At 44.4% G+C, this 104431-nt stretch carries 90 protein-coding genes, 1 other RNA gene and 1 pseudogene; 48 read left to right on the top strand and 44 right to left on the bottom strand.

Annotated features, from left to right (window positions below; genetic code table 11):
• Window positions 1–2059: nSTAND1 domain-containing NTPase (locus tag AC6RV6_RS14250; protein ID WP_500241516.1), on the bottom strand; the 2059-nt coding region annotated here is incomplete at its 3' end.
• 181 nt (window positions 2060–2240) lie between these two features.
• On the opposite strand from AC6RV6_RS14250, the gene AC6RV6_RS14245 reads away from it, so the two are divergent.
• Window positions 2241–3944 (top strand): ShlB/FhaC/HecB family hemolysin secretion/activation protein, encoded by a 1704-nt coding sequence (locus tag AC6RV6_RS14245; RefSeq protein ID WP_500241514.1) that lies wholly within the window; start codon window positions 2241–2243, stop codon window positions 3942–3944.
• Window positions 3945–3972: 28 nt separating this feature from the next.
• On the opposite strand, the gene AC6RV6_RS14240 is transcribed toward AC6RV6_RS14245, so the two are convergent.
• Both AC6RV6_RS14240 and AC6RV6_RS14235 read right to left on the bottom strand, forming a co-directional pair.
• Complete coding sequence (locus AC6RV6_RS14240; protein WP_500241513.1) at window positions 3973–4602, bottom strand: Uma2 family endonuclease; 630 nt, start codon at window positions 4600–4602, stop codon at window positions 3973–3975.
• A 149-nt stretch (window positions 4603–4751) separates the two neighbouring features.
• Complete coding sequence (locus AC6RV6_RS14235; RefSeq protein ID WP_500241512.1) at window positions 4752–5285, bottom strand: hypothetical protein; 534 nt, start codon at window positions 5283–5285, stop codon at window positions 4752–4754.
• A 41-nt stretch (window positions 5286–5326) separates the two neighbouring features.
• Here AC6RV6_RS14235 and AC6RV6_RS14230 point away from each other — a divergent pair, with 41 nt between their 5' ends.
• Window positions 5327–7885 carry a CHAT domain-containing protein gene (locus tag AC6RV6_RS14230; RefSeq protein WP_500241511.1) on the top strand — a complete coding sequence of 853 codons (2559 nt, stop codon included), beginning with the start codon at window positions 5327–5329 and terminating at the stop codon, window positions 7883–7885.
• A 119-nt stretch (window positions 7886–8004) separates the two neighbouring features.
• Here the strand turns inward: AC6RV6_RS14230 and AC6RV6_RS14225 are convergent, their stop codons facing one another.
• Entirely contained in the window at window positions 8005–9075 is a 1071-nt protein-coding gene (locus AC6RV6_RS14225) for a WD40 repeat domain-containing protein (RefSeq protein ID WP_500241509.1), read from the bottom strand.
• Between the two features lie 181 nt (window positions 9076–9256).
• Window positions 9257–9985, bottom strand: a complete 729-nt coding sequence (locus AC6RV6_RS14220) for a hypothetical protein (protein WP_500241508.1) — start codon at window positions 9983–9985, stop codon at window positions 9257–9259.
• 128 nt (window positions 9986–10113) lie between these two features.
• On the opposite strand from AC6RV6_RS14220, the gene AC6RV6_RS14215 reads away from it, so the two are divergent.
• Window positions 10114–13176, top strand: coding sequence for a UPF0182 family protein (locus AC6RV6_RS14215; RefSeq protein ID WP_500241507.1), 3063 nt, complete (start codon window positions 10114–10116; stop codon window positions 13174–13176).
• Window positions 13177–13268: 92 nt separating this feature from the next.
• On the opposite strand, the gene AC6RV6_RS14210 is transcribed toward AC6RV6_RS14215, so the two are convergent.
• Entirely contained in the window at window positions 13269–13430 is a 162-nt protein-coding gene (locus AC6RV6_RS14210; RefSeq protein ID WP_500241506.1) for a hypothetical protein, read from the bottom strand.
• Window positions 13431–13436: 6 nt separating this feature from the next.
• Here AC6RV6_RS14210 and AC6RV6_RS14205 point away from each other — a divergent pair, with 6 nt between their 5' ends.
• Window positions 13437–14042, top strand: coding sequence for a patatin-like phospholipase family protein (locus AC6RV6_RS14205; RefSeq protein WP_500241505.1), 606 nt, complete (start codon window positions 13437–13439; stop codon window positions 14040–14042).
• On the opposite strand, the gene AC6RV6_RS14200 is transcribed toward AC6RV6_RS14205, so the two are convergent.
• From AC6RV6_RS14200 to AC6RV6_RS14180, 5 genes are all read right to left on the bottom strand, one after another.
• Window positions 14039–17698 carry a PAS domain S-box protein gene (locus AC6RV6_RS14200; protein ID WP_500241504.1) on the bottom strand — a complete coding sequence of 1220 codons (3660 nt, stop codon included), beginning with the start codon at window positions 17696–17698 and terminating at the stop codon, window positions 14039–14041. The genes AC6RV6_RS14205 and AC6RV6_RS14200 overlap by 4 nt on opposite strands.
• A 319-nt stretch (window positions 17699–18017) precedes the next feature.
• On the bottom strand, window positions 18018–18218 hold the full coding sequence (locus tag AC6RV6_RS14195; protein WP_500241525.1) for a hypothetical protein: 201 nt from the start codon (window positions 18216–18218) through the stop codon (window positions 18018–18020).
• A 22-nt stretch (window positions 18219–18240) separates the two neighbouring features.
• Window positions 18241–18804, bottom strand: coding sequence for a peptide deformylase (def, locus tag AC6RV6_RS14190; protein ID WP_500241503.1), 564 nt, complete (start codon window positions 18802–18804; stop codon window positions 18241–18243).
• Between the two features lie 63 nt (window positions 18805–18867).
• Window positions 18868–19461, bottom strand: a complete 594-nt coding sequence (gene rimM, locus AC6RV6_RS14185; protein ID WP_500241502.1) for a ribosome maturation factor RimM — start codon at window positions 19459–19461, stop codon at window positions 18868–18870.
• Entirely contained in the window at window positions 19458–20519 is a 1062-nt protein-coding gene (locus AC6RV6_RS14180) for an ABC transporter ATP-binding protein (RefSeq protein ID WP_500241501.1), read from the bottom strand. Before AC6RV6_RS14180 ends, rimM begins: the two co-directional genes overlap by 4 nt.
• A gap of 156 nt (window positions 20520–20675) precedes the next feature.
• Between AC6RV6_RS14180 and petJ the strand changes: the two genes are divergently transcribed.
• Window positions 20676–21011, top strand: a complete 336-nt coding sequence (petJ, locus tag AC6RV6_RS14175) for a cytochrome c6 PetJ (RefSeq protein ID WP_500241500.1) — start codon at window positions 20676–20678, stop codon at window positions 21009–21011.
• A 67-nt stretch (window positions 21012–21078) separates the two neighbouring features.
• On the opposite strand, the gene AC6RV6_RS14170 is transcribed toward petJ, so the two are convergent.
• The 8 genes from AC6RV6_RS14170 to fabI all read right to left on the bottom strand — a co-directional run bounded on the left by AC6RV6_RS14170 (window position 21079) and on the right by fabI (window position 30223).
• Window positions 21079–21651 (bottom strand): type IV pilin-like G/H family protein, encoded by a 573-nt coding sequence (locus tag AC6RV6_RS14170; protein ID WP_500241499.1) that lies wholly within the window; start codon window positions 21649–21651, stop codon window positions 21079–21081.
• A gap of 79 nt (window positions 21652–21730) precedes the next feature.
• Window positions 21731–22834 (bottom strand): chemotaxis-specific protein-glutamate methyltransferase CheB, encoded by a 1104-nt coding sequence (cheB, locus tag AC6RV6_RS14165; RefSeq protein ID WP_500241498.1) that lies wholly within the window; start codon window positions 22832–22834, stop codon window positions 21731–21733.
• Window positions 22835–22842: 8 nt separating this feature from the next.
• Window positions 22843–25152: a hybrid sensor histidine kinase/response regulator gene (locus AC6RV6_RS14160; protein ID WP_500241524.1), complete on the bottom strand. Its 2310-nt coding sequence runs from the start codon at window positions 25150–25152 to the stop codon at window positions 22843–22845.
• Between the two features lie 43 nt (window positions 25153–25195).
• A complete protein-coding gene (locus AC6RV6_RS14155; protein ID WP_500241497.1) occupies window positions 25196–26563 on the bottom strand; it encodes a methyl-accepting chemotaxis protein in 1368 nt (455 codons plus the stop codon).
• A gap of 47 nt (window positions 26564–26610) precedes the next feature.
• The gene (locus AC6RV6_RS14150; protein WP_500241496.1) at window positions 26611–28134 is read right to left on the bottom strand and encodes a methyl-accepting chemotaxis protein; all 1524 of its coding nucleotides are present in this window, start codon (window positions 28132–28134) and stop codon (window positions 26611–26613) included.
• 346 nt (window positions 28135–28480) lie between these two features.
• Window positions 28481–28705 carry a hypothetical protein gene (locus tag AC6RV6_RS14145; RefSeq protein WP_500241495.1) on the bottom strand — a complete coding sequence of 75 codons (225 nt, stop codon included), beginning with the start codon at window positions 28703–28705 and terminating at the stop codon, window positions 28481–28483.
• A 17-nt stretch (window positions 28706–28722) separates the two neighbouring features.
• Window positions 28723–29334: an imidazoleglycerol-phosphate dehydratase HisB gene (gene hisB, locus AC6RV6_RS14140; RefSeq protein ID WP_500241494.1), complete on the bottom strand. Its 612-nt coding sequence runs from the start codon at window positions 29332–29334 to the stop codon at window positions 28723–28725.
• A 106-nt stretch (window positions 29335–29440) separates the two neighbouring features.
• The gene (fabI, locus tag AC6RV6_RS14135; RefSeq protein WP_500241523.1) at window positions 29441–30223 is read right to left on the bottom strand and encodes an enoyl-ACP reductase FabI; all 783 of its coding nucleotides are present in this window, start codon (window positions 30221–30223) and stop codon (window positions 29441–29443) included.
• Between the two features lie 228 nt (window positions 30224–30451).
• Here fabI and ntcA point away from each other — a divergent pair, with 228 nt between their 5' ends.
• From ntcA to AC6RV6_RS14120, 3 genes are all read left to right on the top strand, one after another.
• Window positions 30452–31129, top strand: coding sequence for a global nitrogen regulator NtcA (gene ntcA, locus AC6RV6_RS14130; protein ID WP_500241493.1), 678 nt, complete (start codon window positions 30452–30454; stop codon window positions 31127–31129).
• A 76-nt stretch (window positions 31130–31205) separates the two neighbouring features.
• Window positions 31206–32624, top strand: coding sequence for a DUF3084 domain-containing protein (locus tag AC6RV6_RS14125; RefSeq protein WP_500241492.1), 1419 nt, complete (start codon window positions 31206–31208; stop codon window positions 32622–32624).
• Window positions 32621–33019, top strand: a complete 399-nt coding sequence (locus AC6RV6_RS14120; protein WP_500241491.1) for a pre-16S rRNA-processing nuclease YqgF — start codon at window positions 32621–32623, stop codon at window positions 33017–33019. Before AC6RV6_RS14125 ends, AC6RV6_RS14120 begins: the two co-directional genes overlap by 4 nt.
• Window positions 33020–33028: 9 nt before the next feature.
• On the opposite strand, the gene AC6RV6_RS14115 is transcribed toward AC6RV6_RS14120, so the two are convergent.
• The 3 genes from AC6RV6_RS14115 to AC6RV6_RS14105 form a co-directional block, all read right to left on the bottom strand.
• Window positions 33029–33208: a hypothetical protein gene (locus AC6RV6_RS14115; protein WP_500241490.1), complete on the bottom strand. Its 180-nt coding sequence runs from the start codon at window positions 33206–33208 to the stop codon at window positions 33029–33031.
• 215 nt (window positions 33209–33423) lie between these two features.
• Window positions 33424–34500 (bottom strand): D-alanine--D-alanine ligase family protein, encoded by a 1077-nt coding sequence (locus tag AC6RV6_RS14110; protein ID WP_500241489.1) that lies wholly within the window; start codon window positions 34498–34500, stop codon window positions 33424–33426.
• Complete coding sequence (locus tag AC6RV6_RS14105; protein ID WP_500241488.1) at window positions 34500–34787, bottom strand: hypothetical protein; 288 nt, start codon at window positions 34785–34787, stop codon at window positions 34500–34502. Before AC6RV6_RS14105 ends, AC6RV6_RS14110 begins: the two co-directional genes overlap by 1 nt.
• Before the next feature lie 71 nt (window positions 34788–34858).
• Between AC6RV6_RS14105 and AC6RV6_RS14100 the strand changes: the two genes are divergently transcribed.
• The 3 genes from AC6RV6_RS14100 to rnpB all read left to right on the top strand — a co-directional run bounded on the left by AC6RV6_RS14100 (window position 34859) and on the right by rnpB (window position 38163).
• The gene (locus AC6RV6_RS14100; RefSeq protein ID WP_500241487.1) at window positions 34859–36244 is read left to right on the top strand and encodes an alkaline phosphatase family protein; all 1386 of its coding nucleotides are present in this window, start codon (window positions 34859–34861) and stop codon (window positions 36242–36244) included.
• A 204-nt stretch (window positions 36245–36448) separates the two neighbouring features.
• Window positions 36449–37735 (top strand): glycosyltransferase family protein, encoded by a 1287-nt coding sequence (locus tag AC6RV6_RS14095; protein ID WP_500241486.1) that lies wholly within the window; start codon window positions 36449–36451, stop codon window positions 37733–37735.
• A gap of 13 nt (window positions 37736–37748) precedes the next feature.
• An RNA gene (gene rnpB, locus AC6RV6_RS14090) (RNase P RNA component class A) lies at window positions 37749–38163 on the top strand.
• A gap of 9 nt (window positions 38164–38172) precedes the next feature.
• On the opposite strand, the gene AC6RV6_RS14085 is transcribed toward rnpB, so the two are convergent.
• Window positions 38173–39030 (bottom strand): methylated-DNA--[protein]-cysteine S-methyltransferase, encoded by an 858-nt coding sequence (locus AC6RV6_RS14085; RefSeq protein ID WP_500241485.1) that lies wholly within the window; start codon window positions 39028–39030, stop codon window positions 38173–38175.
• Window positions 39031–39208: 178 nt separating this feature from the next.
• Here AC6RV6_RS14085 and AC6RV6_RS14080 point away from each other — a divergent pair, with 178 nt between their 5' ends.
• The 4 genes from AC6RV6_RS14080 to AC6RV6_RS14065 all read left to right on the top strand — a co-directional run bounded on the left by AC6RV6_RS14080 (window position 39209) and on the right by AC6RV6_RS14065 (window position 44456).
• A complete protein-coding gene (locus AC6RV6_RS14080; RefSeq protein WP_500241484.1) occupies window positions 39209–40399 on the top strand; it encodes a hypothetical protein in 1191 nt (396 codons plus the stop codon).
• 41 nt (window positions 40400–40440) lie between these two features.
• Window positions 40441–41037 carry a Uma2 family endonuclease gene (locus AC6RV6_RS14075; RefSeq protein ID WP_500241483.1) on the top strand — a complete coding sequence of 199 codons (597 nt, stop codon included), beginning with the start codon at window positions 40441–40443 and terminating at the stop codon, window positions 41035–41037.
• Between the two features lie 137 nt (window positions 41038–41174).
• Window positions 41175–42785 carry a B12-binding domain-containing radical SAM protein gene (locus AC6RV6_RS14070; protein ID WP_500241482.1) on the top strand — a complete coding sequence of 537 codons (1611 nt, stop codon included), beginning with the start codon at window positions 41175–41177 and terminating at the stop codon, window positions 42783–42785.
• A gap of 72 nt (window positions 42786–42857) precedes the next feature.
• Entirely contained in the window at window positions 42858–44456 is a 1599-nt protein-coding gene (locus tag AC6RV6_RS14065; RefSeq protein WP_500241481.1) for a B12-binding domain-containing radical SAM protein, read from the top strand.
• A 100-nt stretch (window positions 44457–44556) separates the two neighbouring features.
• Here the strand turns inward: AC6RV6_RS14065 and cphA are convergent, their stop codons facing one another.
• On the bottom strand, window positions 44557–47184 hold the full coding sequence (gene cphA / locus AC6RV6_RS14060; RefSeq protein ID WP_500241480.1) for a cyanophycin synthetase: 2628 nt from the start codon (window positions 47182–47184) through the stop codon (window positions 44557–44559).
• A gap of 174 nt (window positions 47185–47358) precedes the next feature.
• Window positions 47359–48207: a cyanophycinase gene (locus AC6RV6_RS14055; protein WP_500241522.1), complete on the bottom strand. Its 849-nt coding sequence runs from the start codon at window positions 48205–48207 to the stop codon at window positions 47359–47361.
• A gap of 174 nt (window positions 48208–48381) precedes the next feature.
• On the opposite strand from AC6RV6_RS14055, the gene AC6RV6_RS14050 reads away from it, so the two are divergent.
• A complete protein-coding gene (locus AC6RV6_RS14050) occupies window positions 48382–48816 on the top strand; it encodes an NUDIX hydrolase (RefSeq protein WP_500241479.1) in 435 nt (144 codons plus the stop codon).
• 92 nt (window positions 48817–48908) lie between these two features.
• Here the strand turns inward: AC6RV6_RS14050 and AC6RV6_RS14045 are convergent, their stop codons facing one another.
• Complete coding sequence (locus tag AC6RV6_RS14045) at window positions 48909–49991, bottom strand: pentapeptide repeat-containing protein (RefSeq protein WP_500241478.1); 1083 nt, start codon at window positions 49989–49991, stop codon at window positions 48909–48911.
• A gap of 117 nt (window positions 49992–50108) precedes the next feature.
• Here AC6RV6_RS14045 and corA point away from each other — a divergent pair, with 117 nt between their 5' ends.
• Window positions 50109–51260 (top strand): magnesium/cobalt transporter CorA, encoded by a 1152-nt coding sequence (corA, locus tag AC6RV6_RS14040; RefSeq protein ID WP_500241477.1) that lies wholly within the window; start codon window positions 50109–50111, stop codon window positions 51258–51260.
• 110 nt (window positions 51261–51370) lie between these two features.
• On the opposite strand, the gene AC6RV6_RS14035 is transcribed toward corA, so the two are convergent.
• Both AC6RV6_RS14035 and rnc read right to left on the bottom strand, forming a co-directional pair.
• Window positions 51371–52021, bottom strand: coding sequence for an ion channel (locus AC6RV6_RS14035; RefSeq protein ID WP_500241476.1), 651 nt, complete (start codon window positions 52019–52021; stop codon window positions 51371–51373).
• Window positions 52022–52315: 294 nt separating this feature from the next.
• Complete coding sequence (rnc, locus tag AC6RV6_RS14030) at window positions 52316–53035, bottom strand: ribonuclease III (RefSeq protein WP_500241475.1); 720 nt, start codon at window positions 53033–53035, stop codon at window positions 52316–52318.
• Window positions 53036–53166: 131 nt separating this feature from the next.
• Here rnc and AC6RV6_RS14025 point away from each other — a divergent pair, with 131 nt between their 5' ends.
• From AC6RV6_RS14025 to aqpZ, 4 genes are all read left to right on the top strand, one after another.
• A complete protein-coding gene (locus AC6RV6_RS14025; RefSeq protein WP_500241474.1) occupies window positions 53167–54807 on the top strand; it encodes an iron uptake porin in 1641 nt (546 codons plus the stop codon).
• 49 nt (window positions 54808–54856) lie between these two features.
• The gene (locus AC6RV6_RS14020; protein WP_500241473.1) at window positions 54857–56056 is read left to right on the top strand and encodes a FecR family protein; all 1200 of its coding nucleotides are present in this window, start codon (window positions 54857–54859) and stop codon (window positions 56054–56056) included.
• Window positions 56057–56176: 120 nt separating this feature from the next.
• Complete coding sequence (locus tag AC6RV6_RS14015) at window positions 56177–56713, top strand: hypothetical protein (RefSeq protein ID WP_500241472.1); 537 nt, start codon at window positions 56177–56179, stop codon at window positions 56711–56713.
• Window positions 56714–56941: 228 nt separating this feature from the next.
• A complete protein-coding gene (aqpZ, locus tag AC6RV6_RS14010; protein WP_500241471.1) occupies window positions 56942–57709 on the top strand; it encodes an aquaporin Z in 768 nt (255 codons plus the stop codon).
• Window positions 57710–57833: 124 nt separating this feature from the next.
• On the opposite strand, the gene AC6RV6_RS14005 is transcribed toward aqpZ, so the two are convergent.
• A complete protein-coding gene (locus AC6RV6_RS14005; RefSeq protein WP_500241470.1) occupies window positions 57834–59345 on the bottom strand; it encodes a DEAD/DEAH box helicase in 1512 nt (503 codons plus the stop codon).
• A 114-nt stretch (window positions 59346–59459) separates the two neighbouring features.
• Here AC6RV6_RS14005 and AC6RV6_RS14000 point away from each other — a divergent pair, with 114 nt between their 5' ends.
• From AC6RV6_RS14000 to AC6RV6_RS13990, 3 genes are read left to right on the top strand one after another with little or no spacing between them, the layout of a single operon-like run.
• Window positions 59460–59696 carry a hypothetical protein gene (locus tag AC6RV6_RS14000; protein ID WP_500241469.1) on the top strand — a complete coding sequence of 79 codons (237 nt, stop codon included), beginning with the start codon at window positions 59460–59462 and terminating at the stop codon, window positions 59694–59696.
• A gap of 39 nt (window positions 59697–59735) precedes the next feature.
• Complete coding sequence (locus tag AC6RV6_RS13995) at window positions 59736–60566, top strand: hypothetical protein (protein ID WP_500241468.1); 831 nt, start codon at window positions 59736–59738, stop codon at window positions 60564–60566.
• Window positions 60563–61018, top strand: a complete 456-nt coding sequence (locus AC6RV6_RS13990) for a hypothetical protein (RefSeq protein ID WP_500241467.1) — start codon at window positions 60563–60565, stop codon at window positions 61016–61018. Before AC6RV6_RS13995 ends, AC6RV6_RS13990 begins: the two co-directional genes overlap by 4 nt.
• A gap of 125 nt (window positions 61019–61143) precedes the next feature.
• Here the strand turns inward: AC6RV6_RS13990 and AC6RV6_RS13985 are convergent, their stop codons facing one another.
• A complete protein-coding gene (locus AC6RV6_RS13985; RefSeq protein WP_500241466.1) occupies window positions 61144–61371 on the bottom strand; it encodes a DUF433 domain-containing protein in 228 nt (75 codons plus the stop codon).
• Between the two features lie 267 nt (window positions 61372–61638).
• Between AC6RV6_RS13985 and ftsH2 the strand changes: the two genes are divergently transcribed.
• Entirely contained in the window at window positions 61639–63522 is a 1884-nt protein-coding gene (ftsH2, locus tag AC6RV6_RS13980; protein WP_500241465.1) for an ATP-dependent zinc metalloprotease FtsH2, read from the top strand.
• A gap of 142 nt (window positions 63523–63664) precedes the next feature.
• On the opposite strand, the pseudogene AC6RV6_RS13975 reads toward ftsH2, so the two are convergent.
• Both AC6RV6_RS13975 and AC6RV6_RS13970 read right to left on the bottom strand, forming a co-directional pair.
• Window positions 63665–63748 (bottom strand): annotated as a pseudogene (locus tag AC6RV6_RS13975) (DUF433 domain-containing protein); the annotation flags it as partial.
• A gap of 51 nt (window positions 63749–63799) precedes the next feature.
• The gene (locus AC6RV6_RS13970) at window positions 63800–64606 is read right to left on the bottom strand and encodes a WecB/TagA/CpsF family glycosyltransferase (RefSeq protein WP_500241521.1); all 807 of its coding nucleotides are present in this window, start codon (window positions 64604–64606) and stop codon (window positions 63800–63802) included.
• Between the two features lie 318 nt (window positions 64607–64924).
• Between AC6RV6_RS13970 and AC6RV6_RS13965 the strand changes: the two genes are divergently transcribed.
• Window positions 64925–65677 (top strand): TIGR00297 family protein, encoded by a 753-nt coding sequence (locus tag AC6RV6_RS13965; RefSeq protein ID WP_500241464.1) that lies wholly within the window; start codon window positions 64925–64927, stop codon window positions 65675–65677.
• Between the two features lie 53 nt (window positions 65678–65730).
• Entirely contained in the window at window positions 65731–66429 is a 699-nt protein-coding gene (locus AC6RV6_RS13960; protein WP_500241463.1) for a response regulator transcription factor, read from the top strand.
• 209 nt (window positions 66430–66638) lie between these two features.
• Here the strand turns inward: AC6RV6_RS13960 and AC6RV6_RS13955 are convergent, their stop codons facing one another.
• The 3 genes from AC6RV6_RS13955 to AC6RV6_RS13945 form a co-directional block, all read right to left on the bottom strand.
• A complete protein-coding gene (locus AC6RV6_RS13955) occupies window positions 66639–66830 on the bottom strand; it encodes a hypothetical protein (RefSeq protein WP_500241462.1) in 192 nt (63 codons plus the stop codon).
• Window positions 66831–66905: 75 nt separating this feature from the next.
• Window positions 66906–67193: a hypothetical protein gene (locus tag AC6RV6_RS13950; protein WP_500241461.1), complete on the bottom strand. Its 288-nt coding sequence runs from the start codon at window positions 67191–67193 to the stop codon at window positions 66906–66908.
• Between the two features lie 81 nt (window positions 67194–67274).
• Window positions 67275–67454, bottom strand: coding sequence for a hypothetical protein (locus tag AC6RV6_RS13945; protein WP_500241460.1), 180 nt, complete (start codon window positions 67452–67454; stop codon window positions 67275–67277).
• 463 nt (window positions 67455–67917) lie between these two features.
• On the opposite strand from AC6RV6_RS13945, the gene AC6RV6_RS13940 reads away from it, so the two are divergent.
• The 10 genes from AC6RV6_RS13940 (at window position 67918) to AC6RV6_RS13895 (ending at window position 81109) form a co-directional block, all read left to right on the top strand.
• A complete protein-coding gene (locus tag AC6RV6_RS13940) occupies window positions 67918–70191 on the top strand; it encodes a ribonucleoside-diphosphate reductase subunit alpha (protein ID WP_500241520.1) in 2274 nt (757 codons plus the stop codon).
• A 115-nt stretch (window positions 70192–70306) separates the two neighbouring features.
• Window positions 70307–71341: a ribonucleotide-diphosphate reductase subunit beta gene (locus tag AC6RV6_RS13935; protein WP_500241519.1), complete on the top strand. Its 1035-nt coding sequence runs from the start codon at window positions 70307–70309 to the stop codon at window positions 71339–71341.
• 384 nt (window positions 71342–71725) lie between these two features.
• A complete protein-coding gene (locus tag AC6RV6_RS13930) occupies window positions 71726–73222 on the top strand; it encodes a beta-barrel domain-containing protein (protein ID WP_500241459.1) in 1497 nt (498 codons plus the stop codon).
• A gap of 33 nt (window positions 73223–73255) precedes the next feature.
• Window positions 73256–76024, top strand: coding sequence for a PAS domain S-box protein (locus AC6RV6_RS13925; RefSeq protein WP_500241458.1), 2769 nt, complete (start codon window positions 73256–73258; stop codon window positions 76022–76024).
• 232 nt (window positions 76025–76256) lie between these two features.
• Window positions 76257–76478, top strand: coding sequence for a hypothetical protein (locus tag AC6RV6_RS13920; RefSeq protein ID WP_500241457.1), 222 nt, complete (start codon window positions 76257–76259; stop codon window positions 76476–76478).
• 18 nt (window positions 76479–76496) lie between these two features.
• Window positions 76497–77420: a phosphodiester glycosidase family protein gene (locus AC6RV6_RS13915; RefSeq protein WP_500241456.1), complete on the top strand. Its 924-nt coding sequence runs from the start codon at window positions 76497–76499 to the stop codon at window positions 77418–77420.
• A gap of 164 nt (window positions 77421–77584) precedes the next feature.
• On the top strand, window positions 77585–78634 hold the full coding sequence (locus tag AC6RV6_RS13910; protein WP_500241518.1) for a DUF3326 domain-containing protein: 1050 nt from the start codon (window positions 77585–77587) through the stop codon (window positions 78632–78634).
• Window positions 78635–78728: 94 nt separating this feature from the next.
• Window positions 78729–79265, top strand: coding sequence for a CPBP family intramembrane glutamic endopeptidase (locus tag AC6RV6_RS13905; protein ID WP_500241517.1), 537 nt, complete (start codon window positions 78729–78731; stop codon window positions 79263–79265).
• A 335-nt stretch (window positions 79266–79600) separates the two neighbouring features.
• Window positions 79601–80800, top strand: coding sequence for a formamidase (fmdA, locus tag AC6RV6_RS13900; protein ID WP_500241455.1), 1200 nt, complete (start codon window positions 79601–79603; stop codon window positions 80798–80800).
• Between the two features lie 33 nt (window positions 80801–80833).
• Window positions 80834–81109 (top strand): FmdB family zinc ribbon protein, encoded by a 276-nt coding sequence (locus tag AC6RV6_RS13895; protein ID WP_500241454.1) that lies wholly within the window; start codon window positions 80834–80836, stop codon window positions 81107–81109.
• Window positions 81110–81381: 272 nt separating this feature from the next.
• Here the strand turns inward: AC6RV6_RS13895 and AC6RV6_RS13890 are convergent, their stop codons facing one another.
• From AC6RV6_RS13890 to AC6RV6_RS13865, 6 genes are all read right to left on the bottom strand, one after another.
• Window positions 81382–82470, bottom strand: a complete 1089-nt coding sequence (locus AC6RV6_RS13890; RefSeq protein WP_500241453.1) for a glycosyltransferase family 4 protein — start codon at window positions 82468–82470, stop codon at window positions 81382–81384.
• Window positions 82463–83791, bottom strand: coding sequence for a peptidoglycan-binding protein (locus AC6RV6_RS13885; protein ID WP_500241452.1), 1329 nt, complete (start codon window positions 83789–83791; stop codon window positions 82463–82465). The genes AC6RV6_RS13890 and AC6RV6_RS13885 overlap by 8 nt, the downstream gene beginning before the upstream one ends.
• Before the next feature lie 167 nt (window positions 83792–83958).
• Window positions 83959–85002, bottom strand: a complete 1044-nt coding sequence (locus tag AC6RV6_RS13880; protein ID WP_500241451.1) for a DMT family transporter — start codon at window positions 85000–85002, stop codon at window positions 83959–83961.
• A 133-nt stretch (window positions 85003–85135) separates the two neighbouring features.
• On the bottom strand, window positions 85136–86050 hold the full coding sequence (locus AC6RV6_RS13875) for a DNA-methyltransferase (RefSeq protein WP_500241450.1): 915 nt from the start codon (window positions 86048–86050) through the stop codon (window positions 85136–85138).
• Entirely contained in the window at window positions 86043–86567 is a 525-nt protein-coding gene (locus AC6RV6_RS13870) for a hypothetical protein (protein WP_500241449.1), read from the bottom strand. The genes AC6RV6_RS13875 and AC6RV6_RS13870 overlap by 8 nt, the downstream gene beginning before the upstream one ends.
• 87 nt (window positions 86568–86654) lie before the next feature.
• Window positions 86655–88061 (bottom strand): amidohydrolase, encoded by a 1407-nt coding sequence (locus AC6RV6_RS13865; RefSeq protein ID WP_500241448.1) that lies wholly within the window; start codon window positions 88059–88061, stop codon window positions 86655–86657.
• 59 nt (window positions 88062–88120) lie between these two features.
• Here AC6RV6_RS13865 and AC6RV6_RS13860 point away from each other — a divergent pair, with 59 nt between their 5' ends.
• The 6 genes from AC6RV6_RS13860 (at window position 88121) to dut (ending at window position 95205) form a co-directional block, all read left to right on the top strand.
• A complete protein-coding gene (locus tag AC6RV6_RS13860) occupies window positions 88121–88327 on the top strand; it encodes a hypothetical protein (protein ID WP_500241447.1) in 207 nt (68 codons plus the stop codon).
• Window positions 88320–89093, top strand: a complete 774-nt coding sequence (locus tag AC6RV6_RS13855; RefSeq protein WP_500241446.1) for a cysteine hydrolase family protein — start codon at window positions 88320–88322, stop codon at window positions 89091–89093. The genes AC6RV6_RS13860 and AC6RV6_RS13855 overlap by 8 nt, the downstream gene beginning before the upstream one ends.
• A 140-nt stretch (window positions 89094–89233) precedes the next feature.
• Complete coding sequence (locus AC6RV6_RS13850; RefSeq protein ID WP_500241445.1) at window positions 89234–91627, top strand: endonuclease MutS2; 2394 nt, start codon at window positions 89234–89236, stop codon at window positions 91625–91627.
• A 221-nt stretch (window positions 91628–91848) separates the two neighbouring features.
• Complete coding sequence (gene gap, locus AC6RV6_RS13845; protein WP_500241444.1) at window positions 91849–92874, top strand: type I glyceraldehyde-3-phosphate dehydrogenase; 1026 nt, start codon at window positions 91849–91851, stop codon at window positions 92872–92874.
• A gap of 323 nt (window positions 92875–93197) precedes the next feature.
• Entirely contained in the window at window positions 93198–94703 is a 1506-nt protein-coding gene (locus tag AC6RV6_RS13840) for a thymidylate synthase (protein WP_500241443.1), read from the top strand.
• A 49-nt stretch (window positions 94704–94752) separates the two neighbouring features.
• Window positions 94753–95205 (top strand): dUTP diphosphatase, encoded by a 453-nt coding sequence (gene dut / locus AC6RV6_RS13835; RefSeq protein WP_500241442.1) that lies wholly within the window; start codon window positions 94753–94755, stop codon window positions 95203–95205.
• 4 nt (window positions 95206–95209) lie between these two features.
• On the opposite strand, the gene dcd is transcribed toward dut, so the two are convergent.
• Entirely contained in the window at window positions 95210–95791 is a 582-nt protein-coding gene (gene dcd, locus AC6RV6_RS13830) for a dCTP deaminase (protein WP_500241441.1), read from the bottom strand.
• Between the two features lie 85 nt (window positions 95792–95876).
• On the opposite strand from dcd, the gene AC6RV6_RS13825 reads away from it, so the two are divergent.
• The 5 genes from AC6RV6_RS13825 (at window position 95877) to dnaN (ending at window position 102710) form a co-directional block, all read left to right on the top strand.
• Window positions 95877–96338: a DUF29 domain-containing protein gene (locus tag AC6RV6_RS13825; protein ID WP_500241440.1), complete on the top strand. Its 462-nt coding sequence runs from the start codon at window positions 95877–95879 to the stop codon at window positions 96336–96338.
• Between the two features lie 53 nt (window positions 96339–96391).
• Window positions 96392–99223, top strand: a complete 2832-nt coding sequence (locus AC6RV6_RS13820; protein WP_500241439.1) for a CHAT domain-containing protein — start codon at window positions 96392–96394, stop codon at window positions 99221–99223.
• A gap of 272 nt (window positions 99224–99495) precedes the next feature.
• On the top strand, window positions 99496–100380 hold the full coding sequence (locus tag AC6RV6_RS13815) for an aldose epimerase family protein (RefSeq protein WP_500241438.1): 885 nt from the start codon (window positions 99496–99498) through the stop codon (window positions 100378–100380).
• A gap of 130 nt (window positions 100381–100510) precedes the next feature.
• Window positions 100511–101452 (top strand): 4-(cytidine 5'-diphospho)-2-C-methyl-D-erythritol kinase, encoded by a 942-nt coding sequence (ispE, locus tag AC6RV6_RS13810; RefSeq protein WP_500241437.1) that lies wholly within the window; start codon window positions 100511–100513, stop codon window positions 101450–101452.
• Window positions 101453–101486: 34 nt separating this feature from the next.
• Window positions 101487–102710: a DNA polymerase III subunit beta gene (gene dnaN / locus AC6RV6_RS13805; protein WP_500241436.1), complete on the top strand. Its 1224-nt coding sequence runs from the start codon at window positions 101487–101489 to the stop codon at window positions 102708–102710.
• A gap of 107 nt (window positions 102711–102817) precedes the next feature.
• On the opposite strand, the gene AC6RV6_RS13800 is transcribed toward dnaN, so the two are convergent.
• Both AC6RV6_RS13800 and AC6RV6_RS13795 read right to left on the bottom strand, forming a co-directional pair.
• A complete protein-coding gene (locus AC6RV6_RS13800; RefSeq protein ID WP_500241435.1) occupies window positions 102818–103393 on the bottom strand; it encodes a Uma2 family endonuclease in 576 nt (191 codons plus the stop codon).
• 36 nt (window positions 103394–103429) lie between these two features.
• Complete coding sequence (locus tag AC6RV6_RS13795) at window positions 103430–104281, bottom strand: restriction endonuclease subunit S (protein ID WP_500241434.1); 852 nt, start codon at window positions 104279–104281, stop codon at window positions 103430–103432.
• Window positions 104282–104431: the final 150 nt, after the last annotated feature.

The raw sequence follows: 104431 nt of genomic DNA, 5'->3' as shown, positions 1-104431 counted from the left end.
AGAGTTGAGCCGCTTTCTCCTCATCTTGGAGTTGTCCAGAAGCCGAGGCGATCGCACTCAGGGCAGAGGATTGGGAGAATGGGTCGTCAATGTTCTTGACCTCTGCTACAGCCCATTCCAATTGAGTTTCGGTTTGGCTGGAGTCTGTTCCTCGGGGGACGATCGCGGCAAATTGCCAGAGAAAAGTGGCTCGATCGCGATCGCTTTTAACATGATCCGCAACCAACTGAAATGCCGCTTTCCACTGCCCATCCTTAGCCACAGCAATAGCAACCCGTGCTTCTGTTGTATCGCCGACTTTAGCAAGAGAATTGCCCGTTATTGCCAATCGGATTTGCTGCATCTGTCCTTGCGGAGTCAAAAATAGCCAACCGCCAAACAACGTCACAACCAGCACCACACTGCCAACCGCACCCGTAAAGCTATAAATTCGCCGTTTACTCAGTCTTAACAACCTCTCCTTTTGCGATCGTTTCGCCCCCCAAATCACATAAGGTTTCTGCCGTTCGATCGCCCATAACTCCCGAATATCCAATAAATAACGCGATTTACCATTACTCCCCAACCATTCATTAACCCGCGCATCCAGTAACTTATTCGCCCGATCCGCCGCCGTTAGTTCCTTCCCCGATAACTGCATCAACGCCGGAATCATGCGTTCGTGCGCCAATTCATAACCAGTTTTCTTTTCTTCCTCCACCGCAGAAATCAAGCGCACATCTCCCCGCGCCAACCAAACCGTTGCTTCAGCGACTTCCTTTGGTTTTACCGTCTCCTTCAGTTTCTCCCCCAACTCTTCCACCGTCAGCACTCCCCCGCGCACCTGCCTCTCCAAATCCGTTAGCGCCAATAACACCTTAATCGTCGCCTGTCGCTGACTTGCTAACGTTCTCGTCTCCAAAACCTTCTCTAAATAGCGCTTTAATAACCCTTCAATTCCTCCCAACTTTTGAAACGCCTTCTCATTAAACGATCGCAATTGCTCCATATTTTCTCGTTCCAGCATCCATGCGAGAATCTGCAAATCCACTGGAGAAATTAACCCATCTTCCCGACTGGCGAGTTCTTGTTGGCTCATCTTTTCGATGAAAGCGCGATCGAAGTTGATTCCTTCCGTTTCCGCAATCACCCCCAAAACATCCGTTGCCTGTTGGGGAGAAAACTTTTTCAGGCGACAGACTTCAAAAGGACTGGGGTTATAACCCAACGCCTTCTCAATTTCAATCAGATTGTAGTAAAGATCGGCACGAATACTGAAAATAATCTTGACATTTGGCTTTTTTGGACTCTCATACCACTCCTTCAACTCTTGGATAAAAGGCTGGCGATCGCCTTCAGACTTGCACTGAACGAAAAACTGCTCGAACTGGTCAAAAAGCAAAATGAGCGGTTTAGAGGCGGCGGCATCTTTAACCAAAGTGAGAAAACTGGCATTTTCCTCCATCGTTAAAGAAAGTTGCTTGCGGAATTCCTCGCGAATCGTTTCTAAGGGATCGCGATCGCTAAAGCGAATATAAACCCCACAAGCTGCGATCGCTTCCTCTAATTTCGGCAACAAACCCGCCTGCAAAAACGAAGTTTTCCCACAACCCGACTCCCCCACCAAATAGCCAAAGCGATAGGAAGAACCCTTCAGCGCAGTTAAACATTCTGCCAAATCGCGATGACGCTGCAAACGGCTAAAAATTTCCGCATCCCTGCGAGTAAAAGGACGCAACCCTTTAATTGCCTTGAGTTCCTCAAACTTATCTTCCTCTACTTCCGAAGGCATCGTCACCACTGCAACGATTAAAGCCGCGAGAAAAATAACTCCCAACATCGGCCAGAATACCGTCCCGTACCACTGTGGCAACTCGAAACCAAACCAGCTTTGCAACAATTGAGGGACAATATGCCCCGGAGTGCAAAACAGAACCAGTCCCACATCAACGAGTAATAGCAGCGTAAACCAATTGCGACGGCGAATTAATTCCGCGATCCACTGAACGAACTTAGCCAGTTCTTCCGTTGTCTTTCTCACGATATCTGGCGAAGATGGCTTCGGAGACTCGGAACTCATACTTGTGATTTCCTAAAACTTTCTGTCCATTTTAACCACCCTAAAGATAAGGCATGCCTTGTGTCTACAGGACTTGGATCCTTGCCAGCGATCGCCGCGATCGCATGGCTAAAAATGTCTGTTTTTACGCTACCCTATCAATACAATAAATGAAACTTTGTCAGAACGCGATCGCCTTCTTATGATGCCCCGCTCTCCCTTTTTTTTGCTCCCTCTTATTTCTCTTCTCTATACAATTCCCGCGATCGCCCAAAGTGAATCCCCTGCTCTGAACTTCCCAGACATCATTCAACCCAACCCAGAACCTTTACCGGCGATCGAACCCTTACCCCCTCTAGAAGACCTCCTACCCGATACCACAAGCCCCACACCAACCCCACCAGAAGACATCCCCGGAGAAATCCTCGTCAATCAATTTGAAATTATCGGCAATACGGTGTTTAAAGCTGAAGAATTGACGGAACTCCTCGCACCCTTTATAAATCGCCCCATCTCCTTTGCCGAACTCCTCCAAGCGGCAGAGACCCTCACACAATACTATCAAGATGAAGGCTATATCACTTCAGGGGCATTTATTCCCGAACAGTCCATACAAGACGGTGCGATCGCTATTCAAGTTATCGAAGGGGAAATCGAAGCGATTAACATTCAAGGCTTAAACCGTCTCGATCCCGATTATATCCGCCGTCGCATTGCTCTTGCCGCTCAATCTCCTCTCAACCGCGACAAACTCCTCAATGGCTTGCAACTCTTACAATTAGATCCCCTCATCGCCAATTTATCTGTGAATCTTTCGGCGGGATCGCGACCCGGTGCCAGCATCCTTGATGTAGAAGCCACCGAAGCCGACGCGACAACTTTTACCGTGACTTTTGACAATCAGCGATCGCCGAGTGTGGGCAGTATCCGACGCATGGCACGTTTTACTCACAATAATTTCTTAGGGTTTGGCGATCGCTTCAATGTCGGTTATATCAACACCGACGGCAGCCACACTCTCGACAATCTCAGCTATACAATCCCTCTCAATGCTAGAAATGGGACGCTGACTTTTTCCCACAGTCGCAGCCAAAATAATATTATTGAAGACCCCTTCACTCTCCTCGATATTTCCTCCCAAGCACCCAGCTATCAACTCACCTACCGCCAGCCTTTGAAACAAACCGTCAGCGAAGATTTAGCGATCGGTTTAACGGCTTCGTGGCAAAGCAGCCGCAGTTTTATCGGTTTGGATAATATCGGTGCGTTTCCTCTGACAGAAGGAGCGAGTAACGACGGGAGAACCACTGTTTCTGCCCTGCGTTTCTTCCAAGAATACAGCCGTCGCACGAATAATGATGTTTTTGCCCTGCGATCGCAATTTAGCCTCGGTGTGGGTTTATTGGACGCAACCATTAACAATTCACCCCCAGATGGTCGCTTCTTTTCGTGGCGGTTGCAAGCACAATATTTACGCTTGCTGGCTCCCGATACTATCCTGTTATTGCGTTCCGATCTGCAACTGGCAGACCAAAATTTGTTAGCTTTTGAACAGTTTGCGATCGGGGGACTTTCCACGGTACGGGGTTTTCGCCAAGATTTTCGCAGTGCTGATAATGGCTTTTTTGGCTCAGTAGAAGTGAGAATTCCCGTTCTCCGCATTCCGGAATGGGATGCTTTAGTACAGGTTGCACCATTTTTTGATGTTGGTACGGTTTGGAATAGTGGCAACAGTGCGATCGATTCTCCCGGTACACTTTCTTCTGTGGGAGTGGGACTGCATGTGAAAGTTGGCGATCGCTTAACCGGGCGTTTGGATTGGGGTATTCCTCTCGTCGATCGCAATTCTACCACCAATACCGCACAGGAGCAGGGGGTTTATTTTTCCCTTGAATACAAAATTTAATTCGGTAGAGATATTAAATTTAAGATTTCTACAAAGCCAAATCAAAAACTTGCCGTGCAGATAAATTGAACTGCGGAAAAGTAGGAGACATAATAGCAATATTTTCTGTAAATGGAGTCATTATATATTCTCCATTAACCAAACAGCAAACAAAAATTGTGGGTTGTTTGGGATCGCCAATAAACTTTCTCGCTCCCAATGCAGCATAATCCACAATCCAATATTCCTCAATCCCCATTTCTTCATAATCTCGAAATTTATTGTAGTAATCATCGCGCCAATTTGTCGAAACAACCTCGACAATGAGTTTAACTGAATCGGGATTTTGGATAATTGATTCTGTTTCCCAGCGAGACTCTCTTTCTATGACTTCTCGATCTAAAACAATAATATCCGGTTCATAACCCGATCTTTCCCGTTGGGGTTTGATAATTGATTCTCGGGGAATTGTCCAAATTCCACCATTGCCCATTTGCCTGATAATGATTAAGAGTTGCTCGATCAGAGAGCCTGTTAAATGTGAATGTTTTCCCTTGGGCTTGGGCATTTCAACAATAACTCCATCATGCAGTTCGTATCGGACGAGTGAGTTTTCGGGATACTGACTGATAAATTCATCAAAGCTGTATAGTTTTGGCTCTGCTACGGTTTGAGTCATCGGTCATTTCCTCAAATTAAGGCGATCGCATGAGATTTTTCAGTAGTTGCAATCCTATTCTATCATTTTCAACTCTTGCTCTCAATAAAACATTCGTAGATAATGAAACAGATTGAATAAATCGAGCGATCGCAATAGGGATTTTTAGATTAAACGATTCCCTTTTGACAATCCTCGAGTTGAAAATATTTGCCGGTTCTACTTTTTTTGTAGATTATCGTATGAATAATATATATTTCTGGGGACTGTGCTGTACCTTTTTGCTCTATTTGTGCAATAATATAGCCTCCTGGAGCGAGAACGACTTCTCTAACTTCATATGGATATGGACTCCGAAAATTAATTTTTTCTACAAGCTGGGCATCTATTTTGACTTCCGAACCAAAATAAAAGAGACGATTCACTCGCCGACATTTTCCGTCTTGCATGAGAGGAAGATGGCGCATTTTGAATTGTATAAGATTCAGCAACGGACTATTCGTATTGAGCTGTAAAATCGGATAACAGATCGCCAGCAATCCGCTACTAACCAATAGACTGAAGATAAGTTTTGTTAATATTCTTTTCCTGTTGGGCTGCATAAATGCGTTGAGGTCTACAAAGACAATAAATGATAGTAACATATTTAAGAAAACAGTTACCGCGATCGCGAATATCTTAACAAACTCATAATTTTTCTGCATTCCTTATCTTTAATACCAAGTGTAAATTGCCCACAACCCTCATGAAAAAATTCGCTCTATTCGCCCTTATCCCGATCGCATCCATTGGAATTTTGACCGCAGATGTACAATTAAATCTAGCGTCTGCACGGATAATCGTACAGGAGAGAGAGCGATCGCTTGCGTCAACAGCTCGGGAACTTTATGAAAGCGGGCGTTATGATGAGGCAATACAATCATTGCAAGAAACACAACAACACGATCGCGATCGCGGTGACAAACTCAGCGAAGCAAGAACAATAAGGAATTTAGCTCTCGTTTATGGAAAAATGGGGGATATTGCCTCGGCTCGCAATGCGATCGCGCAAAGCCGAAATCTTGTTGCATCTTTAGCGCAAACTGGCGATCGCCAAAATCTCCTCGCTCAAATTCTTGAAGTGGAAGGACAATTGCACCTATCCGTCGGACAACCCGAGCAGGCGTTGGAGCGTTGGCAAAGTGCCGCAAACATTTATCGCCAACAAAATGACACCCTGGGGAATACCCGCAGCCAAATCGGTCAAACTCAAGCATTGCAAGCAATGGGACTGCACGAACAGGCGAGTAAGCGCCTGAAAACGCTTAAGCAACAATTGGACTCCGAACCCGATACGCTGTTGAAAGCCAAAGCCCTACAAATCTTGGGAGACGTGCAGCGATCCCTCGGACGTTTGCAAGAAGCAATGGCAAATCTTGAAGAGAGTTTGGCGATCGCGCGATCGCAAGGCAATCCTGAAAATATTACCTCAATTCAAATCAGTCTCGGCAATACCGCCCGCTTCCCTCAAGAAGAAGAGGAAAAAGACGCATCTTTGCAAAAAGCACTTTCCTATTATCGCCAAGCTGCCCTTGATGCCCCTAATCTAGAACTGGAAATACAAGCACAGTTAAACGAATTTAGAGTTCTGATCGAACAAGAAGAGATTGCGATCGCAAAAACCCTTCTACCGCAAATTCAAACCAATATTACCCAACTTCCTGCCACTCGTCCCGCCATTTACGCCCAAATTAATTTAGCCAAAAACCTCATGAGATTGGGCAAAACCGAGATTCCTCCAGCTCAAATTGCTCACACTCTCGCTCGAGCTTTAGAACAAGCACAAAACTCTGGCGATCGCCTCGCAGAAGCGCAAGTTTGGGGCAGTTTGGGGGAACTCTACGAAAGTCATCAACGTTACGCAGAAGCGAAAACCGCCACGGAAAAAGGACTCTTACTGGCTCAATCTTTCAATGCCCCGGAAATTATCTATCAAGAACAATGGCAACTGGGGCGAATTTTGCGAGAACAGAATCAACGAGAAGCAGCGATCGCCGCTTACGCTCACGCCATTAGCACCTTACAATCCTTGCGAGGGGATCTCGTTGCCATTAACCCAGATCTGCAATTTTCCTTCCGGGAAAGTGTCGAACCCGTTTATCGCGAATATGTGGATCTGCTCTTACAACCCGGAGCAACCCAAAATCAACTCATTCAAGCGAGGGAAGCGATCGAAGCCTTACAACTTGCCGAGTTGGATAACTTTTTCCGGGATGCTTGCTCTGATGTCGAAGCCAAACAAATCGACCAAATCGATCCGCGATCGGCGATTTTCTACACGATTATTTTAGGCGATCGCCTTGCCACGATCCTTGCACTCCCCGGCCAAGAATTGCGCCAGTATAGCAGCCCTCAACCCCAAGCAGTACTGGAAAAAGCACTTGCAGATATGAACTTCTATATTGCCACACCCCGAGGTCGGCGACGCAACCGCAAACGCTTAGAAGTATCCCAACAAGTTTACAATTGGTTGATTCGCGATCTCGAAACGGAATTAGAAGCAAGCGGCGTTGAAAATCTCGTTTTTGTTCTCGATGGCGCACTTCGTAACGTTCCGATGGCTGCTCTCCATGACGGCGATCGCTATCTCATTGAAAAATACAGTGTCGCCCTTGCTCCCAGTTTGAATCTTATCGATCCGCAACCCCTCGCCCGAGAAACCCTACAAGTTTTGGGGGGAGGAGTCTCTCTGGAAACCCAAGATTTTGCCCCCATCCCCAACGTCAAAATAGAACTGGAGCGGGTTCAAGCGGCGGTAGGTGCAGAAGTCTTGCTGGATGGCACGTTCATCGAAGGAGAATTTAAAACCCTCGTGAATGAAAACCCTGTAACAGTAGTGCATTTAGCGACTCACGGTCAATTTAGTTCTAAGGCTGAGGATACTTTTGTGCTAACGTGGGACGACAAATTGAATATTGACGAACTGAGTGCCTTATTGCGATCGGATAAGAAGCGACTCGTTCCCATCGAATTGCTGGTATTAAGCGCTTGCGAAACGGCAACAGGGGACGATCGCGCCGTCCTCGGGCTGGCGGGAATGGCAATACGGGCGGGAGCAAGAAGCACCGTTGCGAGTCTTTGGCTGGCTGCAGATGAAACCACTTCCTTAATGATGAGTCGTTTTTATGAAGAGTTGGCGCGATCGCAAACCACGAAAGCAGAAGCATTGCGACAGGCACAATTAGAGATTTTACAGGGGGATAATGTTGAGTTTCAACATCCTTATTTTTGGTCTGGGTTTGTGTTGGTGGGGAATTGGTTATAAAGCGAATGAAGCGATCGCAGTTCCCAAAAAACTTTCTCTTGCGATCGCTTTCCCGAATCAAATCGTAACTATAACTGCGAGTCAGGCTGAGTTGATTGGTTTCGCTTTTCAGTCGATCGCTACAAGTGGGAAATGTTCCAAATTCTAACAAGATTATCATTTGATGTAGTAACAACTCGTTGGGAATCCGGGCTAAAGTTGGCACTGTTAACGCTCGATTTGTGTCCCGGAAGGATGGCGAGAGGTTTTCCGGAAGAGTCCCATATCCGAGCGGTGGAATCAATCGAACCTGTGAGAATTTTCTTTCCATCTTGACTATAACTTAGGGTTGTAATATGACCTTCATGCCCGCCTAAAATGGCGATTTCTTCACCGGAAAGAGTCCAAAGTCGAGCGGTTGCATCGCTGGAACTGGTAAGAATGTGTTGACCGTCTGGACTGAAAATTGCATGATAAACGCCTTCTTGATGTCCTTCTAATACGGCTAATTGTCGGCCTTCTCGATTCCAAAGTCGAGCGGTTTTATCGGTGGAGGCGGTAACAATATATTGACCATCTGGACTAAAATTAGCGTCTTCAATGGTATCGGCATGACCTTGGATTATTGCCACTCGATTTCCTTCGATATCCCAAATACGAGCTGTTCCATCGGTGGAGGCGGTGAGAATATATTGACCGTCCGGACTGAAACGAGCGGTATGCAAACTGTATTCATGCTCTCCAAAAATTGCAATTTTTTGTCCTGATTTATTCCAGAGGGTTGCGGTTTTATTGCCGGAAGCAGTCAGGATATATTGACTGTTCAGACTAAAATTGGCATCTTTTACATAACGCTCTTGTCCTTGAAGTGTTATTAATTGTTTACCCGATTTATTCCAAATACGAGCCGTTCCATCATTGGAAGTGGTAACAAGATATTTGCTATCTGGACTGAGAGAAACGCTGTTAATAATATTATCATGTCCCTGAAGAGTGGCAATTTTTTGACCGGATAACTCTCGGATTATGATGCGATCGTCGATAAGTGCAACAATATATTGTCCATTGGGACTAAAATTGGCACTTTCTACAGAAGGGTATAGTTCCTGAATTTTATTATCTGCTTCTAAAACTTGCAAATTAGCAGGACTAATACTAGATTTGAGAGGGAATTTTGGTGAAATTCTTAGAATCCATCTAATAGTTTCCATTTGACGCTCGTAATGATATAATTTCTCACGTTGTTTGTAACAATACTCCGGACAAAATTAGGAGGCAAGAGAACCATAGGTCAATAGCTGATGATAGTTGGGATGCAATTTAATTAAAGTGGGGTCAAGGTCGAAGAAGTGAATAAATAATTCTAAAAGATGTTCGTTGAAAGCAAAACGCTTAAGCGAGACGAACAGGACGTTGAAAACAAACAGACCAAACCACAGCCGTGTAGAGTTGGACATCCTCAGAGACAAGTTGAACGAACTCCAACGAACTCGGCTGGGTTAAATCGACCTTGCCAGCATAACGTCGAGGTCGTCCCCGTCGTTTCTGGGGTCCATCATAGAGAAATTTGAGATTGGCATCAGTTCGCAATTTACCAATAGCGTGTAAGTTCATCTGCACGACTCCATTGACCGTTTCGAGGCTATTCTCGCTTAAAAACTCCCCCGCAAGATAAATCGTATTGTTTTCTTCTGCATATGCTCCATTGGCCTGCAATTCGCTGCGAGAAACAATTTCAATTTGGGGACGGGAAACATCAGACTTTAAGGATGCGATCGCTTCGTGCCAAAAGGATTCGCTCCAATTTTCCCCAAACGCGAGATGCAAGGTCTCGATCGCATTGGGTTGGGAGACAAATTCATCAATTGCTCTCTCTGCTCGTTGCCACAAGAAGTCCGATCGCGAGTACGATATCTCTATTCCATTTGAGGAAGTAGAGGCAAAGGCGATCGCTTCCCACTCTCGCTCCATTTGTTGCCAAAGTTCCCCCGAATTAACCTCCATTAAGGATTTTGACGGATTGGCAACACATTCTAATTCACTTTGTTGTGAAGATGTCCCCTCTCCTGATAAAAAATTGGTGATATCTTGGTGAGAAGGCAGAGAAGACCATTCGTTCATCTTGACCAATCCTCAAATCAAGACTCTCTTAATATATCTTAACAAAGCGATCGCACCCTCGTTCGCAGAGATGATATGCAGAATTGCGAGTAGAATATATAGTAATGGCGTTCTCGCAGTGACCAAAAATGAGCAAGAAAATTCAATTACTTTTTAAAATCGCGCTCTGTGTTTTGGGGGCGTGGTTGTTATTTGATATTATTGCTCATTTCATTGTCGAAGTGCTTTGGTTTAGGGAACTCAACTATCTTCCCGCCTTTTTTGTTCGCTTTAGAACTCAAGCGAGTTTATGCGCGATCGCCAGTTGTCTTTCCTCTATTTTTTTATTGGCGAATTTGCGCCTTGCTCATGCTCTCAAACACCCTTCTGATGATAGTCGCGATCGCCTTCAGCACCAGAACCTTCAACACCAACACGAAATAGCCTCAATTCCCACTCCCTTTTCCTTAAAAGAATCCATTTTACAAAGTCGCCAAAATGCGATCGTTAAGGCAGCTTCTCCACCCATTTCCGAACGTTTTTCCCTGTCTTTAAACTGGCTCTTTTTAGCCGTACTGAGCTTGGGCAGCGTACCGGGATTAATCGTCATTCACTATGGTAGAATTACTCTCGACTACTGGCAGCCCAACCTTGCTTTAGCCAAAGTTACTCCTCCTTTACCGACCCCCTTCGATCTGCCCGCCATTGGCAATATCCTCAGAGAAAGTATCGGTCAGGGATGGGGTATTCATTGGCAATGGCTGCTTTTAGCGGCCTCGGTGGTCTTATTTTTGTTCGAGGGGACATTTTTTGCCACGGCGATCGCCATTCTTCTCAGCCTTCTCTTTGGTTTAACTCTCGCGGGAAATTGGACGAGAATCCTTGAATTTTTCGCCGCAACTCCCTTTTATCACTTAGATCCGCTTTATCATCTCGATATTAGTTTTTATCTTTTTCGCTTACCTTTGTGGGAACTGCTTTATTTTTGGTTGGGCGGTCTTTTTCTTTATAGTTGGGCTGTTTGCACCCTCATTTATTGTCTGTCAGGCAATAGCTTATCTCACGGGAAATTTTCGGGCTTTTCGCGAGAACAATTGCGTCACATTGATATCTTGGGCGGATTAGTCATGTTTGCCCTCGTCTTCTATCATTGTCTCGCCGGACTCAAATTAGTTTATTCGACACGTGGCGTAACCTATGGGGCAAGTTATACCGATCTTCGGGTTCAACTCCCCGTAGAAATTTTTTCCGGTATTATTGCCGGGGCGGTTGCACTCTGGTTATTTTATCGAGGTTTCTATCATCTCAAACGCGATCGCCAGTTTGCTCGAATTCGCCATCCCCTCACCATTATTTTATTGTCGCTTTATGTCGCCATTTTCCTATCTGGGGAAGTCGCAGAAAATTTCGTTCAACGCCTCAACGTACAACCCAACGAACTCGAGCGAGAAACCCCTTATCTCGAACGCAATATCAGCGAAACTCGTGCAGCCTTTGCCCTCGATCGCATCGATGCGAGAACATTCGACCCTCAAGATAGTCTCGATTTAGAAACGCTACAAAATAATCGCTTAACCATTGAAAATATTCGTTTGTGGGATACTCGCCCTCTCCTCAAAGCGAACCGTCAATTACAAGAAATTCGGCTTTATTATAGTTTTTACGATGCCGATATCGATCGTTATACCATGCAAATTCGCCATAACGAAGTCGGTCAAAAACAAGAAAAACAAAAGCAGCAAGTCCTGATTTCCGCTCGAGAATTAGATTACAATCAAGTTCCAGAAATCGCTCAAACTTGGGTCAACAAACATTTAGTTTATACTCACGGCTATGGTTTTACACTCTCTCCCGTGAACAAGGTCGATCGCGGTGGTTTGCCCGCTTATTTCGTCCAAGATATTGCCACCAAAGAAGAAGGTGGGGCGCTCCGTTTCGCCAATGATATTATTCGTGACAGCATTCCCATCGGCAAACCGAGAATTTACTTTGGCGAGTTGAGCGATACCTATATTATGACCAATAACAGAGTCCAAGAATTAGACTTTCCGAGCGGTCAAGAGAATGCTCAAAATATTTATGATGGTCTTGCCGGAGTACCCTTAAATTTCTTCTGGCGACGTTTGATTTTTGCGGAATATCTCAAAGATTGGCAAATGTTATTTACCCAGAATTTCACAGACGAGACTAAAGTTCTCTTTCGTCGTAATATTAACCGCAGAATTCGTCAAATTGCGCCTTTTTTACGCTATGATAGCGATCCTTATTTAGTCACCGCCGATACAGGAGAAGAAGAATCTCGGCGGGTGGGCAATTATTTATATTGGATGATTGATGCTTATACAACCAGCGATCGCTATCCATATTCCGACCCCGGAGAACGAAAATTTAACTATATTCGCAATCCGGTCAAAGTTGTAGTTGATGCTTATAATGGGGCAGTTAATTTTTATGTTGCCGATCCTGACGATCCGATTATTCAAACATGGCAAAAAATTCTTCCTAATTTTTTCCAACCTCTCGCAGAAATGCCAGAAAATTTACGCCAACACATTCGCTATCCTACTGATTTTTTTAGCATTCAATCGGAACGGCTGTTAACTTATCATATGACAGATCCAAAGGTCTTTTATAATCGCGAGGATCAATGGCAAATTCCCCAAGAAATTTATGGAGATGAATTGCTACCCGTGCAACCCTATCATTTGATTATGCGGTTGCCCGAGGAAAAAAATGAAGAATTTATTCTCCTTCATCCCTATTCTCCGCGATCGCGTCCCAATTTAATTGCTTGGCTGGCCGCCCGTTCTGACGGCGATCGCTATGGTAAATTATTACTTTATCAGTTTCCCAAACAAAAGTTAGTGTTTGGAATTAGCCAAATTGAAGCACTTATTAATCAAGATCCCACCATCTCCCAACAAATTTCGCTTTGGAATACCCAGGGATCTCGTATCAGTCAGGGCAATCTTTTAATTATTCCCATTGAAGATTCTTTATTGTATATCGAACCTTTATATTTAGAAGCCGAACAAAATAGCGTTCCGACTTTAGCACGGGTGATTGCAATCTACGAAAATAAAATTGTTATGGCTGATACTTTAGAGCGAGCATTTAAAGAATTGTTTGCACCTCAAGAGGAGACGACAGAAGCAATTATCCGCTCGCTAGACGAGCTAAACGAGGGTTTATTAGAAGGAGTCACGCCTTAAACAATTTTATCTCATTACCTGTTTTTTGATGTTCTTGTCGAGATGTTCCATTCAACATCCCGACAGGATTGCACAAGAGTTTAAAAACGAGCTTATTTATTTCCGTCGTGGAAATTTTCTCGCTTAGGAGGCTTATTGAAGCGATCGATTAAGTTTGTAAGTTCTTGATTTTGAATTTTTAAAAATTCGATAATTTTTTGTTCCTCCTCTTCTCGCATTTCATTGAATTTAAGATCGAAATCATCAATGTTCAAAGCGAGTTGAAAGTTGTCGTTTCCGATCTGAGTTATGGGCGGATGTTAGTGTTACCCAACGATCTCGAAGACAGCATTCAAGATAATTTTTCTGTTGCTGAAGCCGTCCGTTTATCTGCCAGTTTGCCCTTGTTTTTTGAACCGGGAGAAATTCAAGGTCGTACCATTGTCGATGGTGGTGTTTTCAGTCGGTTTCCTATCTGGATCTTTGATGTCGATCTCCAACAACGATCGCAGGCTAAATGCCCGCGCTGGCCAACTTTTGGGTTACGAATTTTGGAGAAGAAAACCCAGCCCGATCGCATTGAAAACCTTTATGATATTGCTAAAGCGATTTTACAAACCTCTGGAGTCGCCCGAGACGAGTACGATATCCAACAAACGTGGCGAGATCGCATTATTGAAATCGATGTTGCCTCTGTTGGGACGAGTTCGACAGAATTCAATTTAAGCGACGAGCAAAAAATCGCCTTGTATTGTTTAGGATATCAGCGTACCAAAGACTTTTTCTTAACAGAATGGAACTGGCACAAACACCTCGAAGGACGTGGTTACAATCCCGATCTTGGCCAACAGGAAGTAAGGTCAGTATTACCCTTGAGTGCCAATTAATCTTCAATTTCTGGTAACGGTAAAGTGACGGTGAATGTTGTCCCTGCATTCACTTCACTTTGTATCGCGATCGCGCCTTCATAAATATCTACGGCTCTTTTCACAATCGTTAAACCCAAACCCGTACCGCTAATATCTCCCACATTTTTGGCACGATGAAAGGATTCAAATAAATGCGGAATATCTTCTGGAGGAATCCCCAAACCGCGATCTTCCACTTGGAAAATAACCTCGCGATCGCGAACCCTAATATTCAACTTGATGGGTGTATCCTCCGGGGAATATTTTATTGCATTTGATAACAAATTTGTCAAGATATAACGTAATAAATTTTCGTCGGCAATAATATTGTGATTGGTTTCTTCTCCTTCATCAAAAACAATTTGGTGTCGATTGTCATCGATCGCTTGGATCTCTGCCAGCAATTCCCAACAAAATACTTTTAAATTCAAGGAAGCAGGAGAAAATTCAATTTTTCCTGCTTCTGCCCGACCGAGAATTAAGATATCATTAAGGAGTTGAAGAATGCGATCGCTCGCCCGCAATAAGCGATCGAGTTGTTGTTGTTTTTGTTCTTCTGTCAGTCTCTGACTGTAATATTTTTGCAGTTTCGCCGAAGCCATAATTACCGTTAAAGGCGTGCGAAATTCGTGAGAGGCAATCGAAATAAAATTCGACTTGAGTTCGCTTAATTCCCTTTCTTTTTCTAACGCATGGCGAATATCATTTTCAGCTTGTTTGAGATCGCTAATATCTCGTCCCACGGCTTGAATTTCGATAAGCTGTCCTTGGGTATTGAAAAAACCGCGATCGACCCACTGTTGAACTCGCATTGTCCCATCTGGCGACAAGGTACGAATTTCGCAAGTATAAACGGGATTCTCTGGACGCAACAGGGCATATTGTCGATCTAGTTTTTCTAAATCTTCGGGAAGAACATCCGGCAACCATTTGCGATTAATGATATTTTGCCGATCGCAATTAAAATAGCGACAATAGGCATCATTAACAAAAATCAGCGTGCCATCAATGCGATAACGACAGATCAATTCTGTTTGATCTTGCACGATCGCCCGATAGCGTTCCTCACTCTTTCTTAACTCTTCTTCGGTTCGCTTGCGATCGTCGATTTCGAGAATAGAACCAACACACTCAATCGGATTTCCTTCTTCATCTCGTATTAACTTGACTTCATCTCGCAGCCACCGATACTGGTTATCTTGATGTAAAAAGCGATATTCGTAAATGCAATGATCGCAGACAAACAATTGTTGGAGTTCGGTCAAAATATGCGGCACATCTTCCGGATGGAGGCGATCGTGCCAAAAGCTGGGATTTTGCAACCATTCTTGAGGAGAATAGCCCAATACTTCCTCAATATTTTCACTGACAAATGTTGTGGGGAAGCGCTCGTCATCGGCACGACAACTATAAATGACTGCCGGACTCGAGACCAGCAAATATTCAAAGCGTTCTCGAATCTTTTGCAATTGCATTTCTGCCTGCTTGCGATCGCTAATATCCTGCCCGATCGCGATCGCCGTTCCATTGGAAAGACCCACAACAGCCCATGAGGTATCGATCTCACTCCCATTCCTCACTTGCATTTTAAAGTCTTGCCATTGGGGATTTACCGAGCGAAGACATTCACGAAATTGCCGATAAATTTCCGGATTCTGGTAGCATTCTGCCAAGATGTCGCGATCGCTGCATTCTGCCAACGACCAACCTGTAGTGTTTTCCCATGCTCGGTTTACCCATTGCTGCCGACCGTGGCGATCGAATAATATCAGCATCACGGGAATGCTATCAAAAATCGCCTGTAAAAATTCTTTTTGTTGTTTGAGTTCTGCCCGAGCGTTCCCTTCTTGAATAGCAACAGTTAAATACTCTCCCACCTCTGTTAAGGTCGCAATCTCTGACTGGGTCCAATCATGAGGTTCAAAAGAATGCAAACCGATCAGTCCGATTGCCCGTTCCGAATATTGCAAAGGGACGTAGAGTAAGGCTCGCGTATTCTTGGCGAGAAAACGATCGCGCAATTCCTGCAAGCATTCTTCTTGGGTCACATCAGCAACAACAACGCTCTGTTTGGCTGCCAATTGGGAGCGATAAGGGTCGATCGCTAATTGTTGAATAGGAGTGAGATGGGGTGGCACGGATTGATGTAAAACCGGACAGTATCCCTCTTTATTGAGAGGAGCATAGAGAACGCGCAGATGCGGAAAAGCCTTGCCAATTTGGGCGATCGCGTATTCAAGAGTCTGCGTTACCGTCATTCCGGTATTAATAGAGTTCAAAATGCGATTGTGCAGGTCTTGACGGCGGCGATTTTCTTCTAATACCTGCCATGCTTCCTTGCGATCGCGAATATCTTCGACAATACTCAGAGCATATTGAGGAATACCAACGCGATCGGCAACCACAGAATAGGTTACATTTAACCAAATCTCTTGCCCATCTTGCCGCAGGTAGCGTTGTTCGAGGGAATAATTCTGAATTTCTCCTGCCAGCATTTGATGATAAGTTTCTCGCTGTCGCAGCCAATCTTCAGGATGGGTGATTTGCTTCGATGTTAACTGCAACATTTCCGCAACAGAATAGCCGAGTAAATCGCAAAACTTTTCATTGGCAGTAATATATTGTCCTGTCAGTTCTGTGAGGGTAATTCCAACAGCAGCTTGTTCAAAAAGAGAGCGAAAGCGAGCTTCGCTATTTTGTAAGGAAAGGGTACGATCGCGGACTTTGGCTTCTAGGGTTTCGTTCAATTGACGCAGTTGTTCTTCACTCAAGCGCAAGGCTTCTTCTGCTTTAACGCGATCGCTAATATCTCGTCCAACGGCTTGATATTCGAGCAAGTTCCCCTCGCGATCGAAGATGGCGCGATCCGTCCATTGCTGCCAAGCGATAGTCCCATCGGGTCGCAAGGCTTGATATTCAGAAGTAATAACGGGATTTTCTGGAGTCAATGTCTGTAGGATTTTTTGCACTCTAATACGGCCGACTTCTGGCATCAAAGCGAGAAAAGATTTACCGATGAGTTCTGGCTTAGAGCGCTGAAAATAGCGACAATAGGCCTCGTTAACAAAAGTGAGGGTACTGTCTGGCAAAAAACGGCAGATCAATTCGGTTTGCGCTTCGAGAATGTCCCAATAGCGAATTTCACTGGCTTTGAGCGCTGCTTCAGTTTGCCGTAATTGCATTTCCGTAGAGGCGCAATGGTCGCTATCGAGGAGATTGGTTTCTATGAATTGCCAAATCCTCTGACGCGCAATCGCACCAACGATCGCGCCTCCTGCATCGATTAGGGGGATTGCAGGGAAATGATGCTGACGAAAAAGGGAGAGGAGTTGGGGTAAATCCACAATGTCCGAGGTTTGATACGCGATCGCTTTTCTCACGGCCTCTTGAATGGGTCTTGCGTGCCAATCTCGATGACCGACCATAAAAGCGATCGCTTCTCGTTCCGTCAACAATCCCAACAGTGGCGATCGATGGGCATCGGATTCGGTCACAAACAGATAATCTCGGGTCAGAGTCGTTTCCTCGGGATGCAGCCACGGTTCGATCGCTTGAGCCAATACAGTATCTGCGGAAACAATCGGAGGAGAGCGATCGATCGCTTGGTTAAGAATATCGAGAAAACGGTCTGCCATGATCAATTATTTGTGATTCTAAATCCTAAAGTTTATTTTTAGGAGAATTTAATGAGAATTTGTTAATGATGGATATCTCTATATTTTTATTTTTACCTAATTTTGTCCGGACTATTACAAGAAGTCATTTTGGCATGACAATTGTTATTTTTAGTTGCAAATTTATAAATTTTTATAACTAGAAGAGTTTCCCTTGCTTGATTCTGTGTGCGATTTAGGTTAAGCGATCGTTGGCTATTGCGAGAGATTTGAGAAGCATAAAAAAGGACACAAAATTTTGCGCCCGAAAGAATAATTTACGTGGTTTTCTCGATAAAAACTAGCGAGATTGGTTGGCTTTTGTATCGCGGACGGCTGCCCAAAAAAGCAAGCCCGTCAGAGGAATGCTGACGGCGAGGATAATTGCGGTTATTGTGGTTCCATAGGTGGGGTGTCCGTAAGAAAGTTCAAAAATCGAACCCACCCCCGCGATCGCGCAAATACAGCAAGCAGCCAACAAAATTCCGCTTTTTGGTGTCATTCCCATAATATTTTTCTTGGATTTAAGTAACGGGTTTAACGGCATTGACTGAAAAATTATGCTTTTTCAGTTCCTCTGCCAAGACTAAATTATTTTCGACGCGATCGACAAAGAGAACTCCCGTTAAGTGATCCATCTCGTGTTGAATGACCCGGGCTAAGAGTCCATCAGCTTTGATTTTCTGGGGTCTGCCATTTTCATCTTTATAGGTCACTTCGATCGCCTTGGGGCGCGTCACATCTAAATAGACCCCCGGAATGCTCAAGCAACCTTCCTCAGCACCGCATAATTCTTGACTGGCAGCAATAATTTTAGGGTTAATTAAAATTAAGGGTTCGTTGTCGGGGTTGTCGGGTTCGCAGTCAATAACAATCAGTTGCTTGTTAATGGCGACTTGAGGAGCAGCCAAGCCAATACCATCAGAACTATACATGGTTTGTAACATTTCCCGAGCCAATTGGCGCACGCTTTCATCTACCTTGGCAATGCGTTTGGCGGGTTGACGCAAAACGCGATCGCCGAGATGGTGAATATCGAGGGGAGGATTTTTTAACTTTTTCTTGGCAACGGCAACAGCAGAGGGCATAAGCAATGCAAAATTTAAAATTCAAAATAACGTTGTCTTTCTTATCATCTTAACAGTTCGCAATTAATTCGCGAAGTTAACTTCTAATAGTCCGGGAGGGGGGAGGATTTCCACGCGTCTTGCGGAGATATCCACGACGGGGACTATTGCAGGGACAAAAGGAATTAACACAGTTGACGATGGTGTCTTCTTCCTTTTGACAGATTTTTCTGTCAAGTCAGATAGAGTTGCGAAATTGGCATGATTTAAGGTCACTTCTAACAAGTCGTTGCCTGCCGTATAAATATCTGTTACTGTCCCGATCGCTTCCCCGGTAGACTGGACAATGACTTCTAACCCCAACAGATCGGCGACGTGATATTCATCGGCGGCCAAAGCCGGGCGATCGCTGGGATCGACGAGAAATTTTGCCCCGCGCAGGCTCTCGGCTTGATTGATATCCTCAATCCCCGCTAATTTGATGACATAGAGTTTTTTCCCGGGGAGCGATCGCCCAGATAATAATTCAACTTGTTGGGGATGAGAGGTCTGGGGGAGTTGTAGCCATCGCGGCCCGGGTTGCACAAATCTTTCGGGAAAATCCGAGTCGGGATAAACCCGCAATTCCCCTTTCAAACCCTGTGGGGCAACAATTTTGCCAACTTCTAACAATTTCATTCTGGTGACTGGTGACTGGTGACTGGTGACTGGTGACTGGTGACTGGTGACTGGTAACTGGTGACTGGTGACTGTTTTCTCAAAGTCTGTAAGAAAAACTCTTCTAAAGAGGGACGGGTTAAATTCATGCCGATCAAATGGGCATCGATCGCTTTTAAGTGGCTGAGAAATTCTTGGGGATTCCCAACGAGTTCCCCTTGCCAGCCCGATTGCCCAAACTCCATATCTTTTAAATGAGTTTCTAAGTCTTTTGCCGTACCGCCTTTACCTTGGACGCGATAGCGATCGCCGGTGCCTAAGAGTTCATTAAGAGTACCAGTGCAGAGTAATTCTCCGTGCTCTAAAATGGCAATGCGATCGCAAATTTGCTCGACATCTGCCAAAATGTGGGAATTGAAAAAGATCGTTTTGCCGTGACTTTTTAAGGACAAAATAATCTCGCGCACGCGATAGCGCCCGATGGGATCGAGACCGGACATGGGTTCGTCAAGAAAGAGAATATCGGGATTATTAATTAAAGCCTGAGCCATGCCCACCCGTTGCAGCATTCCCTTAGAATACTGGCGCATGGGCTTCTTTTTCGCCGTATAAGTATCTAATTCCACCCAATCCAATAACTCGGGAATGCGCTGTTTCTGGACTTGCTGGGAAATGCCAAATAAAGCCGCCGCATGCTGTAGGAATTCCCAAGCTGTGAGATAGTCATAAAAATAGGGATTTTCCGGTAAATAGCCAATGCGCTGCCGCGTGGCGCGATCGCCGATGGGATTGCCCAAAAGTGTCGCCCGTCCAGAGGTTCGGCGCACCAGTCCTAGTAAAATTTTCAGGAAGGTGGTTTTGCCCGCACCGTTAAGACCCAGCAAGCCAAAGGTTTCGCCTTCATACACCGTGAGGCTGATACTTTTTAGGGATTCGATAACGAGATCGAACCAAAAGCCCGTCCGATACGCTTTCTTGAGTTCCCAAACCTGCACGACGGGAGGGCGATCGCGGTGAGCATCGCTGTTTTGATTTTCCGGTTCTTTCTCTATCCCGGGGCGATCGGGGATTGATTCCATAACGATGCAGATGCAACTATCTAAGATTCACATTCATTATCTTAAACGCTCTTGCGAAAAATCCTGAAGTTTGACAGGCTGTCTTTTGACAAGGCACTTAAGATTTCCAACGATCTTAAGGCAGCTTACTGCATGAAAATAAAGAGGAGACTCACCGTGAAAAAATTTCTATCAACGTTATTGTGTTTAGTTTTGGTCGCAACTGCGTTCTTTGTTGCAAAACCTGCTTTTGCGGGAGATGCCGCTAAGGGAGCCGCGATTTTTAGCGCCAATTGCAATGCTTGCCATTTGGGTGGTAAAAATGTCATTATTCCTACCAAAACCCTGAGTAAGAATGATTTAGAAAAATATGGCAAATATAGCTTGGAAGCAATTAAAACGCAAGTCACCAATGGAAATGGCCCTATGCCTCCGTTTCGAGGTCGCCTGACGGCAGAGCAAATTGAAGATGTGGCAACCTATGTTTTAGCTCAAGCTGACAAAGGCTGGTAATATCAATTCACAATAGGGACGTTTCTCGTAATGTCCCTATTCGATCGTAATTTTATTGTTAGCTTTGTTATCTTAGGTAATGAAATCCACCTTGAGAATTATTTAAGTCGGGGCGATCGCAGGCAATATCGGCTTCATCTTCACCAGGAGCCCAACTTTTCAAATCGTCGTTTGTTGGCTGCATCGAACGATTGGATTCACAAATTGCACTGAGAATAATCATTTCACCTTGGTTTTGCCCGGAAAAACCGATCCCCACCAATCCTAAATACGCACGTAAAGCCGATTCTTTGGGAAGAGCTCCATTCACGATACTTTGTCCGTTATTTTGGGTCGCGATCGCATAACGATAGCGTTTTGTTTCAATTTGAATTCCCATTGCTAAAGCCGGAAGTTCGGTGGCAAAATTTCCTTCTTCAAGATAATAAATTTGTTGACCCCGCACGATCGCACCAATATTCATTCTGGCTTCGGCTTGTTTGGCTTTATTAACTTGTCCGAGCATGGAAGGATAAGAAATAGAAGCTAAAATCCCAATAATAATAACAACAACCAAAACTTCAATTAATGTAAAACCGCGATCGCAATGAGACCTCTTGCGAAAATAAGCTAATAACGTTTTTGAAAATGGAGCGTTCATCTTAATTTTCCTCCCTCTTCCGCCCCTACTTCTATTTTCGTCCAGCCGCAAAAAAAAGCGTACATTTTGCTATAAAAAGTTACAAAAATTCAGGAGTTCTCGGTTTTGAGCGAACGCGATTTAAAATTGCGGGGGCGATCGCTTCCAACTCTAAAACCTGTTTGGCGGCTCCGAGGGCGATCGCTTCTTTAGGCATACCAAAGATAATACAACTGGCTTCATTTTGTGCGATCGTATGACCTCCCGCCGAGGCGATCGCCTGCATTCCTTTTGCTCCATCCCGTCCCATTCCCGTCAGTAACACCCCTAAAACTGCACCGCGATAATATCGAACTGCGGACTCAAACAAAACATCAATTGACGGGCGATGGCTGCCCCGCGATCGTGAAGAATAATGAAATCGTCCCTTCCCGTCCAATTCCAAATGCAATCCTTCGGGAGGAAAATAAATCGTTCCCCCGCGAGGGACTTCCCCCACATTGGCAACCCGTGCGGTTAATTGACAATGACTATTCAACCATTCCAACAAGCCCGGCAAGAAACCCCGTGTAATGTGCTGTACGCAAACGATCGGTACGGGAAACGCAGCAGGAAACGCGGAAAAAATCATTTTTAATGCTTGAGGTCCGCCAGTTGATGCACCGATCGCGATAAGTTTGGTTGGAGAAGCGATCGTAGAAGTAGGAGAGGAGGGAGAGAGAGGAGAAGCGGAAGAAGCGATCGTAGAAGTGGGAGAAGTGGGAGAGAGAGGAGAAGTTTGTTTTGGAGTTTTGCGAAAAACTTTGACTCCGGAAAGGATGCGAATTTTAGTAATGAGGGCTTGTTTGATGGCTTCATAGTCCTCAATTCCAGCCGCAGGAGGTTTGGGAAAAACATCCAATGCACCCGCTTCCAACAACTCAAAAACGTTATGGCGATCGTCATCTCCCACGGAAGCACTCACCGCTAAAATAGGACGAGGATCTGTCGCCAATATCTCCTTAGTTAACTCCAAACCATTCATCTTGGGCATATGTAAATCCGTACAGATGACATCCGGTTGAGTTTGGGTAATTAGAGGTAATGCTTCTATCCCCGTCGTTGCCGTCCCTACTACCTCGATATCGTTAGAAGTGTTGAGAATGCGTTTGAGAATGGCGAGGGCAATGGGAGAATCTTCAACAATGAGGACTTTGATTTTCAACGGTTTTCTTAAACCAATCTTTTTAAAGTATTGAGGAGGACTTCGCGATCGAAGGCTCCTTTTGTAATATACGCATTGGCTCCCGCTTCAACCCCTCTTCTTTTGTCTTCATCGGAAGCCAGAGAGGTGACTAAAATAATGGGCAATTCATTATATTCAGGATTTTGACGGATGCGGGCAGCCAATTGCAAACCGTCGAGATTGGGCATTTGCACGTCGGAGATGACAGCATCAAAACGACCGTTTCGTAATTTATTAAATCCATCCAGCCCATCGACGGCGGTAGTCACATCATATCCTGCCGCCTCGAGAATGCGCTTTTCTTGGGTGCGAATGGTGATAGAATCTTCCGCAAGGAGGATAGCGGGCTTTTTTTGTACAGTGGCGATCGCCGTTTGAGAAGTCGCGCGAGAAAGGCGACCTTGTTGAACCGATCGCAATAAATCCGAGGGATTGAGGATTGTACACACGTCTCCTGTTCCCAAAATTGTCGCCCCAGAAACATTTCGCACTCGTTTTAAAAGTTGGCTTTGGGGTTTGAGGACAACTTCTTGAGTATCTAAAAGTTCGTTAACTAAAAGTCCCAAGCGCTCTTCTCCCATTTCCAGCAAAATACAGGGCATTCCTGCGGAATTGTCGAGGGAAGACGAGTCTCCTGCCAATTCGAGTAAGGCGGCTAGATGGACGACGGAAACCGCCTGCCCCTCTAAAGCAATGGTTTCTCGTCCTTCGAGGGTAAAAATGTCTTGGGAGGCAACAAAAAAGGTGGTTTGTACGGCTTCAAGGGGAATGGCATGAACGATCCCGCAAACTTTCACTAAGAGGACGCTAGCCGTGGCTAAAGTCGTCCCCAAGAGCAGACGGAAGCGAGTCCCCTGTCCGGGGGTGGATTCTACTTCAATCCTGCCTTTCAGTTGCTCGATATTGGTTCGGACGATATCCAAACCTACGCCGCGTCCCGATACTTCTGTCACGTCGGTGCGGGTGGAAAATCCGGGAAGAAAAATGAGATTGTAGAGTTGCGATCGCGTCCAGTTGGCTAATTCTTCTTCGCGATAAAGTCCTCGGGCGATGGCGGTGCGCTTAATTTTTTCAGCATCGAGTCCCCGCCCGTCGTCAGCAATTTCGATCGCGATCTGGCTGGCAGTTTGAGCGCTTTTCAGCCAGAGAGTTGCTGTCGGAGATTTTCCTATTTTTTCCCGTTCTGTAGGGGATTCAATGCCGTGATCGATCGCATTGCGAAGGAGATGAATGAGCGGATCTTTCATCTCTTCGAGAATGCGTTTATCGGCGTGGGTTTCTCCACCTTCAACAATCAAATCGATCGCTTTTCCTTGCGATCGCGCTAAATCTCGCACCATGCGAGGAAAGAAATTAAAAAGATTAGAGAGAGGCAATAAGCGCAAAGTACGAACGCGATCTTCTAAGTTAGTCGCAATGAGGTCGAGGCGAGATGAATGCTCTCGGGTGGCAGAAGTGAGGTGGTGGAGGCGCGTTTCAATCTGTTCTGTGAGATTTTGGGCTTTGTCATCGGTTTTGATGTAAGAGCGAGGGGCAGTTTTTGCGATCGCCAAATCTTGCTTGGATGCGAGAGAGGCTTGTTTTTGCCATTCTTCCCAAAGCGATCGCAATGCCTCGATCTCGTTGGCAATACAAGCAATTCTGATGCGCGTAACGCTAAGCTCTCCAGTTTGCGTCACGAGGTCATCAAGATGACGAGTCGCCACGCGAATAGTATCAATACGGTAAGGAGTATGAGATGTCACATTTTCAGCAGCATGGGGCAGAAAAGATGATTCTGCCTTCTCTTCTTCGCCAGTTTCCTCAGCTTCTTCCGTTTCCCTAACTGGTGACTGGTGACTGGTGACTGGTGACTGGTGTAGGGACGTTGCATGCAACGTCCCTACTGGTGACTGGTGACTGGTGACTGGTGACTGTTCTTCTGCTCCCATCAGCATTGCTAAGACTTGAAGTGTTTTAATGCCACTGGGATTGCCTGTAACAGCTTCGCGGACGAGATTGGCGATCGCATCTAACCCCTGATAAAGGCGATCGCAGAGTGCGGGAGTGAGATGCTGTTGTCCCTGTTGAATTTGTCCGAGGAGATGTTCGATTTGATGAATCAGGCTTTCTACATCCTTCACCCCGAGCATTCGCGAATCTCCTTTGAGGCTGTGTGCCTCTCGCAGCAATTCTTCTAAAGGAGCGATATCCTCGGGGTGTTGTTCGAGGAGAAGCAAACCCGCCTCGAGTTTTTGCAAATGTTCCTCGCTGGCAGTTTTATATAAATTTCGCAGTTCGTCGTCTTCAATAAACATCATTGGTTATTGGTTATTTGTTGTTGGTTGTTGGTTATGCCAATCAAATCATTTCTTTTAAAAATTGCGTCGCTTCGTTGAGTTTCTGAGTTCCCAATTTCGTTTGACCGATCCCGCTCGCACTTTCTCGAGCACCCTGATTAATTGCATTCATAGCATGTACTACTTGCTGAATGGCGGCAGCTTGTTGTTTGATATTGAGGGAAATTTGTTGATTGTTTAAAACCACATTATTTACGGCATTGGCAACACCGGAAAAAGTATCCGCCGTTTCTCGAGCGATTTTGACATTACTATCAACTGTTTTCGTCCCTTCATCCGTCACCATCACTGTTGAATTAATGGCGTGTTGAATATCGCTGACTAAATCGTTAATTTTTTGGGCTGATTGTTTGCTGCGATCGGCAAGTTTACGAATTTCCGTGGCAACCACAGAAAAGCCTTTACCGTGTTCTCCTGCTCGCACGGCTTCTACGGCAGCATTCAGGGCCAGCATATTCGTTTGATTGGCCAGATCCGAAACCAGTTGGGAGATACTGCCGATTTCTGTCGTTTGTTCGCTCAAAAGTAAGATTTGTTCGGCGATCGCCCCGACTTTATTCTTTAATGCGTTCATTCCTTCTAAAGATTGTCCCACCGCACGAGTGCCACCATCGGCTAAACTAAGGACTTGTTGGGCAGTATTGGCGGCAGCTTCGGCTTGTTCGGCAGACTGACGGGAAGAAGCCCCCAGTTCGTCCATTGTAGTCGTCGTTTGATTGACTGAGGCGGCTTGTTGGCTGGCGGTGCGCTCTTGTTCGTCAATCGTCGCTGCAATTTGACTAGAGGAGGAAGCAAGAATGCGAACGCTATAGTGTAATTTGAGAACGATTTTACGAATCGTTAGTCCAATTAAGATTAAGAAGACGCAGTTCGCTATAAAAACAAAAATGGCCACACTTTTAGAAAAGTTTATATTGTTCTGGGTTAATAGTTCTGCTGAAAAAACTGCACCATTGGCCAAGTCCCAAAATCTCTCGCTCTCTTCAAGTACGAGATCGGGTTGGATTAACTGTTCTCGAAAGCGTTGGATTTGTGCGGATAGTTTCTTCCACTCCTGTTCCATTACCATCATTTTAGCCTGAAAATCCGGATTGTTAGGAGGTGGAAGTTTTAATGTTTTTGAGCCGTTAACCAAGCCGAAAAGAATTTGTTCGACTTCGCTAATTTGTTGGTCTGCACTTGATTGAACCAATTCTAGTTTAACAATTCTTTGGCTTTTTCCTCGGACAATACCAACAAAATTAATAATTCTCCCATCGGCTGTCGTTCGATCGATCGCGCTATAAATTGCTGCCAGATTAAAAAGAGCAAAAAGACACAGAAAAACAATGAGTAGATAGAGTTGATGAATAATTCGCATTTTTTTCATGGTTTTCTAATCACGGCTAACTCCTTAACGATAATTTAGGACTCTAATCAAATCATTTCTTTTAAAAATTGTGTAGCTTCGTTGAGTTTCTGAGTTCCCAATTTCGTTTGACCGATCCCGCTCGCACTTTCTCGAGCACCCTGATTAATTGCATTCATAGCATGTACTACTTGCTGAATGGCGGCAGCTTGTTGTTTGATATTGAGGGAAATTTGTTGATTGTTTAAAACCACATTATTTACGGCATTGGCAACACCGGAAAAAGTATCCGCCGTTTCTCGAGCGATTTTGACATTACTATCAACTGTTTTCGTCCCTTCATCCGTCACCATCACTGTTGAATTAATGGCGTGTTGAATATCGCTGACTAAATCGTTAATTTTTTGGGCTGATTGTTTGCTGCGATCGGCAAGTTTACGAATTTCCGTGGCAACCACAGAAAAGCCTTTACCGTGTTCTCCTGCTCGCACGGCTTCTACGGCAGCATTCAGGGCCAGCATATTCGTTTGATTGGCCAGATCCGAAACCAGTTGGGAGATACTGCCGATTTCTGTCGTTTGTTCGCTCAAAAGTAAGATTTGTTCGGCGATCGCTCCCACTTTGTTTTTTAATGCGTTCATTCCTTCTAAAGATTGTCCTACCGCACGAGTGCCGCCATCGGCTAAACTAAGGGCTTGTTGGGCAGCATTGGCAGCGGCTTCGGCTTGTTCGGCAGACTGACGGGAAGAAGCCCCCAGTTCGTCCATTGTGGTCGTTGTTTGATTGACTGAGGCAGCTTGTTGGCTGGCGGTGCGCTCTTGCTCGTCAATTGTCGCCGCAATTTGACTGGAAGATAGAACTAAAGTGCTAATGGTGTGGTTCATATTGTGCGTCGCTTTGTTAATAATCCAACATCCTAATATAAAAGTGAGGATGATAGAAAGCGATACCGAGATTAAAACCAGAAGACCCAAATTATTCAATGCCACTTTTTCGTGATTTTGGGTTTGCCGCACAATCTCAATCTCTCGATCTCTAAATATCTCGAATAAAGTAACCAGTTCTTCAGCTTGTTTTCTACCTCGGTTGGTTTGCCACTGTAAAATCGCTTGTTCGGTTTGTCCGCGATCGACGAGATCGACAAGATCTTCGTTTGTTGCTTGCAAGCGATCGATCGCTTGTATAATTTTTGCAAAAGTTTCTTTTTGCTGTTCGTCTTCTATGAGATTATTCAATTCAAGGGATAAGTTCTCGGAGGCTTGTTTCGCTTCTCGATAAGATTGCAAGGATACCGAACTTTTTTGCAATAAATATCCGCGTGTTGCTCGAGATAGGGTTTGGGTGTAAGAGGCCAGATCGCCAATTTTTATATTTACATCTATTTTTTCGATAAAATCTTTTGATTTGCGATCGAGAATCTGAACATTCCATAAAACCGCAACCCCCGATACGATCGACAGGATAATGGGAATGGAATAGCCGAAAATAATCCAGTGTCGGAGTTTGAAACTGATTTGTTGTTGAAATTTTAGTTCGTTATTGGGATTAAAGGAAACAATATTCTCTGGTGCGATTTTTTTGGGTGCGTTCATTCTTGTCTTGATTTCTCCTCGTGCGATCGCATTGGCAAAGTTTTTTCAGCGTACTCCATTTTATTCGCTGTTTCTGGAAAGGGCATCCTCAAAAATTAAATTTATTCAAAATTTTTACTGGGTTTATAAAAATAAGTTAGTAAATTTGTTTTTGTGTTATGCGATCGTTATTTTCTCGGCATAATTTTCACTTCAACAGATTCGAGAATATTCATCAGTATAATTACTAAGATATGACGACTAAAATATTAATCTTTACATTGGGATAATAATGAATAACATTAAAAGAAGATATCTTGGCTTCTATTGCCTCATTAACTGCCACTTCGCTAATATAAAATTGCTCTCATACCGCTTCACTTCTAATTGAAGCGCGATCGCGGATAATATTTGGAAATTGTTGCGAAATACTCGCTAAAATCAATTCATGCGATCGCGTTAATCCCCGTTTCAAAAGGGTATATTTTTGCGCCTGCGTCATCTGTCGCCAGAGTTCAAACTGAACCAACTCTGCTTCGATTTGAGTATCAATCGCTTGAGCTTTATAGCCTTGGGAAATCATAATAGTCATCCCTATTCCCCATTATTCTACAAGACTCCTTTGGAACTGGGAATTTGCATCGCCCGACGGGGATCGATCGCAATAGCCATTCGCATTCCCCGGGCAAAGGCCTTAAAGGTAGCTTCGATAATATGATGGGAATTAATTCCGTCTAATTGGCGAATGTGTAACGTCATTTGGGAATGATTGACTACGGCTACAAAAAATTCCCGCACTAACTGCGTATCGTAAGTTCCTACACGCTGGGTGGGAATTTCTAAGCCATAACTCAAATGAGGTCGCCCGGAAAAATCGAGAGTGACTTGTACCAATGCCTCATCGAGAGGGGCGAGAAAATGCCCAAAACGGTGAATTCCCTTGCGATCGCCCAATGCCTGCGCTAAAGCCATCCCTAAAGTAATTCCCACATCCTCGTTAGTATGATGGTCGTCAATTTCAATATCTCCCGTCGCTTCCACCTCCAGATCCAGCAATCCGTGGGAAGAAATTTGCTGGATCATGTGGTCGAGAAAGGGAATACCCGTTTTTGCCGTACATTTCCCCGTCCCATCCAAATTTAAACTCACCCGCACATCCGTTTCCTTCGTTGTCCGATGTACCGATGCAATACGCTCTTTTTGTTCTTCCCAGTTCCCCATAACCAATTCCCCATCACAACAGGTTAGAATTTCGCAATTGCAACTTGTAAGCGGCTCTAATTTTTAAAGTTAGAAGCCCATCTCGAAAGCGAATTGCGATTTGTTATCACATTCCCATGATTTCATAGCCAGAATCAACATAAAGCACTTGCCCGGTCATTCCACTGGCGAGATCGCTGCATAGAAATGTTGCTGTATTGCCCACTTCCTGCTGCGTGACCGTCCGTCGTAGGGGTGCTATTTCTTCCACATGGCGAATCATATCGAGAATTCCTCCCACGGCCGAAGAAGCCAGAGTGCGGATCGGTCCGGCGGAAATGGCATTGACGCGAATATTATGCGGCCCCAACTCGGCTGCTAAATAGCGCACGCTCATCTCTAAAGCGGCTTTGGCGACTCCCATAACATTGTAGTTAGGAATGACCTTGACTCCCCCCAAATAGGTCAGGGTGACGATCGCGCCACCATTCTCTACCATTAACGGTTTAGCGCCTTTCGCCAGCGCATTCAAGGAGTAGCTGCTAATTTCTAGTGCCGTGGAAAATCCCCCTCTGGATGTGGCGCTAAATTCTCCCGTCAAGTCTTCTTTATTCGCAAAGGCCAAACAGTGGATTAAAATATCGAGATTTCCCCACTTTTCGGCAACGGTCTGAAAAACCGACTCGATCTGTTCGTCATCTTGGACATTGCAGGGGACAAACACTGTCGGGTTGAGGGGTGCAACCAAATCTCTAACTTTTTTTTCAAAGCGTCCTTTTTCATCTGGCAAGAAAGTCACGCCCAATTCGGCTCCGGCTGCGTGCAGTTGTTGGGCAATGCCCCAAGCGATAGAGCGATTGTTGGCAATCCCTGTAACCAGTGCTTTTTTTCCCGTTAAATCTAATAACATTGCGATCGCTAAAATTTCTCTCAAATCAATTGACCCAATATTCCAGAGTACAGGGAAGGGGGAACAGTTACCAGTCACCAGTCACCAGTCACCAGTCACCAGTCACCAGTCCCTCGGGAAAATTTACTTATTCCTGATTACCAGCGATCGACACAGATAGGTTAAAGTTATCGATAATCCGAAATCCAAGCTACTTTCAGCAAGAACTTTTTATCTCGAACGTTTGCAATGGAATTTTCCCCAACTCAAACTCAATCTCTAGCATCCGTATTCCGTCAAGTGGGAGGTGGTTCGTTTCCGCCGATTGTGGAAAGCTGCGAGCGAGGTAAAACCATCTTTTTTCCTGGAGACCCCGCCGAGCGCGTTTATTTTCTGCTTAAAGGGGCGGTTAAATTGTCCCGAGTCTATGAAGCAGGAGAGGAAATTACGGTGGCACTCCTACGGGAAAATAGCGTTTTTGGCGTACTTTCCCTGATTGTAGGACAGCGATCCGATCGCTTCTATCATGCCGTTGCTTTTACCCCCGTTGAGTTATTATCCGCTCCCATCGAACAGGTAAAAAAAGCCCTCACTGCTAATCCAGAGTTAGCAATGCTGATGTTACAGGGACTCTCCTCACGGATTTTGCAAACGGAAATGATGATCGAAACTTTGGCACACCGAGATATGGGATCGAGATTGGTCAGTTTTTTATTGATTCTCTGTCGTGATTTTGGCGTACCCACCACCGATGGCATTCGGGTCGATCTTAAATTGTCCCATCAAGCGATCGCAGAGGCGATCGGCTCGACTCGGGTCACGGTGACGCGACTGCTGGGGGATTTACGCCAAGAAGAAATGATTTCCATCCACAAGAAAAAGATTACCGTTCACAACCCCGTCGCCCTCAGCCAGCAGTTTACCTAATTAGTTATTGGTTATTAGTTATTGGTTGTTAGTTAAAGACAATGAACGACAATAACAAACAACAAACAACAAAATTATGACCAGTGCTTACGTCCTTATCTTAGCTGTATTGGTTTTAGGCGGCTTGCTTGCCGTCTTGGGCGATCGCATTGGTTCAAAGGTGGGTAAAGCTCGTTTGCGTTTGTTTGGGCTGCGTCCTCGAAAAACAGCAGTTGTGATGACAATTTTGACGGGGACGACGATCGCGGCTTCAACTCTCGGCATTCTTTTTACGTTAAGCGAGTCTTTAAGAGAAGGGGTTTTTCGTTTAGATGAGATTTATGGCAAGCTCAATCAAGCACGGGAAGAATTAACGCAAGCATTGGACGAACGAGAGCGGGTTTCTCAGACTTTAGAGGAAGTGAGCGAAGATAGAGAGCGAGTCGAAAGAGGTTTGAAAGATGTCCGCCAACGCTATCAGGAAACGACGAAACAGGCACAAAAATTAGGGGGTGAGGTCAAACAGCTACGAGAACAACGGGAGCGGTTAGTGGCGCAAATTCCCAAGCTACAAGAACAAGTCCGACAGCGCGATCGCACGATTCGCGATCGCGATGGGAAAATTGCCGAACAAGACCGTATTCTACGCGATCGCACCAGTCGTCTCGCCAGTCTGGAAGACCAACGCAATCTCTTGCAAGCGGAAATTGGCAAGCGAGATAGTAAAATTCAATCCCTCGATACGACCATTGCTAATCGAGATCTCGCCCTCCAAGATCAAGAAGAAACCTTGGGACGCTTGGATCGTCAGCTTTCTTTCCTACAAGAAGAAGTTTCCGATCTCGAACGCGATCGCCGGAATTTACGCCAAGGGAATGTGGCTTTAGTAAAAGGGGAAGTATTGAGTTCTGCGGTGTTTCGCGTGATCGATCCCGCAGGGGCTCCGGGTGCCGTGAATCTCCTGTTACAAAATGCCAATCGTCGCGCCCTCGAAGCCACTCGACCTCAAGTTGATAATATTAACGAGCGGATAGTTTTTATTACTCAGGCACAAGTCGAACAGCTTTTAGCGCGAATTCAGGATGGTCAAGAATATGTTGTTCGCATTCTCTCCGCAGAAAATTATGTAGAACAGGAAGAACAACGGGTTCGGGTTTTTGCAGATGTTGCCTTTAACGAACGAATCTTTACTGAAGGGGAAACGATTGCGACGGTATCTGTGGAACTGAAAACCAACACGCGAGATGGAATCAAGGAACACTTAAATTTACTCCTGTCAGCTACGCAAATTCGCGCTCGTCAGGTGGGGATTTTGGGGTCAATTCAAATTGAGGAGGGAAGAATTGCCACTTTTACAGAGTTTATCGATATCCTGAGTCAATCTCCACAGCCGATCGAGCAAATTCAGGCGATCGCGATCGAAGAGACTTATACTGCTGGACCGCTCAAAATGAGGTTGATTGCCTTAAGTGATGATAAGGTGATTTTTACTACTGCTTCTGAGTCTGCTTCATGATTTTAGGATTCGATCCCGGACGAGATAAATGCGGCATTGCTGTGATGGATGCAACGGGCCAAATTTACGCCCATCGCGTGGTTGAATCTTGTGATGCGATCGCTGTCGTTCGCGAATTCACTCGACAATATTCCCTACAACAAATTGTCATGGGAAATCTCACGACTGCCCGAGGGTGGTACAAGCAATTAAAGGCGGAATTGGGTGCAGATTTCCCGATTGAGATGGTAGACGAACGCAATAGTTCTTTGGAGGCTCGCGATCGCTATTGGCAAATGTATCCTCCTCAAGGCTTGGCTCGCTTGCTCCCTCAAGGGATGCGCCTGCCTCCTCGTCCTGTCGATGATATTGTCGCAATTCTGCTGATCGAGCGACACCTAGCACAAAAGGGATAAAATAGGATATTATTTAACTGTTCTTAATAAACCATGACGAACGCCGTAAAAAACTCGTTCGATTAAGGTGCGATCCGTGTCGTCTAAGTCTTCTCGTCGCAGGAGAGCCGACATATTTTCGCGATCGATTTGAGAAATGGTTCGCGAGGAAAGAATTTGGGCGGTGAGTTCTCTAATACTGGTATTCATGGCGCGTTTAGGAAAAAAGGTTATTTAAAATTGTTTTATTCGTTACCTCCAATATCCTGCTTTCTCGTCGTTTTTACTGTGATCCCCTATTTTTTCTCCTGTGATTATCACTTGAGGATTATAGCGATCGCTGAGGTAGCGATCGCGTGATTTTTATCACTGAATTTGTGTTGCAAACGGGCTAAGAAATAGAGAAGAACTTAATAATTCTACCTTTATCCTTCATCTTGCCTCGAGTTTTCGCGCTCTCGGGCAAATTGGATCAATTGATGAACGAGTTCGGCAAAGGGAATTCCGGTGGCATCCCAGAGGCGAGGGTACATACTGGTAGCGGTAAAACCGGGTAGGGTGTTAATCTCGTTGATGAAAATATCTCCAGTGGATTCCACATAGAAAAAGTCTACTCGCGATAGTCCTGCGCCATCTACTGCAGCAAAGGCTTGAATGGCCATTTCCCGAATGCGATCGCTGACTTCTTTGGGAAGCGGGGCGGGAATTTTCAACCCGGCCAGTCCTTCTGTATATTTGGTTTCGTAGTCGTAAAAATCGCTCTCGTAGGTGATTTCGCCAACAATAGAGGCTTTGGGGTCGTCATTGCCCAAAACCGCGCATTCTACTTCACGAATATCGGCAATACCCGCCTCGATAATCACGCGGCGATCGTAGCTGGCGGCACTGTCTAAGGCCGCTTCGAGTTCGCTGCGGGTTCTCACTTTAGCGATACCTACGGAAGATCCCAAATTAGCCGGTTTGACAAAGCAAGGATAACCGATCGCAGCTTCAATCTCGTCGCAGAGTTTGGGAAAGACGCAAGGATTCGACCAAATTTGCGATCGCGTCACCCCCATGTAATTCACTTGGGATAAGCCCGCACTCGCAAAAGCGATCTTCATCATGAGCTTATCCATACCCACAGAGGAGGCTAGCACGCCACTCCCAACCCAAGGAACCTGCATGAGGGTCAATAAACCTTGAATGGTGCCATCTTCGCCATTGGGACCGTGAAGGATGGGAAACCAAACATCGATTTGTGCGGCTTCGGGGGGGAATTGCCAAAGTTGGGCAGGATCGGGGGAGTCTACAGGAAGAGGTTGTCCGGAGTCGAGGACGGATTGAGAAATGGCGATGCTTTGCCACACGCCGTCTTTTTGGATGTAGAAAGGGTGGAGATCGTAGCGACTTTGATTTTCTGGGCTATTCAGTGCAGCGGCGATCGCGATCGCCGAGCTAATTGAAACTTCGTGTTCTCCAGACCGTCCGCCAAATAAAAGCCCAACTCGCAGTTTTGTCATTATCCTGTCATCTCAACGATTTGATGAACAATGATAATAGATAATTGGCGGTTAATGTGCAATAGATGCGGGCGATCGCGCCGTTGCTTTCTCATGCGATCGCATTTTCTCCCCAAAATTATTCTGAAAAAGAAATGCGATCGCTTTTTTAATAAACAATCATTAATCAACAATGCGATCGCCCTTGAAAAGAAAGGGAGCAAGCGTTGCACCCCTACAGTAGAATGATAAAATTGGTAGGTTTTGTAGAGATAGAAAATCGATGTTGGGGTAGGGGCGTATTGCATACGCCCGCTCCTAGAATACTAGAATATTATGCCCCTTCATGTAAACTCATTAATAGCGCTTCGTTGAAAAAATGCCTAAATTAGTGATTATCGGTCTTGACTGTGCGGAACCTTCTCTGATTTTTGAACAATGGCGAGAGGATTTGCCCAATCTATCGCGCTTGATGTCTAAGGGGACTTATGGTCAACTAGAAAGCTGTATTCCCGCCATTACCGTCCCAGCATGGAATTGTATGATGAGCGGACGAGATCCCGGAGAATTGGGAATTTATGGCTTTCGCAACCGAGTCGATCGCAACTATGGAAAAATGGCGATCGCGAATGGTAATTTTGTTAAAGTGCCTCGCCTTTGGGATATTTTAGGGGATGCAGGCTGGAAAGTAGCGGTATTAGGAGTACCGGGAACTTATCCGCCTAAATTGGTGAATGGGGTGCTGATTTCTTCCTTTCTCACTCCCGATACTCAAGCAGATTTTACCCATCCTTTGGGCTTAAAAGCACAGATTAATAAGCTCTTCGATCGCTATCTCTTCGATGTTCCTAATTTTCGCTCTCTCGACAAACATCGCATTCTGAAAGATATTTATAAATTAAGCAATCAAACATTTAGTTTAGCAGCTTATTTATTAAATGAATATCAACCGGATCTCTTAACTTTTGTCGAGATGGGAGTCGATCGTATCCAGCACGCGCTTTGGAAACACATGGATCCTCGACACCCTCTCCATGAGGCCAATTCTCCTCTCAAAGATGCCATCTTCGACTACTATCGCCATATTGATGATTGTATTGGTAAATTACTCTCCTATTGTGAAGAAGATACTGCTATTTTAGTCGTCTCCGATCACGGCGGACAGCCATTAATGGGAGGATTTTGTTTGAATGAATGGTTATGTCGTGAAGGCTATCTCGCATTTAAACAAAAACCAGTTTCTTCCGCAACTCTTGAGGAATGTGCGGTTGATTGGAGTCAAACCAAAGTTTGGGGAGCGGGGGGTTATTATGGGAGAATATTTATGAATGTTTTGGGACGAGAACCCGAGGGAATTATTCCTTTAGCAGAATATGAAAAAGAGCGATCGCAGTTGGCGGAGAAATTAGAAAATATTTGCGATCCCGAAGGTCAACCATTAGGAGTAAAAGCCTTTAAACCCCAAAAAATTTATCGACGAGTGCGAGGAATTGCACCGGATTTAATTGTTTATTTTCAGAATATGGCGTGGCGATCGGTAGGGACAGTTGGCGTTAATTCTCTTTATACTCTCGAAAATGATACCGGACCCGATGATGCAAATCATGCTCCCCAAGGAATGGCTATTTTTTACGATCCTCAAAATCCGGGTCAGGGGAAATATTTAGAAGGTGCGAGTATTTATGATATTTTACCTACCCTTTTAGATCGCTATCAAGTTTCTGCTCCACCGAAATTACGCGGTAAATTGTTGGCTTGGAATTAAATAAACGAATAGCATTGCGAATATTCTTTTCGAGAGCGATCGCATCTTCTTGGTAAATTTGAAAAGTTTTCTGCTTGACTGTAAAATCGGGTTTCATTTCATCTCCATAGTTGAAGACATGGGTGTTGAGGTTTCCTCAACAACGTTAGATGTCCGTACTATCGAGTTTAATGATAAATTTGGAGAGATTGAGAATTTGCACAGATGGAAAATAATTTAGAAGCGATCGATATTGTAATTTTATCCAACGGACCTGGAGAAATTACCACTTGGGTGCGTCCCGTGGTTAAAGCACTGCGCGAAGAATTGGGAAGCGATCGCGACAAAGTGAGAATCTCAGCAATTTTATCTCCTTGTCCTCATTCCACGGGTAGAGAAGCTGAAATTGTACGATCGTATGCGGAGATCGATCGCATTCAATCTTCAGAACATTTTTGGGATTTTTTATTATGGGGAAAAACCGCCGCCAATTGGAATTGGCATAAAAAAGGCGTTGTTATCTTTTTAGGCGGCGATCGCATTTTCCCCGTTATTATTGGCAAGCGTTTAAGCTATCGCATTGTCGTCTATGCCGAATGGTCAACCCAATGGGAAAGATGGGTCGATCGCTTTGCCGTCATGAAACAAGAAGTCTGCGATCGCGCTCCTGAAAAATATCGTCATAAATGCAGTGTAGTTGGGGATTTAATGGTTGATGTTTCGCCAACAGAAACAGAGAAAAAGGAAGAATTAGTGGGACTTATGCCGGGATCTAAAGCCATGAAACTCGCCCAAGGATTGCCTTTAATGTGCGGAATTGCCGAAAGTCTCCAAAAAATGCGCCCTCGAGTTCGTTTTGTCCTTCCTGTCGCCCCTACTCTCACCGTAGAAGACTTGGCCAAATTTGGCGATCGCACCACCAACCCCATTATTTCTAAAATGAATAACGTTACCGCAACGTTAATTTTCAAGCCCAACAACAAACCTTATTTAAGAACATCAGGAGGAGTAGAAATCGAACTTTGGCAGTCCTTCCCCGCCCATGAAAAACTCTCTCAATGTCAAATTTGTTTAACTACTATCGGCGCGAATACCGCACAATTAACGGCTCTAGAAATCCCTATGTTAGTATTATTACCCATGCAACAATTCGACGCAATGCGAGCATGGGATGGCATCCCGGGAATTTTAGCGAATTTACCATTATTGGGAACGCCTTTTACTTATGGGATTAATTGGCTCATGCGGTATTATGTTCTGAAAACAAATAAACAATTTGCTTGGCCGAATATTTGGGCAAAACGAGAAATTGTCCCGGAACTCTTTGGAGATTTGGATTTTGATGAGGTTGCTCAGATGGTGTTTGATGAGTTAGAAAACCCCGAAAAATTGGAAGAGATGCGAGAAAATTTGCGACAAGTGCGCGGAGAAAGTGGTGCAGCGAGTAAATTAGCTAAATTGGTCAGTAAAGAAATTTCTCAATTCATTGCTAATACGATGATAGATAATTGATAATAGAAAAAAGAGAGTCGGCGTGATGGTTGCAGGCTCGGCAACGAGCGTGAGGAAAGTCCGGGCTCCCGAAAGACCAAACTTGCTGGATAACGCCCAGTGCGAGCGATCGCGAGGAGAGTGCCACAGAAAAATACCGCCCTTTTTCAGTGAGCGGCGAACGGCGAACAGTGAACAGCGAGAAACTGATAACTGATAACTGATAACTGATAACTGAAAAGGGTAAGGGTGCAAAGGTGCGGTAAGAGCGCACCAGCAGCATCGAGAGGTGCTGGCTCGGTAAACCCCGGTTGGGAGCAAGGTCGGAGGGGCAAGGGTTGGTCTTTTTCCCGCCCCGAATTAGGCGAACCGCTTGAGGTGTTCGGTAACGGACATCCTAGATAGATAACCATCCTCGAACAGAACCCGGCTTATGTCCGGCTCTCTTTTTCCCCTCTTTATTGTTCGTTGAAATGGCTGGCTTCCCAGCCCAAAATTAAGGCTTTACGATCGCAGCCCCACCGATATCCCCCCAATGCGCCAGATTCCCGCAGGACGCGATGACAGGGAATTAAATAACTAATGGGATTACTGCCAACGGCATTCCCCACCGCCCTTGCTGCTTGGGGACGACCAATCCCTCGGGCAATGGTTTGATAGGAGACGAGATCGCCGAAAGGGATTTTTAAAAGCGCCCGCCAGACTTGAATTTGAAAATTAGTCCCCTTCACCAAGAGGCTGAGAGATTTACCCTTCAAGAAGCGATCGCCGGGGAAAATTTGTGCGATCGTGGCTTGGGTGGTCGTGCGATCGTCAATAATATTTGCATGCGGCCATTCTTCCCGTAACAGTTGCCTTGCACCGTCCTCACCGATAGACTCAATAAAATAGAAATTGCAAATTCCCCGAGAGGTTTGTGCCAATAACACTCGCCCCAAGGGAGTTGCATGCAGTCCGTAACGCAAGGTTAATCCTTGTCCGCCGGCTTTGAATTCCCCCGGTGACATCGCCTCCAAGTTTATAAATAGATCGTGCAAGCGTCCGGAACCCGATAAGCCAGAATCAAGGGCGAGATCGAACAAATTTTTCGTGGCCGTAATTTTAGTTTTGGCGTATTCAACCGTGAGATATTGTAAAAAACGCTTGGGACTGATGCCCGCCCAGCGCATAAATAAGCGTTGAAAATGAGACTCGCTCAAATTAACCTGCTGGGCTAAGATCGCGAGATTGGGGGCATCGAGATGATTTTCCCGCATAAACGCGATCGCCCGGGCAATGCGATCGTAATCTTCATCATTTTGGCAATGCGTCGCCATCAGAAAAACCCTTCAATCTATCTATATCCTTCACTTTAGCCGTACTATCGCTCTCAACCCACCCGTTTCTTGCGATCGCGATTGACCCTGATAAATATTTTTTCTCTTATCCAGAAAGCGGTATACTGAACAGCCAGAACTTTACGTTTTGTTACTTTTTTTACTTTCGAGAGAAATTATGTCTTATTGGGTTTGGTTGGCACGGATGGTCTTGTTTGGGTTAATGAGTGGCGCTTCGGTAACGTTTTTATTGCGTTTCTCCCCACCCGAGCAGAAATTGCAAGGCGATCGCTCGGAAGAAATGGTACTGGCCTTCGACACTGAAAAAGTGTTGCCTTCAGAGTACAATTCCATCCCCAACTATACTCCCACCTCAAATTTACCCGGCTTTCCAGAGCCTTCTGAGAGTCGTCTCGATCTCATCGTCGGTGATATGCGAAAGGGCGCGATCGCCACACGACACCTTCCCAACCTCCCCAAACCCGCCGCCGTCCTTCCCAATGCGTTAAAACCATCCCTATCCTCAGAAAAGACGATCGCATCCGCCGCAAAACAGTCTCCAAAATCTTCCACCGATCGCTCTTCCTCCTCCCAACCCAAAGCAAAATCTTCCACCGATCGCTCTTCCTCCTCCCAACCCAAAGCAGCCTTCGTCAAAAACGAGGCTCAACGTCCTGTTACCCCTAGACCCAAATCGTCTTTTAACTTAAATCAGAGTATTATTCGCCATTCCCCACTCTTCGAGTCTCCCGTTTCCTTGGGCATGCTGGCGATCGGCGTTGCGGAGGGAAATTATCGCATTATTGCAGAGAATGATACCTTGTATGTCGAACAAACTTCCGGTTATTTTGGACATACGGATCCGGGGAATTTATCTTGGGGAGCACGAGTCACCAATTATGGTCCCTGTAGCGATCAAGGGCGCAGTGGCGGAAATATTAAACGGGCGGAACAAATGTGTTCTCAACGTGCTTTAGATCGCTTACCGACTAATTTAATCGATCTTTATCAGGCCGGCATCGATCCCAATTATGACCTCGAAGCCGTTCTCAATACCGCCGATCTTTACAATCAGGCTAGTCCCATTCATTCCCGCCGCTTTCCTCAAGCCCTCGCGATCGCCCAACAAGGAGGCTTAAAAGGAATCGAGGCGATCGCTTGGGCGCGGACGGCTTCATTTTATTTGAATTCCCAAGACCAGTTAGACTTAGAGAGCGGACGCAATCGTGCTTCGGGACTGTTGGGAATTTGTACGCGGGAAAGACGAGGATTAACGGAATGGGACTGCGTGCATATGGATCAAATGCGACGGGTCAAAGCGATCGCGTCGGTTGTCGATAAATATTTTAAAATTTATCAACCGCAATAGTGATGAATTGTTGACGATCGCCGATTTTTCACGGATGACAAATGACTACTTTTACCATCGATCTCAATCCCATCTTAAACATGACTGACGAACAATTTTATCAGTTATGTCTTGCTAACCCCGAGATTAAATTTGAACTCAATGCCAAAGGAGAACTGATTATAATGTCGCCGACAGGAGGAGAAACAGGAAATAAAAATTTTGAATTAGGTGCAGATCTTGCCCTCTGGAATCGGAGAACGCAATTAGGGATTGGCTTTGATTCTTCTACTTGCTTTAGATTACCCAATGGGGCGGAGCGTTCTCCCGATGTATCTTGGGTCGAAAAATCTCGTTGGGATGCCCTTTCTCCCGAAGAGAAAAAGCGCTTTCCTCCCATTTGTCCCGATTTTGTTTTGGAGTTGATGTCTCCTAGCGATCGGTTGCCCGTCATACAAGAGAAAATGAAGGAATATCAAGCGAATGGAGTCCGTTTGGGATGGCTGATTAATACAAAAACCAGAAAAGTTGAGATTTATCGTCAGAATCAAGAAGTCGAATGTTTAGAATCTCCCGAAACGCTATCGGGTGAGGATGTGTTACCGGGATTTGCACTGGAATTAGCCTTCATTTGGCAAACTCTTTCAAACCATGACTAAATATTGCGATCGCTTGTAGTGTGAGTCTTAAACCTTGAGGCGATCGCAATAAATTCCAGAGAAGGCGATCGAAACTCCAGAGATCGCGCTAAGATAGCGCGTAAACTACAGTAATATTCCTTAACAAAACAAATTTTATGAGAGCCCTTCTGATTTACCCCTTATTCCCCAAGAGCTTCTGGTCCTTCGAGAAAGCCCTTGAATTAGTGGGACGCAAAGCCTTACTTCCCCCCCTCGGACTAATCACCGTCGCCGCAATTTTACCCCAAGACTGGGAATTCAAACTGGTCGATCGCAATCTTGCCAGTGTCACCGAGGCAGAATGGGAATGGGCAGAAATCGTGATTCTGTCTGGAATGATCGTCCAACAAGGGGACATGATCGACCAAATTCGCGAGGCGAAACAACGAGGTAAAAAAGTAGCGATCGGCGGACCTTACGCCACCTCTTTTTATAAAGAATTGCAGGGAGAAGTAGATTATCTCGTTTTAGATGAAGGGGAAATCACCCTACCCATGTTCGTCGAAGCCCTTGAAAAAGGAGAAGAATCCGGCATTTTCCGCGCTACAGAAAAGCCTGATGTTTCTACCACGCCGATCCCTCGCTACGATCTATTAGATTTGAGTGCTTATTCCGAGATGTCGGTACAGTTTTCGCGAGGCTGTCCCTTCCAATGCGAATTCTGCGATATTATTGTCCTCTACGGTCGCAAACCTCGCACAAAAACCCCTCAACAACTCATCGCAGAATTAGAATATCTGTACGATTTAGGTTGGCGACGAACAATCTTTCTCGTGGATGATAATTTCATCGGCAATAAACGCAACGTTAAATTATTACTGAAAGAATTGCAGCCGTGGATGGAAGAAAAAGGCTATCCCTTCACTTTTGGTACTGAAGCCTCGGTAGACTTGGCACAAGACCAAGAATTAATGGATATGATGACCGCTTGTAATTTCGGGACAGTTTTCTTGGGGATTGAAACCCCCGATGAAGACAGTTTGGCAGTGACGAAAAAGTTTCAAAATACCCGCGATCCTTTAAGCGAATCAGTTCATAAAATCATCAGTTCCGGACTTCGGGTGATGGCCGGATTTATTGTCGGTTTTGATGGCGAAAAAACCGGTGCTGGCGATCGCGTTGTCGCATTTGCCGAAAAAACGAGTATTCCCCTCGCCCTTTTTAGTATGTTACAAGCACTTCCCGATACCGCTCTCTGGCATCGTTTGGAGAAAGAAGGCCGTTTAATTGGCGGCTCGGGAGATGTCAATCAAACGACGTTAATGAATTTCGTTCCCACTCGTCCGGTAGAGGAAATTGCTCAAGAATTCATCGATGGATTTTGGCGACTCTACGACCCACAAAACTACCTCGATCGCACCTATCGTCACTATCGTATTTTAGGAGAAGCACCCTGCCATAAAAACCCCAAACCTCGCAAAAAGAAAGCGAAGAAAAAAACAGAATTAGCCACGATTAAAGCCTTACTCATTATTTTCTGGCGACAAGGAGTCTTGCGGAAAACGCGATCGACGTTCTGGTATTACCTCTGGGAAATGTTTCGTCACAACCGTCGCGGCGTACCCAGTTATTTGACCGTTTGCGCTCAAATCGAACATTTTTTGGAATATCGTCAGATTGTCAAAGAACAAATTGAAGAACAATTGGCAACCTATCAAAAAACTATGCGGAAAAACGAAGCAGAAGCAGCCAAACAAGAACAAGAAGTGAGTGCGATCGCTAGTTAATTTATCAGGATTCAACAATTTAGAGTGGGCAATGCTCCCTCTAAAAATTCACTTTATAACATAACAAAAAACATGAAAGCATTACTTGTTTATCCTCTGTTTCACAAAAGTTTTTGGTCGTTTGAAAAAACAATTAACTTAATTGGACGAAAAACTTTTATTCCCCCTTTGGGTCTCATTACTGTCGCGGCAATTTTACCCCAAGAATGGGAAATAAAACTGGTCGATCGCAATGTTCGAGACTTAACGGAAGCGGATTGGGATTGGGCAGAAGTGGTTATTTTGTCGGGTATGATCGTTCATAAATCCGATATGCTTTCCCTGATTCGGGAAGGCAAACGAAGAGGAAAACTGATGGGGGTCGGCGGTCCCTACGCGACCTCTTTATCTCACGAATGTAAAGAAGCTGGGGTCGATTACTTAATTCTCGATGAAGGAGAAATTACAATCCCCATGTTTGTTGAGGCGATCGAACGAGGGGAAAAATCGGGGACATTTCGCAGTGACGGCGTGAAACCCGATGTGACGACAACACCCATCCCTCGCTACGATCTCCTCGATTTAAACGCCTATGCCATGATGTCGGTACAGTTTTCTCGGGGCTGTCCCTTTCAGTGCGAATTCTGCGATATTATCGTCCTCTACGGTCGCAAACCTCGCACGAAAACCCCTCAACAACTGATTGCAGAATTGGAATTTCTTTACGAGTTGGGTTGGCGAGAAACAATTTTCATGGTGGATGATAACTTCATCGGTAATAAACGTAATGTTAAATTGTTACTCAAAGAATTGCAGCCGTGGATGGCAGAAAAAGGTTATCCTTTCTCCTTCAATACAGAGGCTTCGGTAGATTTGGCACAAGACCAAGAGTTAATGGATATGATGGTGGCCTGTAACTTTGGCTCCGTCTTTTTGGGGATTGAAACACCTGATGAAGAGAGTTTAAAAGTAACGAAAAAATTCCAAAATACTCGTGATACTTTGAGTGAATCTGTCGATCGCATTATTAGTTCCGGCATTCGCGTTATGGCGGGCTTTATTATTGGCTTTGATGGAGAAAAAACCGGTGCCGGCGATCGTATTGTGCGTTTTGTAGAAAAGACTAATATTCCCCTCGCTCTCTTCAGTATGTTACAAGCACTTCCCGATACCGCCCTTTGGCATCGTTTAGAGAAAGAAGGGCGCTTAATGGGAGGCTCTGGGGATATTAATCAAACCACATTAATGAACTTTGTTCCTACTCGTCCCATCGAAGATATTGCCCAAGAATATGTCGATGGATTCTGGAAATTATACGATCCTATCAAATTCCTCGATCGCACTTATCGTTGTTATCGCATCTTAGGAACTGCCAATTATCCCAAAAAGGAAAAGAAAGCCAAGAAAAAACTCGATTGGATGGCAGTCCGGGCATTATTAATTGTGATTTGGCAACAAGGATTTCTTTACAAAACCCGTTGGAAATTTTGGCCGTATTTGTTTAGCATGATTCGCAATAATCCGGGAGGTGTTGCCAGTTATTTAACTGTTTGTGCTTACATGGAACATTTCCTCGAATATCGTCAAGAGGTTAAAGCACAAATTGAAATGCAACTGGCAGAGTACAAAGCCTTGCAGCAACAACAACCGATTCAGATCGAACCGAGTCGAGAAACTGCGATCGCCAGTTAAAAACAGAAATAAATTTAGGAATTCTTGAAAACCCTAATGTACCAGTATGGTAGCGTAACTCAGTCTCCCTAGTCCGCTACCGAGATCGCACCCATCGCGTTCATTGAGCAGCCCGGACTTGACAATCTTCGAGAATGGCGATCGCACTACTGACGCTTTCAGGGGTAATGACCACCAAACCACCATCAACAACCCGATCTAAACCGACGCGAATGGCTGCGGCTTCCTCCAGAATCGTCTCATAGGCAGCATCTGCTTTTTCTTGCAAAATGCCTTTGACAATCAGATCGGCAACTTCTCCAGAGTCCCGGCCTCGCTTGTCTTTGTCTTCTTTAATAATGATGCGATCGAACATCTGTGCCGAAAGCTGACCCAACAAAATTAAATCTTCATCCCGGCGATCGCCGGGTCCGCCAATCACTCCCAAACGTTCCCCCTGCCAATTTTTCACAAATCCCCCTAGCGCTTCGTAACCGGCTGGGTTGTGAGCATAATCAATGAGGGCGTGATGCCGTCCCAAATCGATTAAGTTCATGCGTCCGGGGGTTTGTTCCATCGAGAGGGTAAACGTTCTTACTCCTTGGCGAATGCTTTCAATGTTGACCCCGCGTGCAAAAGCGGCCAAGCAAGCTGCTAACGCATTGGCAATCATAAACGGAGCCATTCCTTGCAAAGTGGCAGGGATATTTTTGGCCGCCTCAATTCGCAATTTCCAATCCCCTTCGATAATTGTCAGGTAGCCATTTTCATAAATGGCTGCCAATTTGCCGCGACGGGTATGTTCTTGAATGACGGGATTATCGGGATTCATGGAGAAATAAGCGATTTTGCTCTTGACTTTTTCTGCCATTTGTGTTACCAAGGGATCGTCGGCGTTGAGTACCGCACACCCTTCTGAGGCAGTGGTTTCCGCGACCACAGACTTCACTGAAGCCATTTGCTCCACGGTATCGATATCGCCGATGCCTAAATGATCCGCCGCCACATTGAGAATAACCGAGACATCGCAGCGATCGAAGGCCAATCCCGATCGCAAAATTCCCCCTCGTGCAGTTTCTAAAACAGCAATTTCTACGGTGGGATCTTTGAGAATGAGTTGAGCGCTTTGGGGTCCGGTGGTATCTCCGGCTTCGACTAAATATTCCCCAATATAAATCCCATCGGTGGTGGTATAACCGACGACTTGCCCGGTTTGTCGGAAAATATGAGCAGTCAGGCGGGTGGTCGTGGTTTTCCCGTTGGTCCCCGTAATCGCAACGATGGGAATGCGAGGGGATGTTCCTTCAGGATAGAGCATATCCAAAACCGCCGCCCCCACATTGCGGGGTAAGCCTTGGCTCGGGGAAGCGTGCATCCGGAAACCCGGGGCGGCATTCACTTCCACAATAACTCCATCGGTTTCTCGCAAAGGTTTGCTAATATCCGAAGTTACCACATCAATCCCCGCAATATCTAAGCCGATAGTTTTCACGACCCGCTCGGCGATCCAGATATTTTCGGGGTGAATATCGTCGGTGCGATCGATAGAAACGCCGCCAGTACTCAAATTTGCCGTTGCCCGTAAATAAACCCGCTCTCCTTGACGAGGAGTGCTATCCAAGTTATATCCCTGTCGTGCCAGCACATCGGCGGCAGTTTTATCCAGTTTTATTTTAGTGAGAACATTATCGTGACCGTCTCCTCGCCTCGGATCTCGGTTGGTTTGGTCGATCAATTCGCTGATGGTCGCGCGATCGTCTCCAACAACATGGGCAGGAATGCGTTCGGCAACGGCGACGACTTTGCCTTGAATGACGAGAATACGATGGTCGTTGCCTTGGTAATAGCGTTCGACAATGACGGATTTGGTTTTGGAGGCCTTGCTGGCCAAATCGTAAGCCTCGGCTGCTTCTTGCCAGCGTTCGATATTGATGGTGATGCCGCGTCCGTGATTGCCATCAAGGGGTTTGAGTACGATGGGATAGCCCCCCACGTCTTCGATCGCGTCTTCGAGTTCGTCAAAATAGCGAATGACGGTGCCGCGAGGCACGGGAATGCCTACATCTCGGAGAATTGTTTTTGTTCCTTCCTTATCGCAAGCCAGTTCTACGGCAAGAATGCTGGAATAGTTCGAGAGGGTGGCTTGGATGCGTTGTTGGTTGACTCCGTATCCCAATTGAATTAGGGCGCGGGTGCAGAGGTACATCCAAGGAATACCTCGCTCTTCTGCTTCCGTAATAATCGTTTCTGTACTCGGGCCGAGGGACGCATTCGTCCACAGTTCTTTAAGATCGTTGAGATCTTGCTGGAGTTCTTCTGGGGGATAGCTACCCGTGTTGACAATACTTTGACACAACCGCACGGCAGCGCGTCCGGCATAGCGTCCGGCCTGTTCGTCGAGATATTCAAACACAACGTTATACACGCCGCGTTCCGAGGTTTGTCGCGTGCGTCCGAAGCCCACCCGCATCCCTGCCAAGTCGAGAAGTTCGAGGGCGACGTGTTCGACGATATGTCCCATTAATGTCCCTTCTTGCATTCGTTCGAGGAAGCCGCCACGATGGCCGGGGGAGCAGTAATGTTCGATTAATGTCGGTAAAAGCGATGTCAATCCTTCATAAAAACCCGAGATTTCGTTGGAGTACCGTTCGTCTAAGTCCTCCAAGTCCAAGCGCATAACGATTAACTTGTGGTAACGAATGCTCCAGTAGTTGGGGCCGCGCAGGGTTAGGGTTTTAAGAATTTTCATAAGCCTTCGGTAGGGATTTTAGGAAAGATGCAACATTTCGACGGTGTAGGCGGTGAGGGCAGCCGAACTGCTCGGCGATCGCCAAACCTCAGTTTCTCTCGTTAAAAACATAGAAAACTGTTCTTAGCGAACAGTTTTTGATTTGGGAATGGGTAATAGCCAGTTGAGCGCTTTTTATTCTCCCGTTAAAGGACGACGTTGATAGATATTGTAGCGATCGCCGTGACAGAGAACGTGAATTCTCAGGCTATGCAAGCTCAAGGGATCCCCCACGTCCACATGGAGTTGATTGGTGTGTGAGAGATATTGCGCGTCGATAATATTGACGGTTCCTTTGCCCAAAACGCGAATCCAACCATCTTGCTCGAACATGGCACAGGTGTCTTCATCAATCCCAATTCCGAGGCGATCGGGATGAATGGCGATCGCGCTTAACAATCTTGCCATGCGGTTGCGGTTGTGGAAGTGCTGATCCACAATGGTTTCGGGAATGATCCCCAATCCCATGGCCATATCAATGAGAGAGCGATTTGGGGATTCGCCACTGCCGCCACCACCAATCATGTGATGTCCCATGACGGCGGCTCCCGCACTGGTTCCAGCGAGGGTAATTTCGTGTTTCTGCACGCGATCGCGGATCGATTCCATCACCGGAGTTTCCGCTAATAAGGCACAGAGGCGCAATTGATCGCCCCCTGTTAAGAAAATTCCCGTACAATTCTGCACGAACTCAATGTAGTTGGTATCGCTGCCTTGGGCGCGATCGCGGATATCCAGCAACTCGATGCGCTTGGCTCCCATTTCGTCAAAAATGCGGCGATAACGGTCTCCCACGAGTACGGGTTCTCGAGATGCTGAGGGAACAATGCCGATAATCGCATCGCTTCCTCCCGCACGATTAAAGAAGGTGTGCAGAATTTCTCGACCATGCACTTTATCTTCTGCACCACCAATCACTAAGATGGCGGTTTTCGTCGGTTTGGGCATCGGGGTTTCCGGACTTCGAGACTCTACTTGCAGCATAGACAAAACAATCGGGATTTTAAGCCTAATATACAATTAAACCTTATTTCGTCACGATTCCAAGTCCCAATTCTAAAATTGCGACTGTTTATGCAAATTTTGCAAGTTACCGAGTTCGCAATTGGTGTCTGGAACGGTTTTAATTAAGTTGGAGTTTATCATTCTCTCAGCCTTATGACGATTGAAGTTGCGATCGCCGTTCTCTATCAAGATGAATCTTTTCTCATGCAGTTGCGAGACGATATTCCCAACATTGCAGCACCGGGGTGTTGGGGTTTTTTTGGCGGTCATCTCGAACCGGGAGAAACGTCAGAGGAGGCACTCCTACGAGAATTAGTCGAAGAAATTGGCTATGAGTTTACCGGAGTTCCCGTAAAGTTTGGTTGCTATCCCAGCGATCGCGTGATGCGTCACGTTTTTGCCCTGCCTTTATTAGTTCCTTTCCTGCAATTAGAACTCAAGGAGGGTTGGGATTTTGCCTTGGTGACTCCCGATGAAATTCACCAAGGAGAACGCTTTTCTGAAATTGCCAAGCAAACTCGCTCTCTCAGTTCCGTTCATCGACAAATTTTACTCGATTATCTGCAGCAGCAAGCACCGATAAGATGAAACGCGATCGCATTATTTCAGTTATCAGTTATCAGTTATCAGTTATCAGTTGCGATCGCTAAAGCGGGAGGCTTGAAACCTTACTTTTTGGGTCAAATCAAGATTGCCCCCTGTGCTTGTAAATGCTGTTTAATTTCCTCGGCAAGCTCGCACTGACGGCTGAATTTTGCTCCTTCTACTCGCGTCCCCGTCCATGTGGTTTTACTTAAATTTGCTTCTTGTAAATCTGCCCCTCTCAGATCGACTCCTGCTAAATTGACCAGCGCCAAACTCCCTCGACGCAAATTGGCATTTTTTAAATTTGCATTCTCTAAAAAAGCACCTGTTAAATCAGCCCCGCTTAACTTTGCTTCTTGTAAATTCGCTTCATTAAAATCTGTATCGTTCAATGTTGCACCGCGCAAATTAATCCGGGTTAAATTCGCACCACTTAGATCGATCGCGTTTAAATTCGCAGCTAAAAAATTGCCCCCGGCAAAGGCTTTCATCGGATCGAGTTCGGCAATTTTAGCGAGTTCTAAAATATTATCGGTTGTCGCATTAACGATCTGGGTAACAACTTCCTGTAAGCGATCGCATTTTCGTTCCATACTATTATTGTCATCCAGTTTGCGATTGACCGACAAGCCTACTGCACTTAAATAAGGAATAAGTTTTTCTCCCCCGAGAAAATGAGCAAATGTCCGATCTAAAATAGCATGTTTGTTGGGACTGATATCGTGCGGCCAAAGTCCTTCCCCTTCAATAATCTGTACATTGGCTAAGGTTGTGGTTAACGTTGCTCCGATTTGTAAAACAGAATCGAGCGCCACCGTTGCCAATTTTATTCTCTCTAAACTGCCTTTCAGGACAAATTCTCCCGGTTTAGAGCGAAATATCCAACTGGGATGGTGAGGAGAAACGGGAGCGATCGCTTCTAATGTTAGTCCGGTCGTTCCCAATAAGTCTCCAGATAATTCAGACCCCAACAGTAATTGGCTTTGTGCTCCTAGTTCTAGTTTAAGTTCTCCTCCTCCAATTGCAAAACAAATTCGCCCCCCTAAAATCGACTCCCATTGCTGGTTAAAGTGAATTGTCAACCAGAGATCGACGCGATCGCTTTGAGAGGAGTCACCTTGTAAATCGAGGCGAACGCAATCGGGATAAGTATTGTGAGAATCAAAAGAAAAAGACATGAGATGAGTTGGGCCGAGAAGAATATCTTTAACTCTTATCACCAAATTTCCCCGGATGTGGCGATCGCAACAAAAGATTAAAATCTTATCTGGGATGATTCAACCAGAGGAGACACCATGATGCGATCGTCAGGACAATGGGAACAACCGGCCAGCCCGACAGAAACGGAAGAGGAGGACTATTTTGATTATTATTTCGATCGCCCCGGAAGCGAACCCGGCACCTTAACCATTGACCCCGATGCCACCCCTTCCAAGATCGTTCTCATCGACTATAACCGCGATCGGGCCACCCGCAAACAAGATCTAGAACCCCAAGATTGTCATCCCTATTTAGAAACAGAGTCTGTTTCTTGGATTGATATACAGGGTTTGGGCAGCGAAGCTATCTTGCAACAAATCGGGCAAGTGTGTCAAATTCATCCCCTTTTATTGGAAGATGTCGTCAATGTTCCCCAACGCCCTAAAGTACAAGATTACGACGATCAATTACTGGTCATCGTACAAATGGTTCTCCCCACTCCCGATGAAGAGGGATTTGTGAGCGAACAAGTGGGCTTTATTTTAGGGAAGCACTATTTAATAACTTTTCAAGAAGAACCCGCCCGAGATTGTTTTGAACCCGTGCGAACTCGTATTCGAGATAATAAAGGGAAGGTGCGAGAGTTAGGTGCAGATTATCTGGCTTATTTATTATTAGACGCAATTATCGACAATTTTTTTCCCGTATTAGAAGACTATGGCGAACGCATCGAAATTTTGGAAGATGAGGTCTTAGAAAATCCTTCGCGGGAAATGTTAGAAAAAATTTATGATGTCCGGCGAGAATTGTTGGCGTTGCGGCGCTCGATTTGGCCGCAACGCAATGTCATTAATACTTTGATTCGCGAAGATAACGATCTGGTAAGTTCTGAGGTACAAATTTATTTTCGAGATTGTTACGATCACGTGATTCAATTACTGGATATTGTCGAAACTTATCGAGAACTTTCTTCGAGTTTAATGGATGTTTATATGTCTGCGGTCAGTAACAAGGTTAATGAAGTGGTCAATTTATTAACGATTATCTCCACTATTTTTATTCCTTTAACATTCATTGCTGGCGTTTACGGGATGAACTTTAAAGATATGCCGGAATTGGATTGGAAATGGGGCTACGAAACGATTTGGGGCATTATGATTGCGATCGCGATCGCGCTAGTTATCTTTTTCTGGCGACGAGGTTGGTTCGATGGATTTTACTTCATTCGTAAAGAAGAAAAAAATTAGAAATAGACTGAATGGAGAGATAAAACCTGATTGATGATTAAGTTTTATTGGCTTTCACTTGGCTCAACCCAACCTACAATATTAATATCTTCAATTGTGATTTTGTCAAGTTATCGATCGGATTGAGAATGGGAAAGGTAAACACCAATTAAAATTGCAACTAAAACTGTTAAATAGAGTTGTCCTACCATTCCTAAAAGTGCCGTACAAGACCGTGCAAACGGGGTTGCTGGTGTAATTTCTCCATAGCCAACTGATGCGATCGTAATGTGGGAAAAGTAGATAAAAAGTGAGGGTTTGATCTCTTGATTGTCTAGAAAATTGAACGATCCGGGTTCTAAAAATTCAATCATTTCAAACAACATTGACCAAATAATCGCAATCAGAAAATATCCCGAAATTGCACCAAAAATAGTATCTGCTGTCACAGTTTTACTATGAGATATTTGCCAAAATAGACAAATAAAAGTAAAAATATAAAATATAAAACAACTCGCGATCTGACTGAATTGAATGAACCAATGGTCTGTAAAAAATAAAACTAGAGTTGTCAAAACTATGGACAAAACACCGAGAATTCTGGCGATCGTAAATGTTATCGAGTTGGTACTCAGCAAGCGAATTCCTGTAATTAAACCTGATGCAGTCAAAATATACACGCCCAAATTACTGCCCAAAAACAAGGGATAAATGGCAGATAAAATGATAGCAAATAGAAAAAAGGTAAAAAAACGCCCGCGTAAAATATGCCAGAGATTCATCGATCGCTATTTAATATAAGTTGCTAACTTTGTGCAAACTTAACATTTTTAGCGACTCGTAGGAAATTTCAACTTCGAGTTTTTTTTGCGATCGCCTCCCATTGACTCTTTTTCTCTTAACAGCTTTGACTACACAATATATTATATATGTAATACATTTAAGCGGGAATGTAGCTCAATTGGCAGAGCAACCGGCTTTTAACCACTATCTTAGCCTGAAACCCTTGATATCAAGGGTTTCAGGTTAGTTAGAGAGTTCGAGTCTCTCCTTGCCCATAATTGTTCATATAATCATTAATTGTCGCAGCGCGTCTTCTGCAGCGCGTCTTCTGCAGCGCGTTTTTCGGCTTCTTGCTTGCGCTTATCGGTTCCGACCCCAAACACCCTCTTTTTGCCTTTAACACGGACTCCAACTGTAAATTGTTTGACGTGATCGGGACCGGATTCTTGAATGAGAAAATACTCGGGGTTTTCGCCATACTCCTGTAATGCCCATTGTTGAAAGCGATTTTTCGAGTCGATTAGGGTTTGGGCATGGTTTTTAGAGGGAGGGGAAGCAAGGCGATCGCTTATTTCGACAAATAATCCCTCAATGTAAGTTCGCACGGCTTCGATGCCAGAATCCAAGAAATAAGCGCCGATCAGAGCTTCAAAAGTGTCGCTCAATAAAGAATCTTGATTGCGTCCGCCGTCTTTTTCTGTCCCTTTTCCCAAACGCAAAAGATCGCCAATTTTAATCTTTCTGGCAACATTGGCCAACTGTTTTTCATCCACTAAAGCCGATCGCAATCGGGTTAATTTGGCTTCGTTGATTTGGGGGTAGCGCCGATATAAAAATTCCCCAATGAGAAATCCTAAAATTGCATCTCCGAGGAACTCTAAGCGTTCGTTATCATCTCTTTCATCTGGGTGTTCGTTAATATAAGAACGATGAGTGAGCGCTTGTTTGAGTAAATCTCTATCTTTAATCGGTGGAATTGTCTTTAATTGTTTAACCATGTTTAAAATTGTCATCGATCGCAAAAATATAAATCCCTCTTGAGTCATGAGTGCTAATTTTGTTACATTATGCGAGAGAAATCAAAGAGAGAATCCAATCACAAATGAGATTTGTTCGATCGCTCCCCATCTTTAGAAGAGCTTCATTGCTAGCATGGCACTCTTGCGCTTTGTTTTTCCTCAGTCCAGTTTTGGCACAGTCAGAGGAGAATCTCGACTCTTTGCCTCAAAAGAAACCAACCTCTCTACCTGATTTTACAGAATTATCTCTCCCTATTTTTACAGAATCATATCCCAGAGCAGAGGAGCTTCTGCGGCCGGTCGATCGAGAATATTTTTCACTTCCGGAAGACAAACGAGAAAACTCTTTTGAGGAAATTCTCCCTGTTTTTCAATTGCGAGACGTACAGCCGACAGATTGGGCTTACGAAGCCCTGCGATCGCTCGCAGAACGGTATAATTGTTTAAGTCATTCTCCCGATCGCCTCTTTCGCGGCAGGCAAATTCTCCGCCGTAATGAATTTGCCGCAGGTTTAAATGATTGTTTGCAAAACTTACAAAATTTGCTTGCGATTGACATCGAAACCGTGCAGAAATTAGAAGAAAATTTTGCTAGAGAATTAAGCAAACTCGAGACAATTTCCACCCGTGTCGATCGCTTTGAAGCACGAGTTGCCCAACTTCAAGAAAATCAGTTTTCAACTACCGTAAAATTTGGCGGTCAAACGATTCTTAATTTAGCCACTCCAGCAGGTGGAAATCCACCGGGTTTGGGCAACACAGAAACGATATTCGCACACCAAACGCAACTCGCTTTTTTAACCTCATTTACCGGACGCGATCGCTTTGCCTTTACTTTCAGCAGTGGAAACTTTGATAATCTCGGCTTTGCCAATTTTCAGGTTCTCAATACCTACATGGCATTGCTCAATTCTCAAACGGGTTTGAATAACGATCTCGTGTTGAACTCCCTCGAATATCGCACGGCGGCATTTAATAATCGTGTGGTTTTTACCGTCAAACCCATTGGTTTTAGTTTAACTGACATTCTCACCGCGAATACCCCTTATCTCGACTCCGGACATGGGGCAGTTTCTCGCTTTGCTTCTGGGAGTCCCTTCTTACAAATTGGCGCGGTGAATGCCGGGTTTGGGTTCGATTGGTTGGTTAGCGATCGCACTCGCTTGCAAATGGCTTATGGAGTCCGCACGAGTTCCGATCGCGGCTTATTCGATGCCAAACATCGCACCTTTGGGGTACAACTTCTCAGCAAACCGTCGGAGAATGTTATTACCGGAATTGCTTATTTGAATGGTTATGCCAGTGACGGACGCTTAGATACCCTCACGGGAAGTTTTAACGCCGATACCTCGGGATTTTTTCTCGAACCTGCCGATATTCACGCCCTTAACTTTACGATGCAAATTCGCCTCCATCCTAAGGTTGTGTTGGGGGCTTGGGGGGGATTTGCTGCGACGCGATCGCGAGAATCTTCGGCGATCGCCCTTAGTGCTACAGGATTAATCTCCCTCGGTATTGCCGATCCCTTTGGACGAGATGGGGATTTTTTCGCCCTCATGTTCGGCATTCCACCAAAAGTTATCGCAGGAGCCGCGATCGAGCGTCTGGACTCGGATACGGCTCTTCATTTTGAAACCTTTTATCGCTTTCGTCTTAATAACAGCCTCTCAATTGTACCGGGATTGTTTGTCGTGACCGACCCCGGCCACATTCGCGAAAATAGTACAATTATTGTGGGTTCGGTTCGCACGGTTATCCGTTTTTGAGGGAATCCCACAATCTCAAATTGACTTAATTATTGATTGCCCCTTAATTATGAGAAAATTTTTACTTTTATCTTTAATTGGACTATCTGCGGCGATCGCACTTCCGGCAATTCCCGTGCAAGCACAGCCAATCACCAGTGCGACAATTACCGAAATTCTCGATAGCGATCGCGTTTTCATTCAAGGACAGAAAGCTCGTTTAAATAGTGTTGCGCGAGGAGGACAACAAGTTAGAACAGGACAAGCACGAGCCGGACTTAAGTTTAACAATAATGCCAGCATTCGCATCGGCCGCAATTCATCTTTTATTGTGGGCAGTCGTTGTGTAGAAGTGCGTCGGGGACGAGTAGTAATTTCTGGCGCTGCCCGAGGTTGCGTGGGATCGATTGTTGCGGCAACCCGAGGTACGACCTATGCGATCGAAGTGAATGCGAAACAAGAGGGAACGATTAGCGTCCTCGAAGGAGAAATTGAAGTTTCCGATCTGGAGGATACTCGCATTCCTGCGATTCGCCTTAAAGCCAAACAACGCGTTTCGATTAGCGTGGCAGGAGAAATCGGTGCGATCGAACAGTTCGATCGAGCAGAATTTGAAAATCTGTTGCGAGGACAGCTTTTCGAGGGGTTCAACGTTGCCTTACCCACCGCAAGCAATTTGATTGATGCTGGCGCGATCGCTGCAAGCCGTTCCCAAAGCAATACCGGATTTTCCGGCTCCTTTTTAGCATCTGCTATTAGTGGTGCCAGCGATCCGATGGCAGCTTCATCTAGTTCTAGCAGTCTTTCAGTGAGTTCTACAAGTTCTTCCTCGGCGGCTACCATTGCCACAGAAATTCCCGATCCTACAGTAAGTTCGACTATTATTAGTGCGAGTGTCACTCTCCTTGAGTATGACGTTTCTATTTCTGCCGGAATTAGTGGGGATAGCGGCACCTTTAGCGATGAAAATGGTACAGCGATCGATGTCGTCATCAGACGGGGAGATTTTCCCACGATCGTTGACCTCTCTTCCGATTATGTTATTGATGGCAATACGATTAGTACCGATACGAGTGGCAATGTTTTAATTAATGGAGCGATCGCCGAATCGACTTCTGTGGGGTTGAGTGGCAATAATGCCGTGGTAACGGTGGTGGGACAAGGGGGACAAACATTACGCTTGCAAGTGTTTAATGTGAGTGGAAAAGAGCCGATCGCCGGGCAAACTTTTTCCGGCCAGATCGTGTTTGGACCTGTCCCCGATCGCTAAATGACTGAGAACCTCGATTTGAGTCGCGATCGCCAATTGCTCTGAGGACAACAAACGCATAATGTAAAGTGTTGTTGTCTTCTCAACCGATCCGGTCTCGAAATCGGGCTTGTTGTCATTATGTCCTCCGTTCCGTCTATTAGCTGCCAAATCCCCCAAGAATGGCTCGAAGCCATCGATCGCTATGCCTCAGAACGGGATCTGCATCGGTCTGATGTTCTCAAACTCGCGATCGCTTCTTTCCTCGAACTCGACTCTTCTGAACTCCTGCGAGAATCAGATAAGCTAAAATCCCTCACGCAACAGTTAACTCTCGTCAGCAAACAAGTTAAAAATCTACACAAGCGCTTGAAAGAAGTTGAAAATAAAGAATCTCGGGCTATTGCCCCTGCGATCGTAGAAATGGTTGAAGCGGAATTTGTGACCCCTGAATGGGATACCCCCAAATCTCATCCCGTGGATCTGGAAAATTTAGCTAAATCGGGACTTACGTTAGAAGAATTGTGCGATCTCAAGCAACTCAATGCCGAGTCGGTTTCTGCCCGCGCAAAAAGAGCAGCTTTACCTATCGAAACAGCAATAGAATTGGCGACGAGTTGGCATTATCAACCGAGGACACAGCGATATTACCCGCCTTTTAGCGCTAGCGATCGCTAATAAAAAATAACTAAAATCGTTCCTTTTCTCAGTAACTATGAATTAGAAACACTTAGTATTATTGCGATCGAAATGACAAAAATGGAGAAAAAAGTAAGAAGATCGCATGAATTGTCAAAATCCAATAGTCAATAAAACGTAATGATTTTTTGAGATTTCCTTTGATACAGTGAGACCCAGATTATTCACCTTGTCGATTTAACTTTGTTGAAAGAATATTGAATTGAGATGAAACTTATTCAAAAATGCGTTGCTGAATTCATCGGTACTTTTTGGTTAGTATTGGGAGGATGTGGTAGTGCCGTCCTTGCTGCCGTTTATACCGCAGATAGCGTTCAAATTGGAGTAGATACGGCATTTCCCTTGGGAATTGGCTTGGTCGGCGTATCGATCGCTTTCGGTTTAACTGTCTTAACAATGGCCTATGCGATCGGTCATATCTCTGGTTGTCACCTCAACCCTGCGGTTTCCTTTGGATTGTGGGCAGCAAAACGCTTTCCCAGTGGGGAACTTTTACCGTATATTGTCTCCCAAGTGTTGGGTGCGATCGTGGGGGCGGGAATCGTTTATCTTATCGCTAGCGGTCAAGGAGATTTTAGTCTGAGCGGTTCAAATCCTCTTGCTACCAATGGTTTTGGCTCTCACTCTCCTGGCGGCTATCCGCTTATCACTTGTTTGATTACCGAAATCGTGATGACTTTTATGTTCTTAATCGTGATTCTCGGTGCAACCGATCGCCGCGCCCCTCAAGGTTTTGCTCCCATTGCCATTGGTTTGGGATTAACTCTCATTCATTTAATTAGCATTCCAGTTACGAATACCTCTGTTAATCCCGCACGCAGTACCGGGCCCGCAATTTTTGCAGGAGTAGAACTCTTCAGTCAAGTGTGGCTTTTTTGGGTTGCTCCTATTATTGGAGCGCTTCTTGCTGGATTTCTCTATTCCCAATTTTTTGAGGAATCTCAACCGGAACAAGAGACAGCAATTGAAGAATAAAATCTTGTTTTTTAAGTCATTAAGCCCAACTTAATTATCCTGTAAGATTGCATTATTTTCAACCAATGCAATCTTACAATTTTATGCAAGCAGCGATCGCATTCCCATCCTATTAATTCCAGCTTTATGATTCATACTTACCGGGAGACTCAGCCGCTTTAGGAAGCGAACGAGAAGGAATATCATAAGGAGCAGGATTGTCAATAATTTCTAATTGTTTGTGTTGTGATTCTGCCGATTTTTTCTTCGGTTTGGGAGTTTGCCAATTATCTTTTCCTTTACGCCGTTTTGCCGTTCTTTCTTCGCTAGTATCTTCCGAAACCACTTCATATAAAATTGCTAATTTATCTTTTTGAGAACCCTTTCTAAGAACTCGTCCCAAACGCTGTACATATTCCCGAATCGAACCAGTTCCTGATAAAATAATGGCAATACGAGCATCAGGAACGTCTACCCCTTCATTGAGAACGTGAGAAGCGACGATGACTTTATAAGTCCCTTCTTTAAATTGCGTTAGAATATTGTGTCGTTCTTTCACTGGTGTTTGATGGGTTAAAGCAGGAATGAGAAATTCTTGGGAAATACGATAAACCGTCGCATTATCGTTGGTAAAAATAAGCGTTCTTTCGGGATAATGTTCCCCAATAATTTCGGCTAAAACCCTCAACTTGCCATCGGTACAAAGGGAAATATCTTTTGCTTCTCGATGTGCTAACATTGCTCTTCTACCAGCCTGCGATCGCGCCGAAGCCTGTACGAATAGTTGCCAGCCTTTTAAACTCCCCAAACTAATATTAGATTGGCGCAAAAAATCATTGCGAATCTTCATCGAGCGATCGTAGGTTTCTCGCTCTTTAGGGGATAATTTCACTTTAATCTGTACGACTTTATGTTCTGCGAGAGCCTGTCCGGATAATTCTTCCGGGGTTTTGCGATAGACGATCGCACCGATTAAGGCTTCTAAGTCCCGATGAGAGCCATCCGATCGCTCTGGCGTTGCTGTCAAACCGAGACGATAGGGGGCGATCGCATATTCAGCGATGACGCGAAAAAAGTCCGTCGGTAAGTGATGGCACTCATCGAAAATTAAAAGAGCATAACGATTGCCTAAATTTTCCGCATGAATTGCCGCACTATTGTAAGTTGCCACGAGAAGGGGAGTGCGATCGCCAGAGCCGCCGCCTAAAAGTCCCAACTCTACATCGGGAAAAGCCGCCTCGAGTTGGGCGTACCATTGGTGCATTAGATCCAACGTGGGGACAAGAATGAGGGTACTGCGCGGCGTAGACTGCATCGCCAACTGTGCTAAATAAGTCTTTCCCGAAGCCGTCGGTAACACCACAACCCCTTGCCGTCCTGACATTTTCCATGCTTGCAATGCTTCGTTTTGATGGGGATAAGGAGTCATCTCGACACTTGAAGTGAGCTCGAGAGGCATAAATTCCTTGGCTTCGTCGGTAAAACTCGTCCCCTCTGCTTGTAAGGCTTCCACAAGGAGGCGATAGTGAATAGCTGGAATACGAAACTTTTCTACGCGATCGTCCCAAGTTGCATACTCGATCCATGTTTTTCCCCGAGGGGGTGGGTGCAGGAGTAATGTTCCTCGATGGTAGGTCAATTTGGACTGGCGCGGCATAGTTTGAGTGTTATTAGCAAGATCGCTTAATCTAACAATATTCTACGATCGCGCGATCTCGCTATGATTTCTGTACAATAGAACTATTATTTCTGCGATCGCCTAAAAGTTGTTATGGTTTCCCCAATCATTCCTAAACCTTCTGCTTTCATTGGTAAAATTCAACTGGAAGAAGTTGAAAATCGAATGCTTTTTAAATTTACAGACGATCTGCAAGCACGTATGGAAGAATTGTTGGAAAAGAAGAAAGGCGATCGCTTGACCTTAGAAGAAATTCCCGAACTGGAAGCGATCGGGGAATGCGATCGTATTTTTACCCATGCTAATGCTATGCTCTTAACTCAAAAATGACCATTAAAAAAATAGCATCTTATCAAATTAAGGAAAATCATGAATAGGAAAATATTTTATAGACCATTTTGGTGTAGTTTAGCAGTTATATTCAATATTATTTCTCTAAGATTTTTATATTATGAAAAACTGGAATCTTACGATCTCATTATTTCCTATTCACTAGGAATTGCGATACTCTTGTATTTATCAAAATTGTTCTTGTTGATACGAAAAAATAAACCGGCATTTTTCCGAGTAATACATATTTGTATATTGATTTTTCAGGTTATATTGCTGGGTTCGATCGCAAGCGTATTACTATTCTTATCAGACGGTATCGCAATACAAGTTGGTGGTTTTATTTCTTTTATTTTGTTCAATTCAACAGCTTGGATCATTGGTTTGTCTTGGTTTTCTATACTTGGATTCATTAAACAAAAACAAATCGAAAAAATAATAATACTAGAAGAGAGAATCGGATTTCTTTTTCCAGATGAGATTAAAAGCTATGTAAAGATACGTTCTGCATCTGAAAAATATCTTGCATCTAATCTGATTCGCTTAATCAACTTGAGCCTTATTATTTTTGTGGCCTCAATTGCAATTTCATTCTTTTTCAAAAACTTCAATCCTTTATGCTTAGATATTTTGTCTGCAATCCCTGCTCTTTATGCTTTGAGATACTACATCTTATTATGGAGAATAGAAAAAGGATATTTCGCCCGAAATCATCGTGAAGCAAAAGAACTTATCCACTTTATTGAATCCCAACGTAAAAAGGATAAAGATGATTTTGGTAGTGGTGGAAAAGGACAAGCATTTTCCCATACTAGAGCAGAAAAAACATCTATATTATCCGATCGCGGATTATCGAGGAAACGCCCATGAATTCTGACTTACTGACTCAAATTTTTAGATGGGTCATTGAATTACTTTTATTGCAAAGTCCCTACAGAACAGCTTTAGGGATTCTGTTAGGATTTGGATTTGCAGGATTGCTCCCTTTTCTGGATGAGGTGACTGGGTTTCCATTCGAGCAAATTCAATGGCCAGAAGCAACGTGCATCTCTTTGTCTTTAGTAGTCATCAATGTTCCAAACTTTTTTAAAAAATATAAGATTTCATCAAAGTACCAGAAAACACTTGATTTAATCGAGAAAGGACGACGAGAAGGAACACTGAGCGAAGAAGAAGCACGAGAGAGATTTAGAATTTTGATCGAACGAGTCATGAATGAAGAATCAAAACAGCAGTTTATCTCCGAACTCCGAAAAATGTCGGGCTCCGAACTCCGAAGAATTTCAGAATCAGAACGCGAAAAGATGAATCCTGACGATTAAATTGAATCTTCAAAGCATTTTATCGACTAGGAAGCATTAATTTTATACAAGCGATCGCAGTTATGAGAAAGGAAGAATGCGAACCCGCGATCGCGATTTATTAATTGTCACCAAAGCACCCGCTTCTAAAAATTGACGAGTTTGCGCGATCGCGGAAATAACAAGACTTTATAAGCTAAACATTCAGACAAATCCTCAGATTCTAAATAAGGATATGCCTGTAAAATTTCATCATGCGATCGCCTCACAGCCATCAAACCCAAAATTGTACCAACTGTCACCCTCATTCCTCGAATACAGGGTTTTCCTCCCATAACTTCCGGATCTATGGTAATGCGCGTTAATTGTTTCATCCCTCTAAGTCCTCCACTCTTCATTTCATTTTAATCCCATTCTCTCAATGCACTCTCTCCGTCCCTTGGGTCTTCTTGGCGGAAACTTGTCTAAATCCTGAGAATTAAGTTAAATTTAATTAAGATAACTTGGCAATTGCACTGCTCATTCGGTAAAGCAGGAAATTTTCACCCGCGATCGCGATCCAGAGTCAAGAGAGCGATCGCCCTCTATCATTTTCCCGCCGCAATTGACCGCCAACCCGCTAAAGCAAGCCCTTATAAAATATGAAACTTTCTTGGAGAGTCCTCTTACTGTGGACGCTACCCGCCCTCATCATCGGTTTTTTCCTCTGGCAAGGGACATTTAACACCGCCAATGCCTTTGGCAATAATACTGCCAGCACCCGCATGACCTACGGGCGTTTTTTAACTTATCTCGACGCGCACCGGGTTACTAGCGTTGACCTGTATGAAGGGGGACGCACCGCGATCGTCCAAGCCACAGATCCGCAACTCAGCGATCGCCAGCAACTCCTGCGAGTGGATCTCCCCCTACAGGCCCCCGAACTCATGGCCAAACTACGACAAGAGGGCATTCCCTTCGCTTCTCATCCCATTCAAAATAACGGCGCAATTTGGGGATTATTGGGTAATTTAATTTTCCCAATTTTACTGATCGGTTCTCTATTCTTCCTTTTCCGCCGTTCCAATAATATGCCGGGAGGTCCCGGCCAAGCGATGAATTTTGGCAAATCCCGCGCCCGTTTTCAAATGGAAGCGAAAACCGGAATCATGTTTGATGATGTGGCTGGCGTTGACGAAGCCAAAGAAGAATTACAAGAAGTTGTCACCTTCCTTAAACAACCCGAACGCTTTACCGCCGTGGGTGCAAAGATTCCTAAAGGTGTATTGTTAGTGGGACCTCCCGGAACTGGTAAAACTTTATTAGCAAAAGCGATCGCCGGTGAAGCGGGTGTTCCTTTCTTCAGTATTTCCGGTTCTGAATTTGTGGAAATGTTCGTCGGAGTGGGAGCTTCTCGCGTTCGAGATTTATTCAAGAAAGCCAAAGAAAACGCCCCTTGTTTGATCTTTATTGATGAGATCGACGCAGTGGGTCGCCAACGCGGTGCCGGTATCGGTGGCGGTAACGACGAACGGGAACAAACCCTCAACCAACTTCTCACGGAAATGGACGGGTTTGAGGGCAATACAGGGATCATTATTATCGCCGCGACCAACCGCCCGGACGTTCTCGACTCTGCCTTATTGCGTCCCGGTCGCTTCGATCGCCAAGCTACGGTAGATGCACCGGATATTAAAGGCCGCTTGAAAATCTTAGAAGTTCACGCCCGCAACAAAAAGATCGATCCCCAAGTTTCCCTTGAAACCATCGCCCGTCGCACTCCCGGTTTTAGCGGGGCGGACTTGGCAAACTTACTCAACGAAGCGGCAATTTTAACCGCACGGCGGCGCAAAGAATGCGTCACCATGTTAGAAATTAACGATGCCGTCGATCGCGTTATTGCGGGGATGGAAGGCACGCCGTTGGTGGATAGCAAAAGTAAGCGCCTCATTGCTTATCACGAAGTCGGTCACGCGATCGTCGGCACTTTAGTTAAAGAACACGATCCCGTACAGAAAGTAACCCTCATTCCTCGAGGACAGGCCCAAGGACTAACTTGGTTTACCCCTAATGAAGAACAGGGCTTAATTACGCGATCGCAACTCATGGCCCGCATTGCTGGGGCAATGGGCGGACGTGCAGCAGAGGAAGAGGTCTTCGGTCACGCAGAGGTCACAACGGGTGCTGGCGGTGATTTACAACAGGTTACGGGCATGGCGCGACAAATGGTGACGCGCTTCGGGATGAGCGATCTCGGTCCTTTATCCTTAGAAGATCAGTCTGGGGAAGTGTTCTTGGGCAGTAATTTGATGACGCGATCGGAGTATTCCGAAGAAATTGCCACCAAGATCGACCAGCAAGTACGAGTTATTGCTGAAAAGGGTCACGAAATGGCACGCCAAATCATTCGCGACCATCGCATGGTTATCGATCGCTTAGTCGATCTGTTAATCGAAAAAGAAACCATTGACGGGGAAGAATTCCAGCAAATTGTGGCGGAATATGCAACGATTCCGGAAAAAGAACAGTTTGTTCCGCAATTGTAATTTTTCTCTAATTTTTTGATTGCTTGGCTCTGTCTTATTGATTAAGGCAGGGCTTTTTTTATTTGTTTGAGCAATATTTTTAAAAATCTAGTCTTGAAATTTTTTACAAAGCTCTTTGTAAACATCTTTTGGTGCAATCCCAATAGACTGTAATTCGCATTCGACGAATGCAAGGTTGACCTCCACGTTTTCCCGACTCTATGGTGATAATGTCACGATAATTCATCTTTTATTTAAAATGCGATCGCACTTCTCTCAAATTCCTATCAATAGTCATTCAACCATAACGCATATCTTGGGTTGGCGGGATCGCTGTTGCGGGGTCAAATTTGCGAAGTTTAAAGACTTGTAGAGAGAGTAACCAAAGATAGTGAGGATTGAGTAAAATGTAGCGTTTCCAAAGGCGTTGGGGTTCTTGGATGAGGCGAAAAAACCATTCCATGCCGATATTTTGTAGGAATTTGGGGGCTTGGGGCAAAAGTCCGGCGTGAAAGTCAAAAGCTGCACCGACGGCGAGTAAAGGCATCGATAAATTATCGCGATATTCGTAAGCCCATACTTCCTGTCTCGGACATCCTAAACCCACAAAAGCGATCGCAGCACCGCTTGCTTTAATTTGTTGAATAATCTCTTGTTTTTCTTCTGGGGTGGTTTGGCGGAAACGAGAGGGCTGCATGCCAACAATTTGCAAACCGGGAAAACGCGATCGCAGATTTTTAGAAAAGGCTGCGAGGACTTCTTGGCGACTACCATAGAGGAAAATCGGTAAACCTTCCTCGGCTGCCCTTTTACAGGTCAATAGGGTTAAATTAGGACCGTAAACGCGATCGCGCAGTTTCGCTTTATAGAGAAAGTTTAGCGCCCACCGCACGGGTTGTCCGTCGGGACAGACGAGATCGAGATGGTTGAGGCGATAGCGATGGGTGTCATCTAACGCCCCAGTCATGACCCCGTGGACGGCTAAAGCAGAGATAGATAGCCCTTGTTTGGCTTTAGCGGCTTGGACGATGCGATCGACGGCAGCTTCGTAGTCGATGACACTGATATTAACTCCGAGAATATTGCGCTTTCCAGCATCAAGCATAGTGATTCGAGAATGAAAGGTTGCGATCGCCTTGGCAATAAATAATGCGATCGCTTCAATTGTACAAAAAAGAGGGAATTTACCGAGAAAAATCTCATGATCGGTGTTTTTCGAGCGATTCTTTACCATAATGTTGCCATTCATCCCCTATTAAAATCAAGGAAGAAGGGTGACTTTCAACCCTTACCTAAATGTCGCCAGAAGGCTCCCGCGAGAACGCGAAGCGTTTAGCAGTGGGAGGATGTCAATCGCTCAAATTGAGAACGAGGGCGATCGAAGCGTATAGTAAGAGCGTGCCTGATTTATACTCAAAACCCCATGAATATCGATTGGTTGAATTCTTGGTTAGTCGCGATCGCTTTCAACACGATTTTACTGGCTTTTGCATTTCTTATCCCCAAAAAGCTCTTAACTTTTTGGGGCTATCTGCACGCATGGATTCTCGGGGTTCTCGTTTGGGGAATCCTATCTTGGCAAGGATATCTCGTGGTCATGTTTTATTTTTTAGTAGGAGTAGGAGTTACTCGCATTGGGAAAGCACAAAAAGAAGCGGCTGGAATTGCCGAAGGGCGATCGGGGTTGCGGGGACCGGAAAATGTGTGGGGATCGGCTTTAATTGCGACTTTATGTGCTCTGGGAACGCTCATTGTTGACGAACCTTTTCGAGAACTATTAATCTTAGGTTATGGGGCAAGTTTTTGTACGAAACTCTCTGATACTTGTGCCTCAGAAATTGGTAAAGCTTACGGACAACGAACCTTTTTAATTACGACCTTAAAACCCGTTCCTCGAGGGACAGAAGGTGCCGTCAGTTTAGAAGGAACTCTTGCCGGAATAATTGCCTCGGCCGCGATCGCAATTTTGGCTTGGGGATTACATCTGATTTCTCCGCTTGGTATCCTTTGGTGTATCCTTGCTGCTTTTATCGCCACTAACTTAGAAAGTGTCATTGGGGCAACGATACAGGAAAAGTTTAATTGGTTGACCAATGAAGTCGTGAATATTATTAATACTTTTATTGGTGCGATCGCAGCTTTGATGATGGCTTTAGTTTTTTCGCAACTGAGTTAGCGATCGCTTACCCATTCCCATGAACTTTTAGTGTTTAATAATAGGAGATTGATATGGAACTTTTAATTGTTGAAGACGATCGCGAAATCGGTCAACTCATTCAAGATACATTAACTCGAGAAGGGTTTCAGTGTTCAGTTGCAACCGATGGCTTACAAGCCTTAGACTTATTTCGAGATAAGCAACCCGATCTCATTATTCTCGATATTATGTTGCCCAAACTAGATGGTTTGGAGGTTTGTACGCGCATTCGCCAAAAGGAAGGACTGAAGGATCCTTATATTTTGATGCTAACAGCAAAAGGAGAGGAAATCGATCGCGTGATTGGTTTATCCACCGGTGCTGATGATTACTTGGTTAAACCCTTTAGCCCTCGTGAATTAGTCGCCAGAGTTCGGGCATTATTACGGCGCAGTTTGCGACATGAAAGTACCCACGTTTATCAAAGCCCGCATTTTATTATCGATTGCGATCGGCATCTAGCTACTCGTATTCTTGACGAGAATACCGAAGAAACTTTAGATTTAACAACTTTGGAGTTCAAATTAATTGCTGCTTTTATGAGTTATCCCGGACGAGTTTGGAGTCGTCCTCAACTCATCGAAAAACTCTGGGGAGATGACTTTTTTGGTGATGAAAGAGTGGTAGATACCCATGTGGGAAGATTGCGAAAGAAGATTGAGTTAGATTCTTCTCATCCTACCTTTATTAAAACTGTGATTGGGGTGGGTTATAAATTTGAGGATAGTTGAAATTACAGGAAGGGAAAGTAACTGCGATCGCGTAATCCAGAAGTCTTCTTCCGCCCTTTGATAAGATTCATTCGCACAAATCATTAAGGCATTCTTTCGCATTTTTGGACTCAGACGAGAAGAAGGAGCAAGACCAAAATATTCAGCCTGTTTGTTAGTAATTTCAACCTCTCCAACAATTGTTTTTATTTTTCTCATTCTCCCAATTTCTATTTGGCTAACTTTTGAAAAAAAATCTTAGCAATTTCTGGGGCAACTTCCTCTTGAATTTCATCTCTTAATGTAATTTCTATTTCTTCAAATGTTTTCAGGTTGTCAGAGGGTGTATTTTGGTGTAAGATTTTCGCAATCTCTCTGGCATACTCTTTCACTTTTTCTCGTTCCTCTGTACTCAGATTCATTTTTTCTCCCTTTTTGAGTTAATTCTTCCTTTTACTTACCATGATTCGTCGATTTTTCTTTCTCTTTTTTTTGTACTATTTCTGACTTTTTCTACATATCATGTTCGGTAGACCCGAGAATTCTAATATTCCCTCCGTACTGGCTTGAAATTTACCTCCTAATAGCTCTCCTTCAAACTTTGCATCGACAAGGGTTTGCAGGAAATCCAAAACATTTTTTACAAACCCTCTCAACCCCCGCATGGGTAAGAAAACCTTGCTTTTTTCCAAACTCTCGCTTACTTGCCTCGCGATCGCCAGTAAAATATCGGTAACATCCACATCTGCCGTATCTAAATCTTGAGTAGATGCAAAATAAATCACAAAAAAACCTTCTTTTTCCAATTCTGTTTGTAGGAGAGATAGTTCTGTCGATTTACCACACCCAATATGACCTGTAAATAGCTAGCAAGTCGGTCTATTTGGAGAGAGTCTCGCAATGGTTCGCTTCAATGCCTCAATAGTTTTGCTACCGCGTACCGAGCTAAAATCGATATAATAGCGGCGATCGCCTGCATCTCCTAAGTTCAAGTTGCGATTCGGGTCGCACATATAAAAAAACTTTTGTAACTCCGAAGATTCCATATTAATTTGCTCGTGCCGACTCTCTGATTATACTCTCACTCTGTAAAAAATAAGGGAATAACGCTATTATCTCACTATATTTCTTGATAATATTTGCAATACCACAACCTAATAATAGTGAAAAATGAGGTCTTGATAATGCGCGATCGCTTCCTCGCCATAATCTAATTGCACGGCTTGTAAAAGGAGGGACGTTAAAAAAGCATTTGCACCCAATGATATTCTGCCATCGATATCAAGTACAATTGCATGATAGTACAATAGCTCAAAAACAAATTAATTGTTATATTTCAGAAATTAACACCATTCACAGTGTCACCATGTATAGTGTAATACAGATTTATTTTTTCAGATAAAGCTCTAGCTATAGCGTATTATCCGAGCTAAACTAAGAGACCGAGTAGACAATATGGCATAAAAAATGCAACAGATCCCATCAGTGGCAACCCATTCTATCCTAGGAATGGATACGAATACTTCGGTTGTACTCAGCACCAGTGTTTTGCCCAATCATGCAAACATTCAAGTTATCAAACGCGATGGGACAAAAGCATCCCTTGACGTTTCGAGAATCCGCAAAGTGGTTGAATGGGCTTGTGCGGGTAGGTCGGTTAATCCGATTACCCTCGAAGCCGGATTGAAAACTCGTTTGCAAAATGGTGTCACTACGCGAGAAATTCAGGATAACCTCATCAACTGCGCCTTAGAAATGTGTAGTCCGGATGAACCAGACTGGCGTTATGTTGCCGGGAGATTGCATATTTGGAGTTTGTGGAAAGATACACTGGTCTCTCGGGGCTATCAATACGGAAATTATGCTCAAACCGTACAAACTAATGTTTGTGCTAATCTTTATAACGCGAAAATCCTCACTTACACGTCAGACGAATTGCAAGAAGCCGGCTCTTGGATGAATCCGGAATGGGATACAGATTATGATTATGCAGGGGCTGTCCTGTTAACCAAACGCTATTTACTCCCCGATGAATTGCCTCAAGAAGCGTTATTAACTTGTGCCTTACTGTTAGCTTCCGTTGAAAAACCAGAAAGCCGAATGGGATGGGCAAAACGATTTTATGAAGCGATCGCTACACGAAAAATCTCTCTCGCTACTCCCATTTTAGCTAATTTGAGAGTACCGCAAGGATCCTTATCTTCTTGTTTTATTATTGCAATTGAAGATAACTTAGAATCTATTTTTGCTGAAATTACCAACACCGCCAGAATTTCTAAAAATGGGGGTGGAGTTGGTGTGAATGTTTCTCGCATTCGCGCCACAGGAAGTGCGGTCATGGGGAAGTCGAATGCTTCTGGGGGCGTGATCCCTTGGATTAAACTTCTCAACGATACCGCGATCGCAGTCAATCAAGGTGGAAGGCGTGCAGGGGCAGTTACAGTAAGTTTAGATACGTGGCATTTGGATATTCCTGAATTCCTTGAAATGCAGACTGAAAATGGCGACCAAAGAAGGAAGGCATATGATATTTTTCCTCAGTTAGTCGTCACCGATGAATTCATGCGCCGGGTAGAAAATAAGGAAATGTGGTCCTTGGTCGATCCCTATGAAGTGAAAACTAAATTAGGGATTGATTTACCGCCCTTATGGGGGCAAGAATTTGTTACAGCTTATGCCCAAGTCGAAGCTGCGATCGCGAATAATCAATTAACACTGTGCAAGCAAATTAATGCACGAGACCTGTTTAAAATGGTCATGCGATCGCAGATAGAAACAGGCATGCCTTATTTATGGTTTAAAGATACGGCAAATCGCGCCAATCCCAACCAACATGAGGGCTATATTCCGGGGGGAAACTTATGTCAGGAATCGTGGTCGAATGTCGTTCCCGGAAAACTAGCACATACTTGTAATTTAAACTCGCTCAATTTAGCCAACCTCGAACTCGAAGAACTCCCCGAAATTTGCGAAACGGCGGTGCGTTTATTGGATAATACTATTGAAATCAATCACGCACCTTTTGCCGACAGCGACACCCATAACAATCGCTATCGAACAATTGGAGTTGGTTGTATGGGTTTAGCTGATTGGCTGGCAAAACATCGCCTTTCTTATACAGATTTGACTTCAATTAGTCACCTGTTTGAAGAAATGGGCTATCATTGTACTCATGCTTCGATGGCACTGGCAAAAGAACGAGGAGCATATCCAGCGTTTGCGGGTAGCGAATGGAGTAAAGGTCATTTAATCGGGGCGAAACCTGTAGAATGGTTTGTGAAGAATGCCACGAAAAAGGAACGCTGGCGCGAACTTTCTCAAGATATTAAAAAATACGGCATTCGCAATAGCCATATTACTGCGATCGCGCCGAATACTTCCTCTTCTCTCGTGCAAGGGTGTACAGCCAGCGTGCTTCCAGCTTACAGTCGCTTCTTTTATGATAAATGGGCAAAAGGAACAGTACCCATTGCACCGCCATTTATCAAGGAATACTTCTGGTTTTATCCCGAAAATAAAACCTTAGAACAAACCAAAGTCGTCAAAGCGATCGCAACGATTCAACAATGGATTGACACGGGAATTTCTATGGAATTACTGTTTAATTTGAATCAGGGTGTTTATTTCCCCGATGAACCCGATCGCAGCTTACAAGCTAAGGATATTTTTGCGACCTTGATACTGTCATGGAAAGAAGGATGCAAAGCCGTTTACTACATTCGCACCGTGCAGAAAGATAATTTCAAAGAAGCAGACGATACTTGTTCTGCTTGTGCAAATTAAGATCGGTTTAAGCAATGTTGAACATTATCAGTGTTATATTGATAATGTTCATTTATTTTTAACCCCTGTAATGCCAAATACTCCTTACAAAAATGAAAAAATAACAGCAAATTTAATGCCCGTTAATCCTATCTTTAATCCGGATGGAGATGATGCGATCGAGAACCGTTCCCTCTGGTTTGGGAATATCACAAACCTAATGCAACTCAATGATGTTCGCTATCCTTGGGCTGTCAGTTTATATCAACAAATGAGAGAGAATTTTTGGGTTCCACAAAAGCTAGATTTGACTCAAGATGTTGTTGATTATTGGAATTTAACCCCAGAAGAACGATATGCTTTTGATGGAATTTTATCGTATTTAACTTTTCTCGATTCCGTACAAACTTGTAATATTCCTCACCTCAAAGCATCGGTTACGGCTCCAGAAATTAGTCTTTGTATGGCAGAACAAATCTCTCAGGAGGGAATGCACAATCAAAGTTATCAATATATGATCGAGACGATTATTCCAGCAGAAAGGCGCAATGACGTATACGAGTTTTGGCGCACGGATAGAGTGTTATTAGGGCGTTGTGAATTTATTGCCAGTTTATATCAGCAATATATCGATAATCCTACGTCAGAAAATTATTTTATTGCGTTGATGGCAGATTTTATTTTGGAGGGTTTGTATTTTTACAATGGCTTTATTTATTTCTATAATTTAGCCTCGCGGATGTTAATGCCGGGGAGTGCAGATATTTTCAAAATGATCAATCGAGATGAGTTGAGTCACGTTCGTTTATATCAGAAGATTATTCCGGAAGCCATGCAAACTTTCGTACATTCAACCGACCAAATTTATGAGATGTTTGCTGCTGCTGTTGAGCATGAATGTCGCTGGACGAATCATATTGTCGGTAATCAAATTTTGGGGATTACAGAAGCAAGTACGGAACAATATACCAAGTATTTGGCCAATATTCGCCTGCGATCGCTCGGTTTAGACCCTTTATACAAAGATGAAAAATATAAAAAGAGTCCTTACAGTCATTTAGAACGATTTTCCGATACGAAAAAAGAGGCGCATACAAAGGCAAATTTCTTTGAAGCAGGGGTGACGAGTTATGTTATGTCTTCAGGGGTTAGCGGTTGGGATGAGATTTAGTTTTTAGGAAGCGATCGCATCACTCAAAAGAAAAATCGGAAAGTAGTGTTAAACCAACTTTCCGACATTTAGCTCCCAAACTTTAAAATTTTAATAACTGAAACGGATAGATTTTTTGCTCAGTTTGCTAGCAATTGAAAAAAGAAATATGTTGTGTTGACTGCGAATCTTATTTACAGTATGTCAAAAAGAGACGAGAGCGTAAATAGAGAAAAATTGATATGTTTGGCAGCAAAACAAGGAAAGATACCTGCCAAGTTGATAAAAGTTGACAAAAGTTGATAGAGAATCTCAAGGGATTGTTTAAACTGGAAGAAAGAAACGTGGATATTGTTCTCTATTTTGCCCTCGAATCGTGCAACCTCAGCCGTTGAAAGAAGTTCAATGAAATCCCTATTTTCTGCCTCTCCTCCCCAAGCTCGCCAAACTAAAGAACAATTTGCCCATCCCGAAGAATACCTTTCTTTTGAACTGGGCAAAGCCGTACAGGAACTCCCCCCACTCTACAGCCGCTTGTTGGCGGGAACGATTAGCTTGTTGGTTTTTGGCGCGATCGCTTGGGCTTATTACAGTAAAATCGATGAAGTCGCCGTCGCCCAAGGCGAACTTCTCGCTACGGTACAAGTGCGCCCAGTTCGTTCCCTCAAAGAAGGGGTAATTCGCGAAGTGAAGGTCAGAGAAGGGGATAAAGTGGAAGCGGGAATGGTTTTAATCGAACGAGATCCGGCTCTTCCTCAAGCTGATATCGATCGCCTCACCAACTCGATGAAATTAATCGAACAAGATATCGCCCGCTTGAATGCCGAATTAGAAGGAAATACAAAAAGTGGAACGCCCTTGCAAGATCGCTTAATCGTCGCTCGCTTGCAAGACTTTGAGAGTCGTCGCGTTACTGCGATCGCTCAGGCTCAACGCCAACGAGCCGCGATCGAGAGTGCTAAAGTTCGCAAAGTTCGCCTGCAAGATAATCTAGTCAATGCCCGAGATAATTTAGTCAATGCAAAAGTGAGCTTCACGAACAGCCAAAAACTTTTTCAGCAAAGTCAAGAACGCTTGCAATTATCGCAAGAGCGAGAATCTTCTTTAGTGACTCTTGCAGAGCAAGGGATCGTTCCGCGCTTAGACTATCTCGAGGCTCGCGAGCGCGTGGCGCGGGCAGAAGCTGAAGTCACTCAAGCCCGAGATGAACTCACCCGAGCCAGCGATCGCATTACCGATGCCAAAAATAAAGCCGCTTCCTTGGTTAAAGATATAGAAGGACAAGAACAAGAAATCCGACAGGCAGAACAGGCTTATCGTGCTGCGATCGGTCAAGCGCAACGCTTGGGAGCCGAACGGAAGAGCGAAATTCTAACGCAACTCAATCGACGTAAAGAGGAATTGACTGCCGCGAAAGGTCAACTGGAAAAAGTCAAAAAAGAACGCACGGGAGAGACAATTCTTGCTCCTTCTACGGGAACGGTTTACAATCTTAAAGCGACTTTAGGACCCGTACAAACTGGAGAAGAACTCCTGTCAATTGTTTCTCAAGATGAAAAGTTATTTTTAGAGGCCAAGGTATTGAATCGAGATATTGGGTTTATTGCACCGGGGATGAAAGTAAAAATAAAAATGGCAACGTTTCCTTTTCAAGAATTCGGTACCGTCGATGGAAAAGTTATGAATATTAGTCCCAATGCGATCGCAGATGAACAATTAGGTTTGGTTTTTCCCACTCGAGTTGAACTCTTCCAATCTGCCAAAATTGTGCGAGGACAAAAAGTTGCATTTACTCCGGGTATGGCAGCTACGGCGGAAATTGTCACCCGACAAAAATCGATTCTAACCTTCCTCATCGAACCGATTACTCGCCGTTTCAATCAAGCCTTTTCCGTTCGCTAAATGATAATTGTTCATTGCTCATTGTTGATTGAAATGCTTCATCGGGTCATCGACTACAATCCCTCGCTCGTTTTGCCGGAAACTCCGACAAAAGAAGCCCTTGCAATTTTGCAAAAAGGAGAGCAAGAATGTATTTTAGTAGGCCAATCGCGCGATCGCATCGTCGGACTGTTAACCTCAGCCAAATTGCTTCAACATATTGCCACCGTCAAAGATTGGCAGAACTATCCCGTAGAAGCGATCGCAATTCGTCAATTCAGGATTTGTTCGGTCTCTGAATTAAGCGATCCGATAAAGTTTTGTCAATCTTGCGATGATGCGCCAAGTTCTCATCTTCTCATTGCTGACGAAGACAATCAAATTATTGGTATTTTATTAGACAAAAATCTTTCTCGCCTCCGAGAAATTAATCGAGAAGTGGAAGGGGCTTTTATTAAGAGATTAGATGCTGAAATCGAACGACAAAAATTGTTACAACAGAAATTGCATACAAGCTATACCCAGACGAATGCACTGTTAGGCGCAATGAGCGATATTGTTTTGGTTGTCGATATCGAAACCGATAATCTCAAAGTCGAGCTTCCCAACCCAAATTTAACCAACGATGCGATCGCAAATTTCCTCCACCAAACTCTCGAACAGTTTTATGACAGTTCCTATTCAGAACTTTTTATCAACAATATCAAAAAAGCCCTAGCAGAACAAAAAACAATTGAATTTGAATATACTTTATCGGAAAACGAGAATACGATTTGGTTTGCTGCCAGAATTTCCCCAGTATCCCAACATTCTGCCATTTGGGTAGCTCGCAATATTAGCGATCGCAAGCAAGCAGAAATGGCACTGCAACATTTAGCGGCGGAATTAGAAAAGCGCGTCCTCGAACGAACATTTGAGCTACAAGAACTCAATCACAATCTAGAGACAAAAGTAAGGGAACGCACGGCACAATTGCAATCCAGTGGAGCTAGATTTCGCTCTCTCTTCGAGCAAGCTGCCGTAGGGGTTGCACAAGTGAGCTTAGATAATGAATGGCTGTTGGTCAATCAAAAATTATGCGAAATTTTGGGCTATCCTCGAGAAGAACTAATTTATAAGCAATGTTGGGAAATTACCCATCCCGACGATCGACCCGCCACCCAAGAACATTTGCAGCAACTGCTTGCGGGGGAAACGTCAACCATTACCTTAGAAAAACGCTATCTTTGCAAAGATGGTTCGACGGTGTGGGCAAATATGACCCAATCTCTCGTGAAAGATGCCGAAGGAAGACCCAAATACGGGGTGAAAATTGTCGAGGATATTAGCGATCGCAAGCAAGCCGAGGCAGAATTGGCAAAATTGTCTTTAGTGGCCAGCAAAACCGATAATTTGGTCATTATTAGCGATCGCCACGGTGCGATCGAATGGGTTAATGAAAGTTTTAAAAAAACCACAGGATATGCCTTACCAGAAATACAAGGACGAAAACCCGGGGATTTTCTTCAAGGACCTTTAACCGATCCTGCAACTGTGCAAAAAATGCGGCAGGCAATCCATAATAAATCTTCTTTTGTTGGAGAGATTGTTAATTATCATAAAAGCGGGAGACCTTATTGGTTGTCTTTAAGTATTAATCCCGTACTGGACGATCGCGGCGAATTGACCAATTTTATCGCCATCGAACGAGATATCACACAACGCAAGGAATCGGAATTAGCATTACAGGTCAGTGGAAAACGCTTGCAACTGGCCCTCGAAGCTTCGGGGGATGGGTTGTGGGATTGGAATATTACAACTGGGGAAGTTTATTTTAATCATCTTTGGTGCGAAATGTTGGGCTATCGTCAAGACGAATTATCCGGACGCATCGAAACGTGGCAAAGATTAATCCATCCCGAAGATTTGCGGCAATTCCAGCAATCCCTTGAGGCTCATTTTGAGGAAGATTCTCGTCCCTTTGCTCTCGATTATCGCTTAAAAATGCAATCGGGAGACTGGAAATGGGTGGCGGGATACGGTCAAGTTGTCGATCGCGATGAAACAGGAAAACCCTTACGCGCGATCGGAACTCATCAAGATATTAGCGATCGCAAGCAAGCCGAACAAGAGGTACTCAAAGCATTAACAAAAGAAAAAGAACTCAGTCAATTAAAATCGGGTTTTATTACCATTGCTTCCCACGAATTTCGCACCCCTCTGACGGTGATTATTGCTGCGGCAAAACTCCTCAAACATTATGAGGATAAACTCTCCCGAGAGCAGAAAGAACAACAATTAGAGCGACTGCTCCGAGCCAGCGATCGCATTCTCAGATTATTAGAAGATATTCTCGTTTTAGGCAAAGCCGATGCTGGAAAAATAGAATTTAATCCTGTCCCTATCGATCTGAAAGTATTCTGCGAGGAACTCTTAGTAGAACTGCGCCTATCAGATGGCGATCGACACAATTTTATCTTGACTTATCAGGGACAAACCGAACAAAAAGTCCCCATCGACGAACATTTGCTGCATCACATTTTAAGTAATTTGCTCTCGAATGCGATGAAATATTCTCCAGTTCATGGCGAAATCACCCTCACTTTGCAAGTGAGCGATCGTCATGCTATTTTTCGGATTAGCGATCGCGGTATCGGTATTCCCTCAGAAGATATACCTCACTTGTTTGAAGCCTTTCATCGCGCCAAAAATGTCCATGAGATTCAAGGAACGGGGTTGGGATTGGCGATCGTGAAAAGAGCGGTAGAATTGCACTCTGGGACGATTTCAGTAGAGAGTCTGGTAGGAGTAGGAACGACATTTACCGTCACAATTCTTTTTTAAAAGCAGCATTGCGATTTTTTTATTCTCTACAAAAACCCGAGCAAATTGTACAGAGAGACAACAGATTGGGAAAAATTCTCGCCAAGAGAGGTAGCTAACAATACAGAAAGCGGTAGTATTTTTACAAAACGTTACTGCTATCGTGCATAATATTAATAATTTATTCCAGAGATATCTTTGGAAACTCAAGAGAGTTTGTTGAATTTTAGTGAGGTAATTCAGGGTGAATCCTATGATATCAATTGGCGATCTCGTACAACAGGCATTGAAAACAGGTTATCTTACCATTGAGGCCGAAAATCAATTGCGCTATTTTCTTCATCAAACTCAATATGGTTTGGAGGATCTGCGAGCATTTATGACATTGCAACAAGCAGCAATGGACGGTTTGGTGAAACAACAATCTCGAGAGCAATTCCATCGCACCACTCTCGCGAAGCAATCATCGCTCTAATGTTGCTACAGATCGAAGATGAAAATTGCCTTGAAACAATGTTTAAGAAGAATCTTGAGTTTGTTTTTGGGGATGTTCCCGATCTTGTACGGTGTTTTGTTATTGAGAAGACCTCCACGATCGCAATACCAAAAACAACTCTTTCAAGGCATTTTTTATCAGCGCATCCTTCATACTCAACCGCATCCCTTTCTCGTGCATCCCTTTCTCACACGCCCTTTTCTCGTGCATATTGTCGCGATCGATTTAACAAAACCGGGTATTCAAGTTGCGGTTACTCCCGGATCTCCAGGTGAGGATGGGAAGGAATTTAATGCCCAAACAACAGGAGATTTTCTGAAAACCAATCATTTGCAATTAGCGATTAATGGCAGTTATTTTATGCCATTTTATACCAAGCATCCTTTAGATTTTTACCCGAGAACTGGCGATCGCGTCAATGCGTTGGGTCAATCTATAGCAAATGGGATAACTTACTCTTTGCCTCAAGATGGATGGAATGTTCTCTGTTTTTCTCCAGACAATCGCGCCAGTATTACCAATCTTTGTCCTGCCAATACTCGGCATGGGTTAGCAGGGGGATACATTCTCATCTTAGAAGGAAAACCCGCTCGCGAGTATAAAAATCGGGAATTAACGGCTCGCTATCCTCGCACAGCAGTGGGTATCGATCGCCAAGGAAAAACTTTATGGATTGTTGTGATTGATGGTCGTCAACTTTTTTATAGTGAAGGGGCAACTTTAACCGAATTAACGCAAATTTTACTAGAATTGGGCAGCGATCGCGCCCTAATTTTAGATGGTGGTGGCTCGACAACTTTAGTGACTGAAAAAGAGGGAAAAATGCACGTGCTGAATTCTCCCATTCACACGCGAATTCCTCTGCGTCAACGGCCCGTTGCCAATCATCTTGGCTTTTCCGCTCTTCCTCTGAAGCGGTGACCAACCATTAAAAGACAGACAGCAAAAAGAAAAACAACCCTCAAGCCCTTCTGAGAGAAAAAAGAACAAGATTCTAACTTCTGATAAAGTATTAGTTGGCGATCGAAACGAATCATAACAGCATTAATCGCCTAATTTTCCCTCGTTATCTCTTACCAATTCACGTGCTTCACCGTCCCTTTACTGTTGTTTTAATTGTTCCGACGGGTATCGGTGCAACCATTGGCGGTTATGCGGGAGATGCTCTACCCGTGGCCAAGGCATTTTCTGAGGTTTGCGATCGCCTCATTACTCATCCCAACGTTCTCAATGGCGCACAAATGTATTGGAATATGCCCAATGCTTTCTATGTTGAAGGCTATGGGTTGGATCGTTTTGCTGCTGGTGAATGGGGCTTGCAAGCCGTCCGACAAAATCGCCTTGGTTTACTCCTCGATCGCGCCATCGAACCCGATTTGCAATTACGTCACATTCAAGCCGCAGATGCTGCTAGAGCCACATTAGGATTAAAGCTGACCGATTATATCGTGACGGATGCCCCCCTCGGGGTAGAACTGCGAATCGCCCCCTCGGGTGCGAGTTGGGGAACATTGAACAACCCGGGTAGCTTATTGAGAGCAGCCGAAAAATTAAAGCAAGGAGGAGTAGAGGCGATCGCCGTCGTTGCTCGTTTCCCCGATGAAACTGACAGTGAAGCCCTACAAAACTACAGACACGGCTCGGGAGTCGATGCTCTTGCCGGTGCAGAAGCCGTTATTTCTCACTTAGTTGTCAGAACCCTGCAAATTCCCTGCGCCCACGCTCCGGCTTTATCTCCCTTGCCTGTGGATCCACAAGTGGCCCCACGAGCGGCGGCCGAGGAATTGGGTTATACTTTTCTTCCCTGCGTTTTGGTGGGTTTGTCCCGCGCGCCTCAATTTGTCACACAACTTCACAAATCGGCATCAGACTCTATTTGGGCAGATGAGGTAGATGCGATCGTCTCTCCGATCGATGCTTGCGGGGGAAGTGCTATGCTCAGTTTAGGTAACCCTAAGGCGATCGCCGTTGAAGATAATCAAACGGCGATGCACGTCCCCCCTGAATCGTTAGGAATCAAAGCTATGCGCGTTCGCTCTTACCTAGAAGCACTAGGCGTATTGACGGCTTATCGAGCAGGAATCGATCCGCATACCTTGCGTCCCGATCTATCAATATTGCGCTGTCTTTCTTAGTTCCCTTTTTTAAGAATCGCCTGTTATAAAGCCCGTGAATCAAACCGAACCTCCTGAATTAGAATCTCTCACTCGTACTCAAGTTCTCGTCGCCATGGCCGTGACGGCAACAATCTTGTTAGTTGTTGCCAAAGTTTGGCAATCTCTCGGCTCGGTACGGATGCTCTCTCTACAATTTACCCTGAATGCCGTGTTTTGGGGATTAGGTCTGGCCGTCGCGATCGTGGTCGCAAGTACTCTCGTCCATCGTCTCTGGGCGGACTATCGACGCAGTGCGAATTATTATTTGGATTTAGTGGTTAAGCCGTTAATTTGGCCGGATTTGCTTTGGCTGGGGTTACTGCCGGGATTGAGTGAGGAACTTCTGTTTCGCGGTGTAATGCTTTCGGCTTTAGGGTTGAATGTGACAGCCGTTATTCTCTCGAGTCTTTTATTCGGAGTCTTGCATTTGAGCGGCACGCAACAATGGCCGTATATGATTTGGGCGACAATCGTGGGAGGTGTTTTGGGATTTAGCGCGATCGCTACGGGAAATTTATTAGTTCCCATTGTGGCTCACATTATCACGAATTTTGTGTCCGGGTGTTTGTGGAAATGGGCAAATCCACTGGAAATATCAGAGTCTCAATGAATGACTCCTTAATTAAAATCGAGATTTTCGACTGAGGAAAAAGGCAAAAACCGAGAATCATTATCATTCTCGGTTTTTATTTTTTGTTACAAAAAAAGGTCGGTTTTGGTAGTTATTGTTACGATAAAGCGAGCGATGGATCGGTCAAGATAATGAATCAAAATCCAGCTTTATTTTAAACATGAAATTGTATTGGTTCGGAACTCCTAAAGCTGCGATCGCTGGATTTTTCTTGTTAAGTTAAGCGAGTTTGTCAAACATTTTTAAACAATTTTATTGCAACTTAACAGGGCGCAACATGATGAACATAAAATTTAGCAATTAATCGGAAAACCATGCCAGAAACATTGTTCAAAATCGATCTATCGAAACCCATGGCTGAACAAGAGATTGTGGGTCATAATCGATGGCATCCCGATATTCCCGCAGTTGTTTCCGTTAATCCCGGTGAAGTTTTCCGCATCGAGTGCAAAGACTGGACAGACGGACAGATTAAAAATGACGATAACCCCAATGATGTTCGCGATGTCGAACTGACCCTCGTTCACGTTTTGAGCGGTCCCATCCACGTTAACGGCGCACAACCCGGCGATATTCTTGTTGTTGACCTGTTAGATATTGGCGCATTACAAGGGGACGAATGGGGCTTTACGGGAATCTTCGCGCGAGAAAACGGCGGCGGTTTCCTCACCGACCACTTCCCCAATGCAGCCAAAGCCTGTTGGGATTTGCAAGGAATTTATGCGAGTTCTCGACATATCCCCGGGGTACGCTTTGCCGGAATCACTCATCCCGGTTTGATTGGGTGTGCTCCTTCTCAAAAACTACTGGATACATGGAATGCAAGAGAGCGAGCTTTAGTGGAGAAAGGTTCCCTTGACCAACTCCCTCCGTGGAAGCCGAAAATGCCGCCTTATGCCGCTTTACCTAACCCAGAAAATGCAGTTCTGGGTTCTTTAAAAGGAGCAGAATTCGATCGCGTGGCAGCCGAAGCCGCTCGGACGGTACCGCCGCGAGAACATGGGGGAAATTGTGATATCAAAAACCTCTCTAAAGGTTCGCGGATTTATTTTCCCGTTTATATTGATGGGGCAAACTTATCGATGGGTGATATTCACTTCTCGCAAGGAGATGGGGAGATTTCTTTTTGCGGAGCGATCGAAATGTCGGGTTATATCGATCTTCATGTCGATATTATCAAGGGTGGAATGGAAAAATACGGGATGGTCAACCCTATTTTTAAACCCGGTCCGGTGGAGCCGCATTACTCGGAATATTTGATTTTTGAAGGCATTTCCGTAGATGAGTTTACCGGGGAACAATACTATCTCGATGCTCACGTTGCCTATCGTCGCGCTTGCCTCAATGCGATCGAATATCTCAAGAAATTTGGCTTTACCGGAGAACAGGCTTATCTATTATTAAGTTGCGCTCCTGTCGAAGGTCGAATTAGCGGTATTGTTGACATTCCCAATGCTTGTTGTACGTTAGCATTACCGACCTCTATTTTCGATAAAAATATTCTCCCCAGTTAACACCTAGAATTAACCATTACCCATTTAAAAACAATGCCCTTGTATGAATTTCGATGCGATGCTTGTGGCGAATTTGAAGCCTTTCGGACTTTAGCGCAATTTGACGATCCCATGTATTGTCCGACCTGCGAGGCGATTGCCCACCGCATCTTTTGCGCCCCCAATATCAATCTCAATTCTGGCCGCTTGCCGCGATCGCCCAAAGAACCCCGACTCGTCAAACAGGAACGCAACCCAACTTTTTCAAGATACCAAAGTATCAAAAGTGGGCGGCCTTGGGCGATCGCTCATTCACCCCAAAGACTATAGTATCGATTAAATCAAAAGGGGTCAGCACAAAAATGCGACCCCGGATTTGAACAAATCTCTAAAAGCAAAAATCTTGATTTTTGCTTTTGTCTTCTTACTATTTTCGTTGAAAGAGCTTCACTCCTCTCAAAATTAAAAGTCTCGTTTTAATTCCGGCAGGCTTCCCGCGCAATTCTCGCTCTAACCCGAGGATTCTACCCATGCAAGCGGCTGCAAGTAACGTTGCAATCATTTTTTTGTCAGCAATTGGAGGCTTTGCCCTAATCTTACCTTTAAGAAACCTGACGCATTTCGACAATTTCATAAAACCATGCTTCCAGCCGATCGCCCAAAGCGGTTAAAGAATATTCTTCTTCAGCTTGTTGGCGACAGGCATAGCGATCGCATTCATCAAGGCGCTCGATCGCGGCAATTAACCCCTCAATGCTATCGGGTGCGACTAAAAACCCCGTTTGACCTTCCCGCACGATTTCCACGGGGCCACCGCGCTTATAGGCGATGATAGGAACACCGCAGGCCAGGGCCTCGATCGCCACGTTGCCAAAGGCCTCCACCCACCGAGGAGTCATTAATAAAGCACGACATTTTCCCAATTGCGCCTGCAATTCTTCTGTAGACAAAAAACCCATGTATTCAATCGGCGCATTTTGATATTTGGCTTGAATTTCCTGCCAATAATCCGGGCGATCGATCTTGCCAAATATCTTTAAAGGAATGCCTGTTTTTTGTGCGGCCATGACTGCATCTTCAAGGGCTTTTTCTGGGGAAATGCGAGCCACCCAAGCTAAAGCATTCTCCGGTTGCGGGCAAAATTGATACTGTTGCAGGGCGATCGCGTTACTCAAACAGCGCGGATCGGTGATACCGGCAAACGTTTCTGCTTGGATGCGAGTATGAAAGGCCAGAGTTTCGGGAAAAACGCTCCAAGTTTCCGCGATCGCTCGATCCATCGCCTTTGTTAACGATCCCATGCTAACCAAATGAGCAATAGGACAAGAGAAAAAGGGTGTTAAATAAAACGGCAACCAATCGTAAGCAAAATTAACAATTAAATCGAAGCGATCTTGTACCGTTCTGGCATAATCCCACATTTTTTCCAGTACGGAATTTTCCGGTAAAATAATCGGACTGTCTCGATCTTGAGTTTGGGCGGCAGTTTGTAGCGTTCCTTCAATTTCTTTGATGGGAATGTTGGCCAAATGCGAACCAACTGGTGCGACGATTTTGAGGTGATGCCCTCGTCGCTGCAATTCCTCGGCAATATTCTTTAAAGAGAGTTCGACACCACCCCCCAGCCCAGAACCCAACGCACCAACGGAAGTAGAGGCAAGTAATAACTGTAATTTCTTGGCTTCATTCATGGTTGCGATCGCTGGGTAGCATACGAATATGACTTAACTGACCTAAAGCCCATTTTGCCGTTTCCTGCACCTCTGGATCTGGGTCGTCGGTAGCATAATAAATCAATTGGCTTAATTGGGCAATTAACTCGTAAACGCGGGTTAAATCGCGAATGGCATTTTTCCGCACTTGGGCGTTATCATCTTGCAACGAGAGTGCCAAAGCGCGATTCATGGGTTTGAGGGTGCGAGTCCCAATTTGAGATAGGGCTTCTAAAATCAGGGATTGTTGTTGGGAATCTGACTCGAGGAGCAAACTCACAAGCGGTTGAACCGCCCGAGAGTCGGATCGTTGCGCCAATTCCCAAATGGCTTTTTTCCGTTTTTCGGGATCGGGGGAATGTAACTCGCGAATCAGTTCTTCAATGGGATCGAGTTGGCTTTGAATTAAATTGGAGGGGCTGTGAGGTGGCTCGCTCGCTAAACTTTTTGTCAGATGCGGGCGATCGTTGAGAGGGAATTCTGGTACGAGAGTTCTCTTCTCAGCCAAAGAAGGCGAGGGAGATTCTGGCCAAGTCTGGGGAGGTGGAGTGGGCAAAGGCGGAGGGAATGTTTCTATTTCTGAGTGATTTCCTGCATCCATACTCTCTGATTCATCTTTGAAGCGATCGCTCTCCTCGAAACTCTCTGGTTCATCAGCTTTCACAAAGATTTCCGTTTGACCCACGGGTTTTGTAATTGGGTATAATTCCGTGAGTTGGATTTCCTCTTCCTCCTCCCCTGCCTCAATTTCGTCGGTCTCTAGCTCATCTCGCTCATAGCCAGCTTGATTGATGTAGCGCAACAAGAAAAAGATTGTTCCCCCCATCCCCACCAGCAGAACCAATCCTCCACCGCCAAAAATGACGAGCTTTCTTTTCCAACCCCACGGCCTTTTTTTGGGTCTTGGTTGTCTTCTCGGAGTGGGAATATTTTGTAGTTCTCGCAATTTATCAAAGGAGGCTTCGTCAAAAATTCCTGTGGGTTCTAATTTTTGACTGGTTTGGAATTTAGTGACTGCTTCTTTCGTTTTTTCGTCGTATTTTCCCGTCGAATCCCCTTCGTAGTGACCGAGTTGTTTGAGTCGGTTTTGCAATTCTCTGACGATATCACCTTCATCCCCCGGTTTGAGTTGATTATTATTCTCAGAGGAATTGGTGTTCGGTGCTTCTTGTGCTTGGGCGATCGCGGTAGCTTCTCGAGGAGGTGGGGCAAAAGCAAGAGAAGGATTGGGACTGCTGAAAGTAACGCCAGTACCAACCATTGATAAGACCAAGAAGGAGAAAATGCGATCGCCAAACATTCTTTAACAAGGATGAAGTATGAAAGATGAAACTTGAAGGAAGATGGATTTCCTCCCCTCGCAGCAAAAAACACCCGAAATTCACTCTCGACAATCTTAACGCGAGGATTGCTCAAATGAGGAGAGATGAGGGATTTCCTTTGGCTAAATTATTGGGGACATTTCTGTTACCGAATAGGTTCGGAGTCGAGTGCTTTGATGGGCAGAGGCTGGGGATCGTTTAAAGAAGGATGGGAGGAGAGGTTGCGATCGCGCCAATTCTGCCACTGGCGATCGAGTTGGTTTCGTCGATTGATGAGATAAATACTAACTAAAGTCAAGGCAACTCCTATCCATTCAAGAGGGCTGAGAATTTCGGCGAGGAAAATATTGCTGAAAATGAGGGCAAAAATTGGGGTCAGGAAGGTTAAAGACGTAAAACTGGTGAGGTTTCCTTTTGAGGCAATGTAGAAAAATAGAGCATAGGCGATCGCGCTGCCAAATACTGTTGAATAACCCAAAGTTAGCCAACCCATACCGTCAATATTCACCCATTGATTTTGCTCCCAGAATACCGACATGACGAATAGAGGCAACCCGCCTAAAATCATGTGCCAACCCGTAGCGACAACGGGATCCGCATGGCGACTGACGTAACGAATGCTAATGGTACCCAAAGCCATTGAGAGGGAAGCACACAGCATCAACCATTCTCCATTCTCCAATAAGTTTCCCCCGTTGGCGAAGCTAGAGAAAGAAAAATGAGTCAATCCCTCGATAATCCATTCATCGGGCAAACCCACAAAGCCAATACCGATCGCCCCGATCGCTAATCCCAGAAATCCCCACCCGCCGATCGCTTCTCCAAATAACCAACTGGATAGCAGGGCGATCGCGATGAGTTGAGAATCAATGAGGGTAGACCCCAAACCCGCACCAGTTCTCATTAATCCGGCGGCGAGAAACCCTTGAAACATGAACCCATCCAACAGGGCAAAAATGCCAATCCAGAGCCATGCTTGCCATGTTTTCGGTTGGGGGAGTCGAAAAATGGCGGCGGCGGCTAAAATCAAAATTCCGGCGGGGACGAGGCGAAATCCGGCCATAAATAAAGGCGTTGAATGCGAGATAACGCCTTTCATGGCTACCATTGCTGTCCCCCACAGGAAAAACGGGGACACGAGAATCAAGGGGGTAAGAAAAGGGTTTTGGGGATTAGATTGGGCTTGCATGAAAGACGATTGAGTTTCTTTCACTCTATTGTAAACAAATATTGAGTTTTGTTAAAGTGCTGAGAAAATTTCTAGAAAAATAATCATAGAAGAAGGAATGCGATCGCGATCGAGATAAAAAATGAGAATAATTCTACTGTTTTATAGCAAAAAGTGTTGGTTGGTAATGGGTGTTATCAATTCTCTTTTGAGCCATTTTTTGATATGTTTCAACTAATTCACAGCCAATAAATTTCCGATTATTTTTGATAGCAACGACACCTGTTGTTCCCGAACCTGTAAAGGGATCGAAGATAATATCATCCATTTTCGTTGAAGCAAGTAGACAAGTCTCAACCAATTGTTCGGGGTAGACAGCAAAATGTGCATCTCTAAATTTTCCTAGTGGTATTTCCCAAACTGTTCTCTTATTTCTCCCTTGGGGATGAAAGGCTTGATCCCAACGACCATTATGTAAGTTTTGGTTTCCTTCATTTTTACCTTGTTCTGGCGTACCATTTCTTTTACCCAGATGTTTTCTTCCTCCTCTCATTTTTGATTCTGAGCTAAATGTCACATGAGGTTCTCTAATAGAGTCTGCGTCATAATAGTAGTCAGATGTTTTTGAGAAAAGAAATATATATTCATGATCGGTTGTTGGTCTATTTTTAACTGATGATGGCATAGCATTGGGCTTTTTCCAAATAATATCACTTCTAAGCATCCACCCTTTATTCTTAAGGGCAAAGGCAACACGCCAAGGAACTCCTAATAACTCTTTTTTCCGATAAGTATCCCCTAGATTGACCCATAAAACTCCTGTGTCTTTTAATTTGGGTCTAATTACTTCAAAACAAAGAGTAAGATTCTTAATATATTCATCTAAGTCTTTTTCTCTACCTATTTCATCTTGACTTGCATCCTCTCCTGAGTATTTTCTATGACCGAAATAAGGAGGGCTAGTAATGATTGACTGAAAATAGTCATTAGGTATTTTCTGATAAACTTTTCTGACATCTCCCAGAAGAACTTTATTAATGAGATTTTTGTAATTTCTCTGCTTAGTCATTATCAAGAATTCCTTCAATATACTTATTTAAATCTATCTGTGTCTTCTCATCAAATCCTTGAAATTTGTTTGGACTCATATCGAAATGAAAAATCAAATCTATTCGATTGTCAATATTCACCAATTCAGATGCAGACCAATTTTGAGCAATAATTACTACCATAATATAATAGATATTCGCATCTTCTTGAAGTTCTTGAATTGCAGCAATAATATCTCGTGTAAATATATGTGCATGACCGCCACCTTCAGTTTCTCTTGTTTTTATTGGCATTAATAATATCTCATTGGGTTCGCCACTTTGTGGGACGAGTTCTACAGAGATATCAATAGTATGATTACCTATTTTTATTTGTTTAGGCGCGATCTGGATCTTTTTATATTTTCCATAGTTTCCATATATTGCAAAATAGTTTTGAAAAGCTGTAACTATAGCAGTTCTCACCTTTGCTTCTAAGTGATGTCCTTTAATACTTCTTCGAGATCCTTCAAGGCGATCGATTATGACTTCTCTCACTGTCAACCAATCGAAACTTTTGAGCTGAAACCCTTGTCATTGCTGGATCTTTTGTTTAAAACTCAAATGAGATTGTTTTAATCTAGATCAATCATTGTCTAGTCCCATAACGTGACGATAGTGAGCTTCCAGTTTTTGCGTTGTCGCGGATTTAATATCTTTTTTCCAGTCGCTGTAATTAAACAAATCTTGGCGTAATTTTTCGATATTAATATGGGTGGGTTGTCCGGCTGCGACAATGCGATCGCCATTGACCCAGACACTATTCACAACTTGTATCGGACGACCAAAAATCAACAAGCCAACGGGATCGGTACGAGGTAATAAAGATAAATTAGTTAAATCGTAGAGAACTAAATCGGCTTTTTTCCCTACTTCTAAGGAGCCAATTTTATCAGCTAATTTAATGCCTGTTGCTCCTCCCAAAGAAGCCATTTTAACGGCTTCTTTGGGATTTATCCAGCGACGATATTCAAAATCTGTTGTATTGTGCAGCATCGCCCCGATCTTAATTGCTTCTAACATATCTTGACCGTCACTGCTGGCAGTTCCATCACAGCCAAAGGCAATATTCACGCCTGCTTGACGATATTTTAAAATCGGGGCAATGCCACTACCCAAGCGTAAATTACTAAGGGGATTATGAACAACTGTCGATCGCGTTTTTGCCAACAGAGAAATATCGTCATCATTCAACCAAATGCAATGAGCCAAAGAAGTGCGATCGCTCAAAAAACCAATGCGATCTAAATATTCTACCGCCGTACAACCATATTTTTCTCGGGCTAATTTCTCTTGCGCTTTAGTTTCCAATAAATGAGTATGACGGCATAAATGATAGCGATCGCTTAATTCAACGCAACCTTTAAATAAAGCATCGGAACATAATTGCGTTCCCGTCGGTGCCGTCATAATACTGATGCCTTCTTCAGGACGATGGAACTTTTCAATAACATCTTGAAGAAACTGTAAATTCTGTTCTGCCGTCCAATAAAATTTCTCAATTTCTCGATTTTCACCCTCATTGGGAATTCCGGCTTCGAGTTCGCAATCGTAAACTAAGGGACCGATAAAAGCTCGAATTCCGATTTCTCGATAGCCGCGAACAGTTGCCGCAACTGTTTCCATTTCTTGCCCCGGAATGAGAACCAAATGATCGACAACGCAAGTCCCTCCTGATAATAATGTTTCTACTGCCGTCCCCAAAGCACTGAGATAAATTTGTTCGAGTTTGACGAGAGGACAATCGTAGAGTTGGGTTAACCATAATTCTAAAGGATAAGGCGAAATTAATCCTCTTTGCCACATTTCTGATGAGTGAGTGTGGGCATTGATAAAACCGGGAAGTAATAATTGATTCGTCCCGTCAATAATTGTTCCGTTCGCTTCGAGATTGGGGGCGATTTTGGCGATCGCATCTCCTACAATTTGGACATCAACATTTTCATATCCTGTCTCGGTCAAAATCAATGTATTTTGAATGGTAAAATTCATATTAGTTATTAATGAACAATTATTCGTGAATCATTATCAATTCTGATTTCTATAATCCATTGATAATCGCGGTAATCGTAGCATATCTGGCTATAAATTTAACTCTGCAACAGGGATTAGATCGCTACTATTTTGCCGATCGCAAATCAGCAGAAGAGCCAATTGTACTAAATTTTGCTAAGGACTATGCAATTTTGAAACAGGACTATGGCTCAATAGAAGGTAATCAAATTCAGTTAAAAGACCGATCGCTCAACCATGAATAAGCCTCTACGCATTTTAGGAACTCCTCCCAATGCTTGGCAGGTCAATGCAGAAATTGCCGATATTTCCCGTCCTGCCTTGCCATCTCGAATTATCACTTTATCCACCGAAACGAAAACCTTACGCTTAGATGTAGCCAAAGCCGCTCTTCTCATCATTGATATGCAGAATGATTTTTGTCATCCTGATGGTTGGTTAGCGAGTATTGGTGTTGATGTCAGTCCCGCGCGATCGCCAATCGCACCGCTACAAACTTTATTACCGGTATTGCGATCGCAAAAGATCCCCATTCTCTGGCTGAATTGGGGAAATCGTCCCGATCTGCTCAATATTAGCGCGGGACTTCGCCATGTTTACAATCCCACTGGAGCAGGAGTCGGTTTAGGGGATCCGCTTCCGAAGAATAATGCCCCAGTTTTAAGGGCGGGAAGTTGGGCGGCGGCGGTGGTCGATGAATTAGTACAAAAACCAGAAGATATCTGCATTAATAAATATCGTATGAGTGGTTTTTGGGATACACCTCTCGATAGCATTTTGAAAAACTTAGGTAAAACAACGCTCTTTTTTGCAGGGGTAAATATCGATCAATGCGTGATGGCCACGTTACAAGATGCCAATTTCTTGAGCTACGATTGCATTTTATTGCAAGACTGTGCGGCGACGACTTCTCCAGAATATTGCTTGCAGGCAACGCTTTATAATGTTAAACAGTGTTTTGGTTTTGTCAGCGATTCGCACACTCTACAACAAAGTTTGCGATCGCAATGAGAGGAGAAATAGCGATCGCCTTTTTGTCGGAGTCGGAAAAGCTGGCGATTATTTTTTTCTAAAAATATTGAGTTACATTTGTAGTATAATTGCAGTCAAGCCGTATATTTTGCCCAACCCTTGAGATCGATCGCGTCAGAATGGATGAAACTCTAGAACTATTGGAATGGCCGCGCCTGTGCCAACATCTCAGCACCTTTAGTGCCACCAAACTCGGCGCGATCGCAGCGCGTCATCTCACTCCCCCTGCAACCCGCACCGAAACCCTAACTCTCCTCGAACAAACCAAAGAAGCCTATTTATTAGATAACGATATTAGTACCGGACTTTCCTTCGATGGCATCAAAGACATCGGCAACGCCCTCGAACGGGTAGAATTATTGGGAACTTTATCGGGGGAAGAACTCCTCGATATTGCCACTACCCTTGCTGGAATGCGACGCATTCGCAGGATTCTCGACGATCGCGAAGATATCCCAACCCTACAAAATTTAGTATCCCAAGTTCGCACTTATCCCGACCTAGAACGAGAAATCCATCATTGCATCGACGATCGCGGCAAAGTCACCGATCGCGCCAGTATCAAGCTTGCCGATATTCGCAGCAAACTCAAATCCTTGCGAGACAAGATTTACAGCATCTTGCAGCGCATCATCCAACGTCAGGGAGGGGCCATCCAGCAACCCACCATCACCCAACGGGGCGATCGCTATGTCCTTGCCGTGAAAGCGCCGCAAAAAGAGGCCATCCCCGGAGTCGTCCACGATACATCCAGCACCGGATCTACCCTCTACATTGAACCCCACGCAATTGTTGATGCGGGCAATCGACTGCGCCAAACTCAGCGTCAGGAGAAAACAGAAGAAGAAGTGATTTTAAGGGGCTTAACGGAGCAAATTGCTGCCGTTAAAGAAGACTTAGAACGCCTCTTAGCCATCGCGACGACCCTCGATCTGGCCACTGCCAAAGCGCGATATAGTTTGTGGTTGGAAGCCAACCCCCCTCGTTTTAGCGATCCCGGGGAAGCGATCGCCCTGCGTCAATTGCGCCATCCTCTTCTCGTTTGGCAACACAAACACGAACAAGGAAACGAAGTCACCCCCATTGACGTACAAATTAAACCGGAAATTCGCGTTGTTGCCATTACTGGCTCTAATACAGGCGGAAAAACCGTCACGTTAAAAACCGTCGGTCTCGCGGCATTGATGGCGAAAACCGGCCTATTTATCCCCGCCCGAGAACCGGTTGAATTGCCTTGGTTTAGTCAAGTTTGCGCCGATATTGGCGACGAACAATCTTTGCAGCAAAGTCTCTCTACTTTTTCCGGTCACATTCGCCGCATCGGTCGTATTGTGGATGCGATCGCCGAAAATCCCCAGTCTCTCATTCTCCTCGATGAAATTGGAGCCGGTACCGATCCCGCCGAAGGTAGCGCCCTTGCGATCGCACTTTTAAAACATCTCTGCGATCGGGTTCTTCTCACCATTGCCAGTACCCACTATGGCGAACTGAAAGCCTTAAAATACCAAGATCCTCGCTTTGAAAATGCTTCAGTAGAATTCGATGACGTGACCCTATCTCCCACCTATCGCTTATTGTGGGGCATTCCGGGACGATCCAACGCCCTGACCATCGCCGGACGGTTGGGACTACCGGAAACAATCATCAAAGAAGCCGGCGATCGCGTGGGGGGTTTTTCTCAAGAGATTAATAAAACGATTGTTGGGTTAGAACAACAGCGCAAGCAACAAGAAGGGAAAGCCAAAGAAGCCGCCCATTTATTGCAACAAGCTGAGAAATTCTATACAGAAGTCTCTCAAAAAGCTCAATCTCTGCAAGAACGAGAACGAACTCTAAAATTATCGCAACAAAAAGCCGTTAACGATGCGATCGCCACAGCTAAGGCAGAAATTAACAAGATTATGCGGGAATTGAGCCAACAGCAAACCATGCAAAGAGCGCAAAAATCAATCCAAAATCTTCAGCAAATTGACGCAGAATATTCCCCAAAATTTGCAGCCCCCAACGCCGATCGCGGCTATCAACCCAAAGTCGGTGAAAAAGTCCGCATTCCTCGTCTCGGACAAACCGCCGAAGTTTTAGGGATTAATGAAAATGGGACAGAATTAAATGTTCGTTTTGGTTTAATGAAAATGAACGTTCCCGTTACTGATATTGAGTCTTTAGATGGGAAGAAAGTCGAGAAGAAGCAAGCAGAAAAACAGAAAGTTAAACGAGAAGAGAAGAAAACAGAAACAATTCCCAGTCCTCCGGTTAAAGTAGCCATGGTACGGACTTCGCAAAATAGCGTTGACGTTCGCGGAAGCCGCGTATTTCAGGCAGAATCTCAAATCGAGAAAGCCATTTCTACGGCGATTCAAGCAGGGGTTTTATGGATTATTCACGGTAAAGGTACCGGGCGCTTACGTCAAGGCGTTCATGAGTTTTTAGAACGGCATCCCCAAGTCGATCGCTTTGAACTGTCCCCACAAAATGAAGGCGGATCCGGCGTGACTATTGCTTATTTGAAATAGTGACTGCAATTTTTAGTTTTCATTCACTTTTCATTTAAAAAGCACCTAAAACCAGAAAAGAGCAAAAAAGCAAGAAAATCTTAAGAATTTAGTTAAGTTAAAACAATAGAAAATTCCTTCCGAGGGCGATCGTTTGTCGCTAAGTTTGACATGGGTAACGATCCGCACCATCGCGGAAACAGAAACCCTCAAACACTCAGTCTGTGGAAGGAGATTGGTCAATGGCGAAATTAAAAGTTGCGATTAACGGTTTCGGTCGGATCGGTCGCTTGGTCGTGCGATCGGGAATGAAAAATCCCAACATAGAATTTGTTGGCATTAACGACCTCTTTCCCCCGGAACAACTGGCCTATATGTTTAAATACGATTCAACTCATGGCAGTTTTCCAGGGACGGTAGACAGCAATTCTGAAGGGATTAGCATTGACGGTCATTTTATCCCCTGTACCGCCATTCGCGATCCCGCCGAACTCCCTTGGGGCGATCGCAGCGTTGACTATGTGGTAGAAGCAACGGGACTCTTTACAAAGTATGACGGTGCAAGCAAGCACATTCAAGCGGGAGCCAAGCGAGTCGTCCTTTCCGCACCCACCAAAGACCCAGAAAAAATCAAAACAATGGTCATGGGAGTCAACCACGACGAATTCGATCCGGCGACAGATACAATTGTTTCTAATGCCAGTTGTACGACGAATTGCTTGGCACCCATCACGAAAGTCATTAATGATAATTTTGGCTTAGCAGAAGGCTTAATGACCACCGTACACGCCATGACCGCCACACAGCCTACTGTTGACGGACCCAGTAAGAAAGATTGGCGGGGGGGACGAGGTGCCGCGCAAAATATTATTCCGGCTTCAACCGGTGCCGCTAAAGCCGTGACGCTAGTTTTACCCGCTTTAAAAGGGAAGTTAACAGGGATGGCGTTTCGCGTTCCCACTCCCGATGTTTCTGTGGTCGATCTAACCGTTAAAACGGAAAAAGCTACCAGTTATGCCGAAATTTGTCAAGCCATGAAAGATGCTTCCGAGAATGGTTTAAAAAATATTCTCGGTTACACCGATGAGTCTGTTGTTTCTATGGACTTCAAAAGCGATCCGCGATCGAGTATTTTTGATGCGGGTGCAGGTATTGAGCTCAATTCTAATTTCTTTAAAGTTGTCTCTTGGTACGACAACGAATGGGGCTATTCTTGTCGCGTTATCGATTTGATGATATCGATGGCACAAAAAGAAGGACTCCTTTAAAACAATAGACTCAATTTTCAACAGTCCAGATGAGTTCCGGACTGTTGATGCTCTCGAAAAAAATTTCTTAAATTAAGATTAAAAAAATCGAATTTTGAGAAAATAAACTTATTATAGTTTTATCCTTCATCCCTGTCCGGGGCAACTTTGATTAAGTTTGCCCCTCTTTTTTATTAATATTGATTGAGATTCATTTTTTCTTCAATAATTGTGCTTTACCCTATTCCGATCGCCAGCCGAAACAAGATTTTGCGATCGCCAATTGCGAATTGATATAAATTATGCAATAATCAGAAGCCTTTCTCTGAGAATTGCTTTGTGTTATGACGGTCGTTTCACCTCCCAACCCATTTCAATATCAACCCCTTTACAAACCCAATCAGCTTTTATGTGGAAGGGGTCAAACGGTTATTGTTACGGGATGGACAGTAAAAGGGATATTGGCTAAACATTTAGATGCTTCTGAATATGCTGCGATCGGTCAATTGTACAGCCCGACGAGAGGAATTAGTTTATTGTTACGCAATTTACTTTTAAATCCTCACGTTCGCTTTTTGGTGGTTCTCAATGCAACAAAAGAGGATCGCAATGCAGGAGGGAGTCAATGTTTATTAGATTTCTTTCGCAATGGATTTAAAGCCGGAAAAAGCGATACAGGACGAGAAGTTTGGCAAATTGAATCGGAAATTACAGGCTATATCGATCGCGAGATTCCCGCCAATATTTTAGAAGCATTACAACATAATATTTCCTATCGAGAAGCCAGTTCAATTGATGAGGCGATCGCTATCGTTAAATCCTACAAACAACATTCGGTTACTGCTTGGGGAAAACCGTTAGAGTTTCCTTTATCGCAAACAGTTCCGACGGTATTACCGGGCGATCGCTACGGACATTTGATTAAAGGAAAAACTATCGCCGAAACATGGGTGAAAATTATTCATCGTATCAAAACTACGGGAACAATTCGCCCGACGGGTTACGATGGACAATGGCAAGAACTCATTGATTTAATGGCCGTTGTTACGGATGAACCGACAGATTTTTACTTTCCCGAACCGAATTATTTACCTTGCGATCGTGCTTTTCTTTCTCAATACATTGCCCAAATTCTTGATGATTCTCCTCAGCAAGAAGGGGTAAAATATACTTATGGTCAGCGTTTGCGTTCTTGGTTTCAAAGAGATCAGATCGAACAGGTTATTAATAAATTAAGCAACGATATTGATTCGGCTAGAGCCGTGATGTCTCTATGGGATGTTAAAGATTATGATGATAATAGTCCTCCGTGTTTAAATCATATTTGGATTCGCGCAATCAATGGAGAATTATCTTTAACGGCGACTTTTCGGAGTAATGATATGTTTGGGGCATGGGTTGTTAATGCAATGGGTTTGAGAGGGTTACAACAGCATATTCGCGATGAAATTGTTAAGCGCTCTCAGTATAATTTAAAAATGGGTGCGTTAATTACTGTCAGTCAAAGCGCTCATATTTACGATGATTGTTGGGAAAATGCTGAAAATTTAATTCAGAAACAATATGCCAAAATTTGCCGCGATCGCACTTTTGACGATCCGGTAGGTAGTTTTGCAATTTCAGTTCGAGAGAATACGATATTGGTCGAACATTTGACCCCGGGATCGGGAGAGATTATCAATTGTTATATGGGTAAAACAGCACGTCAACTCTATCAAAAAATAGCCGCCGACTGTCCTAATTTAGAAGTCGAACATGCTTTATATTTAGGCACAGAATTGCAGAAAGCAGAAACGTCTTTATCTCTTAAAGGGAATTTGATGTACTATCAAGATCGAAAATTTGAATAGTCAAAAATCGGGAGAATTCGTGTCTATCTTAAAAGAATAAAGAAAAACAATGGAATTACTCAAGATCGAAAAACTTAATGATATCGCATCAACTCCTCGATACGAACACAAAAATGACTCTGGACTCGATCTAATTTCTATAGAAAATTTAGAAATTCCTTCCAGAGAAAGTCGATTAGTTCATACCGGTATTGCCATTGAATTACCGCCAAACACAGAAGCACAAATTCGTCCTAGAAGTGGTTTAGCTTTAAAAAATAATATAACAGTTCTCAATACTCCCGGAACAATTGATGAAGGGTATCGCGGTGAAATTGGTGTTATTTTGATTAATCATGGAAAGGATTCATTTCAAGTAACCCAAGGAATGAAAATTGCTCAAATGGTTATTGTGCCAATTATTCGCGTAAAAATCGAAGAAATTAGCCGACTTTCCGATACAACAAGAGGTTCTGGTGGTTTTGGCTCGACAGGAATAAAAATTGCAGAAGAGAAATTATAATTAACTAGACTCGAGCCAATGTTACTTCTTCTTCTTGATCTTGATATTTCCCTTGGCGAGAAGAATAACTGATTTCACAAGGTTCGCCTTGCAAAAAGAGTAATTGTACAACGCCTTCGTTCGCATAAATACGACAATCTGCACTCGAAGAATTAGAAAATTCTAAGGTTAAATGCCCTCGCCAACCTGCCTCTGCGGGGGTTAAATTGGCAATTAACCCCACGCGAGCATAACTCGATTTACCAATACAAAGGACTGTAATATCATCAGGAACATTTAATTTTTCTAAAGCAACTCCTAAACCATAAGAGTGAGCGGGTAAAATGAAAAAATTGCCATTTTTATCGTTGTGAAGTTGTACGGGTTCTAAATTATCAGGATTAAAATTCTTTGGATCGACAACCGTTCCCGGAATATGACGAAATACTCGGAATTCTTTGGGAGAAAGGCGAATATCATAACCAAAACTACTTAAACCAAAGGAAATAACAGGTAATGCCTGAACGCGACGAACTAGATTAGACTCAAAAGGAATAATCATTCCCTCAGATGCCCTCTTTTTAATCCAAGTGTCATTCTGAATCATGATTTTCTTCCTCATTCTCAAGTTAATCTTAGTAATGATAGCAAATTATCTGCACTTTGTTATGATGAACAAAAAGGTTGATTTTATGACTTCGACATCAGTCAGAAAACTTTACGATCGCGATTTTTCGCTCTGGGTTGAGGATACAGTAAAATCTTTAAAATCTAGAGCCTTCGATCGCCTTGACTTAGAAAACTTAATTGAGGAGATAGAATCTTTGGGAAAACGCGATCGCAGAGAACTAAAATCTCGCTTGATTACTTTATTTGAACATATTTTAAAACGGCAATACGTTCCGCTTGCTGATTGTTATCGAGGATGGGAGGTAACTATCAAAAGAACGCAATCCAAATTAAAGGATATCCTCGCAGATTCTCCCAGTTTACGCAGTTTATTGACAGAAATTTATCGAGACTGTTATCAAGAAGCATTAGAAAATATGCAAATTGAATACGATCTAGCTTTTCCCAATCTATATCCTTGGTCTGAAGATGTGGAGCAATTGCTAAATTATAAATTTTGGCAGACTGATGAGAATCACGAATGAATATTTTTTAATAACATTTGTTTCGATATAGAATTGATGACACTCAGAAAAATATGAGTCATAATCAGAATTACTGGTATCGAAAAGTAGGAAAAATGCCCATTAAACGCCGTTATTTTAGTCAATTTTCCCGATCGCTTCTCCTTACTCTTTTATTTGTTGTCGGAGGAATTTCGAGGGGCAGCGCCCAATATATATCCCAAAGTTCCCCCAGACGTTTTTCTCAATGGTGTTCTCGCCTCGATCGCTTCCCTCCAGAAACTCAAAATACCATTCAAAAGCTTCTCGAACAAGCCGGAACAAATGACTGCGATCGCGCTGAAGAAATCCTCGAGACAATGCCACAACTCTCGTTAAGCGGTCAAGAAATTCGCGATTTGCGTCCCCTTGCTTCTTTGACTAATCTGACAGCTTTATCTTTAAATCACAATCAAATTACCGATATTTCTCCTCTGGCGAAGTTAAATAATTTAACTTTTCTCATTCTAGGCTTTAATCAAATTGAAGATATTTCCCCTTTAGCTGATTTAATAAATTTAACTTTTCTCGATTTAACTCAAAATCAAATTACCAATATTCAATCTCTTGCTAAATTAACTCAACTCCGTTCTTTATCAGCCCTCGATAATCCCATCGCTCAGAAAGTTTGCCCCATTCAACCGACTACAGTTTGTGCCTTTAGCGATGATGGTGGCGATGTTTTGGCACGAGCAGAAGATCTGTACGAACAGGGTAAATTTAAAGACGCGATCGCAGCATTTTCAAAAGCCCTTGATACTTACCAAGAAACTAGCGATCGCGTGCGAGAAGGTCACGTCCTCAACCGCTTGGGGGATAGTTATCGTCGTTTGGCACAATATCCCCAAGCCTTAGAATTTTACGAACAATCGTTACAACGGCGGCAAGAATCTGCCGATATGCTGCGGTTAAGTACCACTTTAATTAGTTTGGCTGATATTTACGAACGTCTCGGACAATACGATAAAGCCAAAGAACAGATCGAACGCGCTATTATTCAACTTTCTCGACAGAAAGATACGAACAATCTCGTTCTTGAAGGCGGGGTTTATGCCTTACCCATTCAAGAAGCAAGATTATTAGCAAACTTAGCCAGAATCGAACATAAATTAGAGCAGTCCGAACGGGCTATTTTTACTGCTAGGCGTTCCCTCGAAATTTATGATGAAATGATCTCTCTCCTCGAAATATCCGAAGCGGAAGATTATTCCGAAGTGATTCACGGTAAGCGATCGCTTCTCGAACTCATCGGCAAAATCTCCATCGATCGCGGACAACCGAGAAAGGGGTTGGAATCCTTAGAAAAAGCCTTAACCTTTGCCAAAGAAATCGGCGATCGCGCGGGAGAAGCACAAACCCTCAATCAATTCGGAGAAGCCTATCGCGCTTTAGGAAATCCTCAAAATGCCCTCGAGTTTTATCAAAACGCCGCTATCGGTCTCAAAGCGGTAGGAGATCGCGCAGGAGAAGGCATTGCCTTAACCAATTTAGGGGCAACTTTACTGGAACTGGAACGCGACGAAGAAGCCTATAAACCTCTAACTGAAGCGATCGCCATCTGGGAAAATCTGCGCCCCGGACTCAGCGACGAAAACAAGGTCTCTCTTTTTGAAATTCAAAGCCAAACCTATCAATACTTGCAAAAAGCCTTGGTGAGGGGCGATCGCAGCGAAGAAGCCCTCGAAATCGCCGAACGGGGACGGGCCAGGGCGTTTGTCGAATTACTTGCCTCTCGCACCCAAGGAGAAGTCACGGCGATCGACTCCCCAAATATTCAAGAAATTCGCGCCATTGCTAAGGCACAAAACGCCACCCTTGTCCAGTATTCCCTCATTGACGACCAGATTTATATTTGGGTAATTCGACCCGACGGCGCGATCGATCTGCGAATTGCCGATCCCGAACCCCCCAAGGCAGAAAAACCCGAGAAAGTGGTTCTCAAGCAATTGGTTTCCGAAACCCGCAGTTCCTTATTTGCGCGATCGCCTCGACGCACGATCGCCAAATTAAACAACTTTCACAACTTACTCATCGAACCGATCGCCCCCTTACTCCCCAAGGATCCCGAACAGCGCGTCATTTTCATTCCTCAAGGCTCTTTATTTTTGATTCCCTTTGCTGCACTGCGAGATGAAAGCGGCCAATATCTCATCGAAAAACATACCTTATCCGTTGCCCCTTCGATCCAAGTTCTCGATCTGACTCGTCAGCGCAAAGAACAACTCCGCGATCGGGCTGGAAGTCCCCTTATTGTCGGTAATCCCACTATGCCTCATATTGCTGCGAACTTAGGAGATCCGCCTCAACCCCTAGCCCCTTTACCCGGGGCAGAAATTGAGGCCGAAGAAATTGCCACTCTTTTAGCCGCCAAAGCCCTGATCGGAGATGAAGCCAGCGAAAACGCGATCGCCCAAGCCATGCCACAGGCCAAAACCATTCACCTCGCTACCCACGGGCTTCTCGACGAACTCGACTATCTGGGCTTGGGGGTACCCGGTGCGATCGCCTTAACCCCCGACTCCAACCCCAAAACCGATGGTTTATTAACGTCCGGGGAAATTTTCGATCTGAATTTAACCGCAGAATTAGTCGTCTTGAGTGCCTGCAACACTGGACGGGGAGAGATTACCGGCGATGGTGTGATTGGTTTGTCTCGTTCCTTCATCGCGGCGGGAGTTCCTAGCGTTATCGTCTCCCTTTGGGCGGTTCCCGATGCCCCAACCGCCGACCTGATGACGGAATTTTATCGCCAACGCCAACAAAATCCCGATAAAACCAAAGCCTTACGGCAAGCCATGTTGAAAGCGATCGAAACCTATCCCAATCCCCGCGACTGGGCGGCATTTGTTTTAATAGGGGAAGGGTAAACAGTCACCAGTCACCAGTCACCAGTCACCAGTTGAGGAGGTGGGATAATTTTTCCCGATTACTCGTCACCCATTACCACTACCCGTTACCCCAAAAAAAGGAAATACCCAGCTAGAGTTAGCTAGGTATTATTCGGGGTAATTCAGAGTTCACTTGAGTCCTTAATTAGTAATCTACAGCAATTAACATGAAGAATCAGTAAAGACAACCGCAAAAAACGTCAAGAGTTTGTTAAATCTGGAAAAAAATTCAAGATTTGGAGGGAAATACAGTGAATGAGGCTTACGCGATCGCCTTAAAACAAAATCAATATCCAACTTATATTCTGTCGGATGTGGCAGCGCAATCTCGTTTGGAAGTGGTGCCGGAAAGAGGTGGGATTATTACGGGGTGGCGCATTCAAGGACAAGAACTTCTCTATCTTGATGCAGAACGCTTTACTCACCCCGAACTCAGCGTGCGCGGGGGAATTCCCATTTTGTTTCCCATTTGCGGGAATCTACCGGAAAATCTCTACGTTCATGCAGGTCAATCTTATAAACTCAAGCAACACGGTTTTGCTCGAGATCTGCCTTGGGAGTTTCGCGAATCTTCCACGGATAACGCAGCAAGTATTACTCTCGTCCTCCAAAGCAGCGAAGAGACTCTGAAAGTTTATCCCTTTGATTTTGAACTGGCCTTTACCTATCAAATTCAAGGGCATTGTTTGCGGCTGCAACAGCGTTACAGCAACCGATCTCAAGAAGTCATGCCCTTTTCGACAGGCTTTCATCCCTACTTTCAAATTTTGGAGCAAAATAAATCTCAGTTAGAATTCGAGATTCCAGCTAAGCGATCGCAAGACCAACAGACAAAGGAAATTCAACCCTTTAATAATAATTTTGACTTCGATCGCGATGAAATCGATGTCGCCTTACTCCCCGTTACGGGAAATTCGGCGGCGATCGCCAACCCCCGCCAAAAATTTAAAATTACTTTAACTTACTCGGAAATTTTCACGACCCTCGTATTCTGGACGATAAAAGGCAAAGATTATTGCTGTCTCGAGCCGTGGAGTTCTCCCCGCAATGCCCTCAATAGCAAGGAAAATTTAGTCTATCTCGAACCCGGTGAAAGCTGCGAAGCCACGGTAGAATTGAGCGTCAGCTACTTGTAATCAGTCACCAGTCACCAGTCACCAGTCACCAGTTACCAGTCACCAGTCACCAGTCACCAGTCACCAGTCACCAGTTACGGATAGGCAATAGGGACAGGCAACAGGGGACATGTACTTTATACCTTCATTAATGAAAAGCTATACTCTCATTGCCCCGGCGAAAATTAATTTGTATTTGGAAATTGTGGGCGATCGCGTCGATGGGTTTCACGAGTTGGTCATGATTATGCAAAGTATTGCACTGGCCGATCGCGTTGCGATTACGCCCAATAAAATTCCTGCTTTTCGGGTACGCTGCGATCGCGAAGAATTAGCCAATGAAAAACAAAATCTCGCTTACAAGGCTGCCCAATTGATGCGAAAGGCTTTTCCCGAAGCATTTGCCAATTGGGGTGGGGCGGATATTTTTCTCGAGAAACATATTCCCATCGCGGCGGGACTGGCAGGGGGTTCGGCGGATGCGGCGGCGGTTTTGGTGGGGTTGGATTTAATGTGGGATCTGGGTCTCACGAAGCCGGAATTGCAGGATTTAGGCGCTCAATTGGGGTCTGATGTTCCTTTTTGTCTGCTGGGAGGAACTGCGATCGCGACGGGACGCGGAGAAGTTTTAGACCCTATTGCTAGTTTGCACTCTCTTTGGGTCGTCTTAGCCAAGTATGAAGATATTGCCGTGTCCACCCCTTGGGCTTATCAAAGTTATCGTCAGCAATTTGGCCAAACTTATTTACAAAATGTAGAGGAGATGAAATCTCGCGCGAAAGAATTACATTCGAGTCCGTTAATGGATGCGATCGCCCACAACAACAGTGCCAAAATTGCTCAAAATCTCTACAACGATTTAGAAAAGGTCGTCTTACCGGAATATCCCCAAGTCGAAAAACTCAAACAAGCCTTCCAAAAGGCCTCGGTATTGGGTACCATGATGTCCGGTTCGGGTCCGACGGTCTTTGCTTTCTGCGAATCTTCTCGAGAAGCAGAACGCGTTAAAACTCAAGTCTCCGCAGCAATGAACGATCCCGCGATCGGCTTTTGGATAACCCAACTCTCCGGTAACGGAATTTCAATTCAATGAACAATGAGTGGCCAATAACCAATAACCAATAACAATGAAATTAATTTGTTCTCAAAGCGACCTCAACAGCAATCTCAGTTTGGTTAGTCGTGCGGTTCCCACCCGTCCCACTCATCCCGTCCTCGGCAATGTTCTCCTTATTGCCGACGAACAAGCGCAAAATGTCAGCCTCCGGGCTTTTGACCTCAGTTTAGGCATTCAAACCAGTTTTCCGGCACAAGTGGAGGATGGGGGGAAAATTACCCTTCCGGCAAAAACTCTCAATGATATTATCTCCCGTTTGCCTGAAGGAGAAATTACCCTGACTCAAGATGAAGGGGAAGAGGAAGGGGAAGGAACCCTCGTACGTTTGATTTCTACTTCTGGACGCTATCAACTTCGCAGTTTAGACGCGGAAGAGTTTCCCGAGTTGCCGACAGTGGAGGATGGAGAATCGGTCTTGTTTCCCATTGAAGCCTTAAACGAAGGCTTGCGGGCGACTCTTTTTGCGGCGAGTAATGAGGAAGGAAAACAAGTGTTAACGGGAGTGCATGTCGTTTTGGGTGCCGATGCGATCGAATTTGCCGCGACTGACGGACATCGTTTATCGGTTGTGGAAACATTGAGAGAACAGTCATCAGTCACCAGTCACCAGTCACCAGTTGAAGAGGGAGAAGAGGAAGAACAGTCATCAGTTGAAGATGAGGAAGAGAGGGAAGAGGTTGAGAAGTTTGAGGTGACGATTCCTGCACGGGCGTTGCGAGAGGTTGAGAAGATTTTGGGGATGCAAAATCAAGAGGCGGTGATGTTAAAGGTGGATGATTCTCAAGTTATTTTTGAGTTGGGAAATCGGCGGGTTGTCAGTCGCAGATTAGAGGGGGCTTATCCTCAATATCAGCAACTTATTCCACAAACTTTTACGAATCAAGTGACGGTCGATCGCAAGCAGTTTCAAAGTGCTTTGGAACGCATTTCGGTTTTGGCGGATTCTAAAAATAATGTGGTTCGGTGTGCGATCGATAAGGAAAATCAAGAGATTTTTCTCTCGGTGGAATCTCAAGATCTCGGTAGCGGTCGGGAGGCGATGTCGGCACAAATTACGAGTGAAGAACCGCCGGAGATTGCTTTTAATGTTAAGTATCTTATGGATGGCTTGAAGGCGTTATCGAGTCAGGAAATTACGATTAATTTGAATGCGGCGACTCAGCCAGTTATTTTTAAGCCTTTGGGGGGTTTGAAAATGACTTATTTGGCGATGCCGGTTCAGTTACGAGATTAAGACAGACTCCTTTGATTAGTTAGAAATAATCCATTGCGATCGCTAATTTTACTGGAAGCCAACCTCGTAGGGTGCGTTAGCAAAGCGTAACGCACCTTACTAGATTACTACTCAGAAAAACTCAGCCAGCGAAATAGCTCGTTAACGGATAATTCCCAATCGTTTAATATTTCTAAAACGGGTAGATTTTGTTCTCCTTCTAAAAATTGGGGCTTCTGTTCGGGATAAAAGACTAATACAGAACGCTCTTTTGGGTCGATCAACCAACCGAGTTGAGTGTTATGGTTTAAACAGTATAAAATCTTATCAATCACTCGAGAGCTGCTTTGGTCTGGGGAGAGAATTTCAATAACCCAATCGGGAGCAATATCAATATTATTTTTAATTTCTCCAGTATTATCGAGAGGAATATTTTTCCACTCGAAAACAACAATATCGGGAACTAGAGAAGATCCGCCAAAAGAACACCTTAACTCGGGAAAACTATAAGCAAGTTTTTGCGGGATGGCGATTTGATTAATTGTTTCGCTAAGGCGACCTTGCAGGAGACTATGTTTTCCTTTTGACATGGGTTTTTGCTGAATGACTCCTTTGATATATTCGCTGGCGGGTTTTGTTTCGGGTAAATCTAGAAATTCTTGTAAGGAGAGTTGTCGGGTTTTGACAGGTAGAGAGACAGACATTGAACTTTTCTCGAACATAAAATATTTCTATTATAATTAAATTTTGGCTAAGAGTGCGTTTAACAGATTCGTTTGTTTTTCTGTGGCGCGATCGCTTGCTTTTTCGAGTTCGTCGCAGAGTTTCATCAAGCGATCGACTTTCGCAACGATGCGGTGTTGTTCTGGGAGAGGAGGGACAGCAAAGGGAAACATTTTAATTTCAGACAAATATAAACAAGGTTGCGCCCCACCACGTTTTCTTGAATGGATAGAATCTTGCAAAAGACTAGAATCCATTGAATATTTTAAATAAGATGAATTGATTAATAGAGGTTTAATTAAAGCTACACTTCTGACAATAGCAAAGTTAAAATCTTCTGGAACGAGTGAAGATCTACCAATAGTTCCTCCTACTGAAACAATCAATAGATCGTTATACTCCGGATTACATCTCTCCCTTGACTTTATATAATATGCTTCAGAAATATAATCACAATTATCAAAATCTAAAAATCCATCGCGTACATTTTTGGCTGATAGTAGTCGATAACCTTCAGGTATTCTGGGTGGTGTTTTGTGATCGCCATCAGTAATTTTTGAAGTTATTATATCTAGTCTCACCCAGTTCCAGTTTTCCGGCAAATCAAAAGGAATTTCCTCCGGTGTAATCTCCGGTAATGGCTTCGATTTTTTAATCTTTTTCTCCTTAATTAACCGCTTCTTTTCCGCTTCAATTTCCTTTAAAAGCTCCCTCGCTGGCGTATCTCTCGGATCTTGCGGCACCAACTTCCCCCGCATCGCCAAAGATAAAATTAATTCTCGCAACCGTTTCACCCCATCCGGAGCCGCGATCGCCACATCAAAATACTGCTCTAAAAGTTCTACAGAATTATCTTGAATTGTTTTCATAAACGCTGCTGTTCTGATTTTCGATCCGTCAGGGAATAGAATTCCCTGTCTCATATAAAAAGTCCTCTGAAGAGGACTGTACGCATAAATTTAAGCTTAAGGGGTGACAAGAGAGCTATAAAATAGACTGTATAAGGGATAAAGCCTTCA

It is taken from the genome of Spirulina sp. LEGE 11439, from assembly GCF_059821285.1.
This window is presented reverse-complemented; position numbering and strand designations above follow the sequence as displayed.

Coding starts and splice junctions, on each gene's coding strand:
- AC6RV6_RS14245 (WP_500241514.1), top strand. CDS start 2,241: ATGATGCCCCGCTCTCCCTTTTTTTTGCTCCCTCTTATTTCTCTTCTC.
- AC6RV6_RS14240 (WP_500241513.1), bottom strand. CDS start 4,602: ATGACTCAAACCGTAGCAGAGCCAAAACTATACAGCTTTGATGAATTT.
- AC6RV6_RS14235 (WP_500241512.1), bottom strand. CDS start 5,285: ATGCAGAAAAATTATGAGTTTGTTAAGATATTCGCGATCGCGGTAACT.
- AC6RV6_RS14230 (WP_500241511.1), top strand. CDS start 5,327: ATGAAAAAATTCGCTCTATTCGCCCTTATCCCGATCGCATCCATTGGA.
- AC6RV6_RS14225 (WP_500241509.1), bottom strand. CDS start 9,075: ATGGAAACTATTAGATGGATTCTAAGAATTTCACCAAAATTCCCTCTC.
- AC6RV6_RS14220 (WP_500241508.1), bottom strand. CDS start 9,985: ATGAACGAATGGTCTTCTCTGCCTTCTCACCAAGATATCACCAATTTT.
- AC6RV6_RS14215 (WP_500241507.1), top strand. CDS start 10,114: ATGAGCAAGAAAATTCAATTACTTTTTAAAATCGCGCTCTGTGTTTTG.
- AC6RV6_RS14200 (WP_500241504.1), bottom strand. CDS start 17,698: ATGGCAGACCGTTTTCTCGATATTCTTAACCAAGCGATCGATCGCTCT.
- AC6RV6_RS14195 (WP_500241525.1), bottom strand. CDS start 18,218: ATGACACCAAAAAGCGGAATTTTGTTGGCTGCTTGCTGTATTTGCGCG.
- def (WP_500241503.1), bottom strand. CDS start 18,804: ATGCCCTCTGCTGTTGCCGTTGCCAAGAAAAAGTTAAAAAATCCTCCC.
- rimM (WP_500241502.1), bottom strand. CDS start 19,461: ATGAAATTGTTAGAAGTTGGCAAAATTGTTGCCCCACAGGGTTTGAAA.
- AC6RV6_RS14180 (WP_500241501.1), bottom strand. CDS start 20,519: ATGGAATCAATCCCCGATCGCCCCGGGATAGAGAAAGAACCGGAAAAT.
- AC6RV6_RS14170 (WP_500241499.1), bottom strand. CDS start 21,651: ATGAACGCTCCATTTTCAAAAACGTTATTAGCTTATTTTCGCAAGAGG.
- AC6RV6_RS14160 (WP_500241524.1), bottom strand. CDS start 25,152: ATGTTTATTGAAGACGACGAACTGCGAAATTTATATAAAACTGCCAGC.
- AC6RV6_RS14155 (WP_500241497.1), bottom strand. CDS start 26,563: ATGAAAAAAATGCGAATTATTCATCAACTCTATCTACTCATTGTTTTT.
- AC6RV6_RS14150 (WP_500241496.1), bottom strand. CDS start 28,134: ATGAACGCACCCAAAAAAATCGCACCAGAGAATATTGTTTCCTTTAAT.
- AC6RV6_RS14145 (WP_500241495.1), bottom strand. CDS start 28,705: ATGACTATTATGATTTCCCAAGGCTATAAAGCTCAAGCGATTGATACT.
- hisB (WP_500241494.1), bottom strand. CDS start 29,334: ATGGGGAACTGGGAAGAACAAAAAGAGCGTATTGCATCGGTACATCGG.
- fabI (WP_500241523.1), bottom strand. CDS start 30,223: ATGTTATTAGATTTAACGGGAAAAAAAGCACTGGTTACAGGGATTGCC.
- ntcA (WP_500241493.1), top strand. CDS start 30,452: ATGGAATTTTCCCCAACTCAAACTCAATCTCTAGCATCCGTATTCCGT.
- AC6RV6_RS14125 (WP_500241492.1), top strand. CDS start 31,206: ATGACCAGTGCTTACGTCCTTATCTTAGCTGTATTGGTTTTAGGCGGC.
- AC6RV6_RS14120 (WP_500241491.1), top strand. CDS start 32,621: ATGATTTTAGGATTCGATCCCGGACGAGATAAATGCGGCATTGCTGTG.
- AC6RV6_RS14115 (WP_500241490.1), bottom strand. CDS start 33,208: ATGAATACCAGTATTAGAGAACTCACCGCCCAAATTCTTTCCTCGCGA.
- AC6RV6_RS14110 (WP_500241489.1), bottom strand. CDS start 34,500: ATGACAAAACTGCGAGTTGGGCTTTTATTTGGCGGACGGTCTGGAGAA.
- AC6RV6_RS14105 (WP_500241488.1), bottom strand. CDS start 34,787: ATGCAATACGCCCCTACCCCAACATCGATTTTCTATCTCTACAAAACC.
- AC6RV6_RS14100 (WP_500241487.1), top strand. CDS start 34,859: ATGCCTAAATTAGTGATTATCGGTCTTGACTGTGCGGAACCTTCTCTG.
- AC6RV6_RS14095 (WP_500241486.1), top strand. CDS start 36,449: ATGGAAAATAATTTAGAAGCGATCGATATTGTAATTTTATCCAACGGA.
- AC6RV6_RS14085 (WP_500241485.1), bottom strand. CDS start 39,030: ATGGCGACGCATTGCCAAAATGATGAAGATTACGATCGCATTGCCCGG.
- AC6RV6_RS14080 (WP_500241484.1), top strand. CDS start 39,209: ATGTCTTATTGGGTTTGGTTGGCACGGATGGTCTTGTTTGGGTTAATG.
- AC6RV6_RS14075 (WP_500241483.1), top strand. CDS start 40,441: ATGACTACTTTTACCATCGATCTCAATCCCATCTTAAACATGACTGAC.
- AC6RV6_RS14070 (WP_500241482.1), top strand. CDS start 41,175: ATGAGAGCCCTTCTGATTTACCCCTTATTCCCCAAGAGCTTCTGGTCC.
- AC6RV6_RS14065 (WP_500241481.1), top strand. CDS start 42,858: ATGAAAGCATTACTTGTTTATCCTCTGTTTCACAAAAGTTTTTGGTCG.
- cphA (WP_500241480.1), bottom strand. CDS start 47,184: ATGAAAATTCTTAAAACCCTAACCCTGCGCGGCCCCAACTACTGGAGC.
- AC6RV6_RS14055 (WP_500241522.1), bottom strand. CDS start 48,207: ATGCTGCAAGTAGAGTCTCGAAGTCCGGAAACCCCGATGCCCAAACCG.
- AC6RV6_RS14050 (WP_500241479.1), top strand. CDS start 48,382: ATGACGATTGAAGTTGCGATCGCCGTTCTCTATCAAGATGAATCTTTT.
- AC6RV6_RS14045 (WP_500241478.1), bottom strand. CDS start 49,991: ATGTCTTTTTCTTTTGATTCTCACAATACTTATCCCGATTGCGTTCGC.
- corA (WP_500241477.1), top strand. CDS start 50,109: ATGATGCGATCGTCAGGACAATGGGAACAACCGGCCAGCCCGACAGAA.
- AC6RV6_RS14035 (WP_500241476.1), bottom strand. CDS start 52,021: ATGAATCTCTGGCATATTTTACGCGGGCGTTTTTTTACCTTTTTTCTA.
- rnc (WP_500241475.1), bottom strand. CDS start 53,035: ATGACAATTTTAAACATGGTTAAACAATTAAAGACAATTCCACCGATT.
- AC6RV6_RS14020 (WP_500241473.1), top strand. CDS start 54,857: ATGAGAAAATTTTTACTTTTATCTTTAATTGGACTATCTGCGGCGATC.
- AC6RV6_RS14015 (WP_500241472.1), top strand. CDS start 56,177: ATGTCCTCCGTTCCGTCTATTAGCTGCCAAATCCCCCAAGAATGGCTC.
- aqpZ (WP_500241471.1), top strand. CDS start 56,942: ATGAAACTTATTCAAAAATGCGTTGCTGAATTCATCGGTACTTTTTGG.
- AC6RV6_RS14005 (WP_500241470.1), bottom strand. CDS start 59,345: ATGCCGCGCCAGTCCAAATTGACCTACCATCGAGGAACATTACTCCTG.
- AC6RV6_RS14000 (WP_500241469.1), top strand. CDS start 59,460: ATGGTTTCCCCAATCATTCCTAAACCTTCTGCTTTCATTGGTAAAATT.
- AC6RV6_RS13995 (WP_500241468.1), top strand. CDS start 59,736: ATGAATAGGAAAATATTTTATAGACCATTTTGGTGTAGTTTAGCAGTT.
- AC6RV6_RS13990 (WP_500241467.1), top strand. CDS start 60,563: ATGAATTCTGACTTACTGACTCAAATTTTTAGATGGGTCATTGAATTA.
- AC6RV6_RS13985 (WP_500241466.1), bottom strand. CDS start 61,371: ATGAAACAATTAACGCGCATTACCATAGATCCGGAAGTTATGGGAGGA.
- ftsH2 (WP_500241465.1), top strand. CDS start 61,639: ATGAAACTTTCTTGGAGAGTCCTCTTACTGTGGACGCTACCCGCCCTC.
- AC6RV6_RS13970 (WP_500241521.1), bottom strand. CDS start 64,606: ATGCTTGATGCTGGAAAGCGCAATATTCTCGGAGTTAATATCAGTGTC.
- AC6RV6_RS13965 (WP_500241464.1), top strand. CDS start 64,925: ATGAATATCGATTGGTTGAATTCTTGGTTAGTCGCGATCGCTTTCAAC.
- AC6RV6_RS13960 (WP_500241463.1), top strand. CDS start 65,731: ATGGAACTTTTAATTGTTGAAGACGATCGCGAAATCGGTCAACTCATT.
- AC6RV6_RS13955 (WP_500241462.1), bottom strand. CDS start 66,830: ATGAATCTGAGTACAGAGGAACGAGAAAAAGTGAAAGAGTATGCCAGA.
- AC6RV6_RS13945 (WP_500241460.1), bottom strand. CDS start 67,454: ATGGAATCTTCGGAGTTACAAAAGTTTTTTTATATGTGCGACCCGAAT.
- AC6RV6_RS13940 (WP_500241520.1), top strand. CDS start 67,918: ATGGATACGAATACTTCGGTTGTACTCAGCACCAGTGTTTTGCCCAAT.
- AC6RV6_RS13935 (WP_500241519.1), top strand. CDS start 70,307: ATGCCCGTTAATCCTATCTTTAATCCGGATGGAGATGATGCGATCGAG.
- AC6RV6_RS13930 (WP_500241459.1), top strand. CDS start 71,726: ATGAAATCCCTATTTTCTGCCTCTCCTCCCCAAGCTCGCCAAACTAAA.
- AC6RV6_RS13925 (WP_500241458.1), top strand. CDS start 73,256: ATGCTTCATCGGGTCATCGACTACAATCCCTCGCTCGTTTTGCCGGAA.
- AC6RV6_RS13920 (WP_500241457.1), top strand. CDS start 76,257: ATGATATCAATTGGCGATCTCGTACAACAGGCATTGAAAACAGGTTAT.
- AC6RV6_RS13915 (WP_500241456.1), top strand. CDS start 76,497: ATGAAAATTGCCTTGAAACAATGTTTAAGAAGAATCTTGAGTTTGTTT.
- AC6RV6_RS13905 (WP_500241517.1), top strand. CDS start 78,729: ATGGCCGTGACGGCAACAATCTTGTTAGTTGTTGCCAAAGTTTGGCAA.
- fmdA (WP_500241455.1), top strand. CDS start 79,601: ATGCCAGAAACATTGTTCAAAATCGATCTATCGAAACCCATGGCTGAA.
- AC6RV6_RS13895 (WP_500241454.1), top strand. CDS start 80,834: ATGCCCTTGTATGAATTTCGATGCGATGCTTGTGGCGAATTTGAAGCC.
- AC6RV6_RS13890 (WP_500241453.1), bottom strand. CDS start 82,470: ATGAATGAAGCCAAGAAATTACAGTTATTACTTGCCTCTACTTCCGTT.
- AC6RV6_RS13885 (WP_500241452.1), bottom strand. CDS start 83,791: ATGTTTGGCGATCGCATTTTCTCCTTCTTGGTCTTATCAATGGTTGGT.
- AC6RV6_RS13880 (WP_500241451.1), bottom strand. CDS start 85,002: ATGCAAGCCCAATCTAATCCCCAAAACCCTTTTCTTACCCCCTTGATT.
- AC6RV6_RS13875 (WP_500241450.1), bottom strand. CDS start 86,050: ATGACTAAGCAGAGAAATTACAAAAATCTCATTAATAAAGTTCTTCTG.
- AC6RV6_RS13865 (WP_500241448.1), bottom strand. CDS start 88,061: ATGAATTTTACCATTCAAAATACATTGATTTTGACCGAGACAGGATAT.
- AC6RV6_RS13855 (WP_500241446.1), top strand. CDS start 88,320: ATGAATAAGCCTCTACGCATTTTAGGAACTCCTCCCAATGCTTGGCAG.
- AC6RV6_RS13850 (WP_500241445.1), top strand. CDS start 89,234: ATGGATGAAACTCTAGAACTATTGGAATGGCCGCGCCTGTGCCAACAT.
- gap (WP_500241444.1), top strand. CDS start 91,849: ATGGCGAAATTAAAAGTTGCGATTAACGGTTTCGGTCGGATCGGTCGC.
- AC6RV6_RS13840 (WP_500241443.1), top strand. CDS start 93,198: ATGACGGTCGTTTCACCTCCCAACCCATTTCAATATCAACCCCTTTAC.
- dut (WP_500241442.1), top strand. CDS start 94,753: ATGGAATTACTCAAGATCGAAAAACTTAATGATATCGCATCAACTCCT.
- dcd (WP_500241441.1), bottom strand. CDS start 95,791: ATGATTCAGAATGACACTTGGATTAAAAAGAGGGCATCTGAGGGAATG.
- AC6RV6_RS13825 (WP_500241440.1), top strand. CDS start 95,877: ATGACTTCGACATCAGTCAGAAAACTTTACGATCGCGATTTTTCGCTC.
- AC6RV6_RS13820 (WP_500241439.1), top strand. CDS start 96,392: ATGAGTCATAATCAGAATTACTGGTATCGAAAAGTAGGAAAAATGCCC.
- ispE (WP_500241437.1), top strand. CDS start 100,511: ATGAAAAGCTATACTCTCATTGCCCCGGCGAAAATTAATTTGTATTTG.
- dnaN (WP_500241436.1), top strand. CDS start 101,487: ATGAAATTAATTTGTTCTCAAAGCGACCTCAACAGCAATCTCAGTTTG.
- AC6RV6_RS13800 (WP_500241435.1), bottom strand. CDS start 103,393: ATGTCTGTCTCTCTACCTGTCAAAACCCGACAACTCTCCTTACAAGAA.
- AC6RV6_RS13795 (WP_500241434.1), bottom strand. CDS start 104,281: ATGAAAACAATTCAAGATAATTCTGTAGAACTTTTAGAGCAGTATTTT.